Annotated in this window: 100 protein-coding genes, 3 tRNA genes and 1 pseudogene (2 of these 104 cut by a window edge); 45 read left to right on the top strand and 59 right to left on the bottom strand. The window is 72.2% G+C overall.

Going from position 1 to position 114,672, the window contains the following annotated elements; all coding sequences use genetic code 11:
• The 4 genes from JOF41_RS01925 to JOF41_RS01910 form a co-directional block, all read right to left on the bottom strand.
• Window positions 1–321, bottom strand: partial view of an ABC transporter permease gene (locus JOF41_RS01925; RefSeq protein WP_189222117.1) — the 5' portion only. Its footprint begins 486 nt before the window's first position; the window shows 321 of its 807 coding nt (coding positions 1–321); it begins with the start codon at window positions 319–321; its stop codon lies off the left edge, out of view.
• A gap of 11 nt (window positions 322–332) precedes the next feature.
• Window positions 333–1,121 carry an ABC transporter permease gene (locus JOF41_RS01920; protein ID WP_209615676.1) on the bottom strand — a complete coding sequence of 263 codons (789 nt, stop codon included), beginning with the start codon at window positions 1,119–1,121 and terminating at the stop codon, window positions 333–335.
• On the bottom strand, window positions 1,121–2,041 hold the full coding sequence (locus JOF41_RS01915; protein WP_189222119.1) for an ABC transporter ATP-binding protein: 921 nt from the start codon (window positions 2,039–2,041) through the stop codon (window positions 1,121–1,123). Before JOF41_RS01915 ends, JOF41_RS01920 begins: the two co-directional genes overlap by 1 nt.
• 71 nt (window positions 2,042–2,112) lie before the next feature.
• Window positions 2,113–2,724 (bottom strand): TetR/AcrR family transcriptional regulator, encoded by a 612-nt coding sequence (locus JOF41_RS01910; RefSeq protein WP_209615674.1) that lies wholly within the window; start codon window positions 2,722–2,724, stop codon window positions 2,113–2,115.
• A 107-nt stretch (window positions 2,725–2,831) separates the two neighbouring features.
• Between JOF41_RS01910 and JOF41_RS01905 the strand changes: the two genes are divergently transcribed.
• Window positions 2,832–3,581, top strand: coding sequence for an SDR family NAD(P)-dependent oxidoreductase (locus tag JOF41_RS01905; RefSeq protein ID WP_209615671.1), 750 nt, complete (start codon window positions 2,832–2,834; stop codon window positions 3,579–3,581).
• 28 nt (window positions 3,582–3,609) lie between these two features.
• Window positions 3,610–4,257: an NADPH-dependent F420 reductase gene (locus tag JOF41_RS01900; protein ID WP_209615668.1), complete on the top strand. Its 648-nt coding sequence runs from the start codon at window positions 3,610–3,612 to the stop codon at window positions 4,255–4,257.
• A gap of 50 nt (window positions 4,258–4,307) precedes the next feature.
• On the opposite strand, the gene ndk is transcribed toward JOF41_RS01900, so the two are convergent.
• The gene (gene ndk, locus JOF41_RS01895) at window positions 4,308–4,718 is read right to left on the bottom strand and encodes a nucleoside-diphosphate kinase (RefSeq protein WP_189222123.1); all 411 of its coding nucleotides are present in this window, start codon (window positions 4,716–4,718) and stop codon (window positions 4,308–4,310) included.
• A gap of 221 nt (window positions 4,719–4,939) precedes the next feature.
• On the bottom strand, window positions 4,940–10,495 hold the full coding sequence (gene pulA, locus JOF41_RS01890) for a pullulanase-type alpha-1,6-glucosidase (RefSeq protein ID WP_209615665.1): 5,556 nt from the start codon (window positions 10,493–10,495) through the stop codon (window positions 4,940–4,942).
• A gap of 321 nt (window positions 10,496–10,816) precedes the next feature.
• Between pulA and JOF41_RS01885 the strand changes: the two genes are divergently transcribed.
• Window positions 10,817–11,761 (top strand): alpha/beta hydrolase, encoded by a 945-nt coding sequence (locus tag JOF41_RS01885; protein ID WP_209615662.1) that lies wholly within the window; start codon window positions 10,817–10,819, stop codon window positions 11,759–11,761.
• A gap of 138 nt (window positions 11,762–11,899) precedes the next feature.
• Here JOF41_RS01885 and JOF41_RS01880 read toward each other — a convergent pair whose 3' ends face one another.
• The 9 genes from JOF41_RS01880 to JOF41_RS01840 form a co-directional block, all read right to left on the bottom strand.
• Window positions 11,900–13,426: an alkaline phosphatase D family protein gene (locus JOF41_RS01880; protein ID WP_209615659.1), complete on the bottom strand. Its 1,527-nt coding sequence runs from the start codon at window positions 13,424–13,426 to the stop codon at window positions 11,900–11,902.
• 85 nt (window positions 13,427–13,511) lie between these two features.
• On the bottom strand, window positions 13,512–14,159 hold the full coding sequence (locus JOF41_RS01875; RefSeq protein ID WP_189222127.1) for a response regulator: 648 nt from the start codon (window positions 14,157–14,159) through the stop codon (window positions 13,512–13,514).
• The gene (locus tag JOF41_RS01870; RefSeq protein ID WP_244989929.1) at window positions 14,156–15,214 is read right to left on the bottom strand and encodes a sensor histidine kinase; all 1,059 of its coding nucleotides are present in this window, start codon (window positions 15,212–15,214) and stop codon (window positions 14,156–14,158) included. The genes JOF41_RS01875 and JOF41_RS01870 overlap by 4 nt, the downstream gene beginning before the upstream one ends.
• 14 nt (window positions 15,215–15,228) lie before the next feature.
• Entirely contained in the window at window positions 15,229–16,668 is a 1,440-nt protein-coding gene (locus JOF41_RS01865; RefSeq protein ID WP_307867174.1) for a serine hydrolase domain-containing protein, read from the bottom strand.
• A gap of 122 nt (window positions 16,669–16,790) precedes the next feature.
• Window positions 16,791–17,825: an NADP-dependent oxidoreductase gene (locus JOF41_RS01860; protein ID WP_209615657.1), complete on the bottom strand. Its 1,035-nt coding sequence runs from the start codon at window positions 17,823–17,825 to the stop codon at window positions 16,791–16,793.
• 105 nt (window positions 17,826–17,930) lie between these two features.
• Window positions 17,931–18,833: a helix-turn-helix domain-containing protein gene (locus JOF41_RS01855; protein WP_209615654.1), complete on the bottom strand. Its 903-nt coding sequence runs from the start codon at window positions 18,831–18,833 to the stop codon at window positions 17,931–17,933.
• 421 nt (window positions 18,834–19,254) lie between these two features.
• A complete protein-coding gene (locus JOF41_RS01850; RefSeq protein WP_189222132.1) occupies window positions 19,255–19,638 on the bottom strand; it encodes a DUF4233 domain-containing protein in 384 nt (127 codons plus the stop codon).
• Window positions 19,635–20,996 carry a bifunctional tetrahydrofolate synthase/dihydrofolate synthase gene (gene folC / locus JOF41_RS01845; RefSeq protein ID WP_209615651.1) on the bottom strand — a complete coding sequence of 454 codons (1,362 nt, stop codon included), beginning with the start codon at window positions 20,994–20,996 and terminating at the stop codon, window positions 19,635–19,637. The genes JOF41_RS01850 and folC overlap by 4 nt, the downstream gene beginning before the upstream one ends.
• Window positions 20,993–23,626, bottom strand: coding sequence for a valine--tRNA ligase (locus JOF41_RS01840; protein ID WP_209615648.1), 2,634 nt, complete (start codon window positions 23,624–23,626; stop codon window positions 20,993–20,995). The genes folC and JOF41_RS01840 overlap by 4 nt, the downstream gene beginning before the upstream one ends.
• 106 nt (window positions 23,627–23,732) lie before the next feature.
• Between JOF41_RS01840 and JOF41_RS01835 the strand changes: the two genes are divergently transcribed.
• Together JOF41_RS01835 and JOF41_RS01830 are read left to right on the top strand one after the other, a co-directional pair.
• Window positions 23,733–24,692 carry a hypothetical protein gene (locus tag JOF41_RS01835; protein ID WP_209615631.1) on the top strand — a complete coding sequence of 320 codons (960 nt, stop codon included), beginning with the start codon at window positions 23,733–23,735 and terminating at the stop codon, window positions 24,690–24,692.
• Window positions 24,693–25,340: 648 nt separating this feature from the next.
• Window positions 25,341–27,629 (top strand): FdhF/YdeP family oxidoreductase, encoded by a 2,289-nt coding sequence (locus JOF41_RS01830; protein WP_209615628.1) that lies wholly within the window; start codon window positions 25,341–25,343, stop codon window positions 27,627–27,629.
• Between the two features lie 89 nt (window positions 27,630–27,718).
• Here JOF41_RS01830 and JOF41_RS01825 read toward each other — a convergent pair whose 3' ends face one another.
• Genes JOF41_RS01825 through JOF41_RS01820 form a run of 3 tightly spaced genes read right to left on the bottom strand, consistent with a single transcriptional unit; the run spans window position 27,719 to window position 30,711 of the window.
• The gene (locus JOF41_RS01825; protein ID WP_209615623.1) at window positions 27,719–29,290 is read right to left on the bottom strand and encodes a phytoene desaturase family protein; all 1,572 of its coding nucleotides are present in this window, start codon (window positions 29,288–29,290) and stop codon (window positions 27,719–27,721) included.
• Window positions 29,291–29,299: 9 nt separating this feature from the next.
• Complete coding sequence (locus JOF41_RS38735) at window positions 29,300–29,404, bottom strand: MFS transporter small subunit (RefSeq protein WP_443705455.1); 105 nt, start codon at window positions 29,402–29,404, stop codon at window positions 29,300–29,302.
• Window positions 29,401–30,711, bottom strand: a complete 1,311-nt coding sequence (locus tag JOF41_RS01820; RefSeq protein ID WP_209615620.1) for an OFA family MFS transporter — start codon at window positions 30,709–30,711, stop codon at window positions 29,401–29,403. Before JOF41_RS01820 ends, JOF41_RS38735 begins: the two co-directional genes overlap by 4 nt.
• Before the next feature lie 67 nt (window positions 30,712–30,778).
• On the opposite strand from JOF41_RS01820, the gene fdhD reads away from it, so the two are divergent.
• The gene (fdhD, locus tag JOF41_RS01815; RefSeq protein WP_209615617.1) at window positions 30,779–31,603 is read left to right on the top strand and encodes a formate dehydrogenase accessory sulfurtransferase FdhD; all 825 of its coding nucleotides are present in this window, start codon (window positions 30,779–30,781) and stop codon (window positions 31,601–31,603) included.
• A 153-nt stretch (window positions 31,604–31,756) separates the two neighbouring features.
• On the top strand, window positions 31,757–32,632 hold the full coding sequence (locus tag JOF41_RS01810; RefSeq protein WP_209615615.1) for an alpha/beta hydrolase: 876 nt from the start codon (window positions 31,757–31,759) through the stop codon (window positions 32,630–32,632).
• 43 nt (window positions 32,633–32,675) lie between these two features.
• On the opposite strand, the gene JOF41_RS01805 is transcribed toward JOF41_RS01810, so the two are convergent.
• The 5 genes from JOF41_RS01805 to tig form a co-directional block, all read right to left on the bottom strand.
• Window positions 32,676–33,263 (bottom strand): RBBP9/YdeN family alpha/beta hydrolase, encoded by a 588-nt coding sequence (locus JOF41_RS01805; RefSeq protein WP_189222141.1) that lies wholly within the window; start codon window positions 33,261–33,263, stop codon window positions 32,676–32,678.
• 4 nt (window positions 33,264–33,267) lie between these two features.
• Window positions 33,268–34,548 (bottom strand): ATP-dependent Clp protease ATP-binding subunit ClpX, encoded by a 1,281-nt coding sequence (gene clpX, locus JOF41_RS01800; protein ID WP_189222142.1) that lies wholly within the window; start codon window positions 34,546–34,548, stop codon window positions 33,268–33,270.
• A 203-nt stretch (window positions 34,549–34,751) separates the two neighbouring features.
• Window positions 34,752–35,381 (bottom strand): ATP-dependent Clp protease proteolytic subunit, encoded by a 630-nt coding sequence (locus JOF41_RS01795; protein ID WP_189222143.1) that lies wholly within the window; start codon window positions 35,379–35,381, stop codon window positions 34,752–34,754.
• Between the two features lie 29 nt (window positions 35,382–35,410).
• A complete protein-coding gene (locus JOF41_RS01790) occupies window positions 35,411–36,019 on the bottom strand; it encodes an ATP-dependent Clp protease proteolytic subunit (RefSeq protein ID WP_209615612.1) in 609 nt (202 codons plus the stop codon).
• A 100-nt stretch (window positions 36,020–36,119) separates the two neighbouring features.
• Entirely contained in the window at window positions 36,120–37,496 is a 1,377-nt protein-coding gene (gene tig / locus JOF41_RS01785; protein WP_189222144.1) for a trigger factor, read from the bottom strand.
• 1,021 nt (window positions 37,497–38,517) lie between these two features.
• Between tig and JOF41_RS01780 the strand changes: the two genes are divergently transcribed.
• Window positions 38,518–39,423 (top strand): LysR family transcriptional regulator, encoded by a 906-nt coding sequence (locus JOF41_RS01780; RefSeq protein ID WP_209615608.1) that lies wholly within the window; start codon window positions 38,518–38,520, stop codon window positions 39,421–39,423.
• A gap of 84 nt (window positions 39,424–39,507) precedes the next feature.
• Window positions 39,508–39,759 carry a hypothetical protein gene (locus tag JOF41_RS01775; RefSeq protein WP_189222146.1) on the top strand — a complete coding sequence of 84 codons (252 nt, stop codon included), beginning with the start codon at window positions 39,508–39,510 and terminating at the stop codon, window positions 39,757–39,759.
• Window positions 39,760–39,761: 2 nt separating this feature from the next.
• Here the strand turns inward: JOF41_RS01775 and JOF41_RS01770 are convergent, their stop codons facing one another.
• Window positions 39,762–39,905, bottom strand: a complete 144-nt coding sequence (locus JOF41_RS01770) for a hypothetical protein (RefSeq protein WP_189222147.1) — start codon at window positions 39,903–39,905, stop codon at window positions 39,762–39,764.
• A gap of 31 nt (window positions 39,906–39,936) precedes the next feature.
• The gene (locus tag JOF41_RS01765; protein WP_209615605.1) at window positions 39,937–40,524 is read right to left on the bottom strand and encodes a TetR family transcriptional regulator; all 588 of its coding nucleotides are present in this window, start codon (window positions 40,522–40,524) and stop codon (window positions 39,937–39,939) included.
• A gap of 99 nt (window positions 40,525–40,623) precedes the next feature.
• Here JOF41_RS01765 and JOF41_RS01760 point away from each other — a divergent pair, with 99 nt between their 5' ends.
• On the top strand, window positions 40,624–41,694 hold the full coding sequence (locus JOF41_RS01760) for a saccharopine dehydrogenase family protein (RefSeq protein WP_209615602.1): 1,071 nt from the start codon (window positions 40,624–40,626) through the stop codon (window positions 41,692–41,694).
• Between the two features lie 62 nt (window positions 41,695–41,756).
• Here JOF41_RS01760 and JOF41_RS01755 read toward each other — a convergent pair.
• Window positions 41,757–41,830 (bottom strand) — tRNA-Pro (locus JOF41_RS01755).
• A gap of 60 nt (window positions 41,831–41,890) precedes the next feature.
• On the opposite strand from JOF41_RS01755, the gene JOF41_RS01750 reads away from it, so the two are divergent.
• Together JOF41_RS01750 and JOF41_RS01745 are read left to right on the top strand one after the other, a co-directional pair.
• Window positions 41,891–41,961, top strand: a tRNA-Gly gene (locus JOF41_RS01750).
• Between the two features lie 608 nt (window positions 41,962–42,569).
• Window positions 42,570–43,403, top strand: a complete 834-nt coding sequence (locus tag JOF41_RS01745) for an inositol monophosphatase family protein (RefSeq protein WP_307867170.1) — start codon at window positions 42,570–42,572, stop codon at window positions 43,401–43,403.
• Window positions 43,404–43,656: 253 nt separating this feature from the next.
• Here JOF41_RS01745 and JOF41_RS01740 read toward each other — a convergent pair whose 3' ends face one another.
• Window positions 43,657–44,271: a TRADD-N-associated membrane domain-containing protein gene (locus JOF41_RS01740; protein WP_209615599.1), complete on the bottom strand. Its 615-nt coding sequence runs from the start codon at window positions 44,269–44,271 to the stop codon at window positions 43,657–43,659.
• 407 nt (window positions 44,272–44,678) lie between these two features.
• Entirely contained in the window at window positions 44,679–45,050 is a 372-nt protein-coding gene (locus JOF41_RS01735) for a winged helix-turn-helix transcriptional regulator (protein ID WP_209615596.1), read from the bottom strand.
• A 92-nt stretch (window positions 45,051–45,142) separates the two neighbouring features.
• Between JOF41_RS01735 and JOF41_RS01730 the strand changes: the two genes are divergently transcribed.
• From JOF41_RS01730 to JOF41_RS01705, 6 genes are all read left to right on the top strand, one after another.
• Entirely contained in the window at window positions 45,143–45,982 is an 840-nt protein-coding gene (locus JOF41_RS01730) for an NAD(P)H-binding protein (RefSeq protein ID WP_209615593.1), read from the top strand.
• Window positions 45,983–46,046: 64 nt separating this feature from the next.
• Complete coding sequence (locus JOF41_RS01725) at window positions 46,047–46,310, top strand: YxzC family protein (protein ID WP_209615591.1); 264 nt, start codon at window positions 46,047–46,049, stop codon at window positions 46,308–46,310.
• Between the two features lie 76 nt (window positions 46,311–46,386).
• On the top strand, window positions 46,387–46,719 hold the full coding sequence (locus tag JOF41_RS01720; protein WP_189222154.1) for a YnfA family protein: 333 nt from the start codon (window positions 46,387–46,389) through the stop codon (window positions 46,717–46,719).
• 18 nt (window positions 46,720–46,737) lie between these two features.
• Complete coding sequence (locus JOF41_RS01715; protein ID WP_189222155.1) at window positions 46,738–47,076, top strand: VOC family protein; 339 nt, start codon at window positions 46,738–46,740, stop codon at window positions 47,074–47,076.
• Window positions 47,077–47,194: 118 nt separating this feature from the next.
• Window positions 47,195–48,403: a GNAT family N-acetyltransferase gene (locus JOF41_RS01710; protein ID WP_209615589.1), complete on the top strand. Its 1,209-nt coding sequence runs from the start codon at window positions 47,195–47,197 to the stop codon at window positions 48,401–48,403.
• An 83-nt stretch (window positions 48,404–48,486) separates the two neighbouring features.
• Window positions 48,487–49,263 carry a hypothetical protein gene (locus JOF41_RS01705; RefSeq protein WP_189222157.1) on the top strand — a complete coding sequence of 259 codons (777 nt, stop codon included), beginning with the start codon at window positions 48,487–48,489 and terminating at the stop codon, window positions 49,261–49,263.
• A 61-nt stretch (window positions 49,264–49,324) separates the two neighbouring features.
• On the opposite strand, the gene JOF41_RS01700 is transcribed toward JOF41_RS01705, so the two are convergent.
• The 3 genes from JOF41_RS01700 to JOF41_RS01690 are packed head-to-tail and all read right to left on the bottom strand — an operon-like array spanning window position 49,325 to window position 51,250.
• Window positions 49,325–50,125 (bottom strand): Fpg/Nei family DNA glycosylase, encoded by an 801-nt coding sequence (locus JOF41_RS01700; RefSeq protein WP_189222158.1) that lies wholly within the window; start codon window positions 50,123–50,125, stop codon window positions 49,325–49,327.
• Window positions 50,118–50,783, bottom strand: coding sequence for a hypothetical protein (locus JOF41_RS01695; RefSeq protein ID WP_209615587.1), 666 nt, complete (start codon window positions 50,781–50,783; stop codon window positions 50,118–50,120). The genes JOF41_RS01700 and JOF41_RS01695 overlap by 8 nt, the downstream gene beginning before the upstream one ends.
• A complete protein-coding gene (locus JOF41_RS01690; protein WP_189222578.1) occupies window positions 50,783–51,250 on the bottom strand; it encodes a ribose-5-phosphate isomerase in 468 nt (155 codons plus the stop codon). Before JOF41_RS01690 ends, JOF41_RS01695 begins: the two co-directional genes overlap by 1 nt.
• A 28-nt stretch (window positions 51,251–51,278) precedes the next feature.
• Here JOF41_RS01690 and JOF41_RS01685 point away from each other — a divergent pair, with 28 nt between their 5' ends.
• A complete protein-coding gene (locus JOF41_RS01685; protein WP_209615586.1) occupies window positions 51,279–51,986 on the top strand; it encodes a 2-phosphosulfolactate phosphatase in 708 nt (235 codons plus the stop codon).
• Window positions 51,987–51,989: 3 nt separating this feature from the next.
• Here the strand turns inward: JOF41_RS01685 and JOF41_RS01680 are convergent, their stop codons facing one another.
• Both JOF41_RS01680 and JOF41_RS01675 read right to left on the bottom strand, forming a co-directional pair.
• A complete protein-coding gene (locus tag JOF41_RS01680; protein ID WP_307867168.1) occupies window positions 51,990–53,345 on the bottom strand; it encodes an aldehyde dehydrogenase family protein in 1,356 nt (451 codons plus the stop codon).
• Between the two features lie 77 nt (window positions 53,346–53,422).
• Window positions 53,423–54,031, bottom strand: a pseudogene (locus tag JOF41_RS01675) (mycothiol-dependent nitroreductase Rv2466c family protein); the annotation flags it as partial.
• 219 nt (window positions 54,032–54,250) lie between these two features.
• On the opposite strand from JOF41_RS01675, the gene pepN reads away from it, so the two are divergent.
• A complete protein-coding gene (pepN, locus tag JOF41_RS01670) occupies window positions 54,251–56,809 on the top strand; it encodes an aminopeptidase N (protein WP_209615584.1) in 2,559 nt (852 codons plus the stop codon).
• Window positions 56,810–56,897: 88 nt separating this feature from the next.
• On the top strand, window positions 56,898–57,548 hold the full coding sequence (locus JOF41_RS01665; protein WP_209615583.1) for a response regulator: 651 nt from the start codon (window positions 56,898–56,900) through the stop codon (window positions 57,546–57,548).
• Between the two features lie 52 nt (window positions 57,549–57,600).
• Here JOF41_RS01665 and JOF41_RS01660 read toward each other — a convergent pair whose 3' ends face one another.
• From JOF41_RS01660 to JOF41_RS01650, 3 genes are read right to left on the bottom strand one after another with little or no spacing between them, the layout of a single operon-like run.
• Window positions 57,601–58,083 (bottom strand): DUF5130 family protein, encoded by a 483-nt coding sequence (locus JOF41_RS01660; RefSeq protein WP_209615579.1) that lies wholly within the window; start codon window positions 58,081–58,083, stop codon window positions 57,601–57,603.
• The gene (ctaJ, locus tag JOF41_RS01655) at window positions 58,070–58,318 is read right to left on the bottom strand and encodes an aa3-type cytochrome oxidase subunit CtaJ (RefSeq protein ID WP_189222166.1); all 249 of its coding nucleotides are present in this window, start codon (window positions 58,316–58,318) and stop codon (window positions 58,070–58,072) included. Before ctaJ ends, JOF41_RS01660 begins: the two co-directional genes overlap by 14 nt.
• A 27-nt stretch (window positions 58,319–58,345) precedes the next feature.
• On the bottom strand, window positions 58,346–59,578 hold the full coding sequence (locus JOF41_RS01650; RefSeq protein ID WP_209615578.1) for an MFS transporter: 1,233 nt from the start codon (window positions 59,576–59,578) through the stop codon (window positions 58,346–58,348).
• 260 nt (window positions 59,579–59,838) lie between these two features.
• On the opposite strand from JOF41_RS01650, the gene JOF41_RS01645 reads away from it, so the two are divergent.
• Window positions 59,839–60,258, top strand: coding sequence for a hypothetical protein (locus tag JOF41_RS01645; RefSeq protein ID WP_209615576.1), 420 nt, complete (start codon window positions 59,839–59,841; stop codon window positions 60,256–60,258).
• A 1-nt stretch (window position 60,259) separates the two neighbouring features.
• Here the strand turns inward: JOF41_RS01645 and JOF41_RS01640 are convergent, their stop codons facing one another.
• Entirely contained in the window at window positions 60,260–60,919 is a 660-nt protein-coding gene (locus JOF41_RS01640; protein ID WP_229795166.1) for an HNH endonuclease, read from the bottom strand.
• A 152-nt stretch (window positions 60,920–61,071) separates the two neighbouring features.
• Here JOF41_RS01640 and JOF41_RS01635 point away from each other — a divergent pair, with 152 nt between their 5' ends.
• From JOF41_RS01635 to JOF41_RS01620, 4 genes are all read left to right on the top strand, one after another.
• On the top strand, window positions 61,072–63,198 hold the full coding sequence (locus tag JOF41_RS01635) for a prolyl oligopeptidase family serine peptidase (protein ID WP_209615574.1): 2,127 nt from the start codon (window positions 61,072–61,074) through the stop codon (window positions 63,196–63,198).
• Window positions 63,199–63,222: 24 nt separating this feature from the next.
• Entirely contained in the window at window positions 63,223–64,107 is an 885-nt protein-coding gene (locus JOF41_RS01630) for a mechanosensitive ion channel family protein (RefSeq protein ID WP_372448462.1), read from the top strand.
• An 88-nt stretch (window positions 64,108–64,195) separates the two neighbouring features.
• Entirely contained in the window at window positions 64,196–64,579 is a 384-nt protein-coding gene (locus JOF41_RS01625) for a globin (protein ID WP_209615572.1), read from the top strand.
• Between the two features lie 57 nt (window positions 64,580–64,636).
• A complete protein-coding gene (locus tag JOF41_RS01620) occupies window positions 64,637–66,232 on the top strand; it encodes a glycoside hydrolase family 13 protein (protein ID WP_189222170.1) in 1,596 nt (531 codons plus the stop codon).
• A 46-nt stretch (window positions 66,233–66,278) separates the two neighbouring features.
• On the opposite strand, the gene JOF41_RS01615 is transcribed toward JOF41_RS01620, so the two are convergent.
• The 5 genes from JOF41_RS01615 to JOF41_RS01595 form a co-directional block, all read right to left on the bottom strand.
• Window positions 66,279–69,293: an AfsR/SARP family transcriptional regulator gene (locus tag JOF41_RS01615; RefSeq protein WP_209615569.1), complete on the bottom strand. Its 3,015-nt coding sequence runs from the start codon at window positions 69,291–69,293 to the stop codon at window positions 66,279–66,281.
• A gap of 126 nt (window positions 69,294–69,419) precedes the next feature.
• Window positions 69,420–70,046 carry a DUF8010 domain-containing protein gene (locus JOF41_RS01610; protein ID WP_189222172.1) on the bottom strand — a complete coding sequence of 209 codons (627 nt, stop codon included), beginning with the start codon at window positions 70,044–70,046 and terminating at the stop codon, window positions 69,420–69,422.
• Entirely contained in the window at window positions 70,039–70,470 is a 432-nt protein-coding gene (locus JOF41_RS01605) for an acyl-CoA thioesterase (protein WP_189222581.1), read from the bottom strand. The genes JOF41_RS01610 and JOF41_RS01605 overlap by 8 nt, the downstream gene beginning before the upstream one ends.
• Before the next feature lie 81 nt (window positions 70,471–70,551).
• Complete coding sequence (locus tag JOF41_RS01600; RefSeq protein WP_189222173.1) at window positions 70,552–71,544, bottom strand: LacI family DNA-binding transcriptional regulator; 993 nt, start codon at window positions 71,542–71,544, stop codon at window positions 70,552–70,554.
• Window positions 71,545–71,555: 11 nt separating this feature from the next.
• Window positions 71,556–73,106, bottom strand: a complete 1,551-nt coding sequence (locus JOF41_RS01595) for a glycoside hydrolase family 13 protein (RefSeq protein ID WP_189222174.1) — start codon at window positions 73,104–73,106, stop codon at window positions 71,556–71,558.
• A gap of 116 nt (window positions 73,107–73,222) precedes the next feature.
• On the opposite strand from JOF41_RS01595, the gene JOF41_RS01590 reads away from it, so the two are divergent.
• A complete protein-coding gene (locus JOF41_RS01590) occupies window positions 73,223–74,659 on the top strand; it encodes an alpha-amylase (protein ID WP_209615565.1) in 1,437 nt (478 codons plus the stop codon).
• A gap of 69 nt (window positions 74,660–74,728) precedes the next feature.
• On the opposite strand, the gene JOF41_RS01585 is transcribed toward JOF41_RS01590, so the two are convergent.
• From JOF41_RS01585 to JOF41_RS01570, 4 genes are all read right to left on the bottom strand, one after another.
• Window positions 74,729–79,714: an NAD-glutamate dehydrogenase gene (locus JOF41_RS01585; protein ID WP_209615563.1), complete on the bottom strand. Its 4,986-nt coding sequence runs from the start codon at window positions 79,712–79,714 to the stop codon at window positions 74,729–74,731.
• 204 nt (window positions 79,715–79,918) lie between these two features.
• Window positions 79,919–83,239 (bottom strand): hypothetical protein, encoded by a 3,321-nt coding sequence (locus tag JOF41_RS01580; protein WP_209615561.1) that lies wholly within the window; start codon window positions 83,237–83,239, stop codon window positions 79,919–79,921.
• A 14-nt stretch (window positions 83,240–83,253) separates the two neighbouring features.
• Entirely contained in the window at window positions 83,254–84,930 is a 1,677-nt protein-coding gene (ettA, locus tag JOF41_RS01575) for an energy-dependent translational throttle protein EttA (RefSeq protein WP_189222177.1), read from the bottom strand.
• A 327-nt stretch (window positions 84,931–85,257) separates the two neighbouring features.
• Window positions 85,258–85,698 carry a single-stranded DNA-binding protein gene (locus JOF41_RS01570; RefSeq protein WP_209615558.1) on the bottom strand — a complete coding sequence of 147 codons (441 nt, stop codon included), beginning with the start codon at window positions 85,696–85,698 and terminating at the stop codon, window positions 85,258–85,260.
• A gap of 206 nt (window positions 85,699–85,904) precedes the next feature.
• On the opposite strand from JOF41_RS01570, the gene JOF41_RS01565 reads away from it, so the two are divergent.
• Genes JOF41_RS01565 through JOF41_RS01555 form a run of 3 tightly spaced genes read left to right on the top strand, consistent with a single transcriptional unit; the run spans window position 85,905 to window position 88,316 of the window.
• The gene (locus JOF41_RS01565; protein WP_189222179.1) at window positions 85,905–86,531 is read left to right on the top strand and encodes a TetR/AcrR family transcriptional regulator; all 627 of its coding nucleotides are present in this window, start codon (window positions 85,905–85,907) and stop codon (window positions 86,529–86,531) included.
• A complete protein-coding gene (locus JOF41_RS01560; protein WP_209615555.1) occupies window positions 86,528–87,463 on the top strand; it encodes an ATP-binding cassette domain-containing protein in 936 nt (311 codons plus the stop codon). Before JOF41_RS01565 ends, JOF41_RS01560 begins: the two co-directional genes overlap by 4 nt.
• Window positions 87,464–87,476: 13 nt before the next feature.
• Window positions 87,477–88,316, top strand: a complete 840-nt coding sequence (locus JOF41_RS01555; protein ID WP_189222180.1) for an ABC transporter permease — start codon at window positions 87,477–87,479, stop codon at window positions 88,314–88,316.
• Between the two features lie 12 nt (window positions 88,317–88,328).
• Here the strand turns inward: JOF41_RS01555 and JOF41_RS01550 are convergent, their stop codons facing one another.
• Window positions 88,329–90,293 carry a bifunctional copper resistance protein CopD/cytochrome c oxidase assembly protein gene (locus tag JOF41_RS01550; protein ID WP_229795173.1) on the bottom strand — a complete coding sequence of 655 codons (1,965 nt, stop codon included), beginning with the start codon at window positions 90,291–90,293 and terminating at the stop codon, window positions 88,329–88,331.
• 79 nt (window positions 90,294–90,372) lie between these two features.
• On the opposite strand from JOF41_RS01550, the gene JOF41_RS01545 reads away from it, so the two are divergent.
• Complete coding sequence (locus JOF41_RS01545) at window positions 90,373–90,948, top strand: DUF3558 domain-containing protein (RefSeq protein WP_209615551.1); 576 nt, start codon at window positions 90,373–90,375, stop codon at window positions 90,946–90,948.
• Here JOF41_RS01545 and JOF41_RS01540 read toward each other — a convergent pair.
• A complete protein-coding gene (locus JOF41_RS01540; RefSeq protein WP_209615548.1) occupies window positions 90,914–92,101 on the bottom strand; it encodes an MFS transporter in 1,188 nt (395 codons plus the stop codon). The genes JOF41_RS01545 and JOF41_RS01540 overlap by 35 nt on opposite strands.
• 62 nt (window positions 92,102–92,163) lie before the next feature.
• On the opposite strand from JOF41_RS01540, the gene JOF41_RS01535 reads away from it, so the two are divergent.
• The 4 genes from JOF41_RS01535 (at window position 92,164) to JOF41_RS01520 (ending at window position 94,745) form a co-directional block, all read left to right on the top strand.
• Window positions 92,164–93,240 (top strand): LacI family DNA-binding transcriptional regulator, encoded by a 1,077-nt coding sequence (locus JOF41_RS01535; protein ID WP_189222183.1) that lies wholly within the window; start codon window positions 92,164–92,166, stop codon window positions 93,238–93,240.
• A gap of 124 nt (window positions 93,241–93,364) precedes the next feature.
• Window positions 93,365–93,437 (top strand) — tRNA-Arg (locus JOF41_RS01530).
• A gap of 166 nt (window positions 93,438–93,603) precedes the next feature.
• The gene (locus JOF41_RS01525) at window positions 93,604–93,933 is read left to right on the top strand and encodes a hypothetical protein (protein ID WP_209615546.1); all 330 of its coding nucleotides are present in this window, start codon (window positions 93,604–93,606) and stop codon (window positions 93,931–93,933) included.
• Window positions 93,924–94,745, top strand: coding sequence for a protein phosphatase 2C domain-containing protein (locus JOF41_RS01520; protein ID WP_307867166.1), 822 nt, complete (start codon window positions 93,924–93,926; stop codon window positions 94,743–94,745). The genes JOF41_RS01525 and JOF41_RS01520 overlap by 10 nt, the downstream gene beginning before the upstream one ends.
• Window positions 94,746–94,956: 211 nt before the next feature.
• On the opposite strand, the gene JOF41_RS01515 is transcribed toward JOF41_RS01520, so the two are convergent.
• From JOF41_RS01515 to JOF41_RS01500, 4 genes are all read right to left on the bottom strand, one after another.
• Window positions 94,957–95,460 carry a hypothetical protein gene (locus JOF41_RS01515; RefSeq protein ID WP_189222187.1) on the bottom strand — a complete coding sequence of 168 codons (504 nt, stop codon included), beginning with the start codon at window positions 95,458–95,460 and terminating at the stop codon, window positions 94,957–94,959.
• A 27-nt stretch (window positions 95,461–95,487) separates the two neighbouring features.
• Window positions 95,488–95,754 carry a BrnT family toxin gene (locus tag JOF41_RS01510; protein ID WP_209615541.1) on the bottom strand — a complete coding sequence of 89 codons (267 nt, stop codon included), beginning with the start codon at window positions 95,752–95,754 and terminating at the stop codon, window positions 95,488–95,490.
• A 160-nt stretch (window positions 95,755–95,914) separates the two neighbouring features.
• Entirely contained in the window at window positions 95,915–96,556 is a 642-nt protein-coding gene (locus JOF41_RS01505; protein WP_209615539.1) for a TetR/AcrR family transcriptional regulator, read from the bottom strand.
• Between the two features lie 23 nt (window positions 96,557–96,579).
• The gene (locus JOF41_RS01500; RefSeq protein WP_209615537.1) at window positions 96,580–97,266 is read right to left on the bottom strand and encodes a TetR/AcrR family transcriptional regulator; all 687 of its coding nucleotides are present in this window, start codon (window positions 97,264–97,266) and stop codon (window positions 96,580–96,582) included.
• 104 nt (window positions 97,267–97,370) lie between these two features.
• On the opposite strand from JOF41_RS01500, the gene JOF41_RS01495 reads away from it, so the two are divergent.
• Window positions 97,371–98,396 (top strand): medium chain dehydrogenase/reductase family protein, encoded by a 1,026-nt coding sequence (locus JOF41_RS01495; protein WP_209615535.1) that lies wholly within the window; start codon window positions 97,371–97,373, stop codon window positions 98,394–98,396.
• 77 nt (window positions 98,397–98,473) lie between these two features.
• On the top strand, window positions 98,474–99,079 hold the full coding sequence (locus JOF41_RS01490; RefSeq protein WP_307867165.1) for an ABC transporter permease: 606 nt from the start codon (window positions 98,474–98,476) through the stop codon (window positions 99,077–99,079).
• Window positions 99,080–99,116: 37 nt separating this feature from the next.
• Here the strand turns inward: JOF41_RS01490 and JOF41_RS01485 are convergent, their stop codons facing one another.
• Entirely contained in the window at window positions 99,117–99,728 is a 612-nt protein-coding gene (locus tag JOF41_RS01485; protein ID WP_189222192.1) for a TetR/AcrR family transcriptional regulator, read from the bottom strand.
• Between the two features lie 322 nt (window positions 99,729–100,050).
• Between JOF41_RS01485 and JOF41_RS01480 the strand changes: the two genes are divergently transcribed.
• Window positions 100,051–100,926, top strand: coding sequence for a DedA family protein (locus JOF41_RS01480; RefSeq protein WP_244989482.1), 876 nt, complete (start codon window positions 100,051–100,053; stop codon window positions 100,924–100,926).
• Window positions 100,923–102,926: a penicillin acylase family protein gene (locus JOF41_RS01475; protein ID WP_209615533.1), complete on the top strand. Its 2,004-nt coding sequence runs from the start codon at window positions 100,923–100,925 to the stop codon at window positions 102,924–102,926. Before JOF41_RS01480 ends, JOF41_RS01475 begins: the two co-directional genes overlap by 4 nt.
• A 42-nt stretch (window positions 102,927–102,968) precedes the next feature.
• Here JOF41_RS01475 and JOF41_RS37600 read toward each other — a convergent pair whose 3' ends face one another.
• Window positions 102,969–103,997: an Lrp/AsnC family transcriptional regulator gene (locus tag JOF41_RS37600; RefSeq protein ID WP_307867164.1), complete on the bottom strand. Its 1,029-nt coding sequence runs from the start codon at window positions 103,995–103,997 to the stop codon at window positions 102,969–102,971.
• Between the two features lie 93 nt (window positions 103,998–104,090).
• On the opposite strand from JOF41_RS37600, the gene JOF41_RS01465 reads away from it, so the two are divergent.
• The 3 genes from JOF41_RS01465 to JOF41_RS01455 all read left to right on the top strand — a co-directional run bounded on the left by JOF41_RS01465 (window position 104,091) and on the right by JOF41_RS01455 (window position 107,420).
• On the top strand, window positions 104,091–105,620 hold the full coding sequence (locus JOF41_RS01465) for an MFS transporter (protein WP_209615530.1): 1,530 nt from the start codon (window positions 104,091–104,093) through the stop codon (window positions 105,618–105,620).
• 34 nt (window positions 105,621–105,654) lie between these two features.
• The gene (locus JOF41_RS01460; RefSeq protein ID WP_209615527.1) at window positions 105,655–106,554 is read left to right on the top strand and encodes an alpha/beta fold hydrolase; all 900 of its coding nucleotides are present in this window, start codon (window positions 105,655–105,657) and stop codon (window positions 106,552–106,554) included.
• 134 nt (window positions 106,555–106,688) lie between these two features.
• Entirely contained in the window at window positions 106,689–107,420 is a 732-nt protein-coding gene (locus JOF41_RS01455) for a DJ-1/PfpI family protein (RefSeq protein WP_244989481.1), read from the top strand.
• 61 nt (window positions 107,421–107,481) lie between these two features.
• Here JOF41_RS01455 and JOF41_RS01450 read toward each other — a convergent pair whose 3' ends face one another.
• The 3 genes from JOF41_RS01450 to JOF41_RS01440 all read right to left on the bottom strand — a co-directional run bounded on the left by JOF41_RS01450 (window position 107,482) and on the right by JOF41_RS01440 (window position 110,061).
• Window positions 107,482–107,802: a hypothetical protein gene (locus JOF41_RS01450; RefSeq protein WP_209615524.1), complete on the bottom strand. Its 321-nt coding sequence runs from the start codon at window positions 107,800–107,802 to the stop codon at window positions 107,482–107,484.
• 2 nt (window positions 107,803–107,804) lie between these two features.
• A complete protein-coding gene (locus JOF41_RS01445) occupies window positions 107,805–108,470 on the bottom strand; it encodes a DJ-1/PfpI family protein (protein ID WP_189222198.1) in 666 nt (221 codons plus the stop codon).
• A 304-nt stretch (window positions 108,471–108,774) separates the two neighbouring features.
• On the bottom strand, window positions 108,775–110,061 hold the full coding sequence (locus JOF41_RS01440) for a hypothetical protein (protein ID WP_189222199.1): 1,287 nt from the start codon (window positions 110,059–110,061) through the stop codon (window positions 108,775–108,777).
• Window positions 110,062–110,354: 293 nt separating this feature from the next.
• On the opposite strand from JOF41_RS01440, the gene JOF41_RS01435 reads away from it, so the two are divergent.
• A complete protein-coding gene (locus JOF41_RS01435; protein WP_189222200.1) occupies window positions 110,355–110,975 on the top strand; it encodes a hypothetical protein in 621 nt (206 codons plus the stop codon).
• Between the two features lie 13 nt (window positions 110,976–110,988).
• On the opposite strand, the gene JOF41_RS01430 is transcribed toward JOF41_RS01435, so the two are convergent.
• On the bottom strand, window positions 110,989–112,572 hold the full coding sequence (locus tag JOF41_RS01430) for an amidohydrolase (RefSeq protein ID WP_209615519.1): 1,584 nt from the start codon (window positions 112,570–112,572) through the stop codon (window positions 110,989–110,991).
• Window positions 112,573–112,646: 74 nt separating this feature from the next.
• On the opposite strand from JOF41_RS01430, the gene JOF41_RS01425 reads away from it, so the two are divergent.
• On the top strand, window positions 112,647–113,594 hold the full coding sequence (locus JOF41_RS01425) for a methionyl-tRNA formyltransferase (RefSeq protein WP_209615516.1): 948 nt from the start codon (window positions 112,647–112,649) through the stop codon (window positions 113,592–113,594).
• Window positions 113,595–113,810: 216 nt separating this feature from the next.
• A complete protein-coding gene (locus tag JOF41_RS01420) occupies window positions 113,811–114,470 on the top strand; it encodes an HNH endonuclease family protein (protein WP_209615512.1) in 660 nt (219 codons plus the stop codon).
• 25 nt (window positions 114,471–114,495) lie between these two features.
• On the opposite strand, the gene JOF41_RS01415 is transcribed toward JOF41_RS01420, so the two are convergent.
• Window positions 114,496–114,672, bottom strand: partial view of a hypothetical protein gene (locus tag JOF41_RS01415; protein ID WP_189222203.1) — the end only. The gene runs 621 nt beyond the window's last position; the window shows 177 of its 798 coding nt (coding positions 622–798); its start codon lies off the right edge, out of view — the gene reads right to left on this strand; it ends in the stop codon at window positions 114,496–114,498.

The following is a 114,672-nucleotide window of genomic DNA, read 5'->3' as shown; positions in this document are numbered from 1 at the left end:
GTACAGCCGGGCGTACTTGATCTTGAAGAACAGGTTGTAGGTCGCGTCGAAGATCGCGCCGTTCATCGCCGAGGCGGCCAGCAGCGCGGGCGCCACGTAGGCCGGGTAGGGCACGCCGTCGACCGCGCTGACCAGCTGCCCGAACCCGTAGCCCAGGGACAGCAGGAAGAACACCGGCTCGAAGAACCCGGAGACCAGCGACAGCCACGCCCGGCGGTTGACCAGGTAGGCGCGCTCGACCAGCACGCGCGCCCGCCCCGCGTACAGCCCCGGCGGCACCACCCGCAGCAGCAGCCCCGCCCCCGCCGGTCGCTCGACCACCCGCGTCACCGCTACACCGCCAACCTGCGCTGGAAGTACTTCCGACCGAGCAGCACGCCCACCGCGACCAGCGCGGCCAGGTACGCGACGTGGCCCAGCGCGGCGGCCGGGCCCAGCGTGCCGAACGCCGCGCCGCGGGCCAGCTCGACGCCGTGCCACACCGGGGTCAGCCAGGCCAGCGGGTGCAGCCACGCGGGCAGCTGGTCCAGCGGGAAGAACGCGCCCGCGAACAGCATCATCGGCACCAGCACGAACCGGTACAGGCCGTTGAACGCCTCCGGCTTCTCCCGCGTGGCGGTGAACGCGACCACCGGGGCGCTGAACGCCATGCCCGCCAGCACCGCCGCGGGCACCCCCCACACCGCCCCCGCGCTGGTCACCGCGCCCAGCGCGGTCGCCACACCGAGGAACACCACCGCGCCCGACAGCAGCCGCAGCACGATCCACAGCAGCCTGCCGTAGAGGATCTGCGCGGGGGTGATCGGCGTGGCCACCACGCCCAGGTAGGTCTTCTGCCACTTGAACGCCGAGAACACCGCGTAGGTGGACTCGAACATGGCGTTCTGCACGGCGGTGAGCACCAGCAACGCCGGAGCCAGGAACACCGCGTACGGGGCCCCGCCGGTGGCCTCTCCCGGCCGCACCTGCGAGCCGAAGCCCAGACCCATGGCCAGCAGGAACAGCACCGGTTGCAGGAAGTTCGTGATCGCCGTGGCCCGCCAGTTGCGGCGGTACCAGGTCCACTGCGCCTCCACGCCGAGCAGGGCGGCGCGCAGCGGTCCGACGACGCGGGCGGCCATCAGTCGACCAGGGTTCGGCCGGTGAGGCGGAGGAAGACGTCCTCCAGCGTGGAGCGGCGCACCAGGCTCGACACCGGGCGCACGCCCCGCGCGTGCGCGGCGGCCAGCGCGGCGTCGCCGTCGGCGGTGTAGAGCAGCAGCCGGTCTGGCAGCACCTCGACCCGCTCGGCCAGGTCGCGCACCGGTTCCGGGTCCTGCTCGCCCGGCGGGAACCGCAGCTCCAGCACCTCGCGCGTGGAGTAGCGCCGGATGAGCTCGCCCGGTGAGCCCTCCGCGACGATCCGGCCGCCGTCCATCACCACCAGCCGGTCGCACAGCTGTTCCGCTTCGTCCATGTAGTGCGTCGTGATGATCAGCGTGACGCCGGACTGCTTGAGCCGGAACAGCCGGTCCCACAGCAGGTGGCGGGCCTGCGGGTCCAGGCCCGTGGTGGGCTCGTCCAGCAGCAGCAGGTCCGGGTCGTTGACCAGCGAGCGGGCGATGGTCAGCCTGCGCTTCATGCCGCCCGACAGCGGCTCCACCTCGTCGTCGGCGCGCTCGGCGAGCTGGGCGAACTCCAGCAGCTCCACGGCCTTGGCCCGCACGTGCGCGCGGGACAGGCCGAAGTAGCGGCCGTAGACCTCCAGGTTCTGCCGCACGGTCAGCTCGGTGTCCAGGTTGTCCAGCTGCGGCACGACACCGATGCGGGCCCTGATCCGGGGCCCGTCGCGGTCCGGGTCCATGCCCAGCACCCGCAGCTCGCCGCCGGTGCGCGGGGAGGTGCAGGAGACCATGCGCATGGTGGAGGACTTGCCCGCGCCGTTGGCCCCCAGGAAGCCGAACGCCTCGCCGGGGTGGACTTCCACGTCGATGCCCCGCACCGCCTCGAAGGAGCCGAAGGACTTGGTCAGGCCCCTGGCCTCGACGAGCGGCGTGGTCACGATCACGACCCTAGCCGGGGCGGCGTGACGATCCGAAGTGGTTTACGGGCGTGGGCCGGGCGTCCTCCACCTCAGCGGACCAGCGCCTCGACCGCCCGCATCGCGATGTCGACGGAGGCGTGGAGGTCTTCGCGGCCGACCCCGGCCACGGCGTGCACGGCGTGCCCCTCGCCGAGGGCCGCCACGAAACGCGCCAGTGCCCGCGTGTCCACGCCGCTGGGGAGGTCGCCTTCGTCGACCGCGCGGGACAGCCGTGCTTCGAGAGCGGCCTCGCCCTGGGCGCGGCCCTCGGCCAGCACCTGGGAGACGCGGGTGTTCTCCGGCGAGCAGACCAGGCCGCCCTGGACGGACATGCAGCCGGGCGGGTGGTCGCCGCTGGTGAGGGCGTCGATGCTCAGGCGCAGGTAGCTCTCGATGACGGCGCGCGCGGTGGGCTGCTCCAGCGCGACGCGGACGTGCGCCAGCCGGGTTTCCCGGTAGCGGTCGAAGGCGCGCCGGAACAACTGCTCCTTGCTGCCGAACGTGGCGTACAGGCTCGGCCGGTTGATGCCCATCGCGCTGGTCAGCGCGCTCAGCGAGGTGCCTTCGTAGCCGTGGCGCCAGAAGACCTCGACAGCCCGGTCCAGGACGATCTCCTCGTCGAAGGCCTTCGGCCGTCCGACGGTGGGCTTCTCAGCGTTCACGACTCCACTCTACCGCTCGGTACAGATGGTGAACCAGATCACTAACCGATCGGTACAAAACCTGCTAGCGTTGCCTCGCAACCGATCAGTACAAAAGGAGAGCGACTGTGGGACAGCTCGACGGCAGGACCGCCCTCGTCACCGGCGCCACTTCCGGCATCGGCCTGGCCAGCGCCAAGGCGCTCGCGGCCGAGGGGGCCTTCGTCTTCGTGACCGGCCGCAGGCAGCAGGCGCTGGAGCAGCTCGTCGCGGAGATCGGCGACGCCGCCACCGGCATCCGCGCCGACGTGAGCGACCTCGGGGAACTCGACCGGGTGATGGACACCATCCGGGACAGCGGACGCGGCCTCGACGTCCTGTTCGCCAACGCGGGCATCGGCGAGTTCGCGCGGCTGGGCGAGATCACCTGGGAGCACTACACCAAGACGTTCAACACCAACGTGGGCGGCGTCGTGTTCACCGTCCAGAAGGCGCTGCCGCTGCTGTCCGACGGGTCGTCGGTCATCCTGTGCGGCTCCAACATCGACGTGAAGGCCAGCCCGGCGATGAGCGTGTACGCCGCCACCAAGGGCGCCATCCGGTCCTTCACCCGCAGCTGGGCCGCCGAGCTCGCGGACCGCCGCATCCGGGTCAACGCGGTCGGCCCCGGCCCGACCGAGACGCCGGGCCTCAACGGCCTCGCGGCCAACGCCGAAGCCGTCGAGCAGCTGCACGAGGACCTCCGGACCCAGGTCCCCATGAACCGCCTCGGCCGTCCCGAGGAGATCGCCGACGCCGTGGTCTTCCTCGCCTCCGACCGCAGCACCTTCATGACCGGTACCGAGATCTACGTCGACGGTGGGGCCAGCCAGGTCTGACCCCCGACCTCCCGAGGTGGGACCACCTGTGACAACGATCGGGATCATCGGCGCGGGCGAGGTCGGCAGCCAGATCGCCCGCGCCGCGCTGGCCAACGGCTGCGAAGTCGTCATCGCCAACTCGCGGGGCCCCGAGACCCTGGCGGACCTCATCGCCGAACTGGGGCCGCGCGCCCGCGCCGCGCGCGCCGCCGAGGCCGCCGCGGCAGGCGACTTCGCCGTCGTGGCCGTGCCCCTCAAGCTCGTCAACGACATGCCGGTCGACGAGCTCGCGGGCAAGGTCGTCCTGGACACGAACAACTACATGGCCTGGCGCGACGGCCGCTTCGAGGTCGTCGAATCGGGCGAGAAGACGGTGCACGAGCTGCGCCAGGAGCAGCTGCCCGCGTCGAGGGTCGTCAAGGCGTTCACCCACATCCAGGCTCCCCGCATCACCACCGCGGGGCGCCCCCGTGGGGCTCCCGACCGGCTGGCGCTCTCGGCTTCCAGCGACTTCCCCGAAGCCGTCGAGCTGGTGACGCGGCTGTACGACCAGTTCGGTTTCGACACCGTGGACAACAGCCCGCTGAGCGAGTCCTGGCGCACCGCTCCCGGCCAGCCCGCCTGGATCGCGCACGCCCACCAGACCCGCGAGGAGCTGATCGCCAACCTGGCCAGAGCGCGACGCCCGCTCTGACGACGACGGCCCGGACCGCTGAGCGGTCCGGGCCGTCGTGGCTGGTCGGCTCAGAGAGCGGGGAACCAGAGCTTGATCTCGCGCTCGGCCGACTCCGGCGAGTCCGACCCGTGCACCAGGTTGAACTGCACCTCCAGGCCGAAGTCGCCGCGGATCGTGCCCGGCGTCGCCTTCTCCACCGGGTCCGTGCCACCGGCCAGCTGGCGGAACGCCGCGATCGCCCGCGGCCCCTCCACCACCGCCGCCACCAGCGGACCACCGGTGATGAACTCGACCAGGTCGTTGTAGAAGCTCTTGCCGTCGTGCTCGGCGTAGTGCTGCTCGGCGGTCGCGCGGTCCACGGTGCGCAGCTCCAGCGCGGCCAGCTTCAGGCCCTTGCGCTCGATGCGGGAGATCACCTCGCCGACCAGTCCACGGCTGACGCCATCGGGCTTGACCAGGACCAGGGTGCGCTCGCTCACGGCCGTCGGTACTCCTTCGGAACAGGGGATGTGGCGCACAAGGGTAGCCGGGGCCGTCGAACCGCTGCCCCCCCACGTGGACAGTCGTCGGCGTGTGCAAGTACTACCCGTACCGCCTCGTCGCGCGTGTAACTACTCCCCGCACTGATGGGCGGGTAGTAGTTAACGGCTCTCTCCGACGGGTCGGGTAGTACTTGCACGCGTATGCGGGTCGCTGGTGGTCAGCGCTCCAGGACCACCACCGACCTGGGCGGCACCGTGACCGCGCCGCCGCCGATGCTCGCCCGGCGGGCGTCCGCGCTCAGCTCGTGAGCCCGCCACTCCCCTGCCGCCGCCACGGTCTTCTCCACCGGGAACGGGTTGATCACGACCAGGACGCCGCCCCGCGCCGGGTCCACGTCCGGGCCCACCGTGTCGTCCAGGTGCGCCACCACCAGACCCGCCTCGGCCACCGGGAACGACAGCTTGGCCTGCACCAGGTCCGCGTCGTTGAGCGTGAACAGCGGCGACGAGCGCCTGATCCGCAGCAGCTCCAGGGTGTCGGCCAGCGCGGCGCGCAGGTGCTCGCCCGACGGCTTCAGCGCCGGGTCGGCCAGCAGCGGCGCGGCGAACGGCCACTTGTCCCGGTTGTCGGCGGCGGGCGGCAGGCCCCGGCCGAAGCCGTTGTCGCGCAACGACGGGTCGTAGCGGTTGAACCAGTCGCCCGAGTCGTAGCTGTTGCGGTCCAGCGACTTCGACCGCATGAACTCGCTGCCCGCGTGCAGGAGCGGCTGCCCCTGCCCGAGCAGCACCGGGGCCAGCGCGACCTTCTGCATCCGCACCCGGTCGGCCATCGACGTGCCCACCGGCAGCTTGTAGGTCTGCGCGTCGAACAGGGTCTCGTTGTCGTGGGCGTCGACGTAGGTGATCACGTCGGCGGGCCCGCCCGCGTAGCCGGCCGGGGAGCCGTTGTACCGCACGTCCCGGCCCGTGACGACGCCGCCTGCGGTGGACTGGAACCGGTAGGCGGCCATGTTCCCGGCCATGCCGAGCTTCACCAGGTCGCTGTGGTTGGCCAGCCGGGCCGCCACGTCGCCGTTGGCGGGCGTGCCGTTGAGGTCGCCCGCCAGACCGGAGCCCAGGCCCTGCACGCGCGGGTCCTCGTCGAACGGGCCGCCGCCGCGCACCGCGTCGCGCAGGCGGTCGCTGAACGTGCCGATGCCGGTGCCCGCCATGTTCGCCTGCGTCGCCTGGACGAACCGGGCGTTGCCCGCGACCTCGCCGAAGTCCCAGCCCTCGCCGTAAACGCGGATCTTGCGCCCGTCCACGCCGTCCCGCTCCACGGTCAGCGCGTCCAGCGCCGCCCGCACGGCGAGGATGTTGGCCTTGGGGTGGTGGCCCATCAGGTCGAACCGGAAACCGTCCACTTTGTACGTCCGCGCCCAGCGCACCACCGAATCCACGACGAGCTTGCCCATCATGGCGTTCTCGGGCGCGGTGTTGGCGCAGCACGTGGAGTTCGCGATGGCGCCGTCGGCGTCGAGCCGGTGGTAGTAGCCCGGCACGACCTTGTCCAGCACGGAGGTCGCCGCGTCACCGGCCGCCGCGGTGTGGTTGTAGACCACGTCCACGACCACGCGGTTTCCGTTGTCGTGCAACGCCTTCACCATCTCGCGGTACTGCTTGTTGCGCGCCCACCCGGTCTGCGCGTCCTCGGTGGCGTAGGAGCCCTCGGGCACGTCGTAGTGGAACGGGTCGTAGCCCCAGTTGAAGCCGTCCTGCCCCGCGACGGCCGTCACGCACTCCTGCTGGGCGGGCGAGTCGGCGGGCAGCGACGGCAGGTCGCACGCCGGAGTGCGCTGGTCGGCGCGCCGCTCGGGGATGGTGGCGATGTCGAACGTCGGCAGCAGGTGCACGGTGTCCAGCCCCGCCGACGCCAGCGAGCGCAGGTGCGCCATGCCGGTGGAGTCCCGGTGCGTGAACGCGCGGTAGGTGCCGCGATCGGCCTCGGGCACGGACGTGTCGCCGATGGAGAAGTCCCGCACGTGCAACTCGGTGATGCCGTGCTCGGTCGGGTTCGCGCCCAAGCCCGTGGCGACGTGCTGCCGCCAGTCCGCGGGCATCGTGCGGCTGTCGGAGAGGTCCGCGAACTGCGAGTGGGTCGAGTTCACCGCCAGCGCCACGGAGTACGGGTCGGTGACCACGACCGTGCGGCCCGCCGTGGTGACCTCGTACTGGTAGTAGCGGTCCTTCCACGGCCCCGAGGCCGCCCACGAGCCGGAGGCGTCGTCGCGACGCAGGTCCACCACGCGGGTCGGCTCACCGGCGGGCCGGTCGAACAGCCGCAGCTTCACCGAGGACGCGGTGGGCGCCCACAGCCGCGCGGTGACCTGGTCGCCGCTGAAGGACGGGCCGTAGACCAGCTTCGACGCGGCGGCGGCGAACCGGTCATCCAGCACGCCCGCGATCTGCACGCCGGTCCGGTGCAGCAGACCACCTCCCGCGTCGACGTGCACGGCGGACAGCGCGCCGCGCAGCGCCTCGTCGACCCGGTCGGTGTCGCGGACCCGGAACACCGGCTTGCCGCGCAGGTGCGGGAAGTTCTCCGGCACCGCCGCCGAGTCCGGGGTCAGCCGCAGCACCTTGCCGCCGTACTCCAACCGGTAGCCGTCGGAACGCGCCACCGGCACGTCCCACACCACCAGCTCTCCGGTGACCCAGATGGCCTTGGCCTTGCTCAGGTCGTCGTCCACGGCCGGTCCTCCCGAGGGTGGCAGCACGTAGGAGGCCGCCCCGTCCGGCTTGACCGAGCCCGAGACGTACCAGACCTCGTGGCCGGTGCCGGTGACGTCGAGGAACTGGTCCGGGCCGGGGTCCTTGGCGTCCCCGCGGTGGATGATGTTGCTCAGCCCCGGCGCGCCCGGCGCCAGCGGCACCGACCACAGCACGCCGAACCCGTCACGGCCGTCCGGCACGCGCGACTGGTTCCAGCCGGGGCTGGGCTCCAGCGACCCGGTCCAGTGGTACAGCGTCCAGTCGGTGTAGTCGCCGTCGGGCCGGTGGTAGTGGATCACCGCGTGGTTCCGCGCCGCCGCCCGCGTCGGGTACGCCTTCGGATCGCCCGGCTTCACCCACGCCTGCCCGGCGGTGCGCCCGGACGCCTCCACGGTGTCCCCGCGCACCACGGAGAAGTCCACCGGGGCGGACGCCGGAACGCGCGCGGTGGAGCCGTCGAACGGGTGGTCCTGCCCGGCCGCGCGCACCGCCAGGCCGGTCGTGTCGCCCTCGTGGTGCACGAGGACCTGCCCGGTGGCCGCCACCTCGCTCGCGTGCACGGCGGGCTGCCCCTGCTCCAGCCACACCTGCGGGGTGGCACGAGGGTCGACGAACCGGTCGGCGGTGGTGTCCTTCTCATCGCCCTTGTGCACGACGATCCCGACCTGCTCGGCTCCCGGCTTCAGCTTCACCCACGCGAACCGGCCGTACGCCGTCTCGCCCGCGAACGGCAGCGGCTGCTGCCACGTCGGCTCGCTCGCCACATCGCCCCACACGTGCAGGCCCCAGCCGTCGTAGTCGCCCTCGGGCCGGTTGTAGTGCACGACCAGCCAGTCCGGGCTGCGCGTGCCGGGCTGGTCGACCGGCGGCGCGGCGACCAGGGCCACCCGCGCGCCGTCCGCGCCCAGCGCTCCCCCGGAGTCCTTGACCACGACGCGGAGCTCGACCTGCTTGCCCACCGCCGCGCCGGGCAGCCGCGCCAGGTCGGCGAACACCCGGTGGGGCGCGGCGTCGTCGGTGCCCAGCACCGTCCACTCGCGGCCGCCCTCGACCTTGGCGGCGAACGTCGCCTGGGCGAACGGCGCGGTGATGCCGTCCGCGCGCAGCTCCACCCGGTCGTCGAGCACGGTTCCGGTCGCGGGCGCGACCAGCGTCGGCGTCGGCGTGGCCGCGCCCAGACGGCCCGTGCCCTCGAACACCAGCGCGGACAGCGGCGGCACGGTCACCCGAGCCTTCCCGTCCGCGCCGCGCGAGACCCGCTCGCCCGCCGAAGGCCACACCCGGCGCAGCGCCGAGGCGCCCACCGGCACGTCGACCGTCGCCGCCGCCGTGCCCGCGTTGGCCACCACGAGGTGCTCCACCCGGTCGCGCGCGGACGTGCGGGTGAACGCCAGCACGTCGCCCTGCGCGTAGCGCAGCTGCTGGTTCCCCTCGCGCCACACCGGGTCCGAGTCGGCGAACTCCGCCAGCGACGCGAGCTGCCGGTACAGCGGGTGGTCGGTGCGGAAGTTGTCCTGCGCGCCCGTGCGGTCGCTGCCCACCAGGTCCTCGGCCGCGTACTCGGGCGTCCTGCTGGCGAACATGTCCTGCCTGGCCGCCTTGTCCCCGCCGCCGCCCGCGAAGCCCTGCTCGTCGCCGTAGTAGACGACGGGGTTGCCGCGCCACAGGTACATCAGCGCGTTGCCCAGCTCCATCCGGTCCAGCAGCTCGGCCTCGGCCACACCGGGCCGGTTCTGCCGGATCATCCACCCGATCCGGCCCATGTCGTGGTTGCCCAGGAAAGTCGGCAGCGACGAGGCGTTGGAGTCCGCGTCGGTGTACCGGTCGTCGCCCAGCAGCACGTCGGCCAGCCGCGACGCGCCGCGACCGGACAGGAACTCCGCCGCGCCGCTCTGGAACGGGAAGTCCAGCGCGGCCTGCATCCGCCCGGTGGTGGTGTACTCGGAGGTGAACGCCGGATCGGCGTCGAAGACCTCGCCGAACACGAAGAAGTCCTTCTTGCCGCGCTGCGCGGCGTACGCCTTCACGTGCGGCGCGAGCGCCTGCCAGAACTCCATGTTCACGTGCTTGACGGTGTCCACGCGGTAGCCGTCGATGCCCAGCGTGTCGATCCAGCTGGTGAAGATCCGCTTCATCCCGGCGACCACGCGCGGGTGCTCGGTCATCAGGTCGTCCAGGCCGGCGAAGTCGCCGTACTCGGCGGACTCGCCGCTGAAGGTCGAATCGCCCCGGTTGTGGTAGAGCGTCGGGTCGTTGAGCCAGTCCGGCGTCTTCCCGGTGGCCTGGTCGACCACCGGCGTGTACGGGAAGGAGGTCTTCGCGTCGAGCTCCGGGAAGTCCCGCTGCCCGGCCACCGCGGCGAGGTCGAACGGCTTGCCGTCGGCGTCGAGGTAGGGCGCGGCACCGGTGCTGACGTAGTCGTGCGCGCCCTCGGCGTAGTCGATGAGGTCGGCGGTGTGGTTGGCGACGATGTCGAAGAAGACCTTGATGCCGCGCCGGTGCGCGTCCTGGATCAGCCGCCGCATCTCGTTGGTGGTGCCGAAGTGCGGGTCGAGCCGGGTGAAGTCGGTGGTCCAGTAGCCGTGGTAGCCGGCCGAGGCGTCCGCGCCGGTGCCCTGCACCCAGCGGTTGCGGAACACGGGGGTCATCCAGATCGCGGTGATCCCCATGCCGTCGAGGTAGTCGAGCTTGTCACGCAGGCCCTTGAGGTCGCCGCCGTGGTAGAAGCCCCGGTCGGTGGGGTCGAAGCCGGTCCTGAGCCGGTCCGGGTCGGTGCTGCCGCCCCGGTCGTTGCGCGGGTCGCCGTTGGCGAACCGGTCGGGCATGACGAAGTAGAACCGCTCGCCCGCCAGGTCGGCGCGCAGCGCGTCCTTGGCCAGCGCGCGGTCGCCGTCGCGGACGCCGGGGGCGAGGTCGGTCACCGCCCCGACGGCGAGCCGTTCGGTGGACGGGGCCGCCCCGGCGGGCGGTGGCAGGAACGGCACAACGGCCATGGCGATGAACGCGGCGACGGCCCGACGCATCGCGCGACCTCCTTGTCGCAAGAACTTGCAGCCCAACCCGGCGCAACACCGGTTCAGGGCACCGAACCACGACAATCCGGGCCGAACAAGCCCTCAAAGACCGCAAATCCTTGCAACTTCTTCCAGAAGCCGCATCTGCAAGTACTACCCGCCCCCTCCTGCATGGCAGCTAACTACCACCAGCCCCGGCGAGCAGCAGTTGAGCGCCCGGAGAGGGGCATCGGGTAGTACTTGCAGGCGCGGCGGCGGTTACGCCGAGTGGCGTTGCTCTCACGTTATGCAGCTAGGAAGATGGGGGCTCCAGACCAACGGAGGTCCTGCATGCGAGTCCGGGGATTCCTGCTCACCCTGATGTTGCTGGTCAACCTCTTGGTCACGTTGCCCGCCACGGCGACGGCCACGCCCACCAAGTCTGGCGCGTGGGTGGTCCGCGAGGAGCAGCTCAGCGACCGCCTGCTCGAACTGACCGTTCACTCCACCGCCGTGGGCCGGGACGTGGGCGTGCGCCTGCTCCTGCCACCGGACTGGCGCAAGCACCCGCGCCGCGACTGGCCCACGCTGTACCTGCTGCACGGCTGCTGCGACGGCGACACCGGCTACCGGTCATGGACCGACAAGACCGACGTCACCGAGCTGACCTCGCGCACGAACGTGCTGGTGGTGATGCCGGAAGCCGGTCCGACCGGGTTCTACTCGAACTGGCTGTCCGGCCCGAAGTGGGAGACCTTCCACCTCACCGAGCTGCGCGGGCTGCTGGAACGCGAGTACCGCTCCGGCCACCGCCGGGCCGTCGCGGGCCTGTCGATGGGCGGCTTCGGCGCGCTGTCCTACGCCGCGCGGCACCCCGGCTTCTTCCGGGCGGCGGCGTCCTACAGCGGCCTGGTGCACACCACCGCCAACCCGGACGTGGTCGAGTGGGTGCTGAGCACCCTGGGTGACGACCCCGACGCGCTGTGGGGCGACCCGGTCACCCACGCCCGGATCTGGGCCGCGCACAACCCGTACGACCTGGCCAAGCGGCTGCGCGGCATCCCGGTGTACATCTCCAGCGGCAACGGCGAGCCCGGCCCGCTGGACCCGCCGGACGCCGAGTTCGACTCCCTGGAGCAGATCCTCAACGAGCAGTCGGCGGCCGTGGTCGACCGCCTGCGCGCCGAGCACGTCCGGGTCCACGCGGATCTTTACGGGCCGGGCAGGCACATCTGGCCCTACTGGGAACGCGCCCTGCACCGGTCGCTGCCGATGCTGGTGGGCGCGATCACCTGACCAGCCCCGCCATCCGCACCGGCAAGTACTACCCGCCCCACCAGAACGGGCCGCTAACTACTACCCGTCCACCGGGGCGGGTAGTAGTTATGCGCCCCTCGGGGCTCTACGGGTAGTACTTGCCGACGCGGCGGGAGATCACCTGGCCGGGCGGAGCGTCTTCGACCACAGCGAAACGCCCGCGCTGTCGCGCAGCCACACCGTCAGCTCCCCGCTGCGGCCGTCCACCTCCACCTCGCCGAAGTGCTGGAACCCCTCCAGCGGCGAGGTGTTCGCCGCCGGAGGGGCGTGCACGAACACCGCCTCCGGGCCGAACGTCGGGTCCAGCGCGTTGGGCCCGAACGCGCCCGCGTGCAGCGGACCGGACACGAACTCCCAGAACGGGTCGAAGTCCTGCACCGCCGCGCGCTGCGGCGAGTAGTGGTGGGCCGCGGTGTAGTGCACGTCGGCGGTCAGCCACACGGTGTTGCGCACCTTGCGCCGCTGGATCTCCCGCAGCACCCACGCCAGCTCGTGCTCACGCCCGCCCGGCGCGCCCGGCAGCCCGTTGGCCACGCCCTCGATGTCCGCGCCGTCCGGCACGGTCAGGCCGATGGGCAGGTCCGCGGCGATGACCTTCCACGTCGCCCGGCTGCGCTGCAGCGACTCGACCAGCCAGCGGGCCTGCCGCTCCCCCAGCACGCGGCCGACGCCGTCGCGCGGCGAGGTGTTGGCGTCCTTATACGAGCGCATGTCCAGGATGAAGACCTCGACGTGCGGGCCGTAGGAGAACTTGCGGTACACCCGGCCGTCCACGGCGCGGGTCGGGTCGACCGGCTGCCACTCGTGGAAGGCCCGGAACGCCCGCGCAGCCAGCACGTCCACCCGCTTCTCGGTGTACTGCGGCAGGTCCAAGATCTCGCCGGGGTACCAGTTGTTGGTCACCTCGTGGTCGTCCCACTGCACGAACGCGGGCACCGAGGCGGCGAACTCGCGGAACTTCGGGTCCAGCAGGTTGTAGGCGAACTGGCCGCGGTACTCGTCCAGGGTCTCGGCGACCTTGAGCTTCTCCGGCGTGACGACGTTGCGCCACACCCGCCCGTCGGGCAGCGTCACCTTCTCCTGCATCGGCCCGTCCGCGTAGACGGTGTCCCCGCTGTGGATGAAGAAATCGGGCCTGCGGGCGGCCATCGTGCCGAAGATCGGCATCCCGCCCAGGTCGGGGTTGCTGCCCCAGCCCTGCCCCGCGACGTCACCGGACCAGGTGAACCGCACGGTCTCGCGGCCCAGCGGCGCGGTGCGGAAGCTGCCCACCACTGCCTCGCTACGGGTGCGGCCGTCCAGGTCCTCGGCGACCACCCGGTAGTGCACCCGGCGGCCCGGCGGCAGGCCACGCAGCCGCAGCTTGCCGGTGCCGCCCGTCTCCGGCGTCAGCAGCGGCCCGCGCAGCTTGCGCGCGCCGCGGAACGACGGGTCGGCGGAGACCTCGACCAGCATCCGCGACGGCCGGTCCGCCCGCGTCCACACCAGGGCACCGTCGGAGGCCACGTCGCCGGACTGCACGCCGTGGGTCAGCACCGGCCGGTTGCCGTGCGCCAGCGCGACACCCGCGGGCAGCAGCGCCGCGGCCGTGCCGATCGTCCCGGCGCGCAGCAGCGTCCGCCGGTTCACCACACCTTCGCTCATGCCCGGTTTCTAACCGGCACGGACTAACTGCGGGTGAACGGCCGCCACCGACCGGGCGACCAACCTCCGGCCAACCGGCTGAGGATCAGACCAGGCCCGCTTCGTGGGCGAGGATCGCGGCCTGCACGCGGTTGGCCAGGTCCAGGCGGGTGAGGATGGTGCTCACGTGGCCTTTGACGGTGCCCTCCACGAGGTTGAGACGGGTCGCGATCTGGGCGTTGGACAGTCCCGCCGCGAGCAGCGACAGGACTTCCCGCTCGCGCGGGGTCAGCATGTCGGTCCTGGCCCGCGCGGTGGTGGCGCGGGTCAAGGCGCCCGCGCGGAGCTGGCCGATCACCCGTGCCGCCGCTTTCGGCGCCAGGTAGGCGCCGCCGCCCGCCACCGCGTGGACGCCCGCCACCAGTTCGCGCGGGTCGCCGGACTTGAGCAGGAAGCCCGCCGCCCCGCCGTCGAGGGCTCTCGCCAGGTACTCGTCGTCGCCGAACGTGGTCAGGATCGCCACCGCCGCCGAAGGGGCCACCGCGGCGATCTCGACGGCGGCGGCCAGGCCGTCCAGCACGGGCATCCGGATGTCGAGCAGCACCACGTCCGGCCGGTGCGCGATGGCCAGGTCCACGGCTTCCCTGCCGTTCACCGCCTCGGCCACCACGGTGATGTCCGGGTCGGTGGCGAGGATGGTCCGCACCCCGGCCCGGATCATGGCCTCGTCGTCGGCGAGCAGTACCCGGATCACGACTCCCCCGTGTGCGGCAGTGTGGCGGTGACCCGGAACGCGCCGTCGTCCTGGTCGACCTCGAACGTCCCGCCGACCAGCCGCACCCGTTCCCGCAACGCGGTCAGGCCCGCCCGTGCGCCCGCACCGCGCCGTGCGCCCGGCCGCACCGCGTTGGTCACGGCCACCGTCGTCGCGTTCCCCGTGTTCGCCACCCGGACCCGCACGGCCGCGCCGGGGGCGTGCTTGGTCGCGTTGGTCAGCGCTTCCCGGACGACCCGGTGGGCGGTCAGCCCGGTCAACGGCGGCAGCTCCGCCGGGCCGGTCCAGTCCAGGGTCGCCACCACGCCCGCCCGAGCGACCCGGTCCACCAGGGCCCGGACGTCCTCCGACGCAGGGTGCAGCGGGACGGGTTCGCCCTGCCGCAGGACGGTGACGAGGTCGGCCAGGCGTTCGGTCGCGGTCGCGGCGGCGACCCGCAGGTCCGCCACGGCCGCCCGGTGGTGCTCGGCGAGGTCCGGTGCCAGCTCCAGGGCGCCCGCGCGCAACGCCAGCAGGCTGAGCTCGTGCCCCAGCGTGTCGTGCACGTCGTGCGCGATGAGGGTGCGCTCCCGCAGGTGCTCGCGTTCCACGGCGGCAGCCGCCAGATCCGCCTGCTGCCGGGCCGAACGGCCGACCAGCCACGGCAGCGCCACGGCCAACGCCACGACCAGCGGACCTGTCGTCCAAGCGCTCACGTCGACCAGGCCCGACGGGACCGCCACGACCGCGCACGCCACCACAGCGGGCACGACGCGGGCCGATCGCCGTCCGGCCAGGGAGCTGGTCACGGCCAGCGCCGCGCCGAGGGCGACGCTCCACGGCGGCACGGCGTCGCCCACCACCAGCGGTATCGCCTGGGCGGCCACCGCGCACACGGCCAGGGACGCGGACGGTGACAGGACGAGCAGCCCCAGGGCCGACGCGGGGGCCAGGAGCGCGCAGGCGTACGCCCAACCGCTCATGTCGGCGCGGGACAGCGCCACGACCGTCAGCAACGCCACCAGCAGGGCCACCGACCACCGCGGGATCCCCATCACGATCATCGATGCTACCCGCCCGCGACCTGCGAGGACGTGCGCAACCTCAGCAGTGCCACCGCGCGGGTGACGAGCACGGAGGCGTTCAGGACGCTCGACACGAGCAGCCACGTGACCAGGGCTGGGGAGAAGTGGACGAGCTGTGCCCGCGAGATGTCCCGGCCACCGAACACCGCCCCCGTCAGGTCGGGCAGCATCACCAGCACGACCAGCGGGACGACGCGGGGCAGCAGCCGGAGCACCTGCTGCCACAAGGCGCGGCGCGGAACCCACCTGGCGCTGCGCCGCAGGGCGAGGACGCCCAGCACCAGGCTCGACAAGGTCAACGCGGCCAGGACCAGGTCGGTGATCAGCCGCGGCGAGGAGTCGGGATCCGGGGCACCTCCTTCCAGGAGCGTGGCCAGACCGTCCTCCAACTGACCGGTGCCCTCGTTGCCCAGCGAGACACCGCTGTTGGCCATCACCGCGATGCCGTGGCCGGAGGGCAGCAGCAGTTGGCCCGCTGAGTAGGTGAACCAGATCCCGCTGTGCCGCACACGTCCGCCGTCGGCGGTGTTCCAGCCCATCCCGTACGTCCAGCGCGGGTCCGACGAGGTGTGCATGGCCTTGATGCCCTCCGGGGACAGCAGCCTCGTGCCGTCGGCGGCCCGCCCGCCGTTGGACTGCACGACCAGCCACCGCGCCATGTCCTCCGCCGTGGTGATCACGTCGTCCGAGCCCGCCAGGAAGCGCTCGGGCTCGGTCACGGGGACGGACACGCCGTAGGCGTAGACGTGGCCCTTCGCCAAGCCGCCCGGCGCTCGGGTGATCGTGGTCGTCGATCTCATGCCCGCCGGTTCGAACACGTGGCGGCGCAGGTAGTCGGCGTACGGCTCGCCGCTGACCTGCTCGACCAGCCGCGCGGCCAGGTGGTAGTTCGTGTTCGTGTAGTGGTGCTCGGTGCCGGGTTCCGCGGCCAGCGTCGCGCCGTTGGCGCGCACCACGGCCTCGGCCGGGGAGTGCGGCTGCGGCAGGCTCTTCTCCGGCAACGTGCCGTCGGTGATCCCGGACGTCTGGTCGAGCAGCCTGCGGACCGTGATGCCCGCGCCGCGCGGGTCGGCCAGCCGGAAATCCGGGAGGTGGTCGGCCACCGGATCGTCCAACGCCAGCTTCCCCCGCTCGACCAGCTGCATGACGGCCATCGCGGTGAACGACTTGCTGACCGACGCCACCGGCATGGGGGTCGTCGGGGTCATCCCGGAGCCGTCGGAACTCCGGCCGTAGCCCGCGAGGTGCACGACCCGGTCCCCCCTGGTGATCGCGACGGCGACGCCGGGGTAGCCCGCGTTCTCGGCGAACTCCGTCACGAAGCGGTCCATCGCGGCGCTGTCCGGCTCCCCCGCTGCCGCCGCGTTCGGCGTGAGGACGGCGACCAACGCGACCGCCGCCACCACCGGATGCCAATGCTTCACAGCGCACTCCCGATCGTCCCGTCCACGACATCGGTGACGCTACGAATTCCGGGAGTGGGAGACAGGACCCGAAAGGAAGGGTGGAGCCCTGACTTTCGTCAGAGCTTCGGCGACGCGGTCGTTCAGCGGCTGTCCGGCGCGACCCTGACCACGACCTTGCCCCGGTTGTCGCCGCGGAAGATCCGCTCCAGCGCTTCCGGCGCGCGTTCCAGGCCGTCCACGACGACCCGCGCGTGGGTCAGGCGGCCGTCGGCGAGGCGGGCGGCCAGTTCGGCGGTGATCCCGTCGTAGCGGTCGGCGTGGTCGCTGACCAGGAAGCCGCGGATGGTGGCGCGCTGCTCCAGCACCTCGACCACGTTGCGCAGCCCGTGCCGCTGGGCGGGGTCGGCGCTGTAGTCGGCGATCATCCCGCACAGCGCGATGCGCGCACCGGTGTTGATGCGGGTGAGCAGGTGGTCGAGGACTTCGCCGCCCGCGTTCTCCACGTCCGCGTCGACGCCGTCCGGGGTGGCCGCGTCGAACTGGTCGCGCCAGTCCGGCGAGCGCCGGTCCACGCAGGCGTCGAAGCCGAGTTCCTCGACGACGTAGCGGCACTTCTCCCGCCCGCCCGCGATGCCGACCACGCGGGCGCCGCGCTCCTTGACCAGCTGGCCCGCGATCGAGCCTACCGCGCCACCGGCAGCGGAGACCACGACCGTGTCGCCGGGGCGCGGGTCGGCGATCTCCACGGCGAGCCAGGCGGTGATGCCGGTCATGCCGAGCACGCCGAGGAGGTCCTCCGGCGCGGCGGGCAGCGGGTCGGGCAGCACGGCGAACGGTCCCTCCAGCACCGCGTCGTCGGCGACCTGGTAGTCCTGCCACCCGGTCCAGCCCAGCACGTGCGCGCCGACCGGCAGGTCCGCGCGGCGCGAGTCGACGACCCGGCCGATGCCCACGCCCCGCATCACCTCGCCGATGCCGACCGGTGGCAGGTCGCTGCGGATGTCGCTCATGAACACGCGGCTCACCGGGTCCACGGACAGCACCAGCGTGCGGACGAGCGCCTGGCCGTCGGCCAGCGGCGCGAGGTCCTCCTCCACCAGCTCCAGCGGTGCCCGCCCGGCCGGGTCCTCGGGACGGTGGCGCAGCCGGAACGCGCGGTTGGGCAGCGCGGTCATGGTGTTCCCCTTCGCTCGCGCCCACTGGTTCGGGGCGTTCGTGGCGAGTCTGGGCCGGGCGGGGGTGGTGACACCGGGTACCGGCGTGCCATCGAGGGGTACGGATCAGCCAACGCGCGTCGGCTCGCGGTGCCGCAGCCGGTACTCGTGCGGGGAGGTGCCGTGCACGGCGCGGAAGGTCCGGTTGAGGTGGCTGGTGTCGAAGAAGCCCCAGCGCCTGGCGAGCGCCTCGACGGTGTCCTCGCCGGTCAGCAGGTCCTCGCTCACCCTGCCGATCCGCTTGGCGCGCAGCACGCCGGTGAGGGTGCTGCCGTGCTCGGCGAACAGCCGGGCGAGGGTGCGCACCGAGATGCCGTGCGCCGCGGCCACCGACTCGGCCGACAGGTCACCGCGGCCGAGGTGGGTGTCCAGGTAGCGCTCGACCGCGGCCCACCGGGCAGGCCGCACGGCCTGCGGGTCCAGCGGCGTGGCCGGGCTCAGCGCCCCCCACACCAGTTCCATCAGTGCGTTGCGGGCGGCCACGACAGCAGGTCCGGTCAACGCGGGCAGCGTCGCGTCCAGGGCGTCGAGGTAGCCGGTGAGCAGGTGCACCGCGGGCACCCGGTCGGGCAGCGGGTCTCCGGCGACCAGCGGGCAACCCACTTCGACGAGGCCCCGGCGCGGCACGACGACGCTGCGCGTGGCGATCGGGCCGGGTGCGGTGAACCGGGCCGGGCGACCGCTGTCCCACAGCACGGCGTCCCCGGCCTTCAACAACCACGTTCGCCCGTCCTGCTCGAACAGCTCCTCGCCCTCGCGCACGATGCGCACCACGAGGAAGTCGCCGTCGGTCGCCGCGATCTGCCGCCTGCCGCGCACCCCGCTCACCGGCCCGGACGACCGGTCGACCAGCACGACTTCGCCCAACCGGTGCTGTCGGACCTCGGCCCGGACTCCCTCCGCACCCGCTGCCCGCCGCACCGCCCAGGGCAGCCAGGAGTCGGACAGGAGGTCGTCGTTGTCCCACACCGGATTCACTCTAAGCGATCGAGCTGTCGCCAAGCGGCGTCAACGGCTCCGGCAGCGCGGGTAACCGCTTGCCAGGGCCGGCACGATGGCCGCGTGATCACCTGTCGAAAGGCCGATGCCGCGTAAGCGACCGGGCGCCTTGCGCGCCGAGCGCTCCCGTCCCGAGGGCTTCCCGGCGAGTGGGCACCTGCCGGGGCTCTCCCACCGCACCACCCTCGCCGTGCGCGACGTGGAGCGCCGCTCCGAGGAGTACTACGTCCGCCCCGGCGCGACCGCCCTCGCGCTGCGGCGGTACCAGGCGTTCCTGACCCGGCCGGGTCGCCGCGCGCAGGCCACCGTCGTCGCGGCTGCGGGGGCCGCGACCGGACCCCTGGTGGTACGACCGGCTGTCCGAGCCGCCTGGCTGGTAGCTGCGGGAGGGCTACTGCTGCTGACTGGGCAACCGGCCCTCGGCCATCCGCTTGGCCACGTCCCGGCGCAGCCACAGCAGGTAGGTCCACACCAGGCTGAACACCACGCCGATGACGCCCAGCGCGGTCATCGCGAACCAGCCCGCGATCATGGCCACGTGCAGCGCCACCACGACCCACACGCTCCACGGGAACCGCAGCAGCGCGCACGTGCCCAGCAGCGCCACGATCAGCGCCAGCACCAGGTAGCCGGTGCCGGTGCCGACCCCGCCGCCGAGGTTGGCCACCACCGGCAGCGCCAGGGCCACCACGATGGCCTCCAGGATCAGGGTGCCCGCCATGATGCCGCGGAAGGACTTCATCGGGTCCTTGCGCGGCGCCGGGGCCGTGCTCATGAGGGCTCCTTGCCGAACAGGGCGCGCGCTTCACCGGCGGTGACCACCGAACCGGTCACCACCACGCCCGCGCCGGACACCACGCCGTCGTCGGTCTCCTCGGCCAGCCGGATGGCCTCCTCGACCGCGTCGACCAGGTGCGGCTGCACCACCATGCGGTCCTCGCCGAAGATCGGGATCGCCTCGCCCGCGAGCAGGTCCGGGTCCATCGCGCGGGGCGAGGAGTTGGCGGTCAGCACGACCTCGTTGACCACCGGCTCCAGCGCGGACAGGATGCCCGCGGCGTCCTTGTCGCCCATCACGCCGACCACGGCGACCAGCTTGCGGAAGCCGAACTCCTCGTCCAGCGCCTTGGCCAGCGCCGCCGCGCCGTGCGGGTTGTGGGCGGCGTCGACCAGCACGGTCGGCGCCGAGCGCACCCGCTCCAGCCTGCCCGGCGAGGTGACCGAGGCGAACGCCTCGCGCACCGCCTCCACGTCCAGCTGCCGCTGCGCGCCCGCGCCGAAGAACGCCTCGACCGCGGCCAGCGCCAGCGCGGCGTTGTCGGCCTGGTGCGCGCCGTGCAGCGGCAGGAAGATCTCGTCGTAGACGCCGCCGAGGCCCTGCAGCCGCAGCACCTGCCCGCCGACCGCGACGTCCCGGTTCAGCACGCCGAACTCCACGCCCTGCCGCGCCACGGTGGCCTCGACCTCGGCGCACCGCTGGAGCAGCACCTGCTCGGCGGCGGGCTGCTGCGGGCCCAGCAGGGCGATCGAGCCGGGCTTGACGATGCCCGCCTTCTCCGCGGCGATGCCCGCCAGGTCGCCGCCCAGGTACTCGACGTGGTCGATGCCGACGGGCGTGACGACCGCGATCCGGCCGTCGACCACGTTGGTGGCGTCCCACGAGCCACCCAGGCCGACCTCGACCACCGCCACGTCCACCGGGGCGTCCGCGAACGCCGCGAACGCCATGCCGGTGAGCACCTCGAACTTGCTCATCGGCACGTCGCCGCGACTGTCCACCATGGACACGTACGGCTCGATGTCGCGGTAGACCTCGACGTAGCGCTCGGGGCTGATGGGCGCGCCGTCCACGCTGATCCGCTCGGTGGCCAGCTGCAGGTGCGGGCTGGTGTACCGGCCGGTGCGCAGGCCGACGCGGGTGAACAGCGCGTCGACCATGCGCGAGGTGGACGTCTTGCCGTTGGTGCCCGCGATGTGCACCACCGGGTAGGACTCGTGGGGGTCGCCCAGCAGGTCCACCAGCAACCGGATGCGCTCCAGGCTGGGCTCGATCTTCGTCTCCGGCCAGCGGGTGTCCAGCTCCGCCTCGACCTGGCGCAGTTGCTCCAGCGCGCCCTGCTCGAACCCGCTCATGACTGCGGCAGGCTTTCCAGGCGGGCGTGGATGCGCTCGATCTCGGCGTTGGCCGCCTCCAGGCGGGTGCGGATCTTGGCCACCACCTCGGCCGGGGCCTTGTCGGTGAACGACGGGTTGCCGAGCTTGCCCTCGCACTGGGCGCGCTCCTTCTCCGCCACCGCCAGGTCCTTGGCCAGCCGCTTGCGCTCGGCGGCCAGGTCGATCGCGCCGGAGGTGTCCAGCTCGACGGTCACCGTGCCCTTGGGCAGGCCGACCTCCAGCGACACGGTCGCCGCGAAGTCCTCGCCGGGCTCGGTCATCCTGGTCAGCGCGCGGACCGCGGGCACCTGGTCGAGCAGGTCCACGCAGCACGCGCCGCGGACCTTGCCCGCCACCTTCTGCGCGGGCTTGAGGCCCTGGTCGGAGCGGAATCGGCGGATCTCGGTGACCAGCTTCTTCAGCCCCTCGATCCGGGCGGCGGCCACCGCGTCGCGCTCGGCACCGGATGCCTGCGGCCAGTCCGCGACCACCAGCGACTCGCCGCCGGTCAGCGTGGTCCACAGGGTCTCGGTGATGAACGGCGTCAGCGGGTGCAGCAGCCGCAGCAGCACGTCGAGCACGTGCCCGAGCACCGACTGGGTGGCCTCGGCGCGCACGCCGCCCTCGGCCAGCTGGACCTTGGCCAGCTCCAGGTACCAGTCGCAGAACTCGTCCCAGGTGAAGTGGTAGAGCGCTTCGCTGAGCTTGGCGAACTGGAACGACTCGAAGTGCGCGTCGACCTCGGTGACCAGCTCGTCGAGCAGGTCCAGGACCCACCGGTCGGCGTCGGTCAGCGCCTCGCGGGGCGGCAGCGGGCGCGCCACCGTGGCACCGTTGCCCAGCGCGAACCGGGTGGCGTTCCACAGCTTGGTGGTGAAGTTGCGCGAGCCAGCGGCCCACTCCTCGGCCACCGCCAGGTCCGAGCCGGGGCTGGTGCCGCGCAGCAGGGTGAACCGGGTGGCGTCGGCGCCGTAGGTGTCCATCCAGTCCAGCGGGTCGATGCCGTTCCCGCGGGTCTTGGACATCTTCTTGCCGTACTGGTCGCGGATGAGGCCGTGCAGGAACACGTCGTCGAACGGCTGCTTGCCGTCCATCGCGTACAGGCCGAACATCATCATCCGGACGACCCAGAAGAACAGGATGTCGTAGCCGGTGGACAGCACGCTGGTCGGGTAGAACTTGGCCAGCTCGTCGGTCCGCTCGGGCCAGCCCATGGTGGAGAACGGCCACAGGCCCGAGGAGAACCAGGTGTCCAGCACGTCCTCGTCCTGCACCCAGCCCTCGCCGCTGGGCGGCTGCTCGTCCGGGCCGACGCAGACCACCTCGCCGCCGGGGCCGTACCAGACCGGGATGCGGTGGCCCCACCACAGCTGGCGGGAGATGCACCAGTCGTGCAGGTTGTCCACCCAGTCGAAGTAGCGCTTGGACAGCTCCGCCGGGTGGATCTTGGTGCGGCCGTCGCGGACCGCGTCGCCCGCCGCCTTGGCCAGCGGCTCGACCTTGACCCACCACTGCATGGACAGCCGGGGCTCGACCACGGTGTCGCAGCGCGAGCAGTGGCCGACCGCGTGGGTGTAGGGGCGCTTCTCCGCCACGATCCGGCCCTGCTCGCGCAGCGCCGCCACGACGGCGGGCCGCGCCTCGAACCGGTCCAGGCCCTCGAACGGGCCCTTGGCGGTGATCACGCCGCGGCCGTCCATCACGGTCAGCGCGGGCAGGTCGTGCCGCTGGCCGATCTCGAAGTCGTTCGGGTCGTGCGCCGGGGTCACCTTCACCGCGCCGGTGCCGAACTTGGGGTCCACGTGCTCGTCGGCGACGATCGGCACGTACCGGCCGGTCAGCGGCACCTCGACCTCGGTGCCGATGAGGTGCTGGTAGCGCTCGTCCTCCGGGTGCACGGCCACGGCGGTGTCGCCGAGCATGGTCTCGGCGCGCGTGGTGGCCACGACGATCGACCGCTCACCGGAGCCGTAGCGGATGGAGACGAGCTCGCCCTCGTCGTCGGAGTGGTCGACCTCGATGTCCGACAGCGCGGTCTGGCAGCGCGGGCACCAGTTGATGATGCGCTCGGCGCGGTAGATCAGGCCGTCGTCGTAGAGCTTCTTGAAGATCGTCTGGACCGCGCGGGACAGGCCCTCGTCCATGGTGAAGCGCTCGCGGCTCCAGTCGACGCCGTCGCCGAGGCGGCGCATCTGGTCGAGGATCTTGCCGCCGTACTCGGCCTTCCACTCCCAGACGCGCTCGACGAACTTCTCGCGGCCCAGGTCGTGGCGGGACCGGCCCTCGCCCGCCAGCGAGCGCTCCACGGCGTTCTGGGTGGCGATGCCCGCGTGGTCCATGCCGGGCAGCCACAGCACCTCGTAGCCCTGCATCCGGCGGCGCCGGGTCAGCGCGTCCATGACGCTGTGGTTGAGGGCGTGGCCCATGTGGAGGCTGCCGGTGACGTTGGGCGGGGGCAGGACGATCGTGTAGGGCGGCTTGTCGCTGCTCGCGTCCGCGGTGAAGTACCCGCGCTCGACCCACCGCTGGTACAACCCGGCCTCTACCTCGGCCGGGTTCCACGCCGGCGGGAGTTCGTTTCGCTGGGGTGCGGTGGGGGTCTCAGTCACGTGGGAAGTCTACGGAGGAGCGGGTGTCGACTTCGAACCAGATACCTGCTAACGCCGCCACCCCCTACTCCGATCGAGTGAGCGGCACCATCGACGAGGGGGGCAAGTGACCGCGGACGACATCGACAACCACCCGGACCTGCGCGACGAGGCGTGGATCAGGGCGGCCAACCGCCGGGCCAAGCGCGACATCCGACGGGCGCGCCGCCGTGCCCGGCTGCGGGCGCACGGCGGCAAGGCGGTCTCCGCGGTGGCGCTGGTGGCCATCGCCGCGCTGCTGTTCGGCCTGTACCGGGCGGGCGAGTTCGACGGTGTCGGCCAGGCGGTGGCCGACTCGGTTGAGACCGCGGCCGCGCCGGTGGACCTGGACGAGCCGTTCGCGAACACCCCCGCCGAGGCGTGGGCGGACGGCGAGGCGGGCGTGGTGGCCCCGGCGGCGCAGCCGGTGGGCGAGTTCTCCGCCGAGCAGGTCGCGCAGGCGTACGAGCGGGTGCGGCAAGCCGTGATCACCGCGCGGCTGGACCTGCGGGTGGTGCGGGACCACGACGTCGAGCCCTACCTGGCGCTGCTGGCCCCCGATCTGCAGGACCACATGCGACCGCTGTTCGACGGCGGCAACGACCCGGAGGCGAGCCTGGTGGTGACGCGGGTGGCCAGGGGTTCGGAACTGCTGCCGGTGGCGCCGAAGGTCAACGGCTCGATGCGGGCCGAGGCGGGCGAGCCGGGCGAGCTGGTCGTGCACACCGACTACCTGGTCGCCTACGCCTTCACCGGCTCCCCGGCGCTGCTGACCAGCCCGTACGACATCGTGGCGGTCAGCCGGGTCTCGGTGGACTACGTGCTGCGCTCCGGTGAGGGGTTCCGCGAGGGCAGCCAGGGCCTGTGGGCCGAGGAGACCGACGGGCACTGGTACTCGATCTCCTGCGAGGCGGCCGAGCGCGGGTTCCTCGCTCCCTGGGTCGCCGACCGCGCCATGAACGGCGGCACCCCCGGCGAGTTCGGCCCCTCCGAGGACTACTTCGACCCCAACCGTCCCATGCCCACCACCGACGGCTGCACCAGGTAACCCGCGAGTCGAACCCCCAGAACCCCCGAGTTCAACGCTCAGAACGGCCACGCCCGCCCCGGTGTCACCCACCTATGGGCGTGTTGAGCGTGTCGCCCCCGCGAGTCGCGCGTTCCGACACCACGAACCGAACGTTCACGCCCCCCGACCCGCACTTTCGCGCCCTGACCGGCGCTTCCGCGCCCCTCGGGTAGTAGTTACCGCCCTCCGGACGCCCCTCGGGTAGTAGTTACCGCCCTCCGGACGCCCCTCGGGTAGTACTTGCCCACGCACCAGGGGGGCGCGCGCGGAGCGCGCGCAGCGGGGTGCCCGCGAGCGCCGTCCTTGGCGACCTGCCGCGCGGCGAGCGCGCTTTTGAAGCCCCCAAAGCTCGCCTCACAGTGCCCCAACGCTCAGTTCGCGGTGCCCGAACGCTCAACTCAGGATCTCCGAATGCCCCTCTCACCCGAAAGGACGATTACCGACCTGAGTGACCGCGATCACAATCAATGGTGATCACCGAGTCGTCGCAGGTCACAGCGCCGGGTCCACGGGCCGGCCGCAACCCCTTGGGGCCCGTGGCAGCGGACCGCGCGTCGCCTGGGACCCCGGACGATCGCTCCACCGCCGGCACGCTCGCGCGGGGCGTGCCGGCGGCACAATGGGCGCATGACCCGCAACCCTCCCCAGCACGACGTCGACGAGTCGCGACTTGAGACCAGTGGACCGAAGCGGTGGGCGGCGGGGCTGCCCGGCGTGGCCGTGTCGGTCAAGCGCGGTGTCGAGCAGATGGGTGTGGCCCGCACGGTCACCACCCTGCGGCTGCTCAACCAGCGCGAGGGCTTCGACTGCCCCGGCTGCGCGTGGCCGGAGCCGCAGGGCCACCGCAAGCTGGCCGAGTTCTGCGAGAACGGCGCGAAGGCGGTGGCCGAGGAGGCCACCCGGCGGCGGGTCGGGCGGGACTTCTTCGCCGCGCACCCGGTGGCGGAGCTGGCCGACAAGACCGACTTCTGGCTGGGTCAGCAGGGCCGGTTGACCGAGCCGGTGGTGCTGCGCCCCGGCGGCACGCACTACGAGCCGATCTCGTGGGAGGACGCCTTCGCGCTGGTCGCCGAGCACCTCAACGGCCTGGCCAGCCCGGACGAGGCGGTCTTCTACACCTCCGGCCGGACCAGCAACGAGGCCGCGTTCCTCTACCAGCTCCTGGTGCGCTCGTTCGGCACGAACAACCTGCCCGACTGCTCGAACATGTGCCACGAGTCGTCCGGCGCCGCGCTGTCGGAGACCACCGGCGTGGGCAAGGGCTCGGTCGGCATCGACGACTTCGCCCGCGCCGACCTGATCGTGGTGGTCGGGCAGAACCCCGGCACCAACCACCCGCGGATGCTGTCGGCGCTGGAGGAGGCCAAGCGGGGCGGCGCGAAGATCGTCGCGGTGAACCCGCTGCCCGAGGCCGGTCTGCTGCGGTTCAAGAACCCGCAGAACGCGCGCGGCGTGGTGGGGGCGGGCACCCAGCTGGCCGACGAGTTCCTGCAGATCCGGCTCGGCGGCGACCAGGCGCTGTTCCAGGCGATCGGCAACCTGCTGCTGCGGTGGGACGCGCTGGACCACGAGTTCATCGAGCGCTCCACGGACAACTTCGCCGCCTACGCCGAGCACGTGCGGGCGCTGGACTGGGACGCGGTGGACCGGGCCACCGGGTTGCCGCGCGCCCAGGTGGAGCTGCTGGCGCGGATGTTCGCCGAGTCGCAGCGCACCATCGTGTGCTGGGCGATGGGCCTGACCCAGCACCGGCACTCGGTGGCCACGATCCGCGAGATCGCCAACGTGGTGCTGATGCGGGGCATGATCGGCAAGCCGGGGGCGGGTCTGTGCCCGGTGCGCGGTCACTCCAACGTGCAGGGCGACCGGACCATGGGCATCTGGGAGAAGATGCCGGAGAAGTTCCTGTCCGCGCTGGAGACCGAGTTCGGCATCTCCGTGCCGCGCGAGCACGGCTACGACACGGTCGCCTCGATCCGGGCCATGCGCGACGGCAGGGCCAGGGTGTTCTTCGCGGTGGGCGGCAACTTCGTGGCCGCGTCGCCGGACACCGAGGTCACCTCGCGGGCGATGAGCCGGTGCGACCTGACCGTGCAGGTGTCCACCAAGCTCAACCGGTCGCACGTGGTGCACGGGCGGACCGCGCTGATCCTGCCGACGCTGGGACGCACGGAGAGCGACCTGCAGCACAGCGGTGAGCAGTTCGTCACCGTGGAGGACTCGATGTCGGTGGTGCACCGGTCGCAGGGGCGGCTGGAGCCCGCCAGCGACCAGCTGCTGTCCGAGGTGTCGATCGTGTGCAGGCTGGCGCGCGCGGTGCTCGGGCCGGAGCACCCGGTGCCGTGGGAGGAGTTCGAGAAGGACTACGACCTGATCCGCGACCGCATCGCCCGCGTCGTGCCGGGCTGCCAGGACTACAACGAGCGGGTGCGGCGGCCGGACGGGTTCGTGCTGCCCCACGCGCCGCGCGACGCCCGCGAGTTCAGCGGCACCCGCACCGGCAAGGCGCACTTCAGCGCCAACCCGCTGACCGTGCTGGAGGTGCCCGAGGGGCGGCTGCTGCTGCAGACGCTGCGCAGCCACGACCAGTACAACACCACGATCTACGGGCTCGACGACCGGTACCGGGGGGTGAAGGACGGTCGTCGGGTGGTGTTCGTCAGCCCGGCCGACCTGGCCCGGTTGGGCTTGGCCGACGGCGAGGTGGTCGACCTGGTCAGCGAGTGGCCGGAGGACCCGACCGGGGTGGTGGAGCGGCGGGCGGAGCGGTTCCGGGTGGTGTCCTACCCGACCGCGGCGGGGTGTGCGGCGGCCTACTTCCCGGAGGCCAACGCGCTGGTGCCGCTGGAGTCCACGGCGGAGGTGTCCGGCACGCCCACGTCCAAGTCGATCGTGGTGCGGCTGGAGAAGCGCTGACCCCGTCCGCGTCGGCAAGTACTACCCGACCCGCCGACAGGGGCCGCTGACTACTACCCGACCCGCCCGTCCGCCGGGACGGGTAGTAGTCATGCGCTCCCCGGAGGGGGCATGGGTAGTACTTGCCGACGCGGTTGGGGGGACAGGACGGCCATGGCGGCGTTGTGGCCGCCGATGCCGCTGACCGCGCCGCCGCGCCGCGCGCCCGAGCCGCAGAGCAACAGGTTCGCCACGTCGGTCTCCACACCCCACCGGCCGACCTCGTCCCGCGTCTCGGCGAAGGGCCAGGCCAGCTCGTCGTGGAAGATGTTGCCGCGCGGCAGTCCCAGCTCGGCCTCCAGGTCCAGCGGTGTGCGCGCCTCGACGCAGGGCCTGCCGTCCGCGTCGACGGCCAGGCACTCCTCGATCGGCTCCACCAGGTGCTCGTCCAACGCGGACAGGTACCGGCCGACGAGGTGTTCGCGCAGCCCGTCGTTGTCCCGCTCGAACAGCGCGGCGGGCGTGTGCAGGCCGAACAGGGTCAGCGTGTGCCACCCCCGCCGCGCCTGCTCGGGCGCGAGGATCGACGGGTCGGTCAGCGTGTGGCAGTACATCTCCGCGGGCAGCACCGACGGCACCCGGCCCGCCGCGCTCTCCCGGTAGGCCGTCTCCAGCTGCCCGTACGACTCGGCCAGGTGCAGCGTGCCCGCGAACGCCAGGCGCGGGTCGATGCCGCCGCGCAACCGCGGCAGCTTGCGCAGCAGCATGTTGACCTTCAGCTGGCTGCCCTCGGCGACCCGCCGGACTTCCTTGCCCCGCAACGAGTCCAGCACCGCCGGGGCCACACCGGACAGCACGAACCGCGCTCCCACCACGCGGTCGCCGAACTCCACCTCGGCGCTGACGCCGTCGGCGTCCACACGGGACACTTCGGCCCCGGTCACGATCCGGGCCCCGGCTTCCCGCGCGGCGCGGGCCAGTTCCGCGGTCACCGCGCCCATCCCGCCGACCGGCACGCGCCACTCCCCCGTGCCGTTGCCGATCACGTGGTAGAGGAAGCAGCGGTTGGCCCTCAGGTCGTCCAACGAGGTGTGCGTGCCGATCAGGCCGTCGGTCGCCGCCACGCCGCGCACCAGGTCGTCGGTGAACAGCTCCCGCAGCGCTTCGCCCAGCGGGCGCTCGAAGACCTGCTCCCACACCCGCGCCAGCCCCGCCGCCTCGACCCGGCGGCGGGTCCGCTCGCGGGACTCCAGCGGTTCCAGCAGCGTCGGCGCCAGCACCCCGGCCAGGTCCGCCAGTTCGTCGTACCAGCGCCGCCAGCGCCGCCACTCCGCGTCGGAACCGGTCAGCTCGCGGAACGAGGCCGCGGTCGCCTCGCCCGGCGTCCGCTCGACGAGCAGGCCGCCCCGCCCGTGCGGGGTGTAGGAGGCGACGGCGCGCGAGCGCAGCGACAACCTCAGCCCCAGGTCCGCGACGACGCGGTCGGGCAGCAGGCTGACCAGGTAGGAGTACCGCGACAGGCGGGCGGGCACGCCGGGGAAGACCTGCTCGCTGACCGCCGCGCCGCCGACGTGGTCGAGCTTCTCCAGCACCAGCACCGAGCGCCCGGCCCGCGCCAGGTAGGCCGCGGCGACCAGGGCGTTGTGCCCGCCGCCGACCACCACGACGTCGTAGGAGTCCACCGGCCGACCCTAGCCGGTGAACAGCGCGGTGACCTTGCGGATCAGCTCGAACAGGCCGTAGGCCAGCGGCAGGCCCACCCACAGCCAGGCGAAGACGACCAGGCCGCGCCTCATCGGGACGCTCCTTCCAGCTCCGGCTCGTGGTACTTGGCCGCCACCGGGCGCACCAGCTCGTTGGCGACGAAGCCCACCACCAGCAGGCCCATCATGATGAACAGAGACGTGGTGTAGAGGTCCGGGCCGGACTTCCCGGCCGCCTTCTGGCCATCGGCGATGGCGTTGACGATCAGCGGGCCGAGCACGCCGGCGGTGGACCACGCGGTGAGCAGCCTGCCGTGGATCGCGCCGACCTGGTAGGTGCCGAACAGGTCCTTCAGGTAGGCCGGGACGGTGGCGAACCCGCCGCCGTAGAAGGACAGGATCAGCATGGCGCACAGCACGAACAGCAGCTTGGAGGAGTTGCCCGCCAGCGCCAGCAGCAGGTACATCAGCGCGCCGACGCCCAGGTACAGGCGGTAGATGTTCTTGCGCCCCACCAGGTCCGATGTGGACGACCAGATGATGCGGCCCGCCATGTTGGTCAGCGACAGCAGCGCCACGAACCCGGCCGCCGCGCCCGCCGCGACCGGTGTGGCGGTGTCCTTGAAGAAGTCGACGATCATCGGCGACGCCTTCTCCAGGATGCCGATGCCCGCGGTGACGTTGAAGCACAGCACCACCCACAGGCACCAGAACTGGGGGGTGCGCAGGGCGTTGCGGGCGGAGACGTTGACCGCGGAGCGCACCACCTCCCGCTCCCGGACGTGCGCGGGCACCCGCACCAGCAGCACGCCGACGGACATGAACACCGCGTAGGCCAGGCCGTGCACCAGGAACGCCTGGCCGATGCCCTCGGGGGTGCGGCCGAAGGACTCCAGCATCTGGGCCGACCACGGCGAGGCGATCAGCGCGCCGCCGCCGAAGCCCATGATCGCGATGCCGGTGGCCATGCCCGGCCGGTCCGGGAACCACTTGATCAGCGTGGACACCGGCGAGATGTAGCCGATGCCCAGGCCGATGCCGCCGATGAAGCCGTAGCCCAGCACCACCAGCCAGTACTGCTGCGTCCACGCGCCCAGGGCGGAGACCAGGAAGCCGGTGGAGAAGCAGGTGGCGGAGACGAACATGGCCCAGCGCGGGCCGTTGCGCTCCACCAGCGTGCCGCCGAAGGCCGCCGACAGGCCGAGCATCACGATGCCCAGTTGGAACGGCAGCGCGCTCTGCGTGCCGGTGAGGCCGAGCGCGCTCTCCAGCGGGGGCTTGAACACGCTCCAGGCATAGGCTTGGCCGATGGCCAGGTGCACCGACAGCGCCGCGGGCGGGACCAGCCAGCGGTTCCAGTCGGGCGGGGCCACCGTGCGCGAGCGGTCGAGGAAACCCACTGGCCGTGCACCTCCGTAACCTGGTTGGCGAGCCACGAAAAACTTAGCCTGGAGCAAGGAGTCCACGATGGGTCGAGTCACTGTCCGTCGCCCAGTGGTCACCTATTCGCGCCGAACGCAACGCAAACGGGTGGATTTGTTGGCGGCTGAAGAGCCGTTGGAACTGAGGGTGAACGGCAAAGCACTGGCCGTCACCATGCGCACGCCCGGTCACGACGTGGAACTGGCTCACGGCTTCCTGCTCAGCGAAGGTGTCATCGGCGGGCTGGACGACGTGTCCGTGGCGCGCTACTGCGAGGGCGCGGGCCCGGACGGGCGCAACACCTACAACGTGCTCGACGTGGCGCTGGCCCCCGGCGTCGCGCCGCCCGAGACGGGGGTGGAGCGCAACTTCTACACCACCTCCTCGTGCGGGGTGTGCGGCAAGGCCGCGCTGGACGCGGTGAAGCTCAAGACCCGCTTCCCCCCGGCCGCCGACGACTGCCGGATCACCGTCGACGTGCTGGCCGCGCTGCCGGACGCGCTGCGCGAGAGGCAGAAGGTGTTCGCGTCCACCGGCGGCCTGCACGCGGCGGGCCTGTTCACCGCCGACGGCGACGCGCTGGTCGTGCGCGAGGACGTCGGCAGGCACAACGCGGTCGACAAGGTGCTGGGCTGGGCGGTGCTGAACAAGCGGGTGCCCTCGGCCGGGACGGTGCTCATGGTGTCCGGGCGCGCGTCGTTCGAGCTGGTGCAGAAGGCGGCGATGGCGGGCGTGCCGGTGCTGGCCGCGGTGTCCGCGCCGTCCTCGCTGGCCGCCGAGCTGGCCGAGGAGCAGGGCGTGACGCTGGTCGGCTTCCTGCGCGGCGACTCGATGAACGTCTACGCGGGTGCGGAGCGGGTCCAGGGGTGAACCGCGCGCGGGCGTGGCGCTGTGCAACCTCCCTCCGGTGCCGCGCGTCGTAACGGCGACGGATGACCGAACTCCGCGTGAACGCCGTGGTGCGGCCGAAACGCGCGGCGGGTCGTCGGCGATGGCACAGGGGGAAGCGGGCGGAGGGGGCGGATGGTCAGCAGGCGCTCGGTGCTCGGGGCGCTCGGCGCGGCCGGGCTGGGCGCGACCGGGATCGCGCTGGGGCTGCACGGCAACGCGCCGATGAGCGAGGCGCTGCGCTACGCGCTGGGCGTGGCCGGTCCCAAACCCGGCGGCAAGCGGGCCGTGGTGAAGGTGGACCGGGTGTTCTCCGCCGCGCGCGGGCGGGAGGTCGACTTCCTGACCATGGTCCCGCCGGGCGTGCCGACCAGGGGCCTGCCCATGTCGATCCTGCTGCACGGCCTGCACGGCAGCGCCCGCTGGGCCGCCGTCGGCGGGCTGCCGGAGGTGCTGGTCTCCGCGGTCGGCCGGGGCGCGGTGCCGCCGTTCGGCTTCGTGGCGGTCGACGGGGGCGACCACTACTGGCACGAGAACGTGCCCGGCGACGACCCGATGGAGATGCTGCTGGAGGAGGTGCCCCGGTGGCTGGCCGAACGCGGCTTCGGACCGGTGTTCGCCTGCACGGGGGCGTCCATGGGCGGGTTCGGCGCGCTGGTCTACGCCCGGCGCAGGCACCAGCGGCGGGAGGCGCTGCGCGCGGTGGCCGCCATGGCGCCCGGTCTGCTCACCTCGTGGCCGGAGATGGCCAAGCGCAAGGCGTTCGCCGACCAGGCCCAGTGGGCGTCGCTGGACCCGCTGCGGCACGTGGACGAGCTGGGGCCCACGCCGATCGGGGTGTGGATCGGCGACCGGGACCGGTTCATCGTGGGCACCCGGCGGTTCATCGCGGCCGCCCGGCCCGCCGTGGCCTCGGTGATCCCCGGCGGCCACGACGACGTGTTCTACCACAAGGTCACCCCGGACGTGGTCCGCTTCCTCGGCAGGCGCGTCAGCACCCCCCGATCGTGATCAGCGCGTCCTGGGTCGGCGCGTTCTGATCAGCGCGTTCTGGTCAGCGCGGTGTGAGCGGCACCCGGTCGCTGCGCACCCACTTGAACACCGCGGGCCACGGACCGTAGCCGGCGGCCACGTTCAGGTGAGCTCCGCCCGCGATGACGTCCAGCTCCACCCGCAGCGCCGCCGCCAGCTCCCTGGCCTGCTCCAGCGTGCAGTACGGGTCGTCCTGGCCCACCACCAGCCGCGTGTCGCCCGCCGCCGCGCGGACCGCCGCCGGGTCCAGCGGGCAGTCCAGGAAGTCCGCGATCAGCGGTTCGCCGGTGAAGTGCGGGCTGGGTGGGGCCACCAGCAGCACCCGGTCCACCCGCAACGCCGGGTCCGGGTCGGCGGCCGCGTGGTGCAGCCACAGCAGGCTGCCCAGCGAATGCGCCGCGACCACCCGTTCGGATGAAGGGGGTGCGGCGGCCAGGTGGCCGCGCAGCTCCGCCAGCCACACGTCCAGCTCCGGCGCGTCGGGCGAGCTGAACTCCGGCAGGTCGACCTGGGCCCCGTGCCGCGCCAGCTCGCCCGCCAGCCAGTTCTGCCAGTGGGTCGGCCCCGACCCGGTCAGGCCGTGCAGGAGCAGGACGTGCGGCAGCGACAACGCCCTACGCCGACTTCTCGCGCCGCTCCCGGCGGCTGGGCTGGCGGGCCACGATGGTCGGGTTCACGTTCTCCTTGACCGTCTGCTCGGTGATGACGACCTTGGCCACGTCCGAGCGGCTGGGGATGTCGTACATCACCGGCAGCAGGACTTCCTCCATGATCGCCCGCAGGCCGCGCGCGCCGGTGCCGCGCAGGATCGCCTGGTCGGCGACGGCCTCCATCGCGGTCCGGGTGAACTCCAGCTCCACGCCGTCCATCTCGAACAGCTTCTGATACTGCTTGACCAGCGCGTTCTTCGGCTCGGTGAGGATGCGGACCAGGGAGTCCTTGTCCAGGTTCGTGACGCTGGCCACCATCGGCAGTCGGCCGATGAACTCCGGGATGAGGCCGAACTTGATCAGGTCCTCGGGCATCGACTCGGCGAAGTAGTCCGCCGCGTCCACCTCGGCCTTGGTGCGCACCTCGGCGCCGAAGCCGAGGCCGCGCTTGCCCACGCGGTCCTGGATGATCTTCTCCAGACCGGCGAACGCGCCCGCCACGATGAACAGCACGTTCGTCGTGTCGATCTGGATGAACTCCTGGTGGGGGTGCTTGCGCCCGCCCTGCGGGGGCACCGAGGCGGTGGTCCCCTCCAGGATCTTCAGCAGCGCCTGCTGCACGCCCTCGCCCGAGACGTCGCGCGTGATCGACGGGTTTTCACTCTTCCGGGCGATCTTGTCGACCTCGTCGATGTAGATGATCCCGGTCTCGGCCCGCTTGACGTCGTAGTCCGCCGCCTGGATGAGCTTGAGCAGGATGTTCTCGACGTCCTCGCCCACGTAGCCCGCCTCGGTCAGCGCCGTGGCGTCGGCGATGGCGAACGGCACGTTGAGCATCTTGGCCAGCGTCTGGGCCAGGTAGGTCTTGCCGCAGCCGGTCGGGCCGAGCATGAGGATGTTCGACTTGGCCAGCTCCACGCCGTCGTCGCGGCCCTCACGCCCGCGGTCACCGGCCTGGATGCGCTTGTAGTGGTTGTAGACCGCCACCGAGAGAGTCCGCTTGGCCTCGTTCTGGCCGATCACGTACTGGTCGAGGAAGTCGTGGATCTCGGCGGGCTTGGGCAGCTCGTCGAGCTTGACGTCGCCCGCCTCCGCGAGTTCTTCCTCGATGATCTCGTTGCAGAGGTCGATGCACTCATCGCAGATGTAGACACCGGGGCCGGCGATGAGTTTTTTCACCTGCTTCTGGCTCTTGCCGCAGAAAGAGCACTTCAGCAGGTCGCCGCCGTCACCGATACGTGCCATGACCGCTGACCTCTGTCCCCTCCGGCGCACACCTGGTGTGCAGCGCCTGACTGCTGGTTCGGCGCGGAGCCCGCTGGGTGCGGGGTCGCGCTGCGTTCCCCTCGACGGTACCTGTCCCACCCGCCTGCGCGGGAGGACCAGCGTGCCCCCGACCCGCCGATCCGAGCGGCACCCCGGCCGGCTCGGCGTGTCGGGGGTCCGCGTCAGCCCTTGGCCGAGAGCTTCCGGTACGGCAGGACGCTGTCCACGATGCCGTAGTCCTTGGCCTCCTCGGCCGTCAGGATCTTGTCGCGCTCGATGTCGTCGCGAACCTGCTCCGGCGAGCGGCTGGTGTGCCGCGCCAGGGTGGTCTCCAGCAGCCTGCGCACCCGCTGGATCTCGTTGGACTGGATCTCCAGGTCGGAGACCTGCCCGTAGACGCCCTCGGTGGCGGGCTGGTGGATCAGCACCCGCGAGTTGGGCAGCGCGTGCCGCTTGCCCGGCGTGCCCGCCGCCAGCAGCACCGCCGCCGCCGAGGCCGCCTGGCCCAGGCAGTAGGTCTGGATGTCCGGGCGGACGAACTGCATGGTGTCGTAGATGGCCATCAGCGAGGTGAACGAGCCACCCGGCGAGTTGATGTACATCAGGATGTCGCGGTCGGGGTCCTCCGACTCCAGCACGAGCAGCTGGGCCATCACGTCGTTGGCCGACGCGTCGTCCACCTGCACGCCGAGGAAGATGATGCGCTCCTCGAACAGCTTGTTGTACGGGTTGGACTCCTTGATGCCGTAGCTGGTGCGCTCGACGAACGACGGGAGCACGTACCGGGACTGCGGCGCGTGGAACTGGCTCACTGTGGTTCTCCTGGTCCTGTGCTCGCCGGTCAGTTGGAGTTCGCCTGGCTGGCGCGGCTGATCACCTTGTCCACGAAGCCGTACTCCAGGGCTTCCTGGGCGGTGAACCAGCGGTCGCGGTCGGAGTCGGCGATGATGCGCTCCACCGGCTGACCGGTGTGCTCGGCGATCAGCTCGGCCATCTCCCGCTTGGTCCGGGAGAGCATGTCGGCCTGGATCGCGATGTCGGCCGCGGTGCCGCCCACGCCCGCGGACGGCTGGTGCATCAGGATGCGCGCGTGCGGCAGCGCGTGCCGCTTGCCGGGAGCGCCCGCGGAGAGCAGGAACTGCCCCATCGAGGCGGCCAGGCCCATCGCGTAGGTGGCCACGTCCGGCTCGATGAGCTGCATCGTGTCGTAGATCGCCATGCCCGCGGTCACCGATCCACCGGGCGAGTTGATGTAGAGGGTGATGTCCTTCTCGGGGTCCTCGGCCGCGAGCAGGAGCAGCTGGGCGGTGATCTGGTTGGCGATGCCCTCTTCGACCTGCGACCCCAGCACGATGATCCGCTCGCGGAGCAGGCGCTCGTAGACCGAGTCGTTGAGGTTCATCCCCGTGGCCGACCGCATCTCGGGCGTCGGGAAGGAGTGCTGCGTCACGTCTGCCTGCCTAACTTTGCCGAAAAGAGTCTCGTAGCAACGACCTTAACGAAGGCGGGCGGCGTCGCCTTCCCGACACCGCCCGCGTTCGCTCAGGGCTTCACTCCCCGGCCGGGGATTCCGCGGGGGTTCCCGCGGCGGTCTCCTCAGTGGACTTCGCCTCGCCGAACAGCTCGTCCAGGTCGAGGGCGTTGCCCGCGGCGTCGGTGACGGTGGCCTGGCGGACCACGGAGGCCAGCGCCTTGCCCCGGCGCACGTCGGCGAAGATGGCGCCGAGCTGGCCGGACTGCTGGGCCCGCTTGACGTACTCGTCGGGGCTGACGCCGAAGCGCTGCGCCTGGTAGATGATGCGCTCGGTCAGCTCGGCGTCGGAGACCGACAGCTGCTCGGCGTCGGCGATGGCGTCGAGCACCAGCTGCGTCTTCACGGCCTGCTCGGCCGCTTCGCGCACCTCGGTGTCGAACTGCTCCTTGGTCTGGCCCTGCTCGGCCAGCCACTCGGCGAAGCGCGCCTCGTCGTGGTCGAAGGCGTGCACGGCGTCGTGCTCGCGGGCCTCGATCTCGCCCTTGACCACGGCCTCGGGCAGCGGCACCTCGACGCTGGCCAGCAGCGCCTCCAGCACCTTGTCGCGGGCCTGGACGCCCTGCTGCATCTTCTTGACCCGGCCAAGGCGCACCCGCAGGTCGTCCTTGAGCTCGTCGAGGGTGTCGAACTCGCTGGCCAGCTGGGCGAACTCGTCGTCCAGCTCGGGCAGCTGGCGCTCCTTGACGCTGTTGACCACGACGGAGACCTCGGCCTCGCGGCCCGCGTGCTCGCCCGCCACCAGCGTGGTGGTGAAGGTCTTGGTCTCGCCCTCGGCGGCGCCGATCAGGGCGTCGTCGATGCCCTCGACGAGCTGGCCGGAGCCGATCTCGTAGGACAGGCCGGTGGTCTTGGCCTCCTCGACCTCCTCGCCGTCCACGGTCGCCGAGAGGTCGACCACGACGAAGTCGCCCTGCTGGGCGGGCCGCTGGACGCCGGTCAGCGTGCCGAAGCGGGCGCGCAGCTCGTCGAGCTGGGTGGCCACGTCCTCGTCGGTGACCTCCTGGTCGTCGACGGTGACCGACAGCTCGCCGAAGGCGGGCACGGTGATCTCGGGGCGGACGTCGACCTCGGCGGTGAAGGCCAGCGACTCGCCGTCCTCGATCTTGGTCACCTCGAAGTCCGGCCGGCCCAGGGTGCGCAGCTCACCGGAGTTGACGGCCTCCAGGTACTTGGCCGGGATGGCCTCCTGGACGACCTCGTCCAGGACCGGCGCGCGGCCGATGCGGCTCTCCAGCACGCGGGCGGGGGCCTTGCCGGGGCGGAAGCCGGGGATGCGGACCTGCTTGGCCAGCTTGCGGTAGGCGCGGTCGAAGTCCGACTTGAGCTCGTCGAACGGCACCTCGACGTTGATCCGGACCCGCGTCGGGCTCAGGTGCTCGACGGTGCTCTTCAACGTGGTCTCCTCGTAACGGGCAGGACGTGCGGAACATCCCGAGAACACCTGGACTGGCGTCGGGATTCCGCCCGAGTCTAGGCGAGGCCGGACTCCGAGGGGGGCCGACCCCCGACTGGGGCCGCCCGGCGCCCGGCCCGCGGCGCGGCGGTAGCGCTGCGTGAATACCCGGCGAATAACCTCGAGTCACCCAGGACGCCATATCCGGAGTTGTTTCGACACCCGATGGAATTACCGGCGGGATCGTGAGAGCGATTCCACGGAGATGGTTCACTCGTCCAAGCCCCACCCCTTCGGAACGGGCACACCCCGGTGGATGCCTCCCGTGCCATCGGAAGGCCCTATGACCACAGGTCACGACGGCGGGTCGACGCGCGTCGCGGCCTCGGCGTCGAGGACGGACAGGCTCACCGGACCGGCTGCCACAGCCTCTGCCGGACGGAACAGAACCGCCTATCGGCGGCAGCCCGCCAGCATCACCCGGATGTCGCAACAGCGATTGACCTTCGGCAACCACAGCCGGTCGACAACTAGCCCAAAGGAGTGACCAAGGGCCGTTCGGAGCAACCAGGGGTGGAAAGTTTTCACTTGTCGAGATGACTCCACTCGCCGTAGCCCATTAGTGCGAGCTTCAGGTAACGTAACGCCCGGACCCGCACGCCCGGAGGTCCACTCAATTAAATAGTCGCCGGACGTTCTGGGGGGTCAGCAGCGGACGCAGCCGGCGACGAAGAGCCAGACGATGTCATCGAGCTCTTTAACCACCTACCAGAAAAGGTGCCGATGACCCGATGAGATCAATTCCGCCGCTGCCGAACGAACCAGCACGACCACCGGTGGAGACCCTTACGGGGGACCTCGCCCACCGAGCCCCGCCCCACGCGGTAGCACGGCGATGTTGACGGCCTCCTGACCGCGCGCCCGCAGGACGCGCACGACCAGGCCCGACCGCCGCCACGCACCCGGCCCACGACGCCCCGCGCCCGTGGCCCACCCTCTTCACGCACCGTTGGGGAGTTCCATGGAAACACGTCAACTCCTGGCGTTCACGACTGTGGTCCAGACGGGCAGTTTCACCAAGGCAGCCGCCACCCTGAACTGCTCGCAACCGACCATCACCACGCGGATCAAAGCCCTTGAGGAAACTCTCGGAGTGCCTTTGTTCCGCCGCCTTCCGCGCGGCATCCAGATGACCTCCGCCGGGGTCGAGCTGCTGCCTTTCGCGCGAAACATCATCACGCTCACCGACAAGGCGAGAAAAGCCATCACGATGAACGGCGAACCGCACGGCAAGCTGGTCATCGGCAGCGCCCAGAGCCTCACCGACTACAGGCTGTTACCGCTGATCGAGTACATGTGCTGGCGCTACCCGAGCGTCCAGATCTCGCTGCACTCCGGCAACACCAGGACCAACCTGGCCGAGGTGGGCGAGGGACGGCTGGACTGCGCGTTCTTCATCGGCCCGATCGAGGCCCACGAAGGGCTGGAGACGACCGTGCTGTGCCAGGAGCCGCTGGTCGTGGTCGCCGGGCCGACCCACGCGCTGACCCGCCGCCCGGTGATCACCGAGCAGGACCTGCGCGGCAGCACGCTGATCCGGGCCGAGAACGGCGCCAGCTACTACGAGCAGTTCGAGCAGGCGCTCGGGCTGCGGGACGCCGAGTCCCGGTCACCGGTGCTGGCGCTGGACTCGCTCGACGCCGCCAAGCGGGCGGTGGCATCGGGCCTGGGGATCTCGCTGGTCCCGGAGGTGACCGTCGCCGCGGAACTCGCCGACGGCAGGCTGCGCCGACTGCCGTGGGCCCCGCCGTTCCGGGTCTGCACCCAGTTCGCGTGGCGCCGGGACAACTCGGCCAACCCGTCGGTCACGGCCCTGGTGTCGGCCGCAGCACAGGTGGTCAGCGAGCAGGTGGCCGCCCACCCGTGACCCTGTGGAGCCGTTCTTGAGCCGCGGGGTGCTCAAGAACGGCCACAGGGTTGGCGGGGCCGCGTCGCGGGTACCGCAGGCGGTATGACCGTTGCGGCCGAGGACCTGCGAAAACTGCTCACCTCCGACCTGCCCGACCCGACGCTGGTGCTCGTGGAGGGCAGGGTCGAGGTGGTCAAGGTCGACGACCTGGACACCGATGCCCTCCGCGGCGCGCTGCTGCTGACGTCGCGGGACGAACTGCTCGCCAGGGGCGTCCGCGAGGACGCCGACGACCGGCAGCTCCAGGAGCACGCCGCCGCGATCTCCACGGTCGTCGACCTGCAGGGCGGCTGACCCTACTCGTCGTCCTCCACGAGGTCGGGCTCCTCGGCCTCCACCCCGAACCCCTCCGCGGGCTCGGGCCCGCCCGGTCCGGGGTCGGCGGCGGCGATGCGGTCCTCGCGGAACCTCGGATCGGGTTCGAACGGCGCTGTCGTCATGCCACGCGGGTACCCCGCGCCACCCGCCGTGTCACCCGTTCGACTCCCCGCTCCCGTCCGCGCCGAGTTCCGCGCGCAGCGTCTCGAAGGTGTCGCGGACGATGTCGCGGAGGTAGCAGTCGTCGTCGTCCAGCCACTCGGCCATGGAGACGCCGAGCAGCGTCACGCACGTCTCGGCCAGCAGGGTGGCGCGGGTGGCGTCGAGGCCGCGAGCCAGGAAACCCTCCCGGATCGCGTCGGACACGGCCGCGCGCTTGCGCAGTTCGCGCTCGCGCAGCCCTTCGTCGCAGCGGACCAGCTCGCGGCGCTGGCGCAGCACCTCCTTGCGCTCCTCGAAGTAGGTGTCCGCCATGAGCCGCAGGCTCTCCCGGACCACCGCCAGCGGGGCGGCGGAGGCGGGCACCCGCGCCATCAGCTCCGTGACGATCGCGGCCACCCCGGCGTCTTCGGCGAAGAGCACCTCGCGCTTGTCGGCGAAGTGCCGGAAGAACGTGCGGGTGGTCAGACCCGCCCGAGCGGTGATCTCGGGCACGGTCGTCGCGGCGAACCCCCGCTCCGAGATGAGCTCGAAGGCCGCCCGCTGGAGGCGTTCGCGCGCGTCCGGTCGCCATCTCCCCACCCCACCAGCCTATGCGATGACACGCGATGTCATGGCACTGTACGGTGATGACATTGCGTGTCGTCACTGTGGCGGCAGCGGAGCGAGAGTGGAACTGCCATGACCGAGGTGTGGATTCTGGGCGGCACGGGCCGCAGCGGGCGCGCGATCGCGGCCGAGCTGAGGAAGCGCGGCATCCGGCCGGTGCTGGTCGGCCGGGACGCGGACCGCCTGGCCGCCGCGGCCGAGGGGGACCGCGTGGTCGTGGCGGCGTCGGTCGACGAGATGGCGGCCGAGATCAGCAGGCAGCGCCCCGCCGTCGTGGTCAACACGGTCGGCCCGTTCAGCACGACGGCGGCACCGCTGGCGCGGGCGTGCCTGCCCGCGAGCCACTACCTCGACCTGGCCAACGACCTGGCCTCCTTCTCCACGACGCTCGCCCTCGACGAGGCCGCCGCCACGGCGGGCCGCACGATCGTGACCGGCGCCGGGTTCGGCGTGACCGCGACCGAGAGCGTGGTCGTGAAGCTGTGCGAGGGACGCCCGACGCCCGAGCAGGTGCGGGTGGACATGATCCCCTCGCTCGCGATGGAGGAAGGCGTCGTCGGGGAAGCGCTGGCAGGCACCTTCGTCGAGGGGATTCCCGGCGTTGAGGGCGGCGGCCGGTACCAGGGCCGCCGGTACCGGGACGGGCGACTGGCCCCGGCACGGCTGGGGGACGAGCCGACCCGCTTCGTGCTCCCCGACGGAGCGACGGTCACCACCTCCGCCATGCCACTGGGCGAACTGGTCGCCGCTCAACGCGCCAGCGGCGCACCCGACGTGCTCGCCGCGTCCAGCGAAGTCCCGTCATCTCCGGTGGCGCGGACGATCATGCGACTGGCCATGTCGCTGCTGGCGATCGGGCCCGTGCGGACCCTCGCCAAGCGGCAACTGGCCGCGGTGAAGATCAAGGCCAGGCCACAGCCCCGCGAGTACTCGTGGGGTCACGCCGTAGTCCGATGGGCGGACGGCACGGAACGCGAGGGCTGGCTGCGCGTCGGCGAGGCCCAGGCGTGGACCGGCGTGGTGCCCGCCGAAGTGGTCCACCGCCTGCTGACGGGCCAGGGGAAGCCGGGTTTCCACACCCCGGCGGCGCTGTTCGGCAGCTCGCTGGCCGAGGCGTGCGGCGGCGAGTACTTCATCGCCTGAGCCACCGGTGACCGCCGAGCTGAGTGGGCCTACCGGCGTTTCCGCTGGTAGGCCCCGCCCAGTCGGGGCGACAGGATTTGAACCTGCGACCCCCCGCTCCCAAAGCGGGTGCGCTACCAAACTGCGCCACGCCCCGGTCCTTACCACCTTAGCGTGACACGCTAAGCTGTTTCCGCACCCACCCCGTGGGTGCGATGCGGGTGTAGCTCAATGGTAGAGCCCCAGCCTTCCAAGCTGGTCATGCGGGTTCGATTCCCGTCACCCGCTCTCGTCTTGCTCCGCTGGTAGATCGCTTGCCGACCGTCCTCCGTGGACGGTCTTCTCGCTTCCGTGGATCTTCCGCGCCCCTCGCGTGCCCTCTTCTGTGCCCTTTCGGGCAGTCCCCATCACCTTGCTGAACCACCGCAGCTTGGTGCGGTACCCCCTGGTTCCGCTTGCCCAGATCCGCCAGCCGCATCGCCGACCCAAGGGGCACGTACACCGTCACCCTTGCCACTCGATGACCGGCCGTGCCGCCAAGCGGCCCGGGGTGCAGCCCCACCCACACCGCCAAGGCGGCCAGCGGGACAGCAGAGCCAGCATCACCAGGTGGCCCGACACGATCACGCAGTCTGTCCACATAGGACAGTGGCTCGCATGGAACCCCACCCTCTGAGGGCCGCACCCAGATGGGGCGCGGCTTTGCACGGGGGGTGGCTACCAGGGCCTACGACGAGCCAATCCGCCACTACATCACCATCACCGATCAGGCCGAGTGCAGTGCCGAGGCGTCGAGTCCTTCACACTCCTCATAGGGAAGGACGACGCCGAGCCCGGCCTGTTCGCCACCTCCTCCTGGTGTTCGACCCGATGTGGAACCGCGCCAAGAAGACCGCGTGACGCCCTCGCCCGACCGACTGGCCGAGATCGCACGTCAGGCCGTGACCATCGGAACCGACCTGATCAAGACCACCAGGCCGCAAACAGTCATCGAGAAGGCCGACCGAGACACCTTCACCGACGTCGATCTACGCATCGAACACGAGATACGCGCCTATCTGGCCAAAATCACTCCCGAGATCGGCTTCATCGGCGAGGAAGGGGGAGCGGACGACCAGACCGCCGACAGCGACCTTCACTGGTCACTGGACCCCGTCGACGGAACGGCCAACCTCGTCCACGGCGTGCCACTGTGCGGAGTCTCCCTCGGACTCATGCAGGGAGACCGTGCCATTGTCGCCGCCATCGCCCTGCCCTACGCGGACCTGCACTACACCGCCGCCCACGGCCGCGGCGCGTACGTCAACGGTCGCCCCATCCGAGTGAGCACCACGGCCGAGCCGTCCAAGGCGATGGTCGCCATCGGCGACCACGCCACCGGCGAGGACTCCCACGAGAAGAACAAGCAGCGCATCGCCCTCACCGCCGCACTGGCCGCCCAAGTCGAACGCATCCGCATGTTCGGATCCGCCGCCCACGACCTCACCTGGCTGGCCGAAGGCCGCATCGACGCCGCCGTGATCATGTCCAACAAGACCCACGACATCGCCGCAGGCGTCCTCATCGCCCGCGAAGCCGGAGCCATCGCACTCGACAGCACCGGCCGCGAACACACCTCGGCCGCCACCCATACCATCGCTGCCGCACCAAGCATTGCCGAACCGCTGCTCTCCCTGGTGCAGGCGGGCATCGGGATTGAACCCTCACAGTTGCCGAATACGGCTCTCTGAGATCAGTACGGTCGACTACCGCGATGCGGCCAACCCCGCCTCACATTTGCACAGCCTCCCCGCATCGCTGCCACTGGGCCCGCGTTCCGTTCCACCAAGCAGTCACGCGGAGCAGGTTCCTGCGCCCTGAAAGGCCGTGTGCCACGGAGAGGCGAATTGCCACCAAGTCGCTTCCGACCACAACAGCTTCGCCACTTCGTCAACGAACGACATGGCCACAATATTCGCCGCCCCACCTGGAGTTATTATTCCATCACCGTTTGCGCCGCCCATCCCGTGGCAGCGCTTTAGGCGTCACCGTGGTACTGTCCGCCAAGAGATGACTGGTTACAGCTTGAGCATCGGGCTCGACATCAAGAGCGCGCATGGCGGTCACGCTCTTAAGTCGGTCCCGCAGTGTGCTGTCATCAACCTGCTCGATAAGCTGAAGCGTTTGCTGCAGTCGACGATCAGACTGCAACTCCTTTTCGATCTTCTCAACCTGTTCGGTCAAGTGCCTGCGTGCCCGATTGGCGTGCAACGCAAACGCTCCACCGCACGTCCCAATGATGGCACCGCTCAAGCTTGAAACCAGCGCCGCGTAGTTAAGCCCAGGACCACTCCCGCGCAGAAGTGCCAATCCGCCACCCGCGAGCACGACAATTGCGCCTATACCCATAAACACCAAGCTCATGCGGAACGTGATCTCCGCCTGCTTGAAGGCTTGGTTGTAGAAGTTGAAAAGAAATGACTGGCGGCGCTCAGAGTATCCGTCGCCCTCCGGGTTCGAAGTTGCCCGTGCGCCGACATGAACAGCCTGTACAACATTTCCATGGAAAACGTTCACCACGCTGTTCTCATTTAAGCCTCGCCCATCACCGTCACCCATTGACACACTCCCGTCGATTCAGGCAACATACGGGATCCTACCTCACAACGCATGATCATCGCCGCCATCACATGACGTTGTCGAACCGTAGTCGCCACTACACTCGTTCGAGCGGTCAGCACTGGTTCAAGTTGAGCAAAGGCGACGGATCCCGCGATCAGGCCACCGGACACGGAATAGCATTGATCAACTATGGTGAACGATGAGCGGAAATGATCACGTCAGCCTCTCGAGGCAGAGAAATCCGCAGCTCATCGCCCCCTCCCCATCCCAGGGCCCAGAGCGACCAGTCGAGGACACGATGCAGTCCTGATGGCAGCGTCCACGCTCTCATCAGGGTTTGTGCGGGATACCTTTCAGATCTTCAGCGATTCACATTCCGCACCGCAGGTCACTCAGTGACCGCACTATCCCTCACCGCGCGACGGCAGCCGTTGGGTGATCCGGTCGAGCAGGTCGCCCAGCGGTTCGCTGACCTCCCGGCCGAACTCCGTCAGCCCGTAGGTGACCCTGGGTGGCGACGCCGGTTCGACCTCGCGCCGGACCAGGCCGTCCTCGACCAGCCCGCGCAGGGTCTGGGCCAGCATCTTCTCGCTGATGCCCCGGATGCTCTCGCGCAGCTCGTAGAACCGGAGGTCGCCGCTGCGCAGGGAGATCAGCACCCAGACGCCCCACTTGCTGGTCACGTGGTCGATCACGGTGCGCGCGGGGCAGTCGGTGTGAAACACCTCATACCGCTGGTCCGCCTCGGCCTGCGGTAGCTGCACACCTCCCGTCATGTACTGAGCTTACCGAGAGGTACGTCCTTACCAATAGTTAGCCCAGCTCCTAGCGTCGCCGCCACAAGAGGAGATCGAGCGAGGAGCTGCTCATGATCGTGGTGACCGGTGCTACCGGGAACATCGGCAAGCCGCTGACGCGGGCGCTGGCTGAGGCGGGCCAGAAGGTGACGGCGGTGTCGCGGCACGCGGCGGAGGTGCCGGACGGCGTCCGCCACGTGACGGCCGACCTGGCCGAGCCCGCGGTCCTGGAACCGCTGCTGGCCGACGCGGAGGCGTTGTTCCTGCTGCTGTCCGGCGACATGCACGCCCCCGAAGCCAAGCCGACCGACATCATCGGCCAAGCGGTGGCCAACGGGGTCCGCCGGGTCGTCCTGCTCTCCACGCTGGGCGTGGTCACCAGGCCCTTCGGCCGGACGCGGGTCGCGATGCGCCAGTTGGAGGACACGCTGCGGGAGTCCGGTCTGGAGTGGGCCGTCCTGCGGCCGGGCGGCTTCGCCTCCAACGCCTTGTGGTGGGCCGAGTCCGTGCGCACGCGGCGGGTTGTCGCCGCGCCTTTCGGTGACATCGCGGTGCCGCTGATCGACCCGGCGGACATCGCCGAGGTCGCGGCGGCCTGCCTGCTGGAGGACCGGCACAACGGCGGTGTGTACGAGTTGACCGGTCCGGAGCTGATCTCGCCGCGCGGGCAGGCGGAGGCCATCACCGACGCGCTGGGCTCGCCGGTGCGGTTCCACGAACTCACCCGCGAGGAGGCCAAGGCGGGCATGGTGCGGACCATGCCGGGGGAGCTCGCCGACGACACCCTGGACATCCTCAGCTCCCCCAGTCCGGCCGAGCTGCGCGTCAGCCCGGACGTCGAGCGGGTCCTGGGCCGTGCCCCGCGCACCTTCGCCGACTGGGCCGCCCGCAACGTCGACGCGTTCCGCTGAGACCGGCCCGCGCGCTGGGGTTGCTCGGTGATCCGCTGCCGATCAGCTGCCACACTCGACGACCATGAGCTTGAAGCCGCCTTCGCGCGCTGATGTCGAGAGGCAGTTCGAGCGGCTGTTGAGCGGTGCGGCCGGCCGGGAGGAGGTCGACCGGTGGGCGGCTCGGTACTTCACCGAGGACGTTGACGTGGCGGACCCGCTGGTGTGGAGCGCCCTTGGTCGCCTGCACGGGATCGATCTCCCCGCCGGCCCCGCCGGGGAGTACCTGCACGACCTCCACCAGGTTTCCGAATGGCTGTCCGAGCTGCGTGGAGATGGCTCGGAGTAGGTCCATCCGCACGGGGCGGACCTCCAGCGAGTCCACTCCGGACAAGCGGGGTCGGCCCAATGGCAGGCTGACGGGCATGACCGTGCTGCGCTCCGCGATCCTGTTCGTCCTCGCCGCCATCGCCGAGATCGGTGGTGCTTGGCTTGTCTGGCAAGGGGTGCGGGAGCAGCGCGGGTGGTTGTTCGCGGGGCTGGGCGTGCTCGCGCTGGGCGCGTACGGGTTCGTGGCCACGCTCCAGCCCGACGCCAACTTCGGGCGCATCCTGGCCGCGTATGGCGGGGTGTTCGTGGCGGGTTCGCTGGTGTGGGGTGTCGTGGTCGACGGGTTCCGGCCCGACCGGTTCGACGTGATCGGCGCGGTGGTGTGCTTGGTGGGCGTCGGCCTGATCATGTACGCGCCGCGCGGGTAGTCCTCCACCATGACGCGCATGGGTTTGGACCAGGTGGTGGTGGACTGCTCGGACGCCGCGGCGCTCGCGCGGTTCTGGGCGGCGTTGCTCGGCGCGGAGCCGGTCGACCGGCCGTCGGGGTGGTCGCACGTCGAGGCCGAGGGGTGGCCGCGGGTGGCGTTCCAGCCGGTGCCGGAGGGCAAGTCGGTGAAGAACCGGCTGCACTTCGACGTCGAGGTGGACGACATCGGGGCGGCGACGCGGCGGGCGCTGGAGCTGGGTGCGGTGAAGCGGGGCGAGGTCCAGTCGGACGCCGAGGGGCGGTTCCAGGTGATGCTCGACCCCGAGGGCAACGAGTTCTGCTTCGTGTCGGACTGAACGACCTGGACGGGCGGCCCGGGCGTTGAACTCGCGGCACCCGAGGGGTCGACTCACGGGGAGGAGGTGCCTCCGAAACTCGGTCGCGGTTGCCTGCCTCGGGGCGTATGAACACCGCATGGGTCTGACCATCCGCACTCTCGTCCCCGATGACTCGGCACGGTTCCAGCGGTTGGTGAACGCCGCGTTCTTATCCGATGTCGATGAGGAGCACGTCGGCCGGTGGCACGGCCTGTTCGAGGCCGAGCGGCACCACGGCGTCTTCGACGGCGACGAGCTGATCGGCGGCGGTGGCATCCAGAGCCGGGAGATGACGCTGCCCGGCGTCGGGCCGCAAGCGGTTGCGGCGGTCACCTCGGTCGTGGTGAGACCGGGACACCGCAGGCGCGGCGTGCTGAACATGGTCATGCGGGCCCAGCTGCACGGGCTGCACGAGCAGGCGCGTGAGCCGCTGGCGGCGCTGTGGGCTTCCGAAGCGGCCATCTACGGCCGCTACGGCTACGGCTATGCGGTGGACTTCCTGCGCTTGTCCGTGCCCGCGCGCGCGGAGTTCCTGCCGCACGTCTCGGTCGGGGACGAGCGGGTGCGCGAGGCGCCCCGGCAGCAGGCCATGCCGGTGATCAAGGAGCTGTACGAGCGGGTCCGGCCGCACCGCACGGGCTGGTTGAGCCGCGACGACGCGATGTGGGAGTACCGCCTCAGGGACGAGGAGCGGGACCGACACGGCCGCAGCGCCTACCGTTACGTGCTGCACCCGCGCGGTTACGCGGTCTACCGGGTCACGCAGGACTGGCAGGAGCGCGGTCCTCGGCACCAGCTGTACGTGCGGGAGCTGGCCGCGGAGGACGCCGTGGCCTTCGCCGCGCTCTACCGCTACCTGCTGGACGTGGACCTGGTGGGCGAGCTCCAGCTGTTCACCGCCGCGGACGACCCGGTGGTGCACCTGCTGGCCGACTCGCGGCTGGCGCTGCGCAGCCGCGCGGACTCGCTGTGGGTGCGGCTGGTGGACGTGGACCGCGCGCTGGCGCTGCGCCGCTACCAGTCCGATGTGGACGTGGTGCTGGAGGTCTCCGACGAGCTGTGCCCGTGGAACGCCGGCACCTGGCGGATGACGGTCAAGGGCGGTGAGGCGGTCGTGCGGCGCACCTCCGACGCGCCGGACCTGGCGATGGACGTGCGGGCGCTGGGCGCGGCGTACCTCGGCGGGACCCGGCTGACGGTGCTGGGGGCGGCGCAGGCCGTGCACGAGCGGTCGGCGGGCGCTCTCGCCGCGCTGTCGCACGCCTTCCTCGGCGACCGCGAGCCGCACTGCCCCGAGGTGTTCTAGGTCGCTCCGGGAACCCGGTGCGGGGCCTCGGCGTTGTTCCGGACAAAGGCGGCGAGTAGCCGCCCCGATCTCCGGGAGGAACCGTGGGCACCGGTCTGGTGCTGCTCGTGCTGCTCGTCGTGGTGGTCGGCGCAGGTCTGCTCGTCGCCCGCAACCGCGCCGCGGCCCGGCAGCGGGAGCTGGAGGACGCGCAGGCCGACGCCCGCCGCTGGGTGGAGCGGCTGGGCGGCCAGGTGATGAGCCTGACCGGCACCGACACCGCCTCCCAGCAGGCGCTGGCGGACGCCTCCGAGCGGTTCACCGCGGCGGGCTCGCAGATGGAGCAGGCGCGGACGGTGGAGCAGGCCCGGCTGGTCACGCAGACCGCCATGGAGGGCCTGTACTACGTGCGCGCGGCGCGCACCGCGATGGGCATGGACCCCGGTCCCGAGCTGCCCGACCTCACCGGCCAGAGCCGCGCGGGGCGGGTCACCGAGGAGCGCCAGGTCGACGTCCAGGGCCACCACTACGCCGCCTCGCCGCGGCCGGGTCAGGCCACGCCGCACTACTACCCCGGCGGCATGGTGGCCGGGCGGCCGGTGCCGCAGGGCTGGTACAGCGAGCCGTGGTGGAAGCCCGCGCTGGTCGCGGGCGCCTGGGGCGTGGGTTCGTTCCTGCTGATGAACGCGATGTTCTCGGGCATGGCCGGGGTCGCCTACGCGGACGGGTACGCCGACGGCATGAACGCCGACGGTGGCGACGCGGGCGGTGACGCGGGAGCCGACGCCGGTGGTGACGCCGGTGGTGACGCGGGCGGCGACTTCGGTGGCGGCGACTTCGGCGGGGATTTCGGCGGCGACTTCGGCGGGTTCGACTTCTGAGCGATTGTCGAGGGGGAGGAGAAGGGGGGAGGCCCGCCGCGGCCTCCCCCCTTCGTCCGTCTCAGGGCTTCTGGCAGTTCGGGCACCAGTAGAGGTTGCGCCCGGCCAGCTTCGCGGTCGCCACGGGCGTCCCGCACAGCACGCAGGGCTCACCGGTGCGCCGGTAGACGTAGACCTCGCCGCGCCGGTTCGGGTTGGGCGGGCGGCCCATCACCTCGGGCCGGTGCTCGGGCCGCACGGTGTCGATGTAGCCGTCCCGGACGCCGTCGCTCATCAGCGCGACCAGGTCGGCCCACAGCTCCCCCCACAGCGCCCGGTCGACGCGGTCGCCCGGCGTGAACGGGTCGAGGTTGTGCCGGAACAGCACCTCGGCGCGGTAGACGTTGCCGACGCCCGCCAGCACGCCCTGGTCCATCAGCAGCTGCGCGATGGACTGCTTGGACCGGGAGACGCGCTGGTAGGCCGCTTCGGGGTCGGCGTCGGCGCGCAGCGGGTCCGGGCCCAGCCTGCCGCGCAGGCGGTCCACCGCGGCCTCGTCGAGCACCTCGCACCGGTTGGGGCCACGCAGGTCGGTCCAGTGCGTCGGGCCGACCACGCGCATCCGCACCTGGCCGACCGGGTCCACCACCGGGTGGGTGAACTCGGTGAACACGCCGTAGAGGCCCAGGTGGACGTGCACGACCGCGTCCGGGCCGTAGACGTGGAACAGGTGCTTGCCGTGCGCCTCGGCCTCGACCATGACGCGGCCGTCCACCGCCGAGGCGTCGAAGCGGCCCTGCGGGCTGGAGACCTCGACGACGTGGCCCGCGTAGCGCTCGTGGTGCAGCCGGGCCAGCCGGTGCAGCGTGTGGCCCTCAGGCACCGGTCACCTCGCGGAAGGGCACGACCGAGCACAGGTGGGTGCGCGTCACCGTGCGGGAGTCCCGCGCGAGCAGGCGGTGGGCCAGCTCCTCGGCGCGTGGCCGGTCGTGCCTGGCCAGCACCGCGCACAGGTCGGCCAGCTGCACGGAGCGGTCGAAGTCGGGTTCGTCGTCGCGGGCCAGGCCCCGGTCGACCACCTCGGCGACGGCGTCGGCCAGCGCCGGGTCGTCCGCCGCGTAGGCCAGCTGCCAGTGGAAGAACACCTCGTCCGCCCTCCGGGTCAACGCGCGCACCGCGGTCAGCCGCGCGGGCTCATCGTCGGTGAGCGCGCGCCCCTCCGCGACCGCACCGGCCAGCGTCGGGAAGCTGTAGTCGCGGTCGCGGCCGTCGGTGACGCGGCCGAACCAGGGCGAGCGCCGCCCGGCCTCGGCGATCGCGGCCACCACCGGGTACACCGGGGCGTGGCCCCAGCTGGCCAGCGCGACCACGGCCAGGAAGCGGTGGTAGCCCTCGGCCGCGTCGTCGGCCAGCACCTCGCGCAGGCCGGGAATCCGGTCGAGGTAGCGGCGGTCGGTGACGCCCGCGTCGATCACCGCGTACGGCTCGGTCGTGCCGTTGCCGTCGATGTCGCGGAACAGCAGCTCGCGCAGGGAGGCCATCAGGGCAGGGCCGGGGCCTCGCCGGTGCGCTCGTACTCGCTGAGCATGTCGATCCGGCGGGCGTGCCGCTCCTGCCCGGAGAACGGGGTAGCCAGGAACGCCTCCACGATCGCGGTGGCCTCCTCGGTGGAGTGCATCCGCGCGCCCACGCCGATGAGCTGGGCGTTGTTGTGCTGGCGGGCGAGCTGGGCGGTCTCGACGCTGTAGGCCAGCGCGGCGCGCGCGCCCGGCACCTTGTTCGCGGCGATCTGCTCGCCGTTGCCCGATCCACCGACCACGATGCCGAGGCTGCCCTCGTCGGCCACCACGCGGCGGGCGGCCTCGATGCAGAACGGCGGGTAGTCGTCCTCGGCGTCGTAGACCGCCGGGCCGACGTCGACCACGTCGTGGCCCGCGGCGGTCAGGTGCTTGACGAGGTGGGACTTCAGCTCGAAGCCCGCGTGGTCCGATCCCAGGTAGACGCGCACGTCACAGGAGTCTGCCATCCTGGCGCGCGTGTTCGGACAACAGGGCAGCCGGGTCCGCCTGGAGTGGGGCGGTGAGGGCGTGGCCGCGCTGGGCGAGCAGTGCGCCGTGCTCGTCGTGGTGGACGTGCTGTCGTTCAGCACGGCGGTGGACGTGGCGGTGGGTCGCGGGGCCGAGGTGCGGCCGGTGACCTGGTCGGACCGGGCGGCGGTGCCGCCGTCGCGGTGGAACCTGCGGCCGTCTTCGCTGGTGGACGTGCCCGCCGGGGCCGTGGTGGAGCTGCCCTCCCCGAACGGCGCGACGCTGTGCGGGCTGGCGGCGGGGACCGGGGCGACCGTGCTGGTCGGGTGCCTGCGCAACGCGGAGGCGGTGGCCCGCGCGGCCGGGGCGATCGCCGGGGACCGCCCGATCGGGGTCGTCCCGGCGGGCGAGCGGTGGGGGGTGGGCATCGCCGCCGACGCCTCCGGCGGCCCGCTGCGGCCGAGCGCGGAGGACCTGCTGGGGGCGGGGGCCGTGGTGGCGTCGCTGCGCGAGCACGGCCCGCTCTCCGTCGAGGCCGATCTGGCGGCGGGGGTGTTCGAGCGGGCCGCGGTGGCGGAGTTCCTGGCCGGGTGCGTGTCCGGGCGCGAGCTGGCCGCGGCCGGTCACGCCGCCGACGTGGCGCTGGCGGGCGAGGTCGGGGCGAGCCGGGCGGTCCCCGTGCTCGCCGACGGCGTGCTCACCGACCTCGCCCGCTGATCCCTACCGCTGGATGGACTTCACCTCGGTGAACTCGTCCAGCCCGAAGCGGCCGAACTCCCGGCCGTTGCCGGACTGCCGGTAGCCGCCGAACGGCGCGCTGGTGTTGAAGGCCGCCCCGTTGATGTCGACCTGCCCGGTGCGCAGGCGCCTGGCCACCGCCAGGGCGCGGTCCTCGTCGGCGGAGAACACCGCCCCGCCCAGCCCGTAGATCGTCGAGTTGGCGATGCGGACCGCGTCGTCCTCGTCGGCGTAGGGCATCACCGAGAGCACGGGGCCGAAGATCTCCTCCTGGGCGATGGACATCTCCGGGGTGACGCCGCCGAAGACGGTGGGGGCGACGTGGAAGCCCCGCTCGGTGGGCCGCTCCACGCCGCCGAGGGCCAACCGGGCCCCCTGCTCGATCCCGGACCGGATGTGGCCGACCACGCGCTCGCGCTGCGCGGCGGAGACGGCGGGGCCGAGCCGGGTCGCGGGCAGCGCCGGGTCGCCCGGCTCGTACTTGGCCGCCGCGGCCACGGCCAGCTCCACCGCCTCGTCGTGCCGGTCGGCGGGGACCAGCAGCCGGGTCCACGCGCTGCACGCCTGGCCGTTGTTCATGAACGCGTTGGCCACGCCGATCTTCACCGCGCGCGCCAGGTCCGCGTCGTCGAGCACCACGTTGGCGGACTTGCCGCCCAGCTCCAGCGCCACCCGCTTGACCGTCCCGGCGGCCAGCGCGGCCACCCGGCGGCCGGCGCGGGTGGAGCCGGTGAACGACACCGCGTCCACGGCGGGGTGCGCGGCCAGCGCCTCCCCCACCACCGGCCCGAGGCCGTGGACCACCTGGAACACCCCTTCGGGCAGGTCCAGCGAGCGCAGCACCTCGGCCAGCAGGTCCGCCGTCCCCGGCGCCAGCTCGCTGGGCTTGAGCACCACGACGTCGCCCGCCGCCAGCGCGGGCACGACCTTGGCGACCATCTGCTGCAGCGGGAAGTTCCAGGGGGTGATGGCGCCCACGACGCCCACCGGCTCGCGCAGCACCAGCGAGTTGCCGATCTCCTCGCCCGCGAAGTAGCCCGCCTCCAGCGCCGCCGCCACGCCGCGCGCGATGCCGACCGGGTTGGGCACCTGCACCCGCGTGGCGAACATGGTGGGCGTGCCCATCTCGGCGGTCATGGTGGCGGCGAACTCGTCGGCGCGCGCGGCCAGCTCCTCGGCGACCCGCCTGGCCAGCTTCGCGCGCTCGTCGACCGGGGTCGCCGCCCACGCAGGGAAGGCCGCGGCGGCGCGGGTCACCGCGGCGTCGACGTCCTCGGGCGTGCCCTCGGCGACCTCGCCGATGACTTCCTCGGTGGTCGGGTTGACGACCTGGAGCACGACCCCTCCCGACGGGATGTAACACTTCGAAGCCCTGAACGGCCCAACGTGTCACATCCTGCCCCGAGGGCTAACGAGAAGTCCAGCGTCCCCGTCCTGGTGCGCTTGAGCTCGAAGAACTGCGGGAAGCTGGTCAGCGCCCGAGCGCCGTCGAAAACCCTCACCGCGTCCTCGCCGCGAGGGATCCTGCTCAGCACCGGCCCGAAGAAGGCCACCCCGTCGATGTGGATGGTCGGCGTGCCCACGTCCATGCCCACCGGGTCCATGCCCCGGTGGTGGCTGGCCCGCAGGTCCTCGTCGTACTCGGCCGAGCGCGCGGCCTCGGCCAGCTCGGCGGGCAGGCCGACGTCCGCCAGGGCGAGCTCGATGACGGCGTCGTAGTCGCTGTTGCCCTCGTTGTGGATGCGCGTGCCCATCGCCGTGTAGAGGTCGCGCAGCACCGCGTCGCCGTGGTGCTTGGCAGCGGCGATGCTCACCCGGACCGGGCCCCACGCGCGGTCCATCGCGTCGCGGTAGCGCTCGTCCAGGTCGCGGCCCTCGTTCAGCACTGACAAGCTCATCACGTGGAAGTCGAGGTCGATGTCGCGCTGCGACTCCACTTCCAGTATCCAGCGCGAGGCGATCCAGGCGAACGGGCAGACCGGGTCGAAGTAGAAGTTGACCTTGGTGGCTCCTTCAGCCGTCATGGTGCGTTGCCCTTCTGGCGTCGGGCGGTGGCGGACTCCGCCCCCTGCGGCTCCATCGTCGCCGAGGACGGGCACCCGCGCAGCGTTCCCGCGGAAGGGAGTCCACTTCCCCCCGCGGCTCGTGATTGGATGCGACTGTCGTGTTCACCGACGCGACACCATCCCCGTACCGACGACGTCGGCGCCGAGTCCTGCCGGCGACGACAGACGAGGTGACCAGTGGCGGCACCCAACCTCACCCGCGACCAGGCACAGCAGCGCGCCCAGCTGCTGGAAGTCGACTCCTACCGGATCGAGCTGGACCTGACCGACGGGGGCGGCAAGCCCGGCTCGGACACGTTCCGCTCCACCACGACGGTGGCCTTCCGCAGCCGCTCGGCGGGCGCCTCCACGTGGGTCGACATCGTGGCCGCGACGGTGCACCGGGCCGTGCTCAACGGCGTCGAGCTGGACGTCTCGGGGTACCGCGAGGAGGAGGGCCTGCGGCTGCCCGACCTGGCCGAGCACAACGAGCTGACCGTCGAGGCGGACTGCCGGTACATGAACACCGGCGAGGGCCTGCACCGGTTCGTCGACCCGGTCGACGGCGAGGTCTACCTGTACTCGCAGTTCGAGACCGCCGACGCCAAGCGCATGTTCACCTGCTTCGACCAGCCCGACCTCAAGGCGGTCTACGACATCGCGGTGACCGCGCCGAGCCACTGGAAGGTCATCTCCAACGCGGCGGTGGAATCCACTGAGGACGCCCCCGGCGGCGCGGAACGGCACGTGTTCGCCACCACCAAGCCGATGTCCACTTATCTGGTGGCGCTGGTCGCGGGCCCTTACGCCGAGTGGCGGGACGAGTACACCGACGGCGAGACCACCATCCCGCTGGGCATCTACTGCCGCGCCTCGCTGGCCCCGCACATGGACCACGAGCGGCTGTTCACCGAGACCAAGCAGGGCTTCGGCTTCTACCACGGGGCCTTCGGGGTGAAGTACCCCTTCGGCAAGTACGACCAGTGCTTCGTGCCGGAGTTCAACGCGGGCGCGATGGAGAACGCGGGCTGCGTCACCTTCCTGGAGGACTACGTCTTCCGCAGCCGCGTCACCCGCTACCTCTACGAGCGGCGCGCCGAGACCGTGCTGCACGAGATGGCGCACATGTGGTTCGGCGACCTGGTGACCATGCGCTGGTGGGACGACCTGTGGCTGAACGAGTCGTTCGCCACCTGGGCCTCGGTGCTGGCCCAGGCGTCGGCCACGGAGTACGTGCACGCGTGGACCACGTTCGCCAAGATCGAGAAGTCCTGGGCCTACCGGCAGGACCAGCTGCCCTCGACCCACCCGGTGGCCGCGGACATCCCCGACGTGCAGGCGGTCGAGGTCAACTTCGACGGCATCACCTACGCCAAGGGCGCCTCGGTGCTCAAGCAGCTGGTGTCCTACGTCGGCCTGGAGAACTTCCTGGCGGGCCTGCGGGTCTACTTCGCCAAGCACTCCTGGGGCAACGCCACCCTGGCCGACCTGCTCGGCGCGCTGGAGGAGGCGTCGGGCCGCGACCTGTCGTGGTGGAGCGCGCAGTGGCTGGAGACCACCGGCCTGAACCTGCTGCGCCCCAAGTTCAGCGTGGACGCGCAGGGCCGGTTCACCGAGTTCGCGGTGCTGCAGGGCGGCGCGCGGCCGGGCGCGGGCGAGCTGCGCACGCACCGGCTGGCCATCGGCGTGTACGACGACGAGGGCGGCAAGCTGGTGCGCAAGCACCGGGTGGAGCTGGACGTGTCCGGCGAGCGCACCGAGGTGCCCCAGCTGGTCGGCGTGCCGCGCGGCAAGCTGGTGCTGGTCAACGACGACGACCTGACCTACTGCACGATGCGGCTGGACCCGGACTCGCTGGCCGCGCTGGTCGACCACATCGCCGACATCGCCGAGCCGCTGCCGCGCACGCTGTGCTGGTCGGCGGCGTGGGAGATGACCCGCGAGGCCGAGCTGAAGGCGCGCGACTTCGTCAACCTGGTGCTGGGCGGCCTGCACGCGGAGACCGAGGTGGGCGTGGTGCAGCGGCTGCTGCTCCAGGCGCAGACCGCGCTGTCCTCCTACGCCGACGCCTCCTGGCGCGCGGAGGGCTGGCGGCGGTTCACGGCCAGGACGCTGGAGCTGGCGCGGGCCGCCGAGGCGGGTTCGGACCACCAGCTGGCGTTCGTCAACGCGCTGGCGACCTCGGTGCTCGACGCCGACACCCTGGCGGTGCTGCGCGGCTGGCTGGACGGCACCGACGTGCTGCCCGGCCTGGACGTGGACACCGACCTGCGGTGGCGGCTGCTGCAGGCGCTGGTCGCCCACGGCGCGGCCGACCTGCCCGAGATCGAGGCGGAGGAGCGGCGCGACCCGACCGCGACCGGCCACCGCCGCGCCCAGTCCGCCCGCGCGCTGCGCCCCACCCGCGAGGCCAAGGACGAGGCGTGGGAGCGCGCGGTCAACGACGACGAGCTGCCCAACGCGGTCAGCGAGGCGATCATCGCGGGCATCCAGCACCCCGGCCAGAAGGAGCTGCTCCAGCCGTACGTGGAGCGCTACTTCGCCGACGTGGCGGGGGTGTGGGACCGCCGCTCCAGCGAGCGCGCGCAGTCGGTGGTGATCGGGCTGTTCCCGTCCTGGTCGATCCGGCCGGAGACGGTGACCGCGGCGGACCAGTGGCTGGCGGGCGACCACCCGCCCGCGCTGCGCAGGCTGGTCTCCGAGGGCCGCGCGGGCATCGTGCGGGCGCTGGCGGCGCAGGAGTTCGACCGCTCCTGACCTGCTGCGCCGAGGCCGCGTCCCTCTTTCGGGGGACGCGGCCCGCTCATCCCCTCGCGCAGTGCCACCGACCGCTAGCCTCCGGCGGATGGCGGAGATGCTCAACGCGGTGGCGAGTCTCTTATGGCCGCTGATCCTGCTCCTGCTGCTCCTGCTGTTCCGCACCCCGCTGCGCGAGGTGGTGCGGTCCGCTCGGGAGCGCGAGATCTCGCTGGAGATCGGTGGCCAGCGGGTCACCCTCGGCGTGCTGAACCGGGCCCAGAACGAGGCGATCGCCGACCTGCGGAAGCAGGTGAGCGCGCTGCGCGAGGCGCTCGGCGAGGCGTCGGGTCAGGTCGGCTCGCCCGCCGTGGCCGCGGTGCCCGACGAGGAGCCCGCGCCGCTGCGCGTGCTGTGGGTGGACGACCACCCGGAGAACAACGTGCTGGAGATCGCGCAGCTCCAGGACAACGGGGTCCGCGTGGACTCGGCGACCTCCACCCGCGAGGGGCTGGAGCTGTTCGCCACCAACCGGTACCGGCTGGTGGTCACCGACATGGCGCGTGCCGAGGTGGTGGACGCGGGCGTGCGGCTGGCGACCGCGCTGCGCGAGCTGGACCCGACGGTGCCCATCGTCGTCTACTGCGGGGCCAGGGCCAAGCGGACCCTGGGCGCGCGCGCCATCGCGGCGGGAGCGAACGCGGTCACCAACTCGCCGTGGGAGCTGACCGAGCACTTCCGCAAGCTCGCCCTGCTCTGAAACACGCTGAAGGCCCCGGCGACGGGCACCGGGGCCTTCAGCGGAAATCCGCTCAGGAGCGCGGCGCGTGCCCCGCCTGGTCGGCCAGCATCCGCAGACCGCTGACCAGGCCACCCGCCAGGTCGCCCTCCTTGAAGCTGGCCACCATGCTCATCACCGCGAGCTTGGCCCCCCGGTCGGGCAGCCTGCGGTGCGACTCCTCGCCGGTCACGATCTCCACGACGCGCTCGCCGGGCGAGACCGCGACCAGCACCGCGTGCGTCGGGCGCGCGGTGGACGCGTGCAGCGCCTCGGCCTGCGCGCGGGTGTCGCCGCCCAGCTCGCCCAGGTAGACGCTGAAGTCCAGGCCGGTGGTGCGGCTGGCCAGGGTCAGCGCCTCGTCCAGGCTGGACAGCTGGACCGGGGTGAACGGCACGGTGGGCGCCTGCGGCGTGTGCATCCTCGCCACGGAGATCCGGCCGCTGGCGGTGACCGCCTCGCCGACCCCCAGCTGCGACGGGTCCACCGCCGCGCGCATGACCTCACCAGTTGCCACGGGCGCCTCCCTTGGCGGTCCGGCCCTCGGCCGGGGTGTCCACGACGACGGCGTGGTGGGTCTGCGGCAGCCCGGCCGGGTTGGCGCTCCACCACACCGGGGCGTAGCCCCATTCCTGCCCTGGGCGGTACCGCTGGATGCGGGTCGCCTTCCGCCTCAGCGTCAGCAGCGCGATCACGCCGTAGATGGCCAGCGGGATCAGCGCGAAGACGAGCAAGGTCTCCACGATCGTCACGGCGGTTACGGTAACCGATCGCCGTCGTCACGTCCGGGCGAGGGGGCGTGCCAGCGCCACCGCGGTGAGCACGACGACCCCTCCCGCCACCAGGTAGACCGCGCCGAGGGACACCGCTTGGGCCAGCGGGCCCGCCAGCGCGGCCCCCAGCGGCGACAGGCCCCAGGCCAGCACCCGGTAGGCGCTGGTGACCCGGCCCATCATCGGGGCGGGGGTCAGCCGCTGCCTGCGGGTGGCCGACTGGACGTTCCAGGTGGCCGCGGCCAGGCCGAACAGCAGCACCGCGGCGATCGCCACCGGCAGCGCCGAGGTCGCGCCGAAGGCGATGAACGCCAGGCCGAGCACCACCAGCGCGCCGACCATGACCCGGCCGCCGCCCAGCCTGGCGGCCAGCGCCGGGCTCAGCCGCGCGCCCGCGAGCGAGCCGACCGCGATCACCACCACCAGCCACGGCATCACCGCCTCGGGCAGCCGCAGCACGTTGATCGCGTACAGCGCCAGCATCGCGTTGACCGCGGCGGCGCACAGCGCGGTGACGCCGACCGCGAGCACCAGCACCCGCAGGCCGGGGTGGCGGGCCAGGTGCGCGAGGCCCTCGACGAGCTGGGCGCGGATCGCGCCGAGACCGGTGCGGCGCCGCGTTCCGACCGGGAGCGGCCCGACCGGGGGCAGCCGGACCGGGGGCAACCGGGCCGCGCAGACCGCCGCGACCACGAACGTCAGCGCGTCCAGGGCGAAGCAGGCCGCGGGCTCCCACCAGAACAGGGCGCTGGCCGCGAGCGGCCCGGCCAGGTCCATGCCGATGGTCTCGGCGGTGACGAACCGGCCGTTGGCGCGCTCCAGGTCGGCCGGGCCCGCCAGCTCCACCAGCAGCACCTGCGAGGCGCTGTCGGCGAAGGACTCGGCGCTGGTCAGCACGAACCCGACGGCGCACAGCACGGCGACCGAGGCCCGGTCGGCGAACACCGCCCAGGCCAGCAGCCCGGTGACCGCGGCGCGGAAGGCGTGCGCGGCGGCCAGCACCGGTCCAGGGCGCCAGCGGTCCACCAGCACACCCGCGGGCAGGGCGACCACCAGCCAGGGCAGCGCCACGGCGACCGCCACGGCCGAGGCGGCCAACGGGCTGCGGGTGCTGACGGCGGTGTAGAGCGGCAGGGCCACGGTGCGCACGCCGTCGCCGACCAGCGAGGTGATCCAGGCGCCCGTGAGCAGCCGGAAACCCGGCGTGCCGATCCCCGTGCGCTGGAGCGGTTCTTCCACCGCCTACCTCGCTATGACGTGAGCTACTCCCGGATCAGGCGATGTTACGCAGCGTGCCGAGGCGAACCGGAAGCAGGAACGGAACCGCTCCGCCGTCGCAGTGGGTACCCCCTGACGGACTGCACCCGGACGGAGGCGAACGGCGGCCGGTTTGGCGTCTTGTCCTCCGCCGCCCCGCCTTCTAGCTTTTCACCTGTACGGGTCTTGCGCATTCGTTCCTGAATCCTATTTATCACTCACCGAGTCTCGGAGGACACGACATGTACACCACGAACTCCGCTCAGGCCGTTGTCCTCACTCGTTCGTCTTACACCCGAATGGCGCAGCCCGGCGCGTCTGTTCAGCGCTCCGTGACCGCATCCGGCTCGGTGCGCATCACCGCACGCGACTCCGTTCGCATCACCGCGCGCGACTCCGTTCGGATTACCTCGTTCGGTTCGGTCCGCATCACCGGCGCGCTGGACTCCGTGCGCATCACCGCACGGGACTCGGTGCGCATCACCGCACGCGACTCCGTGCGCATCACCGCACGGGACTCGGTGCGCATCACCGCACGCGACTCCGTGCGCATCACCGCACGGGACTCGGTGCGCATCACCGCACGCGACTCCGTGCGCATCACCGCACGCGACTCGGTCCGCATCACCGCGCACCGCGAGGACCTGGCACTGGCCGCGTGAGCTACGCCGCGGGCTCCCCCAGGTAGGGCAGCCACAGCGGATCGGCCTCGGCGACGCCCGCCAGCAGCCGCCAGTGCGGCCCGCGCGGGGCGCTGGGCACGACGCGCAACCGCCACCCCAGCTCCGACAGCAGCTTGTCGGCCTTGCGGTGGTTGCACTTCGCGCAGCAGGCCACGCAGTTGGTCCAGGAGTGGGGGCCACCCCGGCTGCGCGGCACCACGTGGTCGATGGTCTCGGCCCGCCCGCCGCAGTAGGCGCAGCGGTACCGGTCCCGGTGCATCAGCCCGGCGCGGGTCAGCGGAACCCGGCCCCGGTACGGCACGCGCACGTAGTTGCTCAACCTGATCACCGAGGGCACCACGACCTGCGAGGTCGAGGAGTGGACCACGGCCCCGGCCGGGTCGCCGTGCACCACCTCGGCCTTCCCGCACACCACCAGCACCACCGCGCGCCGCAGCGGCAGCGCGGTCAGCGGCTCGAACGTGGCGTTGAGGAGCAGTACTTTTCTCCGTCCCCAGGGGAACACCACCGGCTTCGCCGAACCGCTCCCCTCCCCGTCGACCACAGCGTGCACACCGGGCTGTTTTTGGCCGGACGGGGCCACCGGCGCGAGCCCGGCGTTCGCCAGGGCGCCGATCGGGGTGGGTTGTCGGTCTGGCACGCGACCACCTCCACCGGTTCAGGCATAGCAGACCACAGATCACCCCCAAAAATCACCTGTGATATGTGACGTGTCATGCAGTCGTGGCCGAACATTCGGCGAACCGACTCCCTATCGGTGATGGTTTTCATCATGGCGGTACCCTCGGCGAGGTGACCCAGCCCTCCCGCGCAGCGCTGCCTGCGACGACCACCTACCCGGCCGCACCACGTCAGGACCTCGTGGAAGACCTGCACGGGCACCTCGTGGCCGACCCGTACCGCTGGTTGGAAGACCCGGCCTCGCCCGCCACGCGGGAGTGGTCCGCGGCCCAGGACGACCTCACCCGATCGTGGCTCGACGCGCTGCCCGGCCGCGACCGGCTCGGCTCCCGGCTGGCCGAGCTGATGCGCACCGGCGCGGTGGGCGCGCCGCACTGGCGCGCGGGCCGCGCGTTCTTCACCCGCCGCGACCCCGAGCAAGACCACCCGGTGCTCCACGTCCGTGAACGCGACGGCTCCGAGCGCGTGCTGCTGGACGTGAACGCGCTCGACCCGTCCGGCCGCACCACGCTGGACGCCTGGTCGCCCAGCGCCGAGGGCACCCGCCTGGCCTACCAGGTCTCCGTCGGCGGCGACGAGCACTCCCTGCTGCACGTGCTGGACGTGGACACCGGCGAGGTGCTCGAAGGCCCGATCGACCGGTGCCGCTACTCCCCCGTGGCCTGGCTGCCCGGCGGCGAGGAGTTCTTCTACGTGCGCAGGCTCGACCCGGCCGGGCTGCCCGAGGACGAGCGGCTGTTCCACCGCCGCGTGTACCGGCACCGCGTGGGCGCCGACCCGGCCACCGACGTCACCGTGCACGGCGACGGCCTGGACCACACGTACTACTACGGCGTGTCGCTGTCGCCGGACAAGCGGTGGCTGCTGATCAACGGCTCGCCCGGCACGGTCCGCCGCGACTCGGTGTGGATCGCCGACCTGCGCGGCGACGGCGTGCCGCGCGAGGTGCTGGCCGCCGACGCGGGCGCCCAGTGCACCGCCTGGGTCGGCCGCGACGGCAGGCTCTACCTGGTCACCAGCCTCGACGCGCCGCGGTTCCGGCTGTGCGTGGCCGACCCCGAGCGGCCCACCGAGTGGACCGAGCTGGTCGCCGAGCAGCCCGACTCGGTGCTCGACGCCGCCACCTGGCTGGACGGCTCCCTGGTGCTGCTGCGCACCCGGCACGCGGTGTCCGAGCTGCACCTGCACGACCCGGCGACCGGGCGGCACCTCGGCGAGGTCCCGCTGCCCGGCACCGGCTCGCTGCACGGCTGGTCCACCACCGACCCGGCCACCGACGCGGACCGGGACGTGCTGTGGTTCGGCTGGTCGGACTTCGTCACGCCGCTGTCGGTGCACCGGTTCTCGCTGTCCACCGGTGAGACGACGCTGCACGAGGCCAACCCCGGTGCGGTGGAGCTGCCGGAGGTGACCACCCAGCAGGTCGAGTACACCTCCGCGGACGGCACCGCGGTGCGGATGTTCGTGGTGTCCGGCAGGCGGACCCCCGACCTGCCCCGGCCCGCGCTGCTGACCGGCTACGGCGGTTTCGCCGTCGGCCGCGGTCCCGGCTACAGCGCCACCACCCTGGCCTGGGTCGAGGCGGGCGGGGTGTGGGCGCACGCGTCGCTGCGCGGCGGCGACGAGGAGGGCGAGCAGTGGCACCGGGCCGGGATGCGCGAGCACAAGCAGAACGTGTTCGACGACTTCCACGCCGCCGCCGAGCACCTGGTGGGACAGGGGTGGACGACGCCCGAGCAGTTGGCGATCATGGGCGGGTCCAACGGGGGCCTGCTGGTCGGGGCCGCGCTGACCCAGCGCCCGGAGCTGTACGCGGCGGTGGTGTGCTCAGCGCCACTGCTGGACATGGTCCGCTACGAGAACTTCCTGCTGGGGCGGCTGTGGGCTGAGGAGTACGGCAGCGCGAGCGTGCCGGAGGAGTTGGCGTGGCTGCTGTCCTACTCGCCGTACCACCGGGTGCGGGAGGGGGTTGAGTACCCTTCGGTGCTGTTCACGGTCTTCGAGTCGGACAGCCGTGTGGACCCCAACCACGCCCGCAAGATGTGCGCGGCGCTGCAGCACGCCACGGCGAGCGATCCGACCAAGCACCCGGTGCTGCTGCGCCGGGAGACCGAGGTGGGGCACGCGGGGCGGTCGGTGAGCCGGTCGGTCGGGCTGGCCGTGGACCAGTTGACCTTCCTGGCCTGGGCGACCGGGCTGGAGCTGACCGGGCCGGACCTGGCCGGGCCGGAGTTGTAGTCGGGAGTTTGGAGGACTGGGCACGTGGACGTGAAGTCGACGCTCGCCGTCGAGTGGTGGCTGACCAACGGGCCGAGGATGGCCGAGGGCGCGCTGCGCATCGCGCTCACGGTGGTGATCGCGGTGGTGGTCCGGTTCCTGCTGCGGCGGCTGATCGACCGACTGACCAGGGGCTCCGGCGAGGGGCGCAAGCCCAGGCTGCTCAAGCCGCTGCGCGAGCGCGCGCCGCAGGCCCTGGGCGTGCTGGTCTCCGAGCGGCGCGAGCAGCGGGCCAGGACCATCGGCTCGGTGCTCAAGTCCATGGTCACGTTCGTCGTGTTCGGGGTGGCGTTCATCCAGGTGCTCACCGAGCTCGGGATGAACGTCGCCCCCATCCTGACCTCGGCGGGCATCCTCGGCGTCGCCATCGGCTTCGGCGCGCAGAACCTGGTCAAGGACTTCCTGTCCGGGATGTTCATGATGCTGGAGGACCAGTACGGCGTCGGCGACGTCGTCGACCTCGGGCCCGCCACGGGCACCGTGGAGTCGGTGGGCCTGCGCATCACCACGATCCGCGACACCAACGGCACCGTCTGGTACGTGCGCAACGGCGAGATCCAGCGCGTGGGCAACTCCTCGCAGGGGTTCGCGGTGGCCGTGGTGGACCTGCCGCTGGGCTACGGCGCGAACCTGGCCGAGGTCACCGACGTGCTGTCCAGGGCCGCCAAGTCGGCGACCGCGGAGGAGCAGCTGGCCAAGGACGTGATCGCCGAGCCGGACGTGCTCGGCGTGGAGAAGGTGACCCCGGAGGGGATCACCATGCGGGTCACCGTGAAGGTGCGGCCGGGGCGGCAGTGGGCGGTGCAGCGCGCCCTGCGCGCCAAGCTCATGCCGGCCCTGGAGGACGCGGGCGTCTCCCTCAAGGCATAACCGGCGCGGCCCGCGCGTTCACCACGGTGGGCGCGCGGGCCGCGACCCTCGCGCACCGCCCCATTCCCCAGCCAGGCAGGATGGTTGTGTGACCACTCCGGAGAACTTCTACGAAGCGGTGGGCGGGTACGACACCTTCCACCGGATCGTCGCGCGCTTCTACGAAGAGGTCGCCAAGGACCCGGTGCTGCGCCCCATGTACCCGGAGGAGGACCTCGGCCCCGCCGAGGAGCGCTTCCGGCTGTTCCTCATGCAGTACTGGGGCGGCCCGCACACCTACTCCGAGCAGCGCGGCCACCCGAGGCTGCGGATGCGGCACATGCCCTTCACCATCGGCCCCGAGCAGCGCGACGCCTGGCTGCGCTGCATCAAGGTCGCGGTGGACGAGGCGGATCTCTCACCCGAGCATCGGCGACAGCTGTGGGGGTACCTGGAGATGGCCGCGAACAGCCTCGTGAACACCTGGGCGTGATCCCCGATCCCCCGGACGGGGCGGACCACCTCACCACGAATGGCAGGATGACTCCTCGTGCGACGATCCTCCGACCGCCGACCCGAGATCGCCGACGAGTCCGCCTGGTGGCGTGACGCCGTCTTCTACCAGATCTACGTGCGCTCCTTCGCCGACTCCAACGGTGACGGCGTCGGCGACCTCGACGGCATCCGCTCCCGGCTGGGCTACCTGGAGCTGCTGGGCGTCGACGCGCTGTGGCTGACCCCCTTCTACACCTCGCCGATGGCCGACCACGGCTACGACGTGGCCGACCCGCGCGACGTGGACCCGCTGTTCGGCGACCTGGCCGCGTTCGACCGGCTGGTCGAGGAGGCCCACCAGCACAACCTGCGGATCACCGTGGACCTGGTGCCCAACCACAGCAGCGACCGGCACGAGTGGTTCCAGGCCGCGCTCCAGTCGCCCCCCGGCAGCCCCGAGCGCGACCGGTACATCTTCCGCGACGGGCGCGGCATCGACGGCTCCCAGCCGCCCAACAACTGGACCAGCGTGTTCGGCGGGCCCGCGTGGACGCGGGTGCCCGACGGCCAGTGGTACCTGCACCTGTTCGCCCCCGAGCAGCCCGACCTGAACTGGGACAACCCCGAGGTGCCCGCCGACCTGGCCCGCACCCTGCGGTTCTGGCTCGACCGCGGGGTGGACGGCTTCCGCATCGACGTGGCGCACGGCATGGCCAAGCCGTTCGGGCTGCCCGACATGGACCTGCGGGTCGACCGGGGCCCCGGCGTGCTGCACGACAACGCGCTGGACCCGCGCTTCGACAACGACGGCGTGCACGAGTACCACCGGATGATCCGCAAGGTCATCGACACCTATCCCGGCCGGATGGCGGTGGGCGAGATCTGGGTCAAGGACGACGAGCGGTTCGCCCGCTACGTCCGGCCCGACGAGCTGCACCTGGGCTTCAACTTCCGGCTCGTGGAGGCCGAGTTCGACGCCGAGGCGGTGCGCGCGGCGATCGAGCACTCGCTGGCCGCGGTGCGGCCGCTGGGCACCCCGCCGACCTGGACGCTGTCCAACCACGACGTGGTGCGGCACGTGACCCGCTACGGCGGCGGCGACCTGGGCGCGCGGCGGGCCCGCGCGATGGCGCTGGTCGAACTGGCCCTGCCGGGCGTGGTCTACCTCTACAACGGCGAGGAGCTGGGCCTGCCCAACGTGGAGCTGCCGGAGTGGGCGCTGCAGGACCCGACCTGGCTGCGCTCCGGGCACACCGACCGGGGCCGCGACGGCTGCCGGGTGCCGCTGCCGTGGGAGGGCGCCGCGCCGCCGTACGGGTTCTCGCAGAGCGCGAGCACCTGGCTGCCGCAGCCCAACGAGTGGGGCCCGCTGACCGCGGAGCGGCAGCTGGAGGACCCGGACTCGATGCTCTCGCTGTACCGGCAGGCGCTGGAGCTGCGCAAGACGCACCCGGCCATCGGCGGGGACGAGCTGGAGTGGTACGGCGCGCCCCCCGGCTGCCTGGCGTTCCGGCGCAAGGGTGGTGGGCTGATCTGCGCGCTGAACACCTCGGCGGGCTCGGTGCCGCTGCCCCCCGGCCGGGTGCTGCTGGCCAGCGGGCCGATGGACGGCGACCAGCTGCCCCCGGACACCGCGGCCTGGCTGGTCTAGCCCGGCGTCCCACGGGGTGGTGCGCCACCCCGTGGGACGCCGACGCTCACCCCGCTCGGGGCACCTCGCTGACGGGCACGCTCGCGGGGCGGGGTTCGCCCGCCTCGCGGCAGCTGTGCCGGGTGAAGATCTCCACCGCCTCGGTCCACGCCCGGTCGGCGCGGGCCGGGTCGCCCAGCGCCTCGTGGACGCCCGCCAGGTCGCGCAGCGTCCGAGCCCGCCACACCGGCAGCCGCAGCGCGTCCCACCAGCGCAGCGACCGCTCCAGGTAGCGCAGCGCCTCCCGCGCCCGGCCCACCGACAGCTCCAGCTCGCCGAGGGTGCGCAGCATCAGCGCCTGGCCGAAGCCGTCCTGCATGTCGTTGCAGGTGCCCAGGCACTCCAGCAGCTCGCTGCGCACCGCGTCGCCCAGGCCCTGCCGGATGCGCACCTTGGCCAGCGACTGCGCCGCGTAGGCGGTCATCAGCCGCTCGCCGCTGCCGCGCAGCAGCTCCACGGCCCGCTCGCAGGCCCGCGCCGCCTCGTCCAGCCGCCCGGCCGCGCGGTGCGCGATGCCGATGGTGCGCAGCGAGAGCGCCTCGCCGCGCACGTCGCCCGACCGCCGGTGGGCGGCCAGGGCCCGCTCGCCCGCCCGCAGCGCCCCGGCCAGGTCGCCCTGCTCGGTGAGCACCCGGCTCAGGCCGTGCACGGCGCTGACGACCAGCCTCGGCTCGTCCAGGGCGCGCAGCCGCAGGAGCGCGCGGTCCAACGACGCGCGTGCCGCCGCGAGCATCCCCTGCTCCCGCTGCACGGTGCTCAGCTCCAGCAGCGCGGTGACCTCGCCGCGCTCGTCGCCGTCCTGCTGACAGGCCGCCAGCGACTGCTCGTAGTACGACTCGGCCTCGCCGAAGCGGTCCTGCTCGTAGCGCAGCCAGCCCAGCCCGGCCAGCAGCCGCGCCTGGTCCGCGCGGTCGCCCACCCGGCGGGCGGCGGCCAGCGCGGCGGAGTGGGTGCGCCACCACTGGTGGAACAGGTTGCGCGTGGAGAACCAGGACGCCGCCAGCGCGGTCGCCAGCCGGGTGGCGAGACCGGCCTCGTCCAGCTCGGCCAGCCGCTCCACCACGCCGACCAGCTCGGCCTGCTCGGCGTCGAACCACGCCCGCGGATCGGCCAGCAGCTCGGCGACGACCTCCCGGTCCAGGTGCGGCACCTCGACCGGCTCCGCGTCGGGCTCGGGGGTCGCCCCCGCCGCCTCGACCAAGCCCAGCCAGGCGCGGGCGGCGCGGGCGCACAGCGCGCGCACCCCGTCCGGGGTCTCCTCGGCCTCGCCGCGCTCGCGGGCGAACGCGCGGGTCAGGTCGTGCACCTGGTAGCGCAGGACCCCGCCCTCCTCACCGGAGACGTCCACCAGCCGCGCGTCCACCAGCCGCTCGACCACCTCCTCGGCCTCGTCCCGGTCGCAGTCCAGCAGCGGCGCCACCAGCCAGCCGCCGAAGCCGGACACGTCCAGCAGGCCCAGCCCGCGCAGCGCGGCGCGCTCCCGCTCGGCCAGGCCCGCGTAGCTCAGCGCCAGGCTGCCGCGCACCTCCAGGTCGCCCAGGGTCAGCTCCCCCAGCACCCGCCGCTGCACGCCCAGCCGCTCGGCCAGCCGGGCCAGCCGCCAGTGCGGCCGGGCGGCCAGCCTGGCCCCGGCGATGCGCACGGCCAGCGGCAGCTGACCGCACAGCCGCACGATCTCGCGCGCCGCCTCCGGCTCGGCGGCCACCCGGTCGCTGCCGACCAGGCGGTCCAGCAGCGCCAGCGCGTCGCGGTCGGGCAGCACCCGCAGGTCCAGCTGCGCGGCCCCGCTCAGCGCGCCCAGCCGCTCCCGGCTGGTGACCAGCACCGCGCACCCCGGCTCGCCCGGCAGCAGCGGGCGGACCTGCCGCTCGTCGGCGGCGTCGTCGAGCACCACCAGCACCCGCCGGTCGGCCAGCAGCGTGCGGTAGAGCTGGGCGCGCTCGGCCAGGTCGGCGGGGATGCCCTGCTCGGGCACGCCCAGCGCGCGCAGGAACCCGGCCAGCACCTCGGCCGGGTCGGCGCGGTGCGGGTGCACCCCGTGCAGCGCCGCGTAGAGCTGGCCGTCCGGGAAGTGCTCGCGCACCGCGTGCGCCACGTGCGCGGCCAGCGTGGACTTGCCCGAGCCCGCCTGGCCGGAGATCGCGCACACCCGCACCGCGCCGGTGGGCCGGGCCAGCGCGCGGGAGAGCTGGTCCAGCTCGGCGGCGCGGCCGGTGAAGTCGGCGATGTCGGCGGGCAGCTGGCTGGGCCGCGGCGCGGGCGGCGCCGCCTCGGCCCGCGCGGGCTTCGCCGGTTCCTCGCGCAGCACCCGCTCGTGGGTCGAGCGCAGCGCCGGACCCGGTTCCAGCCCCAGCTCGTCGAGCAGCACCCGGCGGCCCTCCTGGTAGACCGCCAGCGCGTCGGCCTGCCTGCCCGCCTGGTGCAGCGCCAGCATCAGCTGGCTGCGCAGCCGCTCGCGCAGCGGGTGCTCGGCCACCGCGGCGACCAGCTCGGGCACCACCGCCTCGCCCCGGCCCATGGCCAGGTCGGTGTCCACCCGGTCCTCCAGCGCGGCCAGCCGCAGCTCCTCCAGCCTGCCGCGCTCCTGCTCGGCCCACTCGCCCCGCGCGCCGCCCAGCGCGGGCCCGCGCCACACCCGCAGCCCGGCGGCGAACCGGGCCGCGGCCTCCTCCAGGTCGCCGTCGGCCAGCGCCACCCGGCCCGCGGAGACCTCGCGGGTGAACACGTGCACGTCCACCTGGTCCAGGTCGGCCGCCAGCAGGTAGCCGCCCGCGTCGCGGGTCAGCAGCTCGGCGCCGTCGGAGAGCGCCTTGCGCAGCGTCGAGACGTAGGTGTGCACCGCCGCGCGGGTGCGCTCCGGCGGGTCCTGCCCCCACACCGCGTCGACCAGCTGGGCCAACGACACCACCCGGCCCGCGTGCAGCAGGAGCATCGCCAGCAGCGTGCGCGGCTTCGGACCACCGAGCTGGACCGGTCTGCCCGAGACGCGGGCCTCGACCGGTCCGAGAACGCGGAACTCCATGAACCCCCCTGAGCCCAGCCCCTCGCACCAGCCTCATGATCCGGGTGCCGCCGGGGCGTGATCAAGGGACGCCCGGACCGCACCGGGGTTGTCCCGGTCCGAACCAGCGGGTTCGGACCGGCGGTGTCACACCAGCAGCGGCAGCATCGAGTGGCGGCGGCGGACCACCGCGCCGAACCGGGCGTCGATGCGCAGCCAGGAGTCGGTGGCCGTCACCCGCACGTCGTCGCCGCCCAGGAAACCCATGCCGGACAAGGCGAACAGGCACCGCAGCGGCACCTTCACGTCCAGCCCGGAGCCGCTGACCGTGAGCACGGTCTGGTCCAGCAGCGAGGCGGGCGGGGTGCCGTGCGGGCCGGTGTTCTCCCGCGCCACGGCCACGCCCTGCTCGGCCAGCTCGGAGACCACGCTGCCGGGCAGCCGGTCCACCGGCAGCCAGCCGTCCGAGGGCGGCAGCGCCGAGCGCCACATCAGGTCCTTGGCCGGACCGGGGTCCACGGTCTCGCTGCGCACCACCGCCAGCCCGGTCAGCAGGTCCGAGCCGGACACCGTCACGTCCCCCGGCCGCACCTCCCCCGCGACCGTGCGGGTCGCCAGCGCGTCGAACGGGGTCGCCACCCACGCGTCGAGCAGGCCCCCGGAGGGGCGGTTGCGCAGCCGCACCACGACCTGCGCGTCCAGTCGGACCGCGCGGGCGACGAACGCGCCCAGGTCGTCCCGCTCGGTGGGGTCGGCCAGAACCAGCTCAGGCACCATTACCTCCGGCACGCCAGCCCGCGAGGAAGTCGCGCTCGGCTTCGAGAAGGCGGCGGGGACGCCCGGCCGCCAGGTCGTAGGGGACCATCAGGGTTTCCGCCCGCGCCACCACCGGGCTGCCCTCCTGGCGCCCGCTGCGCACGGCGTAGTCGAGGGTGAACGAGGCCGACTTCAGCTCCCGCACCGACATCTCCACCACGACGTCGTCGCCGGTGTAGAGCAGCGGGGCCAGGTACTCCACCGCCAGGCGGGCCACCACGACGCCCTCCTTCATGGCGGGCACGCCGTGCCGGGTGGCTTCGGTGAACAGCAGGCCGATCCGCGCCTCTTCCAGCAGCGTCACCGTGCTGGCGTGGTTGACGTGGCCGAACGCGTCCATGTCCGACCACCTCGGTCGCACGCCCGTGACGAACACACCCAAGTTGAACGCGCCTCCCGCATCGTCGATGTCCCAGACCTTAGCCACGCGCTACGGCCACGTTAAGGCGGCATCCGGAGGCGTTCACCGGGGCCGCGCCCCCGTGGACCCGCGCACCACCAGCTCGGGCTGGAACACGAACTCCGCGTGCGGCGCGGGCGTGCCGCCGATCTCCTCCAGCAGCGCGTGCACCGCCGCCTGCCCCATCGCGTCCACCGGCTGCCGCAGCGTGGTCAGCGGCGGGTCGGCGAACACGATCAGCGGCGAGTCGTCGAACCCGACCACGGACACGTCGCGCGGCACGTGCAGCCCGCGCTGGCGGGCGGCCCGGATCGCGCCGAAGGCCATCAGGTCGCTGCCGCACACGATCGCCGTGCAGCCCCGGTCGAGCAGCTTGGCCGCCGCGGCCTGGCCGCCCTCGACGCTGAACAGGGAGTGCTCCACCAGGTCGGCGGCCTGCGGGCGGACCAGCGCCAGGCCCTCGACCATGCGCTGGGTCGGCACGTACCGGCGCGGGCCCAGCGCCAGGCCGATCCGCTCGTGCCCCAGCTCCACCAGGTGGGTGACGGCCAGCCGGACCGCGGCGCGCACGTCGACCGAGACGAACGGGGCCGACACCCTGTCGGTGTAGCCGTTGACCATCACGAACGGCACGCCGCGGCCCGCCAGCTTCACGTACCGGTCCATGTCGGCGGTGGTGTCGGCGTGCAGCCCGGCCACGAAGACGATCCCGTTGACCCCCCGGTCGACCAGCATCTCGGTGAGCTGGTCCTCCGAGGAGCCGCCGGGGGTCTGCGTGCACAGCACGGGCGTGTACCCGTCCCTGGTCAGCACCTGCTCGATCACCTGGGCGAAGACCGGGAAGATCGGGTTGGACAGCTCGGGGATGATCAGCCCGATCAGCCCCTGGCTGCGCTGGCGCAGCTTGGGCGGCCGCTCGTAGCCGAGCACGTCCATCGCGGCGACCACGGCCTGGCGGGTGGCGGCGGAGACGCCCGGCTTGCCGTTGACCACCCGGCTGACGGTCGCCTCGCTCACTCCTGCCTGGGCCGCGATGTCACTGAGCCGAGCTGTCACACCCGGTGACTCTACGGGCGCTGCCACCACACCGTCGTGTCCGCCCGCACCAGCGCGTCGCCGCCCTCGGTGGTGACCGGGCCGGAGGCCAGCAGCACCTCGCCGCCCAGCGGCAGCCGCACCGGCTCCGGGCCGAAGTTGACCGCGCAGGCGAACCGGCCGCGCTCGAAGGCCAGCACGCCCTCCGGCGCGTCCAGCCACCGCACGCCCGACCCGGCGCCCAGGTCCGGGTGCTCGCGGCGGACGCGCAGCGCCGACCGGTACAGCTCCAGCACCGAGTCGGGGTCGCCCTGCTGGGCCGCCACGCTCAGCGCGCCCCAGTCGGCGGGCTGCGGCAGCCAGGAACCGCCGTCGCCGAAGCCGAACGACGGCCCGTCGGTGGTCCACGGAATCGGCACGCGGCAGCCGTCGCGGCCCCGGTCGGTGTGCCCGGAGCGCTCCCACACCGGGTCCTGGAGCACCTCGTCGGGCAGGTCCAGCACCTCCGGCAGGCCCAGCTCCTCGCCCTGGTAGAGGTAGGCCGAGCCGGGCAGCGCCAGCATCAGCAGCGCCGCCGCGCGGGCCCGCGCCACGCTCCCGTACCGGGTGACGTGCCGCCGCACGTCGTGGTTGGACAGCACCCACGTGGTCGGCGCGCCGACCAGCGCCGACGCGGCCAGCGAGTCGTCGATCACCCCGCGCAGCCGCGCGGGGTCCCAGTCGGTGGTCAGGTAGTGGAAGTTGAACGCCTGGTGCAGCTCGTCCGGCCGCAGGTACAGCGCGGTGCGCTCGGGGCTGGGCGTCCACGCCTCGGCCACGCCGACGCGCGGCCCGTCGTAGGAGTCGAGCACCTTGCGCCAGTCGCGGTAGATCTCGTGCACCCCGTCCTGGTCGAAGAACGGCAGCGCCTCGGTGCCCAGCAGCGCGATGTGGTCGGGCCTGCCCACGTCGGGCAGGCCGTCGGCCTTGACCATGCCGTGCGCGACGTCCACCCGGAACCCGTCCACGCCCAGGTCCAGCCAGAACCGCAGGACGTCGAGGAACTCCTCGCGCACCTCGGGGTTGTCCCAGTTCAGGTCGGGCTGCTCGGGGGCGAACAGGTGCAGGTACCACTGGCCGTCGGGCACCCGCGTCCAGGCCGGGCCGCCGAAGACCGACTCCCAGTCGTTGGGCGGCAACTCGCCGCGGCCGTCGCGGAAGTGGTAGCGGGCGCGCTCCGGCGAGCCGGGCCGGGCGGCCAGCGCCCGCTGGAACCAGCGGTGCCGGTCGGAGGTGTGGTTGGGCACCAGGTCGACGATCACCCGCAGTCCCAGGGCGTGCGCGTCGGCGATGAGCGCCGAGGCGTCGGCCAGCGTGCCGAACGCCGGGTCCACCGCCCGGTAGTCGGCCACGTCGTAGCCGCCGTCGGCCATCGGCGAGGCGTAGAAGGGGGTGATCCACAGCGCGTCCACCCCCAGCCCGGCCAGGTGCGGCAGGCGGGAGCGGATGCCCGGCAGGTCGCCGACGCCGTCGCCGTCGGAGTCGGCGAAGCTGCGGACGTAGACCTGGTAGATGACGGCGTCGCGCCACCAGTCCTGGCTCATGGGTCTCCTCGGCGAAGCGGGTGGGTCGAGTGGGATGAAAGACCTTGCAAGGGTTTTCAGCAAGTCCCTCGACTGGTATGACCTAGAGCACATCCCTGCCAGCTCCAGGAGACAACGTGGTCCCCTCAGCGCCTCGCGCGCTGCTCGTCGCAGCGGCGCTCCTGCTCAGCCTGTCCAGCCCCGTCCCGCCGACCGCCCAGGCCGCCCCGCCGGGGTCGAAGGACGTCACCGCCACCCTGTTCCAGTGGTCCTTCGACCGGGTCGCCGCGGAGTGCACGACCTCCCTGGGCCCCGAGGGGTACGGGTTCGTCGAGGTCTCCCCCGCCACCGAGCACATCCAGGGCTCCCAGTGGTGGACCTCCTACCAGCCGGTCAGCTACCGGATCGCCGGGCGGCTCGGTGACGAGACCGCCTTCCGGAACATGGTCGGCACCTGCCACGCGGCGGGCGTGAAGGTCATCGCCGACGCGGTCGTCAACCACATGTCCGCGGGTTCGGGCACCGGAACCGGCGGCTCCGGCTACCGCAAGTACGACTACCCCGGCCACTACAGCGACCCCGACTTCCACTCCTGCCGCACCGACATCAGCGACTACCGCGACCGCGACAACGTGCAGAACTGCGAACTGGTCGGCTTGGCGGACCTCGACACCGGCAGCGACTACGTGCGCGACGAGATCGCCGAGTACCTCGACAACCTGATCGCCATGGGCGTGGACGGCTTCCGCATCGACGCGGCCAAGCACATCGCCGCCGCCGACCTGGCGGCGATCAAGTCCAGGCTGAGCAAGCCCGACGTGTTCTGGGTGCACGAGGTCATCTACGGCGCGGGCGAGGCCGTGCAGCCCGGCGAGTACACCGGCTCGGGCGACGTGGACGAGTTCCGCTACGCCTACGACCTCAAGCGCGTGTTCACCAACGAGAACCTGGCCTACCTCAGCAACTTCGGCCAGGTGTGGGGCTACCTGCCCAGCAACCAGGCGCGGTCCTTCGTGGACAACTGGGACACCGAGCGCAACGGCTCCACGCTCAGCTACAAGGACGGCTCGACCTACACGCTGGCCAACGTGTTCATGCTGGCCTGGCCCTACGGCGCGCCCAACGTGCACTCCGGGTACGAGTTCTCCGACCGCGACGCGGGTCCGCCGCCGCCCGGCGAGTGCTACACCAGCGGCTGGAAGTGCCAGCACCGGTGGACCCAGATCGCGGGCATGGTCGGCTTCCGCAACACCGTCGCGGGCACCGCGGTGACCAACTGGTGGGACAACGGCGCCGACGCCATCGCGTTCGGCCGGGGCTCGCGCGGGTTCGTGGCGATCAACCGGGAGACCTCCCCGATCACCCGGACCTTCCAGACCTCCCTGCCCGCCGGCACCTACTGCGACGTGCAGCGCGACGGGTGCGCGGCGGTCACCGTCGACGCGTCCGGCCGCTTCACCGCCACCCTGGGCGCGGGCACCGCCCTGGCGCTGCACGTCAACGCCCGCGTGGGCGCGACCCCGTTCATGGACGGGACGGTGACGCGGGAAAGCGGCGGCAACCGCCGGGCATGACGCCGGTGGGGCGGGTTCCGCGCGGAACCCGCCCCACTCCTGACGTCAGCGAGCCCTTCAGCGAGCCCTTCAGCGCACCATGCTGCGCACCTGCCGCGCCGCCACCGACAGCGTGGCCAGGTCGAGCCGGTTCGCCCGGTTGATCTGCTCCAGCGCCGACCGCGCCCGACCCAGCCGCGACGCGTTGGCCTGCTCCCACGCCGCGATCTTCTCCGCCGAGCTGTCCTCCGGGTCGCTGGAGCGCAGCACGTCCACGGTGATCGCCCGCAGCGACGAGTAGAAGTCGTCGCGCAGCGCGAGCCGGGCCAGCGCGTGCCAGCGGTTGCCGCGCTCCAGGCCGCTGACCGAGCTGAGCATCCGGTCCACGTCCAAGTGCTCCGACAACGCGAAGTACAGCTCCGCGGTCTCCTCGTGCGACCGCTCCGGCCCCACGCCGCGACCCTCGTCGGCCTCGCGCTCGGCCAGCTCGGCCACCTCGGTGATGTCGAGCAGGGCGTAGGTGTAGAGCATCACCGAGATCCGGCGCGCCAGCTCCGCGGGCACCCCCTGCGACTCCAGCCGCTCCACGTGCGCCAGCACCGACTCCCGCTCCCGGCCCTGCAGCAGGTCCAGGGTCTTGGGCGCCAGCCGCGCCACCACGCCCGCGAACCGGGAGATGGCCGAGCCCACCGCCAGCGGCTGCGGGCGGTTGGTCAGCAGCCAGCGCGAGGCCCGGTCCAGCAGGCGCCGGGTCTCCAGCACCATCTCGTCCTGCACCTCGGTCGGGATCACCGTGTCCAGCGCCCGGATCTCCCGCCACAGCGAGGGCAGGTCGTAGATCTCGGTCACCGCGGCGTAGGCGCGCACCGCGTCGGTCGCCGAGGCGCTGAGCTCCTCGGCCAACCGGAACGCGTAGGTGATGCCACCGCCGTCCACCACCTCGTTGACCAGCACCGTGGTGATGATCTCCCGGCTGAGCGGGTGGCGGGCGACCGCGTCGCCGAACCGCTCGCGCAGCTCGCTGGGGAAGTAGTCGGGCAGCTTGCGCGCGACCGTGTCCAGCGCGGGCAGGTCGCTGGCCAGCACCTCCTCCTTCAGCGCCAGCTTCACGTGCGCCAGCAGGGTGGCCAGCTCGGGCGAGGTCAGGCCCCGGCCCTGCTTCTCCAGCGCCTTGAACTCCGCCGCGCTGGGCAGCGCCTCCAGCGCGCGGTCCAGCGCCCCGCGCTCCTCCAGGTCGGCGACCAGGCGGGCGTGCACCGACAGCATCCCCTCGGCGTGCGCCCGGCTGACGCCCAGCACGGTGTTCTGCGAGTAGTTGTCGGCCAGCACCAGCTCGCCGACCTCGTCGGTCATCTGGCCCAGCAGCTCGTCGCGCCGATCGCGGTCCAGCTCGCCGTCGCGCACCAGCTCGTCGAGCAGGATCTTGATGTTGACCTCGTGGTCGGAGCAGTCCACGCCCGCGGAGTTGTCCAGCGCGTCGGTGTTGACCTTGCCGCCCGCGCGGGCGAACTCGATCCGGCCGCGCTGGGTCAACCCCAGGTTGCCGCCCTCGCCGACGACCTTGACCCGCAGGTCGGCGCCGTTGACCCGGATCGCGTCGTTGGCCTTGTCGCCCACCTCGCCGTGCGACTCGGTGGACGCCTTGACGTAGGTGCCGATGCCGCCGTTCCACAGCAGGTCCACCGGGGCCAGCAGGACCGCCTTCATCAGCTCCTGCGGCGACAGCTTCACCACGCCCTCGGGCAGCCCCAGCGCCACCCGCGCCCGCTCGCTGACCGGGATCGACTTGGCGGTGCGCGGCCACACCCCGCCGCCCTCGCTGATCAGCGAGCGGTCGTAGTCGTCCCACGAGGAGCGGGGCAGCTCGAACAGCCGCTTGCGCTCGGCGTAGGACGAGGCGGCCTCGGGGTCCGGGTCGATGAAGATGTGCCGGTGGTCGAACGCGGCCACCAACCGGATGTGCTCGGACAGCAGCATCCCGTTGCCGAACACGTCACCGGACATGTCGCCGACGCCGACCACGGTGAAGTCCTGCGACTGGGTGTCCACGCCCAGCTCGCGGAAGTGCCGTTTCACGCTCTCCCACGCGCCCCTGGCGGTGATGCCCATGGCCTTGTGGTCGTAGCCGACCGAACCGCCGGAGGCGAACGCGTCGCCCAGCCAGAAGCCGTAGGAGGCGGCCACCTCGTTGGCGATGTCGGAGAACGACGCGGTGCCCTTGTCCGCGGCCACCACCAGGTAGGTGTCGTCGCCGTCGTGCCGCACCACCTGCGGCGCGGGGACGACCGCGCCCGAGCTGAGGTTGTCGGTCAGGTCCAGCAGGCCGGAGATGAACATCCGGTAGCAGGCCACGCCCTCGGCCAGGAACGCCTCGCGGTCCAGACCGGGGTCCCCGGTGGCCGCGGGCGGCCGCTTCACCACGAAGCCGCCCTTGGCGCCCACCGGCACGATCACCGCGTTCTTCACCGCCTGCGCCTTGACCAGGCCCAGGATCTCGGTGCGGAAGTCCTCGCGCCGGTCCGACCAGCGCAACCCGCCGCGCGCCACCGGGCCGAAGCGCAGGTGCACGCCCTCCACCCGCGGCGAGTACACGAAGATCTCGAACCGGGGACGCGGCTGCGGCAGGTCCGGGATGGCCTGCGGGTTCAGCTTCACCGCCAGGTACGGGCGGGCGCGCCCGTCCGCGTCGCGGACGAAGTAGTTGGTGCGCAGCGTGGCCTGCACCAGGTTGAGCAGGCTGCGCAGGATGCGGTCGGCGTCCAGGCTGGTCACGTCGTCGATCAGCGCGGTGATCTCGCCCGCCAGCTGCTCGGTGCGGGTGGCCCGCTGCTCGTCGGACAGGCCGGGGTCGAACCGCGCCTCGAACAGCCGCACCAGCGCCGTGGCGACCTCGGTGTGGCCCAGCACGGCGTCCTCGATGTAGTCCTGGCTGTAGGGCGTGCCCGCCTGCCGCAGGTACTTGGCGTAGGCGCGCAGCATGGCCGCCTGCTGCCAGGTCAGGCCGGCGCGCAGCACCAGGGTGTTGAACCCGTCGACCTCCGCCTCACCGCGCCACGCGGCGGCGAAGGCGTCCTGGAAGCGGGTGCGCACCGACTCCAGGTCCTCGTCGGCCAGCCGCTCCAGCGTGAACTGGTCCATGCGCAGGCCGAAGTCGTAGATCCAGCACGCGACGCCGTCCTCGCGCAGCAGCTCGTAGGGCCGCTCGTCGACCACGAGCACACCCATGCGCTGCAGCATGGGCAGCACCTCCGACAGCGTCAGCCGGTGGCCCGCCAGGCACAGCTTGAACCGCCGCTCGCCCGGCTCGGCGTCGCGCGGCACGTAGAACTGCATGTCCAGCTCGCCCTCGGCGAGCGCCTCGACGCGGCGGAAGTCCACCAGGCCCTCGGCCGCGGTGAAGTCCTCCTTGTAGGCCTCCGGGAAGGCCGCCGCGATCCGCTGCCCCTGCTCGGTGGCCGACTCCGCGCCCAGCCCGCCCAGCCCGTCGGACCGCTCCGCCAGCACGGCGTCGACCATCCGGTCGTCCCAGCTGCGCACCGCCTCGGCCAGCCGCTGCTGGATGCGCGCGGTGTCCGGCCCGGTCTCCGCCGCGCTCCGCCTGCTCGGGTCGGTGTGCACGGTGAAGTGCACGCGGGCCAGCGCCGACTCCCCGACGCGGGCGCTGTACTCCAGGTTCACCCCGCCCAGCTCGTCGATCAGCACCTCCTGCATGGCCAGCCGGGAGGTCGTGGTGTACCGGTCGCGCGGCAGGTAGACCAGGCAGGAGAAGAAGCGGCCGTACGGGTCGCGCCGCAGGAACAGCCGCAGCCTGCGGCGCTCGGCCAGCGCGATGACCCCGGTGACGGTCTGGTAGAGCGTCTCGCCGTCGACGGAGAACAGCTCGGTGCGCGGGTAGTTCTGGATCACCTCCAGCATCCGCTGGCCCGAGTAGGAGTGCAGCGGGAAGCCCGCGCGGTGGATCACCTCCCGCACGCGGCGCTCGACGACCGGGATGTCGAGCACGTCCTCGTGCAGGGCGCTGGTGGAGAACACGCCCAGGAACCGGTGCTCACCCGCCAGGTTGCCCTCGGCGTCGAAGCTCTTCACGCCCACGTAGTACGGGTAGACCGAGCGGTGCACGCTGGACTGGGCGCTGGCCTGGGTCAGCACCAGCAGCTCGTCCGACAGCGCCGCGGCCCCCACGTCCGGGCCGGCGGTGAGGCTGCGCGCGGCCAGGCTGTCCTGCCGCAGCACGCCGAGCCCGCTGGCCAGCACCGCGCGCAGCGCGGGCTCCCCGTCGGTGGCCGGGTCGTCGCTGACCAGCTCGTACTGCCGGTAGCCCAGGAAGGTGAAGTGGTCGTCGGCCAGCCACCGCAGCAGCTTCGCGCCGTCGTGCACCTCGTCCTCGGGCAGTGGCGGCGGGGAGGCCAGCAGCTGGTCGGCCAGCTGGCGCGCGGTGGCGGCCATCTTGTCGGTGTCCTCGACCACCTCGCGCACGTCGTTGAGGACGGTGTGCAGCCGGGTCTCCAGCTCGCGCGCCCGCTCCGGGTCGGTGAGCAGGTCGACCTCGATGCACATCCACGACTCGGCCATGGCGTCCGAGGGCGGGTCGGCCGGGTCGGCGTCGGGCAGCACCTCCTGCAGCGCGCCGGTGACCAGGTCGCGCCGCACCACCACGATCGGGTGAATCACCCGCTGCACCTGAACGCCGCCGCGGGCCAGCTCGGAGGCCACCGAGTCGACCAGGTAGGGCATGTCGTCGGTGACCACCTGCACGACGGTGGCCGGGCAGCTCCAGCCGTCGTCCCCCCGGGTGGGGTTGAGGATGCGCACCAGGGGGCGGCCCGGCACGCGGGTCTCGGCGAGCCGGTGGTTCGAGCGCACCGCGCCGACGAGGTCCACCGGGTCGTCGGCGATGACTTCCTCGGCGGGCACGTGCCGGTAGTACAGGCGGATCAGGTCGGCCAGTTCGGGAGCATTGGCCGCGGCCCGTTCGACCAATTCGTCACGGATCTGCTCGGGACTGGCCGCTCGGCTCGCGCCGGCCTGCTGGCCAGCGGCGAACTCGGATCGGATCGGGGCTCCAGTCGAGGTCATGTTCAGGCGACTCCACGCTATCCGGCACCTCTGTGTACCGGGTCCGCGGACCACTTAACCAGATCGGCGGAAGCGGCCCGCTATACCCCTGGCACTGAATCGTGCCACTTGCCGGAAAAGCGGAAACCGGCTACCGGCGGCGTTATCCGACGAGCCGGCTGCCGGTTACCAGCGGGAAACCTTATTAAAACCTCAAATCATTTCTCAGGATTCGGGCGGAGTCCACGTGTCCAGGCGTTGGATGGGCGCGGTGGTCTCGTTGTCCGGATCGGCGGGGACGCCTTCCTCCCGCTCGCCCTCCTCACGCCGCCCGGCCTCGTAGGCCACCAGCGCCTCGGCCAGCAGTTCGGCCAGGCTCAGGTCGCTCTTGGGCCGCCGCGAAGCGCGGGTGGCGCTGGGCGAGTCCGGCACGGGCTCGACCACCGGGGGCAGCTCGATCGACCGGCCCCCGACCACCACCGAGGTCACGAACGGCTCCTTCGGCTCCTCCGGCTCCTCCGCCTGCGGAGCGGGCGGGGTCGGCCGCGCGGGCGCTTCCTCGTCCGGTTCGACGTCGGCGGGGCTGAGGAAGGACCCCGCGCCGAGGTCGAACCCGAAGTGCGTCGGCGGACGCGGGATCGGGTCTGGCATCGGGATCGGCTGGTCCGGCACCGGGTCCGGCACGGCAACCGGCGGGACCTGGTCGGGCTCGGGCGCCGGGGGGACGTTGTCCGGTTCCGGCTCGGTGGCCGGTCCCGGCGCGGCGGGCGGCTCCTCGGCGGGGTACGGCTCGGGCACGCGCGCGGTCGGGATCAGCGGTCCCTTGGCGAACGCGGCGCCCAGCCCCGTGGGCGGCTGAACGGGCAGCCCGTCCGCGCCGACGATCGGCTGGACCATCGTGGGCGAGTCGAACATGTCCACATCCCCCGGCGCGTCCGGGTCCAGGTCCGGACCCAAGTCCGGACCCAAGTCCGGGAGCACGTCCGGGGTCACGTCCCGTGGCGCGTCCTGGGGCACGTCGGGGGCCGCCTCCGGGGTGGTCCGCGCGGGCGGTTCGGCTTCGTCGGCCCGCAGCCGCGCCGGGGGCCGCACCCGCCACGGCACGTCGGCGGGCGGCGAGGGCGGCGTCTCGGGCTCGCCCGAGTCATCCGCGTCCGGGGCGCGCCTGCGCCCGCCCGCGCCCTGCGGCTTGAGCAGCCCCGCCGCCTTCAGCGATTCCAGGACACCACCGCCGTCCTCCGCCTGATCCTCGGAGGCTTCCCTAGCCGCCCTCCTGCGCCCGCTGCGCACGGCACCCGCGGCGGCGATCAACCCGGCAGCGGGGACCGGTCGGTCGACGCTCCGGGCATCAGCGGACTCACCGGTGGCCTCACCGGCGGACTCGACGATGGGCTCGGCGATGGGCTCGGCGGCCGTAGACCCGGTGTCGGCAGGCTGAGGTGCGGCAGGCTGAGGTGCGGCCGGTTGGGCCGGCCGTTCCGGCCGCTGGCCCGCTTCCGGGCCGGTCGGGTCCGGCACCAGGTCGGCCCGGTTGATCCTGATCGTCCCGGCGTCCGCGCCCGCAGGCCCCCGTGGCGCGTCGAGCGCGGGGCCACCCTGGTCCGTCCTGGGGCCGCTCTGGTCCGCCTCGGGACCGCGGCCGATCGGCGGCAGGCCGATGCCGACCTGCGTGATCTCGGCATCGCTCTCCGGAATCGGCGCAGCCGCGCGCCCCGGCTCGCCAGTGGTCCGCTCAGGGGCACCGGGCGTCAGGTCGCGCGCCTGCGCCGAGGGCCACTCGGGCCCCGGTTGCGCGGGACGCGCCGGGGTGCTCGGGGCCCATTCCGGCGTGGGGCGACCGGGCGCGGGCGGCTGGACCTGCGCGGTGCGCTGGTCCGCCGGACGCATTCCCTGCTGCGTGCCAGGGTGCGTCCCGGCGGCAGGCACGGGATTCGGTGCGGGAGGCGGCACAGCCGGGGCGGCCGGAACTCCCGGCGCGGGCTGGGCCTGCGCTGCTCGCGGCGGGGTCGGCGCGGCTTGCGCGACGGCCGGAGCCTCCGGAGCCGCCTGCACGGCACCGGTGTTCTCCGGCGCGGGGAAGCCCTGCGGTGGCGAAGCGGGTGCGGTCGCGGCCGGCGGTTGGACCGCCGGAGACTGGACCGCCGAAGACTGGACCACTGGCGACTGGACCACTGGCGACTGGGCACCGGGGGCCTGGGCAGCCGGGGGCTGAGCCGCCTCCGGTGAGGTCTCGCCGAACGGCTGGGCCAGCCGCCAGCGGTCCGCCGCGTGCGCTCTGGCGGCGGAGATCCCCTCCACCGTCATGTCCTCGCCCGCCCTGCGGGGGCGCTTGACCCGCGCCCCCTCGCCCCGCTGGACCTGGACCGGCCGCCACTGCCGCAACTGCTGCTTGAGCTCCGGCGCGAGCGAGGGCTGGGCCGCGGCGTCGACCTTCTCGCCCCGCACCAGCGCCGCCAGCAGGTCGTGCAGGCCGGTCGGCTGCCGGTGCACGCCCGCGAACTCCGCCGCCAGACGCGCCCGCACGGCGTAGACCGCGCGGGCTCTGCGCCGTTCCGCGGCGTGCGCGGAGCGCAGGTCCGCCAGCGCCTCGGTCAGCTCGCCGGAGACCTCGTGCACGTGCGCCAAGGCCAGCAGGCTTTCCGCCAGCAGGGTGTCCAACTGGTGGCGCTCCGCGCTGTCGGCCGCGTCGCGCAGCAGGTCGTGAGCCTGGTCGACACGTCCGGCAGGCAGGTGGACCCTGGTGGCCAGTGCCAGCCGCAGCCAGCCCGAGGTGGCCGCCGATGGCGCGCGGACCGGGCGGTCCAGCAGCGGCGAGCCGACCTCCGACGCCTCCTTCGGCTGGTTGGCGTCCAGCAGGGCGCACACCAGCTCCAAGGTCAGCCTGCCGCGCACCAGCCCGCTGTCGGCGGCCGGGTCCTCCAGCCGGTCGAGCAGCTCCAAGCCCTCGCGGCCCGCCGCGATCGCCGCCGCCAGATCGCCCCAGCGGCGCTGCTGCCCGGCCGCCGCCGCGCGGAGCAGGCCACGCAGCAGCGACTTGGTGTCGTGGTCGAGCACCGGGTCGGCCTGGTAGAGCCGGTCGGCCTCGGCCAGCGCCTCGGTCAGCGCCGTGCCCCGGCCCACCGACACCAGGCACTCGGCGGCCTGCACCAGTGCCGTGGCGCGCAGGCTCTCGGGCACGTCGTCGGCCTCCAGCACCGGGCGGACCGCCGCGAACCCGGTCAGCGGGGCGCCCACCGACCTGGCGCTGTCGGCCAGCTCCACCCGCAGCCGCCACGCGGTCTCGTGCTCGGCCGCGGACTCGGCCGCCCTCAGCGCGTCCAGCGCCCGCTCGGCGACCCGCACGCCGCGACCCACCTGGTTGCTCGCGAAGACCACCAGCGACTCCGCGCGCAACCGGTCGACCTCGTCGCGGCGGGCCGAGGCGAGCGCGACCGCGCGCTCGCCCAGCACCAGGGCCAACTCCGGTGCGCGCCACCGCAGCCGCCAGGCGGGCACGACCAGCGTGCTCACCTCGGCGTCCGCTTCCACCTCGCCCCTCGCCGCCACGAATCCCGCCCGGCTCAGTCGCGCGTGAGCTTGCGGTAGGTCACCCGGTGCGGACGCGCCGCGTCCGCGCCGAGGCGCTCGACCTTGTTCTTCTCGTACCCCTCGAAGTTGCCCTCGAACCAGTACCACTGGGCCGGGTTCTCGTCGGTGCCCTCCCACGCCAGGATGTGGGTGGCCACGCGGTCGAGGAACCAGCGGTCGTGCGAGATGACCACGGCGCAGCCGGGGAACTGCTCCAGCGCGTTCTCCAGCGACCCCAGCGTCTCCACGTCGAGGTCGTTGGTGGGCTCGTCGAGCAGGATCAGGTTGCCGCCCTGCTTGAGGGTCAGCGCCAGGTTGAGCCGGTTGCGCTCGCCGCCGGACAGCACGCCCGCGGGCTTCTGCTGGTCCGGCCCCTTGAAGCCGAACGCGCTGACGTACGCGCGCGAGGGCATCTCGACGTTGCCGACGTGGATGTAGTCCAGCCCGTCGGACACGACCTCCCACACGTTCTTCTTGGGGTCGATGCCCGCGCGGTTCTGGTCGACGTAGGACAGCTTGACCGTCTCGCCGATCTTCACCGTGCCCGCGTCCGGCTCCTCCAGGCCCACGATGGTCTTGAACAGCGTCGTCTTGCCCACGCCGTTGGGACCGATCACGCCGACGATGCCGTTGCGCGGCAGGCTGAACGACAGGCCGTCGATCAGCACCCGGTCGCCGAAGCCCTTCTTGAGGTTCTCCACCTCGACCACGACGTTGCCCAGGCGCGGGCCCGGCGGGATCTGGATCTCCTCGAAGTCGAGCTTGCGGGTCTTCTCCGCCTCGGTGGCCATCTCCTCGTAGCGGTTCAGACGGGCCTTGGACTTGGCCTGCCGGGCCTTGGCGCCCGAGCGGACCCACTCCAGCTCGTCCTTGAGCCGCTTCTGCAGCTTCTGGTCCTTCTTGCCCTGGACCGCCAGGCGCTCGGCCTTCTTCTCCAGGTAGGTGGAGTAGTTGCCCTCGTAGGGGTGGGCCCGGCCGCGCTCCAGCTCCAGGATCCACTGGGACAGGTTGTCCAGGAAGTACCGGTCGTGGGTGACGGCCAGCACGGCGCCCTGGTACTGGGCCAGGTGCTGCTCCAGCCACAGCACGCTCTCGGCGTCCAGGTGGTTGGTGGGCTCGTCGAGCAGCAGCAGGTCGGGCTTGCTCAGCAGCAGCTTGCACAGCGCGACCCGGCGGCGCTCGCCACCGGACAGGTGCTTGACCTCGGCATCGGCGGGCGGGCAGCGCAGGGCGTCCATCGCCTGCTCCAGCTGGGAGTCCAGGTCCCACGCGTCGGCGTGGTCGAGCTCCTCCTGGAGCTGCCCCATCTCCTCCATCAGCTCGTCGGAGTAGTCGACGGCCATCTTCTCGGCGATCTCGTTGAAGCGGTCGAGCTTCACCTTGATCTCGCCGAGCCCCTCCTGCACGTTGCCCAGGACGGTCTTCTCCTCGTTGAGCGGCGGTTCCTGCTGGAGGATGCCCACCGTGTAGCCGGGCGAGAGGTACGCCTCGCCGTTGCCCGGTGTGTCCAGGCCGGCCATGATCTTCAGCACGCTCGACTTGCCCGCCCCGTTGGGGCCGACCACGCCGATCTTCGCACCGGGGTAGAACATGATCGTGACGTCATCGAGGATGACCTTGTCCCCGTGCGCCTTGCGCACCTTCTTCATGGTGTAGATGAACTCGGCCATGTCCGCGATCGTAGAGCGGTGCCGATCGGGCCAGAACCTCGGACGCCGGCAACGGCTCGGGTAACTCTCCGGAGTTGACGCGAACGGGTGTCACCCACACTTGCAACAGGGTGTCGGGGCTGTGCTGCCGCGACGCTGTGACCAGCGGGTCCGGTCGAATGCGCGAACTCTTCGGGGTGTCAAGCCCCCTGCCTGCGTACGGGCCCGCCCGGTGCCCGGTCCACGACCTCCCTCCTCCGGTGTCCGTTGACGGCGACTGCCGCCGTCCATTCTCCGCTGTCCGAACGTCCTGCGGCACGCGTTCGCGCCCCGGCTGTCCCGCCTCGTTCAGAACGGCGGCTCGGCCACCTCCTCCGGCGGGTGGGCCGCGACCGCCACCGGCTCGTCCTCGCCGTCCGGCGCGGCGCGGCCGCGGTGCGGTGTCGCGGTGCACCACCGCAGGTTCGGGCCCGCCGCGAGCGCATCCACCTCCACGTAGGTCCGCCTGGTGCCTTCGTGGTCCGCCTCGCGCACCCTCATCCGCCCGGTCACCACCACCGGGTCGCCCTTGCCCAGCGAGGCGTGGACGCCGTCGGCGAGATCGCGCCAGCAGGTGACGCCGATGAACATCCGGTTGCCGTCGACGAACTGCTCGCTGGCCCCGTCCCACCGCCGCTCCGCGGTGTGCATCCGGAAGTGGGCGCGGCTGACCCCCGCGCTCGTCAGGCCGTGCGCGACCTCGCCCGCCACCGTGCCCACGATCGTCACCCTGGTCTCGTTGTAGCTCATGCCCGCCTCCTCGCGTTGGTCGTGGGACCAGCTTCCAGAGTGCGGACCAGCGGGGAAAGCGGCCCGGCCGGACCTGTGGACAACCGGGTGCCCTGTGGATCAAAGACGATCTTGAACCGGGAACTGTCGGACCGTTCTGCTATGAGCGGAAATGAGTGAGCCCTCACTCGTTGACATGAGTGAGAACTCACTCATACGCTGGCCCCATGCCCGCGGACACCTCCCCATCCCGTCGACGCGCACCCGCGATGAGCCCCGAAGACCGCCGCGAGGCGATCGTCCAGGCCACCACGCCGCTGCTCTACCAGCACGGCGCCAACGTCACGACCAGTCAGATCGCGCGAGCGGCGGGCATCGCGGAGGGCACCGTCTTCCGGGCGTTCAAAGACAAGCAGGAACTCATCAGCGCCTGCGTCCACACGGCGCTGGCGGCCGACGCGGAACTGGACCTGATCGAGCGGATCGAGCCCGCGCGGCCGCTGCCCGAGCGGCTGTCCTGGGCCATCAGCGCGGTGTCGGGCTACCTGGAACGGGTCTGGGCGCTGGCCAGCGTCCTGCGCGACTCCGGCTACCACCCGCACGACGACCGCCACGAGCACGACCAGGAGCGCCCCGGCCCGGAGCAGCAGATGCAGCGCATCTCCCGCGGTGTCGCGGCGCTGTTCGAACCGGACGCGGACCGGCTGCGGGTGGACCCGGCCCTGGCGGCGCGGCTGCTGCTGGGCCTGGTGTTCACCAACCGGATGCAGGGCAAGGGCTTCGGGGAGGCCCAGGCCGAGAACGACCAGCTGGTGGAGCTGTTCCTGCACGGGGTTCTGAGGGGAGACCGGTGAACGACTTCATGATCGAGGCGACCGACGTCGGCAAGGCGTTCGGCGCGCAGAAGGCGCTGGACGGGGTGAGCGTCGCGGTGCCGAGGGGGACCGTGCTCGGCCTGCTCGGCCACAACGGCGCGGGCAAGACGACCCTGGTCAACGTGCTGACCACGATGCTGCCGCCGGACTCGGGCAGCGCGCGGGTGGCCGGGTTCGACGTGGTCGGCCAAGCCCACCAGGTGCGCAGCCGGATCGGGTTGACCGGCCAGTTCGCCGCGGTGGACGAGCAGCTGTCCAGCCTGGACAACCTGGTGCTGATCGCCCGCCTGCTGGGCGCGGGCCCGCGCGAGGCCCGCGCCCGCGCGGCCGAGCTGCTGGAGCTGTTCGGCCTGCGGGACGCGGCCAAGCGGCCGTCGCGCACCTACTCCGGCGGCATGCGCAGGCGGCTGGACCTGGCCGCGAGCCTGGTCGGGCACCCCGAGGTGATCTTCCTCGACGAGCCGACCACCGGCCTGGACCCGGCCAGCAGGCTGGGGCTGTGGGAGATCGTCCAAGGCCTGGTCACCGACGGCACCACGGTCCTGCTGACCACCCAGTACCTGGACGAGGCGGACCGGCTGGCCGACTCGATCACCGTGCTGGCCGCGGGCCGGGTGGTCGCCTCGGGGACCAGCGCGGAGCTCAAGGCCCAGGTGGGTCAGCGGACCGTGACGGTGACCATGGCCACCGCCGCCGACGCGACCACCGCGCTGGGGGCGCTGGAGCGGGCCGGGATGCACCCCGTGCACGACGCCGCGCACCACGCGCTGACCGCGCCCGTCACCTCGTCGCGCGAGCTGGCCGTGGTGGTCCGCGCCCTGGACGAGGTCGGCCTGGAGGCCGCCGAGCTGGCGCTGGGCGAACCGACCCTCGACGACGTCTACCTCACCCTCGCCCAGCACGCGGCGTGAACAGGAGCCCACGATGACCACCGCGTTCACCACCGCGCCCACCGCCATCCCCGCCGCGCCGCGCACCCGCTGGCGCGGCACCGGCTTCGGCACCCAGGTGCTCGTGCTGACCCAGCGCTCGCTGCGCGCCCTGGTCAGCGACCCGCGCATGATCGTGTTCAGCGTCCTGCAGCCGCTGGTCATGCTGACCCTGTTCAGCCAGATCTTCAGCAGCATCGCCAACACGCCCGGCTTCCCCCAGGGCGTGGCCTACATCGACTTCCTGATGCCCGCGATCCTGGTCAACACGGCCATGCAGGCCGCGCTGCAAGCGGGCGTCGGGCTGGTCACCGACATGAAGAACGGCGTGCTGGCCCGGTTCCGCTCGCTGCCCATCCGGCTGGGCTCGGTGCTGGTCGCGCGCAGCCTGTCCGACCTGGTCCGCACCGCCGCGCAGCTGCTGCTGATGCTGCTGTTCGCGGTGCTGGTCTTCGGCTTCGCCCCGGCGGGCGGGATCGCGGGCACCGCCGCGGCGCTGGCGCTGGCGCTGGCCGTGGGCTGGGGCCTGGGCTGGATCTTCCTGGCCATCGCGTCCTGGCTGCGCAACGCCGAGCTGATGCAGACCGTCGGCTTCCTGGCGATGTTCCCGCTGATGTTCGCCTCCAGCGCCTACGTCCCGGTCAGCGGCCTGCCCGGCTGGTTGCAGGCGGTGGCCGAGGTCAACCCGCTGACCTACGCGGTGGACGCGGCCCGCGCACTGGCGCTGGCGCACCCGGTGACCGGGGTCGTCGGCGCACTGGGGACGACCACGGTGCTGGCCGCGGTCGGCTGGGTGCTGGCGGTGCGCGGCTTCCGCCGCCCGCTGTCGCCCTGACCCGGCCTGCGCTCACCCCTTGCCCGACATCTTGCGCAGCATGGCGTTGTAGGCGGCCAGGTCCGCGTCGCCGTCCGCGTCCGCCCGGCGGTCGGCCCGCCGGGCGTCGCGGGCGTCGGAGCGGGCCCACTGCACCAGCAGCGCCACCATCACCACCAGCAGCGGCACCTCCCCCGCCGCCCACGCGATGCCGCCGCCCAGCCGCTGGTCCTCCAACTGCGAGGAGACCCAGGGCAGGCCGAGGGAGCGGTAGAAGTTCTCCCCGATGACGGTCTGCGAGCTCATCAGCACGATGCCGAAGAAGGCGTGGAACGGGATCGAGGCGAACAGCAGCCCCAGCCTGCCCAGCGGGGGCAGCCGGTGCGGCGCCGGGTCGATGCCGATCACCGGCCAGTAGAAGATGTAGCCGACCAGGATGAAGTGGGCGTTCATGGCCAGGTGCGCCCAGTGGTAGCCCAGCGCCACGTCGAACAGGCCGGAGAAGTACAGGCCGTAGAACGAGCCGACGAACAGCGCCAGCGCCACCAGCGGGTTGGTCAGCAGGCGCGACACCGGGGAGTGCACGAACGCCAGCAGCCACTCGCGCGGACCGGGCGGGTTGCCCTTGCCCGCCGTCGGCAGCGCGCGCAGCGCCAGCGTCACCGGCCCGCCCAGCACCAGCAGGATCGGCGCCAGCATGGACAGCAGCATGTGGCTCTCCATGTGCACGCTGAACATCGCGGGCGCGTACCGGCCCAGCCCGGAGGAGGTGGCCAGCAGCAGCGTCAGGCAGCCCGCCAGCCACGCCGCGGTGCGACCGACCGGCCAGGCGTCGCCACGCTTGCGCAGCCGCCGCACGCCCAGCGCGTACAGCACCCCCAGCACCACCGCCGCGGTGCCGAAGACCAGGTCGAACCGCCAGTCGAACAGCAGCCGGGCCGCGGTCGGGGCACCGCTGAGGTCGTAGCCGATGAGCAGTTCCACGGTGCTGGGCAGCGCCCGGCCCTCGGCGGGCGGCGGCGTGCGGCTCAGCGCCGAGGCCAAGCCGAGCGTGGCGAACATCAGCAGCACCTCGACACCCGCCAGCCGCAGCAGCGCCCGCCCCGAGCCGGTTTCCACGACCTGCCGGACGCCCTTGGCGCGCTGGAAGTAGCCGATCACGCCGAGCCCGGCCAGCGCGGCCGTCTTCGCCACCACCAGCAGCCCGTAGTCGCTGGTGAACACCTGGCTCAGCGGCAGCCGCACCCAGGCGTTGACCACGCCGGAGACGGCCATCACCACCCAGCACACCAGCGCCAGCTTGGAGAACCGCGAGGTGGCCAGTCCCAGGTGCGCGCCGCCGCGCCGCCCGTGCGCCAGCAGCGCCACCAGGCCGCCGACCCACAGCGCCGCCGCGACCAGGTGGTACAGCAGGCTGTTGGTGGCCAGGTCGTGCGAGCCGCCGCCGGACGAGTGCCCGGTCACCGCCACCGGCACCAGGGCGAACACGGACAGGAAGAACAGCGCCGCGGTCCAGCCCCAGGACAGCACCAGCCTGCACCCCAGCGCCAGCAGCGCCACCAGCACCGCGGTGATCATCCACGCCTTGGCCTGCTCCAGCAGGCCGACCAGCTGCAGCAGCACCGGGGGGTCGAGCAGGGAGGTCACCGGCTGGCCCAGCGCGTCGGCGACGGTGAACGGCACCGCCAGCAGCGCGGCCAGCGTCCACACCAGCGCCGACCAGCCCGCCGTGCGCAGCGCGGCGTAGCCGTCGGCGGCCACCGTCCCGGACGCCTGCGGCGGCACCAGGAAGGCGGCCAGCAGCAGCGAGCCGATGGTCACCACGGCGGCGGATTCGGCCAGCACCCGCACCACGAGCATCCCCGACGCCGCCTCGCCGGTCAGCGCGGCGAGACCGGCCGCGAGGAACGCGGCGATGGCGGTGCCGACGACCAGCAGGGGGATCAGGCCGGTGCGCGCCGGGCGGGCGCTGGTCGGCTGGACCTGGGTGGAAGTCACGAGTCGAGAGTAGGCGGCCCGGCAAAGCCGTCGGCAACCGCCGGACGTGCGCAGATCACACCGGCTACGGTTGCGCGTCGTGACCAGCTCCCGCACGTGGACCGCGCTCGCGCTGACCGCGCTGGCCCTCACCGGTTGCAGCTACAGCGTCAACGGCACCCCGCTGCCGGGGGCCGGGTCCGCCCCGCCGAGCGCGCCCGCCACGTCCTCGGCGGACGCGCCGCCGAAGATCGGCAGGCAGCGCTCGGTGGCGGGCGTGGACCCGTGCTCGCTGCTCACCACCGGCGACCTCGCCGACATCGGACCGCCGAAGAAGGAGCCCGCGCGCAAGGACGACGTGATCCCGGAGTCCTGCCAGTACGTGCTCGACGACGGCACGCCCGCGGGCCGGACCGTGGTGACCGCGCTCTACCAGAAGTACGAGCAGGTGCGGGCACGCCAGGCCAAGGGCAGCGAGGAGGTGCTCGAAGGACACTCGGCCTGGGTGCTGTGCGACCTCAGCGGCAACGAGATGGCCTGCACGGTGACCATCGCGGTTAACGCCAACCGCAGCGTCCTGGTGGCGATGACCCAGCCCGGCGGCGCGGCCGAGCGGATGCTGGCGGTGATGCGACCGCTGGTCAGGTCCGCGCTGAACCGACTTCCCCCGGCGTGAGCTCGCGTGCGCGGGCGCGGGCGGCCAGCCACACGGCGGGCACGATGAGCGCGATCACGACCGCCACGAACCCCAGGGAGACCGACAGGGAGCTGGCGTGCGCCAGGCCGCCGACGATGGGCGGCCCGGCCAGGAAGCCGGTGTAGGCCACCGTCGTCACCAGGCCGATCTCGCGCTCGCCGCCGGTGCCGTCGGCACGCCGCCCCGCCTCGCCCGCCAGGTCCATGACCACCGGGAACGAGAACGCCAGCCCCAGCCCGGCCAGCGCGAAGCCCGCGTAGCCCAAGGCGGGCAGCGGCACCAGCACGGCCAGCGCGAGTCCCGCCGCGGCCACCACCGCGCCGCCCGCGAGCAGCCGGTACGGACCGAAGCGGCGCTGCGCGGGTTCACCCAGCAGCCGGGCCGCCGCCATGGTGATGGAGAACCCCGCGTACGCCGCGGCCGCCGCGCCCTCGCCGATGCCGCGCTCGCGGACGAAGAACAGCGCGGACCAGTCCGCCGAGGCGCCCTCGGCGATCGCCGAGCACAGCGCGATGCCCGCCAGCAGCCACAGCACCGGGCGGCGCAGCACCGGCCGCTGGGCTACCTGCTCACGACCGCGCTCCGGGGAACCGCCCGGCACCGCCCCGGCGACCGCGAGCAGCAGCAACAGGCCGGCCACCGCGGCGACCACGAAGTGCCGCAACGGGCTCCACCCCGCCGCGGCTGCGGCCGCCGCGCCGACCGAGCCGACCAGCCCGCCGACGCTGAAGCCCGCGTGGAACTGCGGCATCAGCGGCCGTTCCAGGGCGCGGACCACCGACACCGCGGCGATGTTCATGGCGACGTCCAGCGCGGCCACCGCCGAGCCCAGGACGAACAGCACCAGGCCCAGTTGCAGCGGCGTGCCCACCAGGCCCACCACGGGCAGCACGGCGGCGCTGAGCACGCCGCTGCCCAGCACCACCGCGCGGGAGCCGACCGCCGCGCAGACCCGCGCGGCGAAGGGCGCGGTGAGCGCCAGCCCGAGGCTCGCGCCCAGCAGCGCCAGGCCCAGCACGCCCTCGCCCGCGCCGACCTGCTGGGCCAGCGCGGGGATCCTGGCCGCCCATGAGCCGTACACCGCGCCGTTGAACAGGAAGATCGCGAAGACCGCGACGCGTGGAGTAGCCATGCGGAGCAGTGTGACTGAAGCGCTTCAGAACAGCCACTCGCCGATCTCGTTAGTCTCCTCACGTGGACGTCGACCGGCCGCGCAAGCCGACCCTCGACACCGTCGCCGGTGCCGTCGGGGTCTCGCGCGCCACCGTGTCGAACGCCTACAACCGCCCCGACCAGCTGTCGGCGGCGCTGCGCGAGCGCATCCTGGAGACCGCGGCGGCCCTGGGCTACCCCGGCCCGGACCCGGTCGCCCGCAGCCTGGCGACCCGGCACAGCGCCGCGGTGGCCTTCATGCTCGGCCAGCAGCTGTCCGCGTCGTTCTCCGACCCGGCGCTGTCGATCGTGCTGGACGGCCTCGCCTCGACGGTCGACGGGCACGACCACTGCCTGGTGCTCATGCCGGGCGGAGCGGACCGGGGCGGCCCGCGCCCGCAGACCGTGGCCCGCGCCCAGGCCGACGTCGTGGTGGCCTACTCCCTGCCCGACGACGCCCCCGCCCTCGCCGCCGTGCGCGCCAGGGGGCTGCCCATGGTGGTCATCGACCAACCGGTGCTGCCGGACACCGCGCGGGTCGAGGTCGACGACGCGGGCGGCGCCCGGCTGGCCGCCGCCCACCTGCTGGAGCTGGGCCACCGCCGGTTCGCCGTGGTGACGTTCAGCCTGCGCCCCGACGGCGGCAACGGCCCGGCCTCCCCCGCCCGGCTGGCGGAGGCGACGTTCCGGGTGAGCCGGGACCGGCTGACCGGCTACCTGTCCGAGCTGCGCGCGGCGGGCGTGGTGGACGTGCCGGTGTGGGAGTGCTCCGGGAGCAGGCGCGAACTGTCCCGCTCGGCGGGCAGGACCCTGCTGACGGGCGACGACCGCCCCACCGCCGTGCTGTGCGCCTCGGACGAACTTGCCTTCGGCGTCCTGCAGGCGGCCCGCGACCTGGGGCTGGCGGTGCCGGAGGACGTGTCGGTGGTGGGTTTCGACGACGTCCCGGCGGCGGAGCACGCCGAACCGCCGCTGACCACGGTGCGTCAACCGCTGGTCGACAAGGGGCGCCACGCGGGCGAGCTGGCGCTGAGACTGCTCGACGGCGGTAGACCGGGGCCACCGACCAGGCTCGCCGTCACGCTGGTGGAACGCGCCTCGACCGCGCTTCACACGTGATCTACCCCACTTTTGCGGCTTGTTGAGCGGACAACCGGCCAGAAGTGGAAACGGTTCGGGCCTTCCGGACGATGTGTCCGGTGGGGCGGCTGCGCTGCTACGCCGCGTGGTCGACGCCCCTCCAGCCTCCGTAGCTCAGTGGAGAGAGCGAGGGACTTCTAATCCCGAGGTCGCAGGTTCGAATCCTGCCGGGGGCGCATGAGTGCTGGTAGGACGTCCGGGGCCGATCACTGGTCATGATCGGCCCACGTCAAACCCACATGATTCACTTCTGCGGTCGGAGCCTGTCCAGTGCCGCCGCGGCTGCCGTGCCGACCGCCCGGCGGTTCATGTAGACGTCTTGGGTCATGCTCACCTGGGATCTTGCGCTTGCGCATCCCTGCGGGCCTGGTGCGCTCCCGCACCACCAGGCCCGCACCGGCCACCCGGATGACCGTGCCTTCCAGCGCCACCGCCGAGGCGTTGAAGTCCGTCCACGTCCAGAGCGGCGCTGGGAGTAACCATGTCATCGTGCACATCGCCTGCCTGCACGCGCTCGGCTCGATCGGCGCGGCCCACCACATCACCAGCACCGTTGCTGACCTGTTCTCCGAGTTCGGCGACTCCGAGTTCAGCATGGCGGTCACGACCAAGTTCGACGGCCTGACGCCCGAGACACCGAAGGTTCTCGTCCCACCACGGAAGTGGGCCTAACCGTGTTCCGCGGTGCGAGCCTTGCTGGCAGCGGCTCTCCCGATGGCGGTCAGGACCGCTGGGCAGACTGCGGCACGAGCGCGGTCGTGCTCGACGGGGCATCCAGCTTCACCCCCGCCGTCGTGGACGCGACGCACTACGTCGACCAGCTCTGCGCCGAGCTGGCCCACCGACTACGCGGCCACGAGGGCGACCTGGTCGACGTTCTCGGTAGCTGCATCGCCGCAGTGGCAGGCCGGTTGTCCCTGCAACGCGGACAGTCACCGTCATCCACGGTACTCATAGCCAGGGAACGCGGTGACAACTTTGACGTTCTCGCACTCGGCGACAGCACCGCCGTGGTGTCGCGGAACGGAGAGGTCGACCGCATCACCGACGACCGACTAGCCGCAGTAGGCCACGACATCCGACGCCAGTACCAATCGAGGCTGACTACTGGCGTCGGCTATGACGACACACACCGTCGACTCTTGCGGCAGCTCCAGGAGCAGGAGTTGACAGCACGGAACACTTCTGGCGGCTACTGGATCGCAGAGGCCGACGAGCGAGCCGCCGAGAAAGCCGTCCTGCGAACGTCCCCGCTCTCCGAGGTCGACTGGTGCGTTCTGGCCACGGACGGCGTTCAACGCCCAGTGGATCACCTCGGTATCCGATGGTCGGACATTGCGCACATGAGCGCCGCCGAGTTGGCCGAACTACTGGCCGAACTGCACCGCTGGGAAGCAGTCGACGACCCCGACGGCATAGCCCTACCTCGCTCGAAGCGCCACGACGACAAGGCCGTAGTCGTCTGGACCCGGCCCCGGCTCTAGCCCGCCGTCCAGCAGCAGCGGCGCACACGTGTTCAAAGTTTTCTCTTCATCAAGGCGGCCCCTGCCGAGGCCACACGCGCCGCTGCGCCTCAGGCCGCGCGGCAAGGGCGCGAGGCCCACCCCGGCACCCACACCTACCGGCGGTCGGAGGCACGCACGACCTGGCAGCCGCCGCAACACACGTATGTTCCGCAAGATCAGCGAGACGGTGCTACTTACTCCTGGCCTTCGCCCTCGGTGTAAGTCGGTCGCCTGTCGCGACCTTGTTGAGCACGCCTGCGGCGATCTCGGGCATGCGTTTGCCCTTGAAGGTCTTTCCGCTCGCGACGACCTTCACGAACTTACCCGTGCTCGCCCGCTGCCGCTTTTGCCTTCCCTCGACTCCGCTGCGGTTAGATCCAGTGGATCGACTCGGCGGAGGAGGCACTCTTTGGCCGACCACCGTCAGAATTGCCTGCTCCAGCACGTCAACACGCTGCTCCAAGCTCCCGTCCCCATCACGGGCGCGCTCCAACAGCGTCCGGATCCACGCGCTCGGCTTCATGTGCTCGGCGTTAGCGCGCTCGCGAACCCAATCAAGCAGCGACTTGGGGAGCCGAAGGGAAGTCGTGACCATAGGATCGTCGACGGTGTCGACTTCCCACTGACCTTCTTCCATGCTTTCACTCGTGTCGTGCGAGTCATAGTAGTCGCGAAGATCCTGGATTCTGCTCATGGCGAGTGCCCTTCGATGAGTGGACGTTCAGTTGGCCTTCCGGTCGAATGTGCGACGTTCCTGTTGGGTCATGTCACGAGCGGTCACCACGAAGTGACCGCCCACCAGCGCCTCACTGAGGATCACCAGTAGGTAGCAACCAGCATCCGTTTGGCCGTACACCTCAGTGACGTCCTCCCTGCCTCGCCGCGTCAAGCGTGGTCTGGTGTAGACCACCTGTTCCACCTCGTCGGGAGACACCTGATGGCGCGCGATGTGCGCCTCGGACTCGTCTGTCCAGTGGATCTCCCGCACTTGACCAGTGTAATACTTCGCATTGCATCGTGCTACAGCGTCGCACATGGCCGCACGCCCACTAATGGACAACGGCTCGCCTAGAGGCATCTAGGGGCAACGTCATGTCCGGGACGCCAGGGGCGCGGTCCGTCCGGTCGCCCTCCAGCGGCGGCTGTGCTCAGCGGTCGGTGAGGCGCGCCAGTGAGGTGATGAGGCGTTCGGCGATGTCGGGCGGCCAGGGGAAGGCGGGGGCGGCCACTCGCTGGTCGGCCAGGCCGTGCAGGCCCAGCCACAGCGCGACCGCGTCGGCGAAGGTGTCGGTGCTGGTCGAGCAGCCCGCGGTGACGCAGTCGGCCAAGGCTTCGGCGAGCAGCAGCATGCTCGACCGGCCGAGGGTGGCCATGTCCTGCTCGGTCACCGACGCCGTGCTCAGGTCGGGCGTCCAGACTCCCCCGAACATGGCGCGGTAGCGGCCGGGACGTGTCCGCGCGAACTCCAGGTAGCTGTGGCACAGCGCCAGCAGCCGTGCGCGGGGCGCGTCGCCCGCGGCGTTCACGTCCGCCCGCAGCCGCTCGTCCAGTTCCGCGAAGGCGTCGCGGGTCACGGCCAGCATGATGGCGGGCTGGTCGGGGAAGTGGCGGTAGATGGACGGGGCCGCGATCCCGACGCGGCGAGCGACGGAGCGCAGGGTGATGGCGCTCTCGTCACCGGTTTCCTCGAGCAGGTCGACCGCCGCGGCCACGATCTCCTCGCGCAACCGAGCGCCTTCCCCACGGCGGTTGCGGGCACGGGTGCGCGTCGTCGACCCGTCTTCTGCCATTGCGTCAGCTTACAGCGCGAAGCCTATGGACGACGCGGTTCGATCTCCGTCGCGGCACGCGGGCTCCGCGCTCCCGTGTCGTCCAAGTGCGCCAGTGCGGTGATCACGCGTCGGGCGGTGCCCGCAGGCCACGCGAAGTTGGTGCTCACGGCCGACTGGTGAGCCAGGCCGTGCAGCCCGAGCCACAGCGCGACCGCACCGGTGGCGGGTTCGGCGCTGGTGGTGTGCCCCGCGCGGGCGCATTCCTCCAGCACCTCGCGGAGCAGGGTCAGACATCCATCGCCCAGTGCCGCCAGGTCCGCCGCCGTCGGTGATGTTCCGCTGGACGCGGGCATCCGCGCTCTGCCGAACATGGCGCGGTAGCGCTCGGGGTGCCACCGGGCGAAGTCCAGGTAGCCGTCGCAGACGGCGAACAACCGGTGCCGGGGGTCGTCGCCCGCGGTGGCCAGGCCGTGGCGCAGCGCCGCTTCCAGTTCCGCGAAGGCCCGCCGGACCGCCGCCAGCACGATGGTCGACCGGTCGGGGAAGTGGCGGTAGATCGACGGCGCCGCGATCCCCGCCCTGCGGGCGACCGATCGCAGGCTGATCGCGGTCCCGTCGCCGGTCTCGTCGAGCAGTTCCGCCGCCGCGGCGACGATCCGCTCGCGCAGGCGCGTTCCCCCGCCCCTGGGGTTGCGGGCACGAGCGGGAGGGGCCTGGTCGTTCGCCACGTCATCACCTCACGTCCGAAAACTTCCGCGGGTCCTCTTGCCCCTCACAAGCTAACAGCTGTAGCCTTACGGATGTAAGCAAACGGGAGTACCGGAGGAACGCCATGAACGCCATCACCGCCACCGAGGTCGTCATGCCGGGCAAGGTCGAGCCCGACGGCCTGCGCGTGCGGTCCCGCAAGCTGCCCCCACCCGCCAAGGGGCAGGTAGTCCTGCGGATGGAGGCGACCGGCGTGTGCTTCGCCGAGCAGCAGATGCGGCTGGGCAGGTACTACGACCAGCCTGCGTTCCCCTTCGTGCCCGGCTACGACGTGGTCGGCACGGTGACCGCCGTCGGCGAGGGCGTGGACGTCGCGATGATCGGCCGCCGGTACGCGGCGGTGACCATGATCGGCGGCTGGGCGAGTTCCCTGCTGCTGGAGGCGGCCGACCTGGTGGCCGTGCCCGACGAGGTGGGGTCGGTCGAGGCGGAGGCCGTCCTGGTCAACGGGATCACGGCCTGGCAGATGCTGCACCGCACCGCCGCGGTCGCACCGGGCGCGACGATCGTGGTGCTGGGCGCCAACGGAGGTGTCGGTTCCCTCCTGGTGCGGTTGGCCCTGCACGCCGGGATGACGGTGATCGGCACCGCGTCGGCCCGGCACCACGACATGCTGCGCGAGATCGGCGTGAGCCCGGTGGACTACCGCGACCCCGACATGTACCGGAAGATCCGGGAGTTGGCGCCCGAGGGCGTGGACGCGGTGTTCGACCACGTCGGCTCCGACCTGGCCGAGTCGTGGCGGCTGGTGCGGCGTGGCGGGACGCTGGTGTCCTACGGCACGGCGGCCGCGAAGAACGACACCGGCAACTCCCAACTGCCGGTGCTGAAGTCCTTCGGCCGTCTCGCGGCCTGGAACTACCTGCCCAACGGCAAGAGCGCGCACTTCTACAACCTCTGGGCGGGCAAGCGCTGTCCCGACGCCTTCCGGGCCCGCATGCGCGAGGACCTGACCGAGGTGCTGCGCCTGGTGGCCGACGGTGCGCTCACCCCGCAGATCGCGGCGGAGTTCCCGCTGACCGAGACCACCGCGGCACTGGAACTGGCCGAGTCGCGCACCACCGCGGGCAAGATCGTCATCGTCCCCTAGCGGCGAACGCCCCGGCGCCGCCACACCGGCCACCACCGGCCGACATCGCCCTGCCCACTCACCCGGAGGCACCAGTCGTGACCACCACCGAACTGCCCGTCCCGACGAGCACCACCAGCATCGTCGCCCGCGCGGTTGGGGTCGACAACCGCACCACCTACATCAGCTTCGGGCTGGCCTACCTTCTCGGGCACGGCAGCAGGGCGATCTCCAGCGGCGCCGACCCGCTGGTCGCCCTCCCCGCCTGGTTGCCGGTGGCGCTGCTCGGCTCCGGTCTCGGCGCGGGCACCGTCCTCGCCACTCTCGCCGCCACCCGCGCCCAGCGCGACGCCGACGGACCCGAGGCCGTGACCGGCAAGCTGCTGGGCGCGTCCTGGATCACCGCCTTCATCGGGCTCTTCCTCGCGATCACCGGGCTCACCGCTGTGCCGGGCATGCCGGATCTGCAGAGCACGCTGTGGCCCACCGGTTCCGGTTTCGTCGTCGGACTGCTCTACCTCGCGGAGGGCGCCGCCCGCCGCAACGTCCTGCACTACCTGCTCGGCACTTGGCTCACGCTGATCTCGACCGCGGCGCTCTTCCTCGCCACCCCCGGCACGTTCTGGGTCCTCGCCCTCGCGGGTGGTGGCGGCTACGCGCTCGCGACCGTCCTGGAGTACCGCCGCGTCGCCGCGGCCCGCTGACATCCCGACCGACCGATCGAACGTCCCGAGTGGACGATCACGCCGTGCGGTTGTCCACGCGGGGAGCGTGGAAGACGGCCGACACGGCGTCGTCGAGGACGGCTTCCTCCTCGCCGCCACCCGGCCGCGCGACGGGGATGATCCGGGTCAGGGCGATGCCCTCGACGACCGTGAGCAGGAAACGGGCACGTCGCTTGTCGTCGGCTTCCGGAACGGCACCCTGCTCGGTGAGAACGCGGAGCCAGCCCGCGATGGCGTCGAGCGCCCTGGCCGTGTAGGACGCCCACGCGTTGCGCGCTTCGGTGCCACCGCCGGGGCCGAAAGCCGCGTTCAAGACCTTCAGCCACTTGTCGGCCGTGCTCTGGTCTGCGGGTTGCAGCGGGGGGAGCAGTTGCGCGAGGCATTCGCGGAGCCGCACCTCGGCGGGCAGGGAGGTGTCGTGGATGCGCAGGTCGGACGGCGTCCCGTCGAGGGCCGCGGCGAAGACCGCCTGGTGCAGCGACCGCTGGGTGGGGAAGTAGTGGCGCAGGGTGCTGGCCCCGATGCCCGCCCGCTCGGCGACCGCCCGGACGGTGAGCGTGGCCTCCGGGTCCTCGGCCAGCAGCGCCCTCGCCGCGTCCACGATCTCCTGCCGTCGACGGCCGGGCATAGATCTCCTTGTCCTCTCGTCGGCGCGGGGCGGACGAACGGTCGCGGCGGCAGGCGGTCCGGTGTGGACACCAGCGCGTCGGCGATGCCGCCGACCAGCGGAAACCAGCGGCGAACCGCAGCACCCCGGACCGGATGTTACCCCGGACGAACCGCCGAGCTCCCCTAGCACTTTGTACTAGCACGTTGTACTGGTACGTTGTACTAGTGGCGCGATCGGGCGCGGCACCGGCGAAGGAGTGCGCGTTGCCCGCCCCGCCGCGCGTCGCCCGCACCGCCCGTTCGTCACGCAGGCCGGTAACCGCAGCTCAGATGGGAAGTCCATGGCTGGAACAGGTCCAGGACGGCAACAGCTCCGCAGGCCGGAGGCCGACACCGTTCGCATCCCCGCCGCCGCGCGTTCGGTCGCGGCGGCGGGGCAGTCCCCCGAAGCCGGTCGGCGCTCGGGGTCGCGGTGGCGGAACAGCGACTACTCGGCGGCCGAGCGCGAACAGGCGAAGCAGGCCTGGCGGAAGGTCGTGCCGTGGGAGCACCCGATGACCCGCGGCGACAAGGTGCTGGTGTTCTCGACGCTCGGCGTCGTGCTCCTGATGCTGGCCTCGATGCCGGTGCGGCCGTTCCTGGTGGCCTCGCACCCGATCGCGCTGAGCGCGGTCACCGGCAGCCTGTCCGCGATCGGCGCGGGCGCGGCGTTCGCCAGGATCGGCGAGGGCGAGCTGTGGTGGGTGATCGTCGTCGGCGCGTTCGGGATGGTCAAGTTCGACTGGTTGTTCTGGTTGGCGGGCCGCCGCTGGGGCATGAAGATCATCGCGCTGTGGGCTCCGGGGGCGGGCGCGAAGCGGTTCGTCGACCGGATCCGGTCGTGGCCCCGGTGGACGATCCCGCTCGCCGTCGTCGTGGCCGCCTTCCCCGGCGTTCCCGCACCCGCGGTGTTCGCGCTGGCCGGACTGAGCCGGATGCGCCTGGTCCCCTTCCTGATCGCCGACGCGATCGGCGCCGGAGCGGTCGCTGGGCTGGTCGCGGGGCTGGGCTACGGGGTGGGACAGCACGCGGTCGATGTCGTGCTGGTGATCGACGACTACGCCCTGTGGATCACGTTGGGGCTGGTCGTGCTGGTGTCGTTCCGAGCGGCCGTGCGGGGCTTCAAAGAGGACCGGGAGCGAAAAGCCGCGGCTCGCGACGGGAACCCGCGTTCATGAGCGGCGGGTCGGCGGAACACGTCCACCGCATCCGGCGCGCGGACGAGCCCGTGGAGATCAGCTGGGACGAGTGGGCCGTACCCACCGTGGTCGCCGATGACGAACTCGACGTCACCTTCGGGGTGGGCTACGCCCAGGCGCGGACGAACGCGGGCCTGGTGCTGGAGCTCTACGGCATCGCCCGCGGGTGCGCGGCGGCGCTGTGGGGGGCGGAGTTCCTGGCCGAGGACACCTTCGGCGCGCGGTTGGGCCTGGACGCGCAGAGCGATGTCTGGTTCGACGCGCAGTCGCCCGAGACCATCGACAGGATCGCGGCGTTCTGCGAAGGCTTCAACGCCGCGTGCGCGCAAGACCCGGCGCTGGGCGCGGGCCGGCGGGAAGCGCTCCCCGTCACCCCCCGCGACGTGGTGGCCCACGCGCTGCGGACCTTCGTGCGCTTCTCGACGGTGGACGCGACCGGGCGGGCCTTCGCCCCGGACGCGTTCGTCGACGCGGCGGGGTCGAACGGCTGGGCGGTGTCGGGCGGGTTCTCCTCGACCGGGCACGCCCAGTTGATCATCAACCCGCACCTGGGCTGGCAGGGCTACCACCGCTGGTTCGAGGTGCGCACCGTCCACCCCGGACGGGACTTCCACGGGGTCCAGCTGATGGGGCTGCCGTGGCAGAACATCGGCTGCAGCCCGGCCGTGGCGTGGGGGCACACCGTCAACCCGGTGCCGAACCTGACCGCCTACGAGCTGGATCTGGTCGACGGCACCTACCTGTTCGACGGCGAACGCCGTCCGGTGACCACCGTCGAGCACCGGATCGAGGTGGCGGGCGGTGCGGCGACCACCGTCACCGAGCGCCGCAGCGTGCACGGGCCGATCGTGACCGCCCCGGACGGGGCCGAGGTCGCCGTGCGGATGGCGGGCACGCTGCACCACCCGGCGACCTCCGCGCTGGAGGGGTGGTGGCGGATGTCGCAGGCGGGCGGTGTGGCGGAGCTCTTCGCGATCCACGACGCGTCGCCGCTGCCGCTGTTCAACGTGATCGCCGCGGACTCGACGGGCTCCATCGGGGCGCTCTACTGCGGCACCCCACCGGTCCTGCCCGGCGCGAGCCATGCCGACCTGCAGCGCAGGCTGCCCGGCCACGACCCGGCGTGGCTCTGGGACGCGGTGCACCCGGCCTCGTCGATGCCGAGGGTTCTCGACCCCGAGTGCGGGTGGGTGCAGAACTGCAACGAGACGCCGTGGCTCTACACCGACCCGCCGCTGGACCCGTCCGCGTACCCGGAGTCGATCGCCCCGTCGGTCTGGACGATCGACGACCTGCGTGCGTACGCCTCCCGCGGCAGGCTGGTCGGGCGGGAGCGCATCACCCCCGACGAGCTGCTCGGGCTCAAGTACACGAGCCGTGCGCTGCTGGCCGATCTCGTCCTCGACGACCTGCTCGCCGCCGCCGCGGGCCGGGAGGACCTGCGCGCCGCGGTGGAGGTGCTGACGGCCTGGGACCGGCACTGCCACCACGACAGCGGCGGCTACCTGCTGTTCCTGCTGTGGGGTCTGCGCATCGTTCCCCAGATCCCCGATCACACCCTGCTGGAGCGCCCTGCCGAGCCAGGCGGGATGCCGGGACCGCTGCGCGATCCGGCCTCGGGTGTGGAGGTCCTGCGCGCTGCGGTCGACACCATGGTCGACCTCGGATTGCCGCTGGACGCCTCGATCGGGCAGGTGCTCACCCTCGGCTCCGGCGAGCACGCGGTGCCCGCCGACGGCGGTTCGGGGGTGCTCGGCGTCCTGAAGTCCCTGGAGATCACCGCCGGGGCGAGCGGAGTGCGGCTGTTGCTGGGCGACACCTGGATCTCCCACGTCCGCTTCGGTGGCGAGCACGGCCCTCTGGCGCAGAGCCTGCTCGTCTACGGCAACACCACCGAACCGTCCGCGCCGCCCGCGCGGTCCCAGTACGCCCTCTGGGGAGCCGACCGGCTGCGCCCGCAGCGATCGGACGACGGGTGACCGACCGCCTGCCGGGGGCGCTGGGAAGAGGAGCCCGACCGGTCAGCCGGGGATCTCCAAGCGCGTGCCGTCCACGCGGGTGCCGGACTGCTTGAGCCTGCGCAGCACCGGGGCGACCTCGACCTCGCGCACGCCGTCGAGCCCGCCCGTCCGCTCGGTGATGTAGCGGTAGAGGTCGTCGAGACTGCGGCAGGTGAGCCAGGCGATGACGTTGGTTCGACCGGTGACGGCGGCGACGAACAACGTCTCCGGGTGCTCGGACAGCGCCCGGCAGGTCGCTTCGACCGCGGCGGGCTGGACGGTCAGCCACAGGTAGGCCTCAACCGGGTAGCCCAGCGCCGTGGCGGACAGGTCGACGTGCAAGTAGACGACGCCGTCGGTCAGCAGCGTCTCCAGGCGTCGCGCGGCACGCCCCTCGGAGATCCCCGCCGCCCGCGCGAGAGCTCCGATCGACGCCCGTCCGTCCCGGCCGAGGGCCTTGAGCATGGCGTAGTCGACGGGTTCGAGGGAGCCGATGACCCGGCTGGTCGCCCGTCGCGAGGTGGGCATGTCGCGGGCGAGCCGCTCGACCTGGTCGGGGGTCAGCACGTCCTGGTCCCCGATCAGGTCGGTCGCCCTGCCTCCGACGAATCGGCGCAGGACCACCGACAGCGCCACGTCGAGGACCGCCCCGGAGCGCGGGAGGCGTCCCAGCAGCAGGTGCTCGCGCTGCTCCTGCGTGTGGGACCGCACCGAGCAGACAACCTCCGCGCCGCCTGCGGTCACCGCGACCCAAGCCACGTCCCGCCGCTGCGCCAGTGCCCTGCCCAGATCGAGGACCGCGTCCGGCCGGGTGCGCACCCGCACGATCCAGTCGCTCTCACCGAGCGCGGTCGGGTCGACGTTCGCCGCCACCCGCAGCGTCCCGGCCCGGTACAGGGCGTTGTACCGCCGCGCGACCGTGCGCTCGGAGACGTCGAGCACTTCCGCGAGCCTCCGGAACGGAACCCGCGGACTGATCTGCAAGCCGCGGACAATTCGCTTGTCCAAGGAGTCCAGCGTGACTGATTTCGGCGCTGGAGACGAATTCACGTCGAAAATCTACACGCGCGCCGCCGACTGGGCCGTCCCCCTCACCTCGGGTCGAGACACTGGCCACAGCCACCTCGACCGGGAGATCCGACAATGCGCAAGTGGTTGCCCTTGGCCACTGTCCTGCTGGGCACGTTCATGCTGTTGATCGACGTGACCGTCGTCAACGTCGCGCTGCCCGCCGTGGCGGGGGATCTCAAGACGTCCTTCGGCTCATTGCAGTGGGTCGTGGAGTCCTACGCCCTCGTGCTCGCCGCGCTCGTGCTTGGCACCGGCTCCATCGCCGACCTGCTCGGCCACCGCCGCACCTACCTCGGCGGTCTGTCGGTGTTCGCGCTGTCCTCGCTGGCCTGCGGCCTGGCACCGGGCCCCGAGGCGCTGATCGCGGCCCGAGTCGCACAGGGCATCGGGGCGGCGGCGATGTTGGCGACCGTGTTCACCCTGCTCAACGGCAACTACTCCGGCCGCGACCGGGGAACCGCTTACGGCCTGTGGGGCGCGGTCGCGGGCATTTCGGCCTCGGTCGGCCCGATCATCGGCGGCCTGATCACCGAAGCCGTCTCGTGGCGCTGGATCTTCTTCGTGAACCTCCCGCTGAGCGTCATCGCGATCACGCTCGGCGCCGTCGTGCTCGGTGATGTCCACGCGTCGACGAGGGGGCGCGTGGACGTGCTCGGCGTGGTGACCTTCACCGCCGCGGTCGCCGCCCTCGTCTACGGCCTGATCCGCGCCAACGAGGACGGTTGGGGCCACCCGGCCGCGTGGGCCTGGATCACGGCCAGTCCGGTGCTGCTGGCGTTGTTCGCGGCCGTCGAGCTGAGGGCCACCCACCCGATGCTCGACCTGCGCCTTCTGCTCGACCGCTCGTTCGCGGGCGTCCTGCTCGCCGCGTTCTTCCTGTCGTTCAGCGCCTTCGCGGGATTCACCTACACGTCGGTCTGGCTCCAGTCCGTGCTCGGCATGAGCCCGATCGAGGTCGCCCTCGCCGGCTCACCGCTGACGATCGCCTCGTTCGCCGCTTCGGTCGCGGTCGGTCGGCTGCTGCACTCCGCGGAACCGGAACCGGGACCGGTGATCGCCTGCGGTCTGGCGCTGATCGGGGCGGGCGGGATCGTCGGTGGTCTGCTGCTACACGGCCCGGCGGGCTGGGACGTGCTCGTCCCTGGCCACGTGCTCACCGGGGTCGGCGCGGGCGTGGCAGCCCCGGCGCTGAGCTCGACGGCGATGAGTTCGGTGCCCGCGGAGCGCGGCGGCATGGCGGCAGGCGCGGTCAACACCGCCCGCCAGCTCGGCTTGGCCTTGGGCGTCGCCGTTCTCGGCGCGGTCTTCTCCGCCAGGGCCGGGCACGTCCTGTCCACCCGCGGCGTGCCCGACCCGGCAGGCACGTCGCGGGTCCTGTCCGCAGGCCGGGCACCCGTCCTGCTCGACGGAACGCAGGAAGGCGGCCGCACCGCCCTCGACTCCGCCCTGCGCGCCGCCTCGGCCGGTGGCGTCGGCTGGACGCTGTGGGTCTCCGGCATCGCCGCTGCCCTCGCCTGCCCCGCCGTGCTCGTCCTGCTCCGCCGAGCCCCTCGAAGCGACGCCGACCGCCTCTCGGTCACCGCTTCGCCCGAACGAACCTGACGAAGCGAATCCAGCACCGCGAAAGGAAATCACCGTGCGCTCAACCACCGCTCAACGCTTCACCCACGAGGTGACCTCCACCGGGGCGGGTCGGGGGATGGTCTTTACCGGTCTGCGCCGGACCTCGGGCGACACCCACGACGTCCCGCTGATCGTCGCGCTGCACGGGGGCGGCTACACCTCCGCCTACTTCGACGTGCCCGGCTACTCGCTGCTGGACCGCGCGGCGGGCGCGGGCGTGCCGGTCATCGCCGTTGACCGGCCGGGTTACGGGGGTAGCACCCCGGTCCCGCTCGGCGACTCGCCGTACCTGGCGAACGCAGCCACGGTGGACCACCTGATCGGCGAGCTGTGGCAAACCCACGGGGCGGGCACTGCGGGGATCGTGCTGGTCGGTCACTCCATCGGAGCTCAGGTCGCGCTGGCGATCGCGGGTGGGAGACCCCGCTGGCCGCTGTTGGGCTTGTCCGTGTCCGGCTGCCTGCTGCGGCACGGCGACGGCTTCGCCGAGACCTGGGCGGCCGCCCCCGGCACCTACCTCGACGTCTCCGTCGAGGAGAAGGCCGAGCTGATGTTCGGTCCCGAGTGGACTCGCCGCGACGACATGCCGCGGGCGAGCTTCTTCGCCAACGTCCCCGTTCTCACCGCCGAGCTGACAGGAGGGGCGGGGTGGGAGAAGTCCTTCCGGGACCTCGCTCCGGAGATCACCGTCCCCGTCCAGCTCCGCCACGGCCGGTTCGATCCCCTGTGGGGCGACGCCGACGACCAGATCCCCGAGTTCGTCGCGGGGCTCGAGTCCTCGCCGTGGATCGACGCCGCCGCCGTTCCGGCCGCCGGGCACGCCATCGATTACCACAGGGTCGGCGCGGCGTTCCACGCGCAGCAGCTCGCCTTCGCGCTGACCTGCGCGGCGCAGACGATCAGCGGCCCCTGATCGTCGCCATCCGTGCGGGTTTGGCCACAACCCGTTGCGACGTGGCGGAAATGCCGGTTCTCGTGACCACCGCGGACCGAGAGCATCGAGGTGGTGCAAGCAGCCGTTCCCGGAAACGCGGAGGTGTGGCGGAGTTGTCCGACATTCCCGAGTTCGACTTCGAGCAGGTGGCCAGCGGGCGTCCGCTGGAAGTGGGGATGCTCCTGTTCGACGGGGTGACATTCCTCGACTTCATCGGTCCGCACACGGCTTTCGCCTCGGCGGGCATGGCGGTCCACCTGGTGTCCGACACCCTCGACCCGGTCGTCGGGGACACCGGTGTCAGCGTCCTGCCGACCACCACCCTGGACGACTGCCCCGAGCGGTTGGACGTGCTGTTCGTGCCCGGCGGGCACGTCGGTCCGACCATGCGCCACCGCGCGAAGCTGGACTTCCTGACCGCTCGCGCCGACACCCCCTACATCACCTCGGTGTGCACGGGGTCGCTCGTCCTCGCGGCGGCCGGTCTGCTCGACGGGTACCGGGCGGCGACGCACTGGGCCACCCGCCACCACCTCGCCCGGCTCGGCGTGGAGGTGTCCACCGAGCGGGTGTGCGTCGACCGGAACAGGATCAGCGGCGGCGGGGTGACCGCGGGCATCGACTTCGGCCTCGCGCTCGTGGCGCACCTGCGCGGCGAGGACACCGCGAAGCTGGCGCAGCTCGCCATGGAGTACACCCCCGCCCCGCCGTTCGACGCCGGTTCCCCCGAGAGCGCGGGCACCGCGCTGGTCGACAGGTTCAACGCGTTCGCGGTCTCACCCGAGCAGAGCCTGCTCGACGCCGTGTCGCACGTGCTGGACCGCCGGACCGCCGCGACGGCCTGAGCGCGTGGCTTCCCCGCTCGCTCCGGAGCGAGCGGGGAAGCCACGCGGTCGGTCACCGCGTTCACACGGGGGTGACCCGGTGGCCGCTGACCTTCGAGCTCGGCAGCCTGCCCGCCTTCGCGCGGCCGGTCAGCTCGTCGCCGGTGACCGTGACGTCGAAGGTGAGGTTGAGGCGCATGGGCCTGCGGATGGACTGCGCCCAGGTCAGCCGGTCGCCGTCCAGCGCGAGGTCGGTGAGCGCGATCTCGTCGCCGTGCTTGTCGTCCTTGGCGACGCCGCGCAGCACGCCGTCCTGGGTGGACAGTTCCAGAACGGCGTGCTGCTTGCCGATCGGCGTGTCGATGACCAGGCGCCAGGTCCCGGTGACGGCGGGCTCGGCCACGTTCACACCCCCACCGTCGAAGCGACCCCGGTGCCCCGCCACACGGTGCCCCGGCGCTCGTGCGCGATGAGCTTCTCCACCGCGATGGCCACGCGGGGGCCGAGTTCGCGTTCCAGCAGGTACAACCCGAGGTCCAGGCCCGAGGTGACCGAGGACGCGGTCACCAGGTCGCCGTCGTCGACCACCCGCACGTCGAGCATCCGGACGCCGGTGGCCTCCAGCAGGTCCAGGCCCATCCGGTGGGTGGTCGCCGGACGCCCCTCGATCAGCCCGGCCATGGCCAGCACCAGCGATCCCCCGCACACCGTGGCCACGGTGACCCCCTCGCGGTCCAGGGCCTCCTTGAGCAGCGCGGGCAACTCCGTTTCCAGGGTGCGCCCGAGCAGCACCGGGATGCTGTCCTCGGCGGGGTCCTCGGCGTCGGGCTCCGGCAGGCTGCCCAGCGCGCCGGGCACGACGACCAGGTCGGCCCGTCGCGGGTCCAGCCTCGCGGTGGCGCGCAACGCCACCCCCTTGATCCCGCTGGGCACCTCGCGCGGCCCCTCGGCCGAGACCAGTTCCACGTCCACGCCCTCGTCGGCGACCATGGCGGCGCCTGCGAGCACTTCGTACGGGGCGATCACGTCCAGCGGATCGAACCCGTCGAACAACACCACTTCTGCACGCATGTGGGCAACGCTAATTACGACCGGCGCGGGTCAGCAGTGGTTGGATCGCCAACCTTCAACGGATTCCGGCCAACTCCGCGAACCTACCGGCGCGTCGCCTCGCGGTGGAGTCTTTGGCCTTTCGGCAGGTCGGCCGACCTGCCGAAAGACAAGGACACCTCTGGCCGTTCGTTCATTGTGGACGGTCGGGTGCGCCCATAGCGTTCAGCCCATGGACAAAGACTCGCGGTTCGCACCGCTGCTGAGGTGGCTGCGGGACCACGCTCGCCTCGTGGGCAGTGGTCGCCTTTCCCGCGCCGGGTGGTCACATCAGGATCGCCGCGTCGGACAGCGGAGCGGTCCGGCAGGACCGCGACCGGCAGCCCCACCTCGACGAGTCGACAGCGGCGGAGCCGATGGAGATCAGCGCCGCGTGGGCGAGGAACCTCTCCCGCTTGTCCCGCTCGTCCAGCAGGGCGCACTCGCAGGTGGTGGGGGCGGGCACGGGCTCGTCGTGGGCCAGCCCCATGTAGCCGAGCGGGACGCCCAGGCCGCGCGCGATCCCGACCAGGGTGTCGTAGACCTCGACCGCCTTGCCCGCCACGACGTCGAGCACCTCGACCTCGGGCTGCCCGGTCAGCGCGGCGATCCGCGCGGGCGGCACGCCGTGGCGGACGAGCACGCGGTAGACCGAGGAGATGTCGCGGTGCGCCAGGGCTTGGCGCACGGCGGGCTGCTCCCACACGTCGGGCAGGTCGACCTCGCGGGCCAGGACCGCGTGCTCGGTGAGCGCGGGTCCGGGAGCCGTGCCCGCCAACCACTTGGTCCAGGCCCATTCCGGTTCCGGCCGGTGCGGCACCTCGGGCACGGCGGACAGCACCACACCGCGGATGGCGTCGTGCACGCCGTGCGGCAGCGCGACCGTGCCGGGGATGCCGCACGACGAATCGGCCAGGATCGCCGCCACCGAGTCGTCGGGCGGGCCGCCGCGCCAGTACAGCTCCACCGTGTCGCCCACGACCACGCCGTCGAGCCAGGCAGCGCCCCGCCACAGCGGCAGCCTGCGCAGCACGCCGCTCATCAGCTCGGCGGGCAGGGCGGCCTGGGCTCGCAGGGCGCGGCGCTCCAGCGGGTGCAGCTGCTCGCCCGGTCCCGGTGGCAGTCCCGCGGTCCTGGCCTGGCGCCACCGCTGCCGGGACACGCCGAGCAGGCGCACTTCGCCACCGGGCGCCCGCAGGTCGAGGTGGTCGCGACCGGGGTGGGCGCGCAGGCCCGGCACTCCCAGCAGTTCTCCGCCCGCCAGCGACGGCAGCGCTTCGGCCAGCAGGTGGTCCAGGGCGGCGTCGTGCACCCGCAGGCCGAGCACGCGCTCGTCCAGCTGCACGCAGCCGATCAGGGCGGTGGGCCGCACGGCGACCCTCCGGCGCCGCATCCGCGCCATCGCCCGGTGCACGGCGGTCAGCAGCGCCGCCTCGAACCGCCGCTGGGCGCCGGTCGCCGCCGAGGGCACCAGCGGACCGGTGGCCGAGCCCCGCCTGCGCACCGTGTTCTGGGTCTCGCCGGTGCACCAGCAGCGCTTCACCAGGGGCGTGGGCGGGAAGCTGGCTGGCACGACGACCTCCGCGGGTGCCGCCCGGTCGGCAAGCCCAGTCCGAAGGTGGTGCTGGGTGGTCGCGGTGCGCGGACGCGCGCTCTGGAGGCACCCGCTCCTTCCGGGTCAGGAGGAGCCTCGACGGCGGCCGCGACCGCCGCACCAGAAGCTACAACACCCGGTCGGACCAGCCGAGCGAACTCACCCGAACGTGCTCTTCAGAGGAGGTGAGCAAGCCCCTTTCGGACCACGGAATTGTCGTACCCCGCCGGTAGAATCGAACACGAGTTCGACCGCTGCGAGGGGAGCCTGCCGTGGAGCCGGTCAGCGTCACCGCCTTGTCCTTCACCGAGTACGTCATGAGCGGTCAGCGGGGCCGCATCAACATCGTGTCGGAGCAGCGCAGCATCTACCTGACCGCGGATCGGTGGGTGTGCGGCTTCTACAACCCGATGCGCGACGCGATGCGCCGCGCGGCCAACTCGCCGGACCCGGAGGCGGAACTGGACCGGGCCGTCCGGTCGGCCAGCCTCAACGGCCAGCTGCGGGCGTTCGAGGAGTTGCGCGACGGGTTCCTGCCGTGGCTGCGGTCCACGCGGGCGACCGGGGTGCCGACCGGCACGACCCGCTGGTCGGCGGGCGAGCTGACGCTGAAGGTGCGGCCGCACCTGGGACTGCTGGGGCCGGACGGCTCGACCGCGGCGGTGCTGGTGTACGTCAAGGAGCAGCCGATGACCCAGGAGGTGGCCAACGTCGGGTTGCGGATCTTGCAGCACACGATGCCGTTGACGCTGGCGGGCGCGGAGCCGCTGGTGCTGGACGCGCGGCGGGGCCGGGCGTTCCGGATGTCCCGGCGGACGAACCTGGCGAAGCTGGACGCGCTGATCGCGGCCGAGGCCGCGGGGTACGTGGTGCACTGGCGGATGAGCGCCTGAGGGGGCGTGCGGGTCAGCCGGGGAAGCCCGCCGGGTTGTGGGCGAACTCGCCCGCCACCACGGTGGCCAGGACGGCGATGTCGGCGATCCTGGACGGCTCGGTGGTCCGCGGGTCGGCTTCCAGCACGGCGAAGTCCGCCCGCTTCCCCGGTGCGACCGACCCCAGGTCGTGCTCCCGCCTGCACGCGTAGGCGGAGCCCGCCGTGTAGGCCGACAGGGCCTGCTCGACGGTGAGCCGTTCGTCCGGCCCCACCGGCAGGCCGGTGCTGGAGAGGCGCTCGACCATGAACTGGATCGCGCGCAGCGGGCTGCCGTCGGCGACCGGGCGGTCCGAGCTGCCCGCGATCGGGATGCCGCGGTCGAGGAACGACTTGCCGCGGTACATCCAGGGCGCCCGCCGGGGGCCCATGATCCCGGAGTAGTCGTCGCCGTAGGCCCACAGGAAAGTGGGCTGGACCACCGGGATCAGGTTCAGCTCGGCGATCCGGTCGAGCTGGTCGGGGCGGACCAGGCCGCAGTGCTCGATGCGGTGCCGGGCGTCGGGGCGGGGTCGCCGGGACACCGCCTCGGCGAGGGCGTCCAGCGCGAAGTCGATCGCCCGGTCGCCGATCGCGTGCACGGCCAGCTGCCAGCCCGCGGCGTGGCCGTCGACGATCGAGGCCCGCATCACCTCGGGGTCGTCCTGGAGCTGACCCCGGCCGCCGATGCCCTCGTAGGGCTCGGTCAGCGCGGCGGTGCGGGCGATCATGCCGCCGTCGGTGAAGACCTTGAGGGCGCCGATGGACAGCTTCGCGTCACCAAGGCCGGTGCGCAGGCCCAGTGCCACCGCGCGGTCGAGCCGGTCGTCGCGGTGCGCCGCGACGGGCCGCAGCTGGTCCGCCGCGACCATGAGCTGGACGCGGATGGGCAGGTCGGCGCGCTGGTAGGCGCCGACCTCCAGCGGGGTGCTGCCGATCAGGCCGCCCGCGACGCCCGCCTCGGCGGCCAGGACGACGCCTTGCCGCAGGCACTGCCTGGCTCCGGCTTCGATGTCGGCGACGACGTCGTCCAGCGAGTACGGCAGGCGCAGGGCGCGCACGGCGGTCTGCGCCGCCTCGGCGAGGAAGCCGGTGGGCTCGCCGCGCTCGTCGCGCTGCACGTCGTGCAGGGCCTCGGCGGGCAGCGCGGCCAGGGTGGCGCTGTCGACCACGCAGGCGTGGCCGGACAGGTCCTGCACGTAGACCGGCCTGCCGATCCGGTCCAGGTCCTTGGCGGTGAGCGGGCGGTCCAGGGCGCGGTGGTCGTAGCCCGCCACCTCCAGCCAGCCCGTGCCGCGGTCGGCCGCGAGGAGGTCGACGATGTCGGCGACCGTGGCGCACCCGGAGATGTCCAGGGTCCGCGCGGCGCGTCCCGCCCACGCGAGGTGGTTGTGGGCGTCGACGAACCCCGGCAGCACCACCGCGCCGTCGAGGTCGGCCTCGCGCCGGGCGGGCAGGTCCGCCACTTCCTCGTCCAGGCCGACGACCAGTCCGCGCCACACGCCGACGGTGCTCGCGGCGGGGCGGTCGGGGGCCATGGTCAGCACCCGGCCGCCGGTCAGCTTGAGATCGAGGATCACTCGCGCAGGCTAGCCCATGCTTGGATTAGGGTCGGTTAAGTTAGGCAAGGCTTGCCAATCCGAGGAGGAACCCGATGCGGGTCGTCATGTTCGGCTACCAGACGTGGGGGCACCGCACGCTCCAGGCCCTGCTGGACTCCGAGCACGAGGTGGCGCTGGTCGTCACCCACCCCAAGAGCGACCACGCCTACGAGCGGATCTGGAGCGACTCGGTCGCCGACCTGGCCGCCGAGCACGGCGTCGAGGTGCTGGTCCGCGAGCGCCCGGACGACGAGGAGCTGGTGGCCCGGCTCAAGGCGGTCGAGCCGGACGTGATCGTGGCGACGAACTGGCGCACCTGGATCCCGCCGCACATCTTCACCCTGCCCAAGCACGGCACGCTGAACGTGCACGACTCGCTGCTGCCCGCCTACGCCGGTTTCTCCCCGCTGATCTGGGCCCTGCTCAACGACGAGAAGGAGGTCGGCGTCACCGCGCACATGATGGACGAGACCCTGGACGCGGGTGACATCGTGCTGCAGCGCTCGGTGCCGGTCGGGCCGAGGGACACCGCCACCGACCTGTTCCACAAGACCCTGGAGCTGTTCGGGCCGATCACCGTCGACGGGCTGGCCGAGATCGCCAAGGGGCGCACCGACTTCACCCCTCAGGACCGCAGCAAGGCCAGCTTCTTCCACAAGCGCGCCGAGGAGGACCTGCGCATCGACTGGACCTGGTCGGCCGAGGAGCTGGACCGGCTGGTGCGGGCGCAGTCCGCGCCCTACCCCAGCGCGTTCGCCTTCCACCGGGGCAAGCGGCTGGAGATCGTGGAGGCCGAGGTGTCCCGGGCGCGCTACGGCGGCACGCCGGGCCGGATCTTCTACCGGGAGGGCGACGGCGTGGTGATCGTCGCGGGCGCCGACGCGCGGCGGGGCCGCAACCACGCCCTGCTGGTCAAGCGAGTCCGCACCGAGGACGGTGTGGAGATGGGCGCGACCGAGTACTTCACGCACATGGGCGGGTACCTGACCAGCCGCCCCTGACCAGCCGCCCCTGACCGCCGGGCGCGCGGTCGACCGCGAGGCAGGTCCACGCCGACAACACCAGCGCGGCGTGGACCACCAGCGGGTAGGACACGGTCACCGCAGCGGGCAGGATCGTGCGACGGAGAGTAACCAGCCCGTCCGGATCATCCGATTCCGCTGACACGATGTGGGGGCGGCGGCCCGGCGGTGGCGCCGATCGCTGATCATTGGTCCATGAGCCGAACGCGGTCCACCACGCTGACCGGCCTCGTCGTGCTGATCCTGTTGGCCGTCGCGGGCTACTACCTGACCCAGTACCGCGAGTCGCAGCCGGACCAGGCGCCGCCCACGACCGCGCCGACCGGTGACGCCGCCGCCCAGCTGGCCGGGCTGACCGTGGCCCCCGAGGGGAAGATGACGGGCTACAGCCGCGACCGGTTCCCGCACTGGAGCGGCCAGGGCAACTCGTGCGACACCCGCGAGGTCGTGCTCCAGCGGCAGGGCGCCGACGTGCGCACCGACTCCGCCTGCAAGGCCGTCTCCGGCTCGTGGACCAGCGTGTACGACGGCGAGGTGGTCACCGACGCGGGCGCGCTGGACATCGACCACGTGGTGCCGCTGGCCGAGGCGTGGCGGTCGGGTGCGGACAAGTGGACCGACCAGCGGCGCGAGGAGTTCGCCAACGACCTGGGCGGGCTCCAGCTGATCGCGGTCACGGCGCGCAGCAACCGCGCCAAGGGCGACCAGGACCCGGCCAAGTGGCAGCCGCCGAACCGGGACTACCTGTGCGCCTACGCGCGCAACTGGGTCGCGGTGAAGGCGAACTACCAGCTGACCGTGGACCAGGCCGAGCACGACGCCCTGGCTTCCCTGCTCGCCGGGTGCCAGGGCTGATCGGCGCAGGCCGGGACGGGCGTCCTCAGGGGCGCAGGGCGCGCAGCTGCTCGGCCAGGTCGGCGTAGACCTCGGCGCGGCGGACCCAGGCCGCCGACCCCGAGGCGGTGGACGGGACCTCGCCCAGCGGCGAGACGGGGTCGGTGACCCCGTACTCCAGGCGGTAGGCGACCAGGCCGGTGGCCGCGCGCAGCCACGGCGT

The sequence above is a fragment of the Saccharothrix coeruleofusca genome, assembly GCF_017876325.1.
GTDB classification, from domain to species: domain Bacteria; phylum Actinomycetota; class Actinomycetes; order Mycobacteriales; family Pseudonocardiaceae; genus Actinosynnema; species Actinosynnema coeruleofuscum.
This window is presented reverse-complemented; position numbering and strand designations above follow the sequence as displayed.

Bases quoted from the DNA above. Each gene is read 5' to 3' on its own strand.
- JOF41_RS01920 (WP_209615676.1), bottom strand. From the start codon at position 1,121: ATGGCCGCCCGCGTCGTCGGACCGCTGCGCGCCGCCCTGCTCGGCGTG.
- pulA (WP_209615665.1), bottom strand. From the start codon at position 10,495: ATGCGTCGGGCCGTCGCCGCGTTCATCGCCATGGCCGTTGTGCCGTTC.
- JOF41_RS01885 (WP_209615662.1), top strand. From the start codon at position 10,817: ATGCGAGTCCGGGGATTCCTGCTCACCCTGATGTTGCTGGTCAACCTC.
- JOF41_RS01880 (WP_209615659.1), bottom strand. From the start codon at position 13,426: ATGAGCGAAGGTGTGGTGAACCGGCGGACGCTGCTGCGCGCCGGGACG.
- JOF41_RS01870 (WP_244989929.1), bottom strand. From the start codon at position 15,214: ATGGGGATCCCGCGGTGGTCGGTGGCCCTGCTGGTGGCGTTGCTGACG.
- JOF41_RS01860 (WP_209615657.1), bottom strand. From the start codon at position 17,825: ATGACCGCGCTGCCCAACCGCGCGTTCCGGCTGCGCCACCGTCCCGAG.
- JOF41_RS01850 (WP_189222132.1), bottom strand. From the start codon at position 19,638: ATGAGCACGGCCCCGGCGCCGCGCAAGGACCCGATGAAGTCCTTCCGC.
- folC (WP_209615651.1), bottom strand. From the start codon at position 20,996: ATGAGCGGGTTCGAGCAGGGCGCGCTGGAGCAACTGCGCCAGGTCGAG.
- JOF41_RS01830 (WP_209615628.1), top strand. From the start codon at position 25,341: ATGACCCGCAACCCTCCCCAGCACGACGTCGACGAGTCGCGACTTGAG.
- JOF41_RS38735 (WP_443705455.1), bottom strand. From the start codon at position 29,404: ATGAGGCGCGGCCTGGTCGTCTTCGCCTGGCTGTGGGTGGGCCTGCCG.
- fdhD (WP_209615617.1), top strand. From the start codon at position 30,779: ATGGGTCGAGTCACTGTCCGTCGCCCAGTGGTCACCTATTCGCGCCGA.
- JOF41_RS01810 (WP_209615615.1), top strand. From the start codon at position 31,757: ATGGTCAGCAGGCGCTCGGTGCTCGGGGCGCTCGGCGCGGCCGGGCTG.
- clpX (WP_189222142.1), bottom strand. From the start codon at position 34,548: ATGGCACGTATCGGTGACGGCGGCGACCTGCTGAAGTGCTCTTTCTGC.
- JOF41_RS01780 (WP_209615608.1), top strand. From the start codon at position 38,518: ATGGAAACACGTCAACTCCTGGCGTTCACGACTGTGGTCCAGACGGGC.
- JOF41_RS01775 (WP_189222146.1), top strand. From the start codon at position 39,508: ATGACCGTTGCGGCCGAGGACCTGCGAAAACTGCTCACCTCCGACCTG.
- JOF41_RS01770 (WP_189222147.1), bottom strand. From the start codon at position 39,905: ATGACGACAGCGCCGTTCGAACCCGATCCGAGGTTCCGCGAGGACCGC.
- JOF41_RS01760 (WP_209615602.1), top strand. From the start codon at position 40,624: ATGACCGAGGTGTGGATTCTGGGCGGCACGGGCCGCAGCGGGCGCGCG.
- JOF41_RS01740 (WP_209615599.1), bottom strand. From the start codon at position 44,271: ATGGGTGACGGTGATGGGCGAGGCTTAAATGAGAACAGCGTGGTGAAC.
- JOF41_RS01735 (WP_209615596.1), bottom strand. From the start codon at position 45,050: ATGACGGGAGGTGTGCAGCTACCGCAGGCCGAGGCGGACCAGCGGTAT.
- JOF41_RS01730 (WP_209615593.1), top strand. From the start codon at position 45,143: ATGATCGTGGTGACCGGTGCTACCGGGAACATCGGCAAGCCGCTGACG.
- JOF41_RS01725 (WP_209615591.1), top strand. From the start codon at position 46,047: ATGAGCTTGAAGCCGCCTTCGCGCGCTGATGTCGAGAGGCAGTTCGAG.
- JOF41_RS01720 (WP_189222154.1), top strand. From the start codon at position 46,387: ATGACCGTGCTGCGCTCCGCGATCCTGTTCGTCCTCGCCGCCATCGCC.
- JOF41_RS01715 (WP_189222155.1), top strand. From the start codon at position 46,738: ATGGGTTTGGACCAGGTGGTGGTGGACTGCTCGGACGCCGCGGCGCTC.
- JOF41_RS01710 (WP_209615589.1), top strand. From the start codon at position 47,195: ATGGGTCTGACCATCCGCACTCTCGTCCCCGATGACTCGGCACGGTTC.
- JOF41_RS01695 (WP_209615587.1), bottom strand. From the start codon at position 50,783: ATGGCCTCCCTGCGCGAGCTGCTGTTCCGCGACATCGACGGCAACGGC.
- JOF41_RS01665 (WP_209615583.1), top strand. From the start codon at position 56,898: ATGGCGGAGATGCTCAACGCGGTGGCGAGTCTCTTATGGCCGCTGATC.
- JOF41_RS01645 (WP_209615576.1), top strand. From the start codon at position 59,839: ATGTACACCACGAACTCCGCTCAGGCCGTTGTCCTCACTCGTTCGTCT.
- JOF41_RS01615 (WP_209615569.1), bottom strand. From the start codon at position 69,293: ATGGAGTTCCGCGTTCTCGGACCGGTCGAGGCCCGCGTCTCGGGCAGA.
- JOF41_RS01595 (WP_189222174.1), bottom strand. From the start codon at position 73,106: ATGAGCCAGGACTGGTGGCGCGACGCCGTCATCTACCAGGTCTACGTC.
- JOF41_RS01585 (WP_209615563.1), bottom strand. From the start codon at position 79,714: ATGACCTCGACTGGAGCCCCGATCCGATCCGAGTTCGCCGCTGGCCAG.
- ettA (WP_189222177.1), bottom strand. From the start codon at position 84,930: ATGGCCGAGTTCATCTACACCATGAAGAAGGTGCGCAAGGCGCACGGG.
- JOF41_RS01570 (WP_209615558.1), bottom strand. From the start codon at position 85,698: ATGAGCTACAACGAGACCAGGGTGACGATCGTGGGCACGGTGGCGGGC.
- JOF41_RS01565 (WP_189222179.1), top strand. From the start codon at position 85,905: ATGCCCGCGGACACCTCCCCATCCCGTCGACGCGCACCCGCGATGAGC.
- JOF41_RS01555 (WP_189222180.1), top strand. From the start codon at position 87,477: ATGACCACCGCGTTCACCACCGCGCCCACCGCCATCCCCGCCGCGCCG.
- JOF41_RS01540 (WP_209615548.1), bottom strand. From the start codon at position 92,101: ATGGCTACTCCACGCGTCGCGGTCTTCGCGATCTTCCTGTTCAACGGC.
- JOF41_RS01515 (WP_189222187.1), bottom strand. From the start codon at position 95,460: ATGAGCAGAATCCAGGATCTTCGCGACTACTATGACTCGCACGACACG.
- JOF41_RS01505 (WP_209615539.1), bottom strand. From the start codon at position 96,556: ATGGCAGAAGACGGGTCGACGACGCGCACCCGTGCCCGCAACCGCCGT.
- JOF41_RS01495 (WP_209615535.1), top strand. From the start codon at position 97,371: ATGAACGCCATCACCGCCACCGAGGTCGTCATGCCGGGCAAGGTCGAG.
- JOF41_RS01485 (WP_189222192.1), bottom strand. From the start codon at position 99,728: ATGCCCGGCCGTCGACGGCAGGAGATCGTGGACGCGGCGAGGGCGCTG.
- JOF41_RS01480 (WP_244989482.1), top strand. From the start codon at position 100,051: ATGGCTGGAACAGGTCCAGGACGGCAACAGCTCCGCAGGCCGGAGGCC.
- JOF41_RS01475 (WP_209615533.1), top strand. From the start codon at position 100,923: ATGAGCGGCGGGTCGGCGGAACACGTCCACCGCATCCGGCGCGCGGAC.
- JOF41_RS01465 (WP_209615530.1), top strand. From the start codon at position 104,091: ATGCGCAAGTGGTTGCCCTTGGCCACTGTCCTGCTGGGCACGTTCATG.
- JOF41_RS01445 (WP_189222198.1), bottom strand. From the start codon at position 108,470: ATGCGTGCAGAAGTGGTGTTGTTCGACGGGTTCGATCCGCTGGACGTG.
- JOF41_RS01425 (WP_209615516.1), top strand. From the start codon at position 112,647: ATGCGGGTCGTCATGTTCGGCTACCAGACGTGGGGGCACCGCACGCTC.
- JOF41_RS01420 (WP_209615512.1), top strand. From the start codon at position 113,811: ATGAGCCGAACGCGGTCCACCACGCTGACCGGCCTCGTCGTGCTGATC.